The organism is Kineothrix alysoides (assembly GCF_000732725.1).
GTDB lineage: Bacteria > Bacillota > Clostridia > Lachnospirales > Lachnospiraceae > Kineothrix > Kineothrix alysoides.
Genome location: NZ_JPNB01000002.1, coordinates 403701 through 519043, shown reverse-complemented (window position 1 = coordinate 519043; position 115343 = coordinate 403701). Strand labels below are relative to the sequence as shown.

At 42.0% G+C, this 115343-nt stretch carries 98 protein-coding genes (2 of these 98 cut by a window edge); 84 read left to right on the top strand and 14 right to left on the bottom strand.

Going from position 1 to position 115343, the window contains the following annotated elements:
- The 13 genes from ileS to CC90_RS0113295 form a co-directional block, all read left to right on the top strand.
- Positions 1-1103, top strand: partial view of an isoleucine--tRNA ligase gene (ileS, locus tag CC90_RS0113355; protein ID WP_031391270.1) — the 3' portion only. It extends 2059 nt beyond the left edge of the window; only the last 1103 of its 3162 coding nucleotides appear in the window; its start codon lies beyond the left edge, outside the window; its stop codon occupies positions 1101-1103.
- A gap of 117 nt (positions 1104-1220) precedes the next feature.
- Positions 1221-3695 (top strand): glycogen/starch/alpha-glucan phosphorylase, encoded by a 2475-nt coding sequence (locus CC90_RS0113350; protein WP_031391269.1) that lies wholly within the window; start codon positions 1221-1223, stop codon positions 3693-3695.
- 203 nt (positions 3696-3898) lie between these two features.
- Positions 3899-5617: a methyl-accepting chemotaxis protein gene (locus tag CC90_RS0113345; protein ID WP_031391268.1), complete on the top strand. Its 1719-nt coding sequence runs from the start codon at positions 3899-3901 to the stop codon at positions 5615-5617.
- Between the two features lie 199 nt (positions 5618-5816).
- The gene (locus CC90_RS0113340; RefSeq protein ID WP_031391267.1) at positions 5817-6947 is read left to right on the top strand and encodes a substrate-binding domain-containing protein; all 1131 of its coding nucleotides are present in this window, start codon (positions 5817-5819) and stop codon (positions 6945-6947) included.
- A gap of 95 nt (positions 6948-7042) precedes the next feature.
- Positions 7043-8572 (top strand): sugar ABC transporter ATP-binding protein, encoded by a 1530-nt coding sequence (locus CC90_RS0113335; protein ID WP_031391266.1) that lies wholly within the window; start codon positions 7043-7045, stop codon positions 8570-8572.
- Entirely contained in the window at positions 8565-9554 is a 990-nt protein-coding gene (locus CC90_RS0113330) for a galactose/methyl galactoside ABC transporter permease MglC (protein ID WP_031391265.1), read from the top strand. Before CC90_RS0113335 ends, CC90_RS0113330 begins: the two co-directional genes overlap by 8 nt.
- 153 nt (positions 9555-9707) lie before the next feature.
- On the top strand, positions 9708-11318 hold the full coding sequence (locus CC90_RS0113325; RefSeq protein WP_031391264.1) for a response regulator: 1611 nt from the start codon (positions 9708-9710) through the stop codon (positions 11316-11318).
- Entirely contained in the window at positions 11318-13123 is a 1806-nt protein-coding gene (locus tag CC90_RS0113320) for a sensor histidine kinase (RefSeq protein WP_031391263.1), read from the top strand. Before CC90_RS0113325 ends, CC90_RS0113320 begins: the two co-directional genes overlap by 1 nt.
- Positions 13124-14056: a substrate-binding domain-containing protein gene (locus tag CC90_RS0113315; RefSeq protein WP_031391262.1), complete on the top strand. Its 933-nt coding sequence runs from the start codon at positions 13124-13126 to the stop codon at positions 14054-14056.
- A gap of 49 nt (positions 14057-14105) precedes the next feature.
- Entirely contained in the window at positions 14106-15158 is a 1053-nt protein-coding gene (locus CC90_RS0113310) for a galactose ABC transporter substrate-binding protein (RefSeq protein WP_031391261.1), read from the top strand.
- Positions 15159-15548: 390 nt separating this feature from the next.
- Positions 15549-16484, top strand: a complete 936-nt coding sequence (locus CC90_RS0113305; RefSeq protein WP_031391260.1) for a nucleotidyltransferase family protein — start codon at positions 15549-15551, stop codon at positions 16482-16484.
- A gap of 102 nt (positions 16485-16586) precedes the next feature.
- Entirely contained in the window at positions 16587-18053 is a 1467-nt protein-coding gene (pap, locus tag CC90_RS0113300) for a polyphosphate:AMP phosphotransferase (RefSeq protein WP_031391259.1), read from the top strand.
- 46 nt (positions 18054-18099) lie between these two features.
- A complete protein-coding gene (locus CC90_RS0113295) occupies positions 18100-19212 on the top strand; it encodes a phosphotransferase enzyme family protein (RefSeq protein ID WP_031391258.1) in 1113 nt (370 codons plus the stop codon).
- A gap of 42 nt (positions 19213-19254) precedes the next feature.
- On the opposite strand, the gene CC90_RS0113290 is transcribed toward CC90_RS0113295, so the two are convergent.
- On the bottom strand, positions 19255-20115 hold the full coding sequence (locus CC90_RS0113290; RefSeq protein ID WP_031391257.1) for a helix-turn-helix transcriptional regulator: 861 nt from the start codon (positions 20113-20115) through the stop codon (positions 19255-19257).
- Between the two features lie 371 nt (positions 20116-20486).
- Between CC90_RS0113290 and CC90_RS0113285 the strand changes: the two genes are divergently transcribed.
- The 15 genes from CC90_RS0113285 (at position 20487) to CC90_RS0113215 (ending at position 40037) form a co-directional block, all read left to right on the top strand.
- A complete protein-coding gene (locus CC90_RS0113285; RefSeq protein WP_031391256.1) occupies positions 20487-21893 on the top strand; it encodes a carbohydrate ABC transporter substrate-binding protein in 1407 nt (468 codons plus the stop codon).
- Between the two features lie 109 nt (positions 21894-22002).
- Positions 22003-22917 (top strand): carbohydrate ABC transporter permease, encoded by a 915-nt coding sequence (locus tag CC90_RS0113280; protein WP_031391255.1) that lies wholly within the window; start codon positions 22003-22005, stop codon positions 22915-22917.
- A gap of 15 nt (positions 22918-22932) precedes the next feature.
- Positions 22933-23817, top strand: a complete 885-nt coding sequence (locus CC90_RS0113275) for a carbohydrate ABC transporter permease (RefSeq protein ID WP_031391254.1) — start codon at positions 22933-22935, stop codon at positions 23815-23817.
- A 10-nt stretch (positions 23818-23827) separates the two neighbouring features.
- Complete coding sequence (locus CC90_RS24415; RefSeq protein WP_165919298.1) at positions 23828-24004, top strand: DUF6903 family protein; 177 nt, start codon at positions 23828-23830, stop codon at positions 24002-24004.
- A gap of 24 nt (positions 24005-24028) precedes the next feature.
- Positions 24029-26188, top strand: coding sequence for a 1,3-beta-galactosyl-N-acetylhexosamine phosphorylase (gene gnpA, locus CC90_RS0113265; RefSeq protein WP_031391253.1), 2160 nt, complete (start codon positions 24029-24031; stop codon positions 26186-26188).
- A 31-nt stretch (positions 26189-26219) separates the two neighbouring features.
- The gene (locus CC90_RS0113260) at positions 26220-27572 is read left to right on the top strand and encodes a sulfatase-like hydrolase/transferase (RefSeq protein WP_031391252.1); all 1353 of its coding nucleotides are present in this window, start codon (positions 26220-26222) and stop codon (positions 27570-27572) included.
- Between the two features lie 89 nt (positions 27573-27661).
- A complete protein-coding gene (locus tag CC90_RS0113255) occupies positions 27662-28786 on the top strand; it encodes an anaerobic sulfatase maturase (protein ID WP_031391251.1) in 1125 nt (374 codons plus the stop codon).
- A gap of 3 nt (positions 28787-28789) precedes the next feature.
- Complete coding sequence (locus tag CC90_RS0113250; protein ID WP_031391250.1) at positions 28790-29572, top strand: sulfite exporter TauE/SafE family protein; 783 nt, start codon at positions 28790-28792, stop codon at positions 29570-29572.
- A 104-nt stretch (positions 29573-29676) separates the two neighbouring features.
- Positions 29677-31971 (top strand): hydratase, encoded by a 2295-nt coding sequence (locus CC90_RS0113245; RefSeq protein ID WP_031391249.1) that lies wholly within the window; start codon positions 29677-29679, stop codon positions 31969-31971.
- Positions 31972-32268: 297 nt separating this feature from the next.
- On the top strand, positions 32269-33315 hold the full coding sequence (locus tag CC90_RS23230) for a hypothetical protein (RefSeq protein ID WP_132038483.1): 1047 nt from the start codon (positions 32269-32271) through the stop codon (positions 33313-33315).
- Between the two features lie 56 nt (positions 33316-33371).
- The gene (locus CC90_RS0113235; protein ID WP_031391247.1) at positions 33372-34391 is read left to right on the top strand and encodes a SpoIID/LytB domain-containing protein; all 1020 of its coding nucleotides are present in this window, start codon (positions 33372-33374) and stop codon (positions 34389-34391) included.
- Positions 34392-34447: 56 nt separating this feature from the next.
- On the top strand, positions 34448-35344 hold the full coding sequence (locus tag CC90_RS23225) for a M23 family metallopeptidase (RefSeq protein ID WP_051869566.1): 897 nt from the start codon (positions 34448-34450) through the stop codon (positions 35342-35344).
- 302 nt (positions 35345-35646) lie between these two features.
- Complete coding sequence (locus tag CC90_RS0113225; protein ID WP_031391245.1) at positions 35647-37230, top strand: glycoside hydrolase family 9 protein; 1584 nt, start codon at positions 35647-35649, stop codon at positions 37228-37230.
- A gap of 138 nt (positions 37231-37368) precedes the next feature.
- Positions 37369-38403 carry a D-alanine--D-alanine ligase family protein gene (locus CC90_RS0113220; RefSeq protein ID WP_031391244.1) on the top strand — a complete coding sequence of 345 codons (1035 nt, stop codon included), beginning with the start codon at positions 37369-37371 and terminating at the stop codon, positions 38401-38403.
- 233 nt (positions 38404-38636) lie between these two features.
- Positions 38637-40037 (top strand): UDP-N-acetylmuramoyl-tripeptide--D-alanyl-D-alanine ligase, encoded by a 1401-nt coding sequence (locus tag CC90_RS0113215; RefSeq protein WP_031391243.1) that lies wholly within the window; start codon positions 38637-38639, stop codon positions 40035-40037.
- Positions 40038-40110: 73 nt separating this feature from the next.
- Here the strand turns inward: CC90_RS0113215 and CC90_RS0113210 are convergent, their stop codons facing one another.
- Positions 40111-40845 carry a lysophospholipid acyltransferase family protein gene (locus CC90_RS0113210; protein WP_031391242.1) on the bottom strand — a complete coding sequence of 245 codons (735 nt, stop codon included), beginning with the start codon at positions 40843-40845 and terminating at the stop codon, positions 40111-40113.
- Positions 40846-41361: 516 nt separating this feature from the next.
- Between CC90_RS0113210 and CC90_RS0113205 the strand changes: the two genes are divergently transcribed.
- The 6 genes from CC90_RS0113205 (at position 41362) to CC90_RS0113180 (ending at position 49154) form a co-directional block, all read left to right on the top strand.
- The gene (locus tag CC90_RS0113205) at positions 41362-41796 is read left to right on the top strand and encodes a protease complex subunit PrcB family protein (RefSeq protein ID WP_031391241.1); all 435 of its coding nucleotides are present in this window, start codon (positions 41362-41364) and stop codon (positions 41794-41796) included.
- 207 nt (positions 41797-42003) lie between these two features.
- Complete coding sequence (locus tag CC90_RS0113200) at positions 42004-43275, top strand: dihydroorotase (protein ID WP_031391240.1); 1272 nt, start codon at positions 42004-42006, stop codon at positions 43273-43275.
- 123 nt (positions 43276-43398) lie between these two features.
- Complete coding sequence (locus CC90_RS0113195; protein ID WP_031391239.1) at positions 43399-44190, top strand: dihydroorotate dehydrogenase electron transfer subunit; 792 nt, start codon at positions 43399-43401, stop codon at positions 44188-44190.
- 103 nt (positions 44191-44293) lie between these two features.
- Positions 44294-45196, top strand: a complete 903-nt coding sequence (locus CC90_RS0113190; RefSeq protein WP_031391238.1) for a dihydroorotate dehydrogenase — start codon at positions 44294-44296, stop codon at positions 45194-45196.
- A gap of 190 nt (positions 45197-45386) precedes the next feature.
- Positions 45387-47468 carry a methyl-accepting chemotaxis protein gene (locus CC90_RS0113185; protein ID WP_165919299.1) on the top strand — a complete coding sequence of 694 codons (2082 nt, stop codon included), beginning with the start codon at positions 45387-45389 and terminating at the stop codon, positions 47466-47468.
- 123 nt (positions 47469-47591) lie between these two features.
- Complete coding sequence (locus CC90_RS0113180) at positions 47592-49154, top strand: DUF3794 and LysM peptidoglycan-binding domain-containing protein (protein ID WP_031391236.1); 1563 nt, start codon at positions 47592-47594, stop codon at positions 49152-49154.
- A 60-nt stretch (positions 49155-49214) separates the two neighbouring features.
- Here the strand turns inward: CC90_RS0113180 and CC90_RS0113175 are convergent, their stop codons facing one another.
- Positions 49215-49811 (bottom strand): hypothetical protein, encoded by a 597-nt coding sequence (locus CC90_RS0113175; protein ID WP_031391235.1) that lies wholly within the window; start codon positions 49809-49811, stop codon positions 49215-49217.
- Positions 49812-49999: 188 nt separating this feature from the next.
- Between CC90_RS0113175 and ispE the strand changes: the two genes are divergently transcribed.
- The 5 genes from ispE to CC90_RS0113150 all read left to right on the top strand — a co-directional run bounded on the left by ispE (position 50000) and on the right by CC90_RS0113150 (position 53561).
- Positions 50000-50872: a 4-(cytidine 5'-diphospho)-2-C-methyl-D-erythritol kinase gene (gene ispE, locus CC90_RS0113170; RefSeq protein ID WP_031391234.1), complete on the top strand. Its 873-nt coding sequence runs from the start codon at positions 50000-50002 to the stop codon at positions 50870-50872.
- A 40-nt stretch (positions 50873-50912) separates the two neighbouring features.
- Positions 50913-51596, top strand: a complete 684-nt coding sequence (locus CC90_RS0113165; protein ID WP_031391233.1) for a GntR family transcriptional regulator — start codon at positions 50913-50915, stop codon at positions 51594-51596.
- 95 nt (positions 51597-51691) lie between these two features.
- A complete protein-coding gene (locus tag CC90_RS0113160; RefSeq protein ID WP_031391232.1) occupies positions 51692-52150 on the top strand; it encodes a hypothetical protein in 459 nt (152 codons plus the stop codon).
- A complete protein-coding gene (gene murI, locus CC90_RS0113155) occupies positions 52116-52958 on the top strand; it encodes a glutamate racemase (protein ID WP_031391231.1) in 843 nt (280 codons plus the stop codon). The genes CC90_RS0113160 and murI overlap by 35 nt, the downstream gene beginning before the upstream one ends.
- Positions 52959-53105: 147 nt before the next feature.
- Positions 53106-53561: a DUF1934 domain-containing protein gene (locus CC90_RS0113150; protein ID WP_031391230.1), complete on the top strand. Its 456-nt coding sequence runs from the start codon at positions 53106-53108 to the stop codon at positions 53559-53561.
- 197 nt (positions 53562-53758) lie between these two features.
- On the opposite strand, the gene CC90_RS0113145 is transcribed toward CC90_RS0113150, so the two are convergent.
- A complete protein-coding gene (locus CC90_RS0113145) occupies positions 53759-54235 on the bottom strand; it encodes a hypothetical protein (protein ID WP_031391229.1) in 477 nt (158 codons plus the stop codon).
- A 338-nt stretch (positions 54236-54573) separates the two neighbouring features.
- Between CC90_RS0113145 and cls the strand changes: the two genes are divergently transcribed.
- The 4 genes from cls to CC90_RS0113125 all read left to right on the top strand — a co-directional run bounded on the left by cls (position 54574) and on the right by CC90_RS0113125 (position 60213).
- A complete protein-coding gene (gene cls, locus CC90_RS0113140; protein WP_031391228.1) occupies positions 54574-56040 on the top strand; it encodes a cardiolipin synthase in 1467 nt (488 codons plus the stop codon).
- A 333-nt stretch (positions 56041-56373) separates the two neighbouring features.
- On the top strand, positions 56374-57444 hold the full coding sequence (tig, locus tag CC90_RS22420) for a trigger factor (RefSeq protein WP_051869564.1): 1071 nt from the start codon (positions 56374-56376) through the stop codon (positions 57442-57444).
- A 103-nt stretch (positions 57445-57547) separates the two neighbouring features.
- The gene (gene asnS, locus CC90_RS0113130; protein ID WP_031391226.1) at positions 57548-58939 is read left to right on the top strand and encodes an asparagine--tRNA ligase; all 1392 of its coding nucleotides are present in this window, start codon (positions 57548-57550) and stop codon (positions 58937-58939) included.
- A 41-nt stretch (positions 58940-58980) separates the two neighbouring features.
- On the top strand, positions 58981-60213 hold the full coding sequence (locus CC90_RS0113125) for a C40 family peptidase (RefSeq protein WP_031391225.1): 1233 nt from the start codon (positions 58981-58983) through the stop codon (positions 60211-60213).
- A 66-nt stretch (positions 60214-60279) separates the two neighbouring features.
- Here CC90_RS0113125 and CC90_RS0113120 read toward each other — a convergent pair whose 3' ends face one another.
- Both CC90_RS0113120 and CC90_RS0113115 read right to left on the bottom strand, forming a co-directional pair.
- A complete protein-coding gene (locus CC90_RS0113120; RefSeq protein WP_031391224.1) occupies positions 60280-60687 on the bottom strand; it encodes a DUF3842 family protein in 408 nt (135 codons plus the stop codon).
- Between the two features lie 34 nt (positions 60688-60721).
- Positions 60722-61657, bottom strand: coding sequence for a hypothetical protein (locus tag CC90_RS0113115; protein ID WP_031391223.1), 936 nt, complete (start codon positions 61655-61657; stop codon positions 60722-60724).
- A gap of 350 nt (positions 61658-62007) precedes the next feature.
- Here CC90_RS0113115 and CC90_RS0113110 point away from each other — a divergent pair, with 350 nt between their 5' ends.
- From CC90_RS0113110 to guaA, 7 genes are all read left to right on the top strand, one after another.
- Positions 62008-63420 carry a deoxyguanosinetriphosphate triphosphohydrolase gene (locus CC90_RS0113110; RefSeq protein WP_031391222.1) on the top strand — a complete coding sequence of 471 codons (1413 nt, stop codon included), beginning with the start codon at positions 62008-62010 and terminating at the stop codon, positions 63418-63420.
- 67 nt (positions 63421-63487) lie between these two features.
- A complete protein-coding gene (locus CC90_RS0113105) occupies positions 63488-64282 on the top strand; it encodes an HD domain-containing protein (RefSeq protein ID WP_031391221.1) in 795 nt (264 codons plus the stop codon).
- Between the two features lie 462 nt (positions 64283-64744).
- Positions 64745-65467: an exonuclease domain-containing protein gene (locus CC90_RS0113100; RefSeq protein ID WP_408606104.1), complete on the top strand. Its 723-nt coding sequence runs from the start codon at positions 64745-64747 to the stop codon at positions 65465-65467.
- Positions 65468-65587: 120 nt separating this feature from the next.
- Positions 65588-66043: a DUF4870 domain-containing protein gene (locus CC90_RS22415; RefSeq protein ID WP_035315708.1), complete on the top strand. Its 456-nt coding sequence runs from the start codon at positions 65588-65590 to the stop codon at positions 66041-66043.
- A gap of 78 nt (positions 66044-66121) precedes the next feature.
- Positions 66122-66388 (top strand): sporulation transcriptional regulator SpoIIID, encoded by a 267-nt coding sequence (gene spoIIID / locus CC90_RS0113090; protein ID WP_031391218.1) that lies wholly within the window; start codon positions 66122-66124, stop codon positions 66386-66388.
- 51 nt (positions 66389-66439) lie between these two features.
- Positions 66440-67780, top strand: a complete 1341-nt coding sequence (locus CC90_RS0113085; protein WP_031391217.1) for an MATE family efflux transporter — start codon at positions 66440-66442, stop codon at positions 67778-67780.
- 117 nt (positions 67781-67897) lie between these two features.
- Positions 67898-69439, top strand: a complete 1542-nt coding sequence (guaA, locus tag CC90_RS0113080) for a glutamine-hydrolyzing GMP synthase (protein ID WP_031391216.1) — start codon at positions 67898-67900, stop codon at positions 69437-69439.
- A gap of 473 nt (positions 69440-69912) precedes the next feature.
- On the opposite strand, the gene CC90_RS0113075 is transcribed toward guaA, so the two are convergent.
- On the bottom strand, positions 69913-71019 hold the full coding sequence (locus CC90_RS0113075) for a hypothetical protein (RefSeq protein WP_031391215.1): 1107 nt from the start codon (positions 71017-71019) through the stop codon (positions 69913-69915).
- Between the two features lie 259 nt (positions 71020-71278).
- Positions 71279-72220: a helix-turn-helix domain-containing protein gene (locus CC90_RS23220; RefSeq protein ID WP_051869559.1), complete on the bottom strand. Its 942-nt coding sequence runs from the start codon at positions 72218-72220 to the stop codon at positions 71279-71281.
- Positions 72221-72406: 186 nt separating this feature from the next.
- Between CC90_RS23220 and CC90_RS0113065 the strand changes: the two genes are divergently transcribed.
- The 20 genes from CC90_RS0113065 (at position 72407) to CC90_RS0112965 (ending at position 88350) form a co-directional block, all read left to right on the top strand.
- Positions 72407-72598, top strand: a complete 192-nt coding sequence (locus CC90_RS0113065) for a hypothetical protein (RefSeq protein ID WP_242843306.1) — start codon at positions 72407-72409, stop codon at positions 72596-72598.
- A 134-nt stretch (positions 72599-72732) separates the two neighbouring features.
- A complete protein-coding gene (locus CC90_RS0113055; RefSeq protein WP_031391212.1) occupies positions 72733-73143 on the top strand; it encodes a helix-turn-helix domain-containing protein in 411 nt (136 codons plus the stop codon).
- A gap of 133 nt (positions 73144-73276) precedes the next feature.
- Positions 73277-74191: a ParM/StbA family protein gene (locus tag CC90_RS0113050; protein WP_031391211.1), complete on the top strand. Its 915-nt coding sequence runs from the start codon at positions 73277-73279 to the stop codon at positions 74189-74191.
- Positions 74192-74237: 46 nt separating this feature from the next.
- Positions 74238-74684 (top strand): hypothetical protein, encoded by a 447-nt coding sequence (locus CC90_RS0113045; RefSeq protein WP_132038484.1) that lies wholly within the window; start codon positions 74238-74240, stop codon positions 74682-74684.
- 181 nt (positions 74685-74865) lie between these two features.
- Positions 74866-75000: a hypothetical protein gene (locus tag CC90_RS24830; protein ID WP_278245474.1), complete on the top strand. Its 135-nt coding sequence runs from the start codon at positions 74866-74868 to the stop codon at positions 74998-75000.
- Positions 75001-75396: 396 nt separating this feature from the next.
- Positions 75397-75600, top strand: a complete 204-nt coding sequence (locus tag CC90_RS0113035; protein WP_031391208.1) for a plasmid mobilization protein — start codon at positions 75397-75399, stop codon at positions 75598-75600.
- A gap of 185 nt (positions 75601-75785) precedes the next feature.
- The gene (locus CC90_RS0113030) at positions 75786-75974 is read left to right on the top strand and encodes a transposase (protein WP_031391207.1); all 189 of its coding nucleotides are present in this window, start codon (positions 75786-75788) and stop codon (positions 75972-75974) included.
- Entirely contained in the window at positions 75974-77536 is a 1563-nt protein-coding gene (locus tag CC90_RS0113025) for a type I restriction-modification system subunit M (protein WP_031391206.1), read from the top strand. Before CC90_RS0113030 ends, CC90_RS0113025 begins: the two co-directional genes overlap by 1 nt.
- 2 nt (positions 77537-77538) lie before the next feature.
- Positions 77539-78366, top strand: coding sequence for a hypothetical protein (locus CC90_RS0113020; RefSeq protein ID WP_031391205.1), 828 nt, complete (start codon positions 77539-77541; stop codon positions 78364-78366).
- On the top strand, positions 78353-78586 hold the full coding sequence (locus CC90_RS0113015) for a restriction endonuclease subunit S domain-containing protein (RefSeq protein WP_031391204.1): 234 nt from the start codon (positions 78353-78355) through the stop codon (positions 78584-78586). Before CC90_RS0113020 ends, CC90_RS0113015 begins: the two co-directional genes overlap by 14 nt.
- Positions 78587-78590: 4 nt before the next feature.
- Entirely contained in the window at positions 78591-79190 is a 600-nt protein-coding gene (locus CC90_RS23215; RefSeq protein WP_051869558.1) for a restriction endonuclease, read from the top strand.
- A 141-nt stretch (positions 79191-79331) separates the two neighbouring features.
- Positions 79332-79895 (top strand): SLATT domain-containing protein, encoded by a 564-nt coding sequence (locus CC90_RS0113005; RefSeq protein ID WP_031391202.1) that lies wholly within the window; start codon positions 79332-79334, stop codon positions 79893-79895.
- A complete protein-coding gene (locus tag CC90_RS0113000) occupies positions 79892-80710 on the top strand; it encodes an SMODS domain-containing nucleotidyltransferase (RefSeq protein ID WP_031391201.1) in 819 nt (272 codons plus the stop codon). Before CC90_RS0113005 ends, CC90_RS0113000 begins: the two co-directional genes overlap by 4 nt.
- Positions 80711-80917: 207 nt before the next feature.
- Positions 80918-82327, top strand: coding sequence for an RNA-binding domain-containing protein (locus CC90_RS0112995; RefSeq protein WP_031391200.1), 1410 nt, complete (start codon positions 80918-80920; stop codon positions 82325-82327).
- Between the two features lie 141 nt (positions 82328-82468).
- Positions 82469-83374, top strand: a complete 906-nt coding sequence (locus tag CC90_RS0112990) for a hypothetical protein (RefSeq protein ID WP_031391199.1) — start codon at positions 82469-82471, stop codon at positions 83372-83374.
- 21 nt (positions 83375-83395) lie between these two features.
- Positions 83396-84451 (top strand): hypothetical protein, encoded by a 1056-nt coding sequence (locus tag CC90_RS0112985; RefSeq protein WP_031391198.1) that lies wholly within the window; start codon positions 83396-83398, stop codon positions 84449-84451.
- 38 nt (positions 84452-84489) lie between these two features.
- On the top strand, positions 84490-84861 hold the full coding sequence (locus CC90_RS0112980) for a hypothetical protein (protein ID WP_132038485.1): 372 nt from the start codon (positions 84490-84492) through the stop codon (positions 84859-84861).
- A 668-nt stretch (positions 84862-85529) separates the two neighbouring features.
- A complete protein-coding gene (locus tag CC90_RS0112975; protein WP_031391196.1) occupies positions 85530-85988 on the top strand; it encodes a hypothetical protein in 459 nt (152 codons plus the stop codon).
- A gap of 30 nt (positions 85989-86018) precedes the next feature.
- On the top strand, positions 86019-87149 hold the full coding sequence (locus CC90_RS0112970; protein WP_031391195.1) for a DUF6591 domain-containing protein: 1131 nt from the start codon (positions 86019-86021) through the stop codon (positions 87147-87149).
- A 73-nt stretch (positions 87150-87222) separates the two neighbouring features.
- Positions 87223-88350, top strand: coding sequence for a DUF6591 domain-containing protein (locus CC90_RS0112965; RefSeq protein WP_031391194.1), 1128 nt, complete (start codon positions 87223-87225; stop codon positions 88348-88350).
- A gap of 347 nt (positions 88351-88697) precedes the next feature.
- Here CC90_RS0112965 and CC90_RS0112960 read toward each other — a convergent pair whose 3' ends face one another.
- Together CC90_RS0112960 and CC90_RS0112955 are read right to left on the bottom strand one after the other, a co-directional pair.
- Positions 88698-89660 (bottom strand): LacI family DNA-binding transcriptional regulator, encoded by a 963-nt coding sequence (locus CC90_RS0112960; protein ID WP_031391193.1) that lies wholly within the window; start codon positions 89658-89660, stop codon positions 88698-88700.
- Positions 89657-90694 carry a LacI family DNA-binding transcriptional regulator gene (locus CC90_RS0112955; protein WP_031391192.1) on the bottom strand — a complete coding sequence of 346 codons (1038 nt, stop codon included), beginning with the start codon at positions 90692-90694 and terminating at the stop codon, positions 89657-89659. Before CC90_RS0112955 ends, CC90_RS0112960 begins: the two co-directional genes overlap by 4 nt.
- A 301-nt stretch (positions 90695-90995) precedes the next feature.
- On the opposite strand from CC90_RS0112955, the gene CC90_RS0112950 reads away from it, so the two are divergent.
- The 6 genes from CC90_RS0112950 to pulA are packed head-to-tail and all read left to right on the top strand — an operon-like array spanning position 90996 to position 99357.
- Positions 90996-92291, top strand: coding sequence for an alpha-amylase family glycosyl hydrolase (locus CC90_RS0112950; RefSeq protein WP_031391191.1), 1296 nt, complete (start codon positions 90996-90998; stop codon positions 92289-92291).
- Between the two features lie 20 nt (positions 92292-92311).
- Positions 92312-92899 carry a hypothetical protein gene (locus CC90_RS0112945; RefSeq protein ID WP_031391190.1) on the top strand — a complete coding sequence of 196 codons (588 nt, stop codon included), beginning with the start codon at positions 92312-92314 and terminating at the stop codon, positions 92897-92899.
- Between the two features lie 24 nt (positions 92900-92923).
- On the top strand, positions 92924-94327 hold the full coding sequence (locus CC90_RS0112940; protein ID WP_051869554.1) for an extracellular solute-binding protein: 1404 nt from the start codon (positions 92924-92926) through the stop codon (positions 94325-94327).
- 34 nt (positions 94328-94361) lie between these two features.
- Positions 94362-95726, top strand: coding sequence for a carbohydrate ABC transporter permease (locus tag CC90_RS0112935; protein WP_031391188.1), 1365 nt, complete (start codon positions 94362-94364; stop codon positions 95724-95726).
- A 2-nt stretch (positions 95727-95728) separates the two neighbouring features.
- Positions 95729-96601: a sugar ABC transporter permease gene (locus tag CC90_RS0112930; protein WP_051869552.1), complete on the top strand. Its 873-nt coding sequence runs from the start codon at positions 95729-95731 to the stop codon at positions 96599-96601.
- A gap of 29 nt (positions 96602-96630) precedes the next feature.
- Positions 96631-99357 carry a type I pullulanase gene (gene pulA / locus CC90_RS0112925; RefSeq protein WP_051869551.1) on the top strand — a complete coding sequence of 909 codons (2727 nt, stop codon included), beginning with the start codon at positions 96631-96633 and terminating at the stop codon, positions 99355-99357.
- A gap of 267 nt (positions 99358-99624) precedes the next feature.
- Here the strand turns inward: pulA and CC90_RS0112920 are convergent, their stop codons facing one another.
- The 3 genes from CC90_RS0112920 to CC90_RS0112910 all read right to left on the bottom strand — a co-directional run bounded on the left by CC90_RS0112920 (position 99625) and on the right by CC90_RS0112910 (position 102044).
- Positions 99625-100362, bottom strand: a complete 738-nt coding sequence (locus tag CC90_RS0112920; protein WP_330373230.1) for a transglutaminase family protein — start codon at positions 100360-100362, stop codon at positions 99625-99627.
- 66 nt (positions 100363-100428) lie between these two features.
- On the bottom strand, positions 100429-101145 hold the full coding sequence (locus CC90_RS0112915) for a helix-turn-helix domain-containing protein (protein WP_031391184.1): 717 nt from the start codon (positions 101143-101145) through the stop codon (positions 100429-100431).
- 32 nt (positions 101146-101177) lie between these two features.
- Positions 101178-102044 (bottom strand): MerR family transcriptional regulator, encoded by an 867-nt coding sequence (locus CC90_RS0112910; RefSeq protein ID WP_031391183.1) that lies wholly within the window; start codon positions 102042-102044, stop codon positions 101178-101180.
- Between the two features lie 272 nt (positions 102045-102316).
- Between CC90_RS0112910 and CC90_RS0112905 the strand changes: the two genes are divergently transcribed.
- The 6 genes from CC90_RS0112905 to CC90_RS0112875 all read left to right on the top strand — a co-directional run bounded on the left by CC90_RS0112905 (position 102317) and on the right by CC90_RS0112875 (position 109120).
- Positions 102317-103093 carry an SDR family NAD(P)-dependent oxidoreductase gene (locus CC90_RS0112905; protein ID WP_031391182.1) on the top strand — a complete coding sequence of 259 codons (777 nt, stop codon included), beginning with the start codon at positions 102317-102319 and terminating at the stop codon, positions 103091-103093.
- Between the two features lie 368 nt (positions 103094-103461).
- Positions 103462-104043 carry a TetR/AcrR family transcriptional regulator gene (locus CC90_RS23210; protein ID WP_051869547.1) on the top strand — a complete coding sequence of 194 codons (582 nt, stop codon included), beginning with the start codon at positions 103462-103464 and terminating at the stop codon, positions 104041-104043.
- Positions 104040-104822, top strand: coding sequence for a CPBP family intramembrane glutamic endopeptidase (locus CC90_RS0112895; protein WP_242843305.1), 783 nt, complete (start codon positions 104040-104042; stop codon positions 104820-104822). Before CC90_RS23210 ends, CC90_RS0112895 begins: the two co-directional genes overlap by 4 nt.
- A gap of 602 nt (positions 104823-105424) precedes the next feature.
- Positions 105425-106282 (top strand): helix-turn-helix domain-containing protein, encoded by an 858-nt coding sequence (locus tag CC90_RS0112890; protein ID WP_031391179.1) that lies wholly within the window; start codon positions 105425-105427, stop codon positions 106280-106282.
- A 95-nt stretch (positions 106283-106377) separates the two neighbouring features.
- Entirely contained in the window at positions 106378-106671 is a 294-nt protein-coding gene (locus CC90_RS0112885) for a DUF3795 domain-containing protein (protein WP_051869544.1), read from the top strand.
- Positions 106672-106969: 298 nt separating this feature from the next.
- On the top strand, positions 106970-109120 hold the full coding sequence (locus CC90_RS0112875; protein ID WP_031391177.1) for a methyl-accepting chemotaxis protein: 2151 nt from the start codon (positions 106970-106972) through the stop codon (positions 109118-109120).
- A 358-nt stretch (positions 109121-109478) separates the two neighbouring features.
- Here the strand turns inward: CC90_RS0112875 and yicI are convergent, their stop codons facing one another.
- Positions 109479-111827 carry an alpha-xylosidase gene (gene yicI, locus CC90_RS0112870; RefSeq protein ID WP_031391176.1) on the bottom strand — a complete coding sequence of 783 codons (2349 nt, stop codon included), beginning with the start codon at positions 111825-111827 and terminating at the stop codon, positions 109479-109481.
- 423 nt (positions 111828-112250) lie between these two features.
- On the opposite strand from yicI, the gene CC90_RS0112865 reads away from it, so the two are divergent.
- Both CC90_RS0112865 and CC90_RS23205 read left to right on the top strand, forming a co-directional pair.
- On the top strand, positions 112251-114047 hold the full coding sequence (locus CC90_RS0112865; RefSeq protein ID WP_031391175.1) for a sensor histidine kinase: 1797 nt from the start codon (positions 112251-112253) through the stop codon (positions 114045-114047).
- A 251-nt stretch (positions 114048-114298) separates the two neighbouring features.
- On the top strand, positions 114299-115343 hold the 5' portion of the coding sequence (locus CC90_RS23205) for an ABC transporter permease subunit (RefSeq protein ID WP_031391174.1). Its footprint extends 407 nt past the window's final position; only the first 1045 of its 1452 coding nucleotides appear in the window; it begins with the start codon at positions 114299-114301; its stop codon lies beyond the right edge, outside the window.

The following is a 115343-nucleotide window of genomic DNA, read 5'->3' as shown; positions in this document are numbered from 1 at the left end:
AGCTCGCAGTCATGGATAAGTGGCTGCTTTCCAAGCTGAACACGCTGGTAAAAGATGTGAATTCCTACATGGATGCTTACAAGATACCTGAGACCGCAAGAGCATTGGACGATTTCGTGGACGATATGAGCAACTGGTATGTCAGAAGAAGCCGTGAGCGCTTCTGGGCCAAAGGAATGGAGCAGGATAAAATCAATGCGTACATGACGCTCTATACGGCGTTAGTTACCGTAAGTAAATGCGCGGCTCCCATGATTCCTTTCATGACCGAGGAGATTTACAAAAATCTCGTTTGCAGCATCGATAAGAGTGCGCCGGAGAGTATTCATCTGTGTGACTTTCCAAAACAAGATGAGAACTTTATCGATAAGAAATTAGAAGAGAATATGGACGAAGTCCTGAAAATTGTCGTTATGGGACGCGCCTGCAGAAATACGGCAAATATCAAGAACCGTCAGCCCATCGGAAGAATGTTTGTAAAAGCACCTCACGAGCTGGGAGCGTTTTATCAGGATATTATCGTGGAGGAGCTGAATGTAAAGGAAGTAGTCTTTACGGAGGATGTGCGGGAGTTCACCAGCTACAGCTTCAAGCCCCAGCTTCGCACAGTGGGACCGAAATACGGAAAACAACTGGGCGGCATACAAAAGGAATTAGCATCTCTCGACGGCAACGCGGCTATGGATGAGCTGAATGTGCAGGGAGCGCTTAAGTTCGATATAAACGGTACGGAAGTGGAGCTTTCGAAGGAGGACTTATTGATCGAAATGAGTCAGAAGGAAGGCTACGTATCGGATGCGGACAATACGGTGACGGTAGTGCTTCATACGGAGCTTACGGAAGAACTGGTGGAAGAAGGCTTCGTATATGAGGTAATCAGCAAGATTCAGACGATGCGTAAGGATGCCGATTTTGAAGTTATGGACCACATCAGGGTATCGATTGACGGAAATGATAAAATTGCAGGTATTGTTAAGAAAAATGAGAGCATAATATCAGCGAAGGTGCTTGCGGATGAAATGGTAACGGGGGAAACGCTTGAGGCTTCCAAGGAATGGAACGTAAACGGCGAGAACGTTACGATAAGCATTGGCAGGAAATAGCAGTAACAGGCGGCAGATTCCGGAAAAAGGATTTTGCCGCCGTTTTCTTATCTTATTGCTTTTTTTGCCACATATTGTATAATTATGAATAGAAAGAAGTTGGATGGGAGGTAGTATATGATTAAGAAGGCTGCCTTGTCTTTTGACAAGGATTTATTTAAAAGAAGCGTTGTTTATAATGTAAAAACGTTATATAGAAAGAGTATGGAGGAGGCCACGCCTCAGCAGATTTTTCAGGCAGTATCTTATGCCATCAAGGACGCGATTGTCGATAAATGGATGACGACGCAGGAAGAATATGAGAAGCAGGATCCTAAAATGGTTTATTACCTTTCTATGGAATTTCTGATGGGAAGGGCGCTCGGCAACAATATTATCAATCTTCAGGCCCATGAGCCGGTAAAAGAAGCGCTGGAAGAACTGGGCGTGGACATCAACGCAATAGAAGATCAGGAACCGGATGCGGCACTGGGTAACGGCGGTCTGGGAAGGCTTGCAGCTTGTTTTCTCGATTCCCTGGCTACTTTGGGTTATCCGGCATACGGTTGTGGTATCCGTTACCGTTACGGAATGTTCAAGCAGCAGATCCGCGACGGTTATCAGATAGAGGTGCCCGATAACTGGCTGGAGAACGGAAATCCCTTCGAGCTGAGAAGACCGGAATATGCCAAAGAGGTAAAGTTCGGCGGCTATGTGAATGTATATGTGGATGAGAACGGCAGGAGCAATTTCAAGCAAGAGGGCTATCAGTCGGTGAACGCTATCCCTTACGATTTGCCCATCGTAGGCTATGGAAACGGCATTGTGAATACGCTGCGCATCTGGGATGCTCAACCGGTGGAATGCTTCCGTCTGGAATCCTTCGATAAGGGCGACTATCAGAAAGCGGTGGAGCAGGAGAATCTGGCAAAAAATATTGTAGAAGTGCTCTATCCTAACGATAATCATTATGCAGGCAAGGAGCTTCGCTTAAAGCAGCAATATTTCTTCATATCTGCATCGGTACAGGCGGCGGTGGCGAAGTACATGCGAAAGCATGAGGATATCCGCAGATTCCACGAGAAGGTTACCTTCCAGTTGAACGATACTCACCCTACCGTGGCGATTGCCGAGCTGATGCGCATCCTTATGGATGAGTATTATCTTACGTGGGATGAGGCGTGGGCGGTCACCACGAAGACCTGTGCTTATACGAATCACACCATTATGTCGGAAGCGCTGGAAAAATGGCCCATCGAACTGTTCTCCAGGCTTCTGCCCAGAGTCTACCAGATCGTAGAGGAAATCAATCGCCGCTTTGTGAAGCAGATTGAGCAAATATATCCCGGTAATCATGAAAAAATCCGTAAAATGGCAATTATCTATGACGGCCAGGTCAAAATGGCACATCTTGCCATAGCCTCCGGCTATTCGGTAAACGGCGTGGCCAGACTGCATACGGAAATATTGAAAAAGCAGGAGCTTAGAGATTTCTATGAGATGATGCCGAATAAGTTCAGCAATAAGACAAACGGTATCACGCAGAGACGTTTTCTCCTCCATGGGAATCCGCTTCTGGCAGATTGGATTACTTTTCATATAGGTTCCGATTGGATTACTGATCTTACGAGACTGACCAAGCTGAAGGTCTATGCGGATGATGAGAAGGCCCAGCAGGAATTCATGAACATTAAATATAAGAATAAGATTCGCCTGGCAGAATATATTCTGGAGCACAACGGCATCGAAGTGGACCCGAGATCGATTTTCGACGTTCAGGTAAAGAGGCTTCATGAGTATAAAAGACAGCTTTTGAATATTCTTCATATTATGCATCTTTATAATCAGCTGAAGGAGCACCCGGAGATGCCTTTCTATCCGAGAACTTTCATCTTTGGTGCGAAAGCGGCAGCCGGATACAGGAATGCAAAGCTGACCATCAAGCTTATCAATGCAGTAGGGGAAGCGATCAATAACGATGCCTCCATCTGCGGCAAGATCAAGGTCGTATTCATCGAGGACTACAAGGTATCCAACGCGGAAATTATTTTTGCGGCATCGGATGTTTCCGAGCAGATATCCACTGCCAGCAAGGAGGCTTCCGGAACAGGAAACATGAAATTCATGCTTAACGGTGCGATTACGTTGGGAACGATGGACGGTGCCAATGTGGAAATCGTAGAAGAAGTAGGGGAAGAGAATGCAGTTATCTTCGGCCTTAGCTCCGACGAGGTCATTCGTTATGAGAACTTCGGCGGATATGACCCGATGGAAATATTCAACAACAATTCCGATGTCAGAAAAGTGCTGATGCAGTTGATTAACGGTACCTATTCCAAGAATGACCCGGATTTGTTCCGTCCGCTCTACAATTCGCTGTTAAATACGCTGAGTACATCTAAAGCGGATACGTATTTTATTCTGAAGGACTTCGAGTCCTATGCTGAGGCGCAGAAAAAAGTGGAGGCTGCATACCGGGATGAAAAGGGATGGGCAAGGAGCGCTATTTTAAATGTGGCCTGCTCCGGCAAGTTCTCCTCCGACAGAACCATCGAGGAATATGTAAAGGATATATGGCATTTGGATAAGGTGGTTTTACCTTTAAAGAAGTAAAATGAGAAATGGTAATATAAAATAAAGAGCCCCTTTTGTTAGATGAAAACATCTGATGAAAGGGGTTCTTGTTTTATTTCAATTAAAAAAATGTAGGATATAGAAAAAAATCAATTGAAAAAAGAAGAAAATTGTATATTATTAACAAAAAAATGTTGATACAGTAAAATGGAGCAAAATCAACTATATATGGAGGGAAGGATATGAAATCGATAAAGGTAAAAATGTTGCTTATGATCTGTATCTGGCTTTTAGTATCGGTATGCGGAATGTTTATTCTGGCAAGAAATATGAATGATACAAAAGAAGTAAGCGAAACGCTTTTGAGTCGGCAAATGCAGGATTTAGATGATATTTCCAGCTTGACGGAACAGTTTAAAAGCATACAAAGCCTAACCTTAAATCACGTAGTTTTAGGCAGAGGAATAAGGATTGAAGCAATTGAAAAAGAAATACAGGCAGCTTTTGAGGAAATAGATGTGGCGGCGGATTCTTACGAGAGCCGAATCAATGAAGAATGCCGGCCGATTTTTGCAGGATTACAGGAAGATCTAAAATCTTATAAGGAATTGGTCAATAATATTTTAAAATATAGCAAAGGAATTAAGAAATCGGATGCGGAACTTTTGGTGACGACGAATCTTCCTGATGTGGTGGGCAGTGCGGAAGGGAAGCTGCAGCAATTAAAAGATATTGCCAATGCTTCGGTGGTAGAAGGTAAACAGGAGTTGATAGGATATACGGAGCAGATTCCCAGTGTTTTAGCGGGTTCAATAGCCCTTCTTGTTATAGCGGCGGCCGTTACGGCAATTGCCATAAATCGGATGATTATACGTCCTGTAGTATTTTCAACAAAGCAACTTGGAAAGATGATTGCTGAGATAGAAAGACAGGAAGGAGACTTGAATCATCGTCTGAAAGCGAAATCTAACGATGAAATCGGCGGCTTATTAAAGGGAATGAATCTGATATTAGATATTCTGCAAAGTACAATAAGCGGTGTTATCCATACATGCAGCCAGCTTGCGGTACTACAGGAGCTTGTGTATCAAAGCGCAGATAATGCACGGCAGGGGGCAAATGATACGGCGGCGGTTGTAGAAGAAATCGTTGTGGGGATGGATAATGTGCGGGGAGCTATATTGACGGTTGCCCGCAATAATGAGGATGTTAACGCAAAGGTTCAGGGTGTGATGGAGAAGGCATTGGAAGGTTCTCAATATATTGTAGGAGTAAAAGAAAATGCGAATGTCCTTCAAAAGCAGGCAATTACAAGTAAAAATGAAGCAAGTGAGATAATAATTAAAATTGACACCACCGTCAGAAAGTCTGTGAAAGACAGTGAGCGGATAGAAGAGGTGGTAAATCTTTCCGGAGATATTTTAGGCATTGCGAATCAGACCAACCTATTGGCATTGAATGCTTCTATAGAAGCGGCAAGGGCAGGGGAGTTGGGAAGAGGCTTTGCCGTTGTGGCGGAAGAAATCAGAAAGCTGGCGGACGACTCTAAGAACATCGCCAATAATATTCAGAATATCAGTAATGAGGTATTTGTCACGGTGCAATCTCTTGCGGATAATGCAATGTTGCTTTTAAAGTTTGTAAATGAAAATGTTCTTCCTGATTATGACGTATTGGAAAAGACCGGGGTTGAATATTATGAATCCTCGGTTGTCATCGATAACATAATGAAAGAATTCTATGATGCCATGAATAGTCTTGTAATAATGTCCGGTAAAATTGTGGATGCAAATCAAATAATGGGAGTGACCATAGAAGAAAGCCAGACAGGAATAACACATGTATCGGAAAATACAGGCGAGCTAACGAGAGGAATGGAGCAGATTACTAAAACCTTAACAGAAATAAACATAGTAGTGGAAGAATTGCAAGGTAAAACAGAATCCTTTAAAAAATTTTAGACAATTGAAATATACAGATAATTAAACATGGGAACAAAGTGCATAAAAAATTAATAAAAAAAATTATAAAATAAGCAATATGACAATAGAAAAAGAAAAATATTCATGGTAGAAAGAAAAATATTGTATATTTTATATGCTTCCCTATTGCTAGAATATGACTGTAGATAAAAAACATATCATTTAGGGAGGAAACCAAATGAAAAGAAAAATTTTAAGCGTAATTCTTGCAACAACAATGTTTGCTACCATGCTGGTCGGCTGTGGCAGCAGTAATGCAACAACAGAAGAAGCGGCAGCACCGAAAACAGAGGAAACAGCACCGGCGGCTGAAGAAGCGGCACCGGCCGAAGAGGCAGCACCCGTTGAAGAAGCGGCCGAAGAAGTGGCAGAAGTAGCCGGATGTGAGGGTGTTGATGGTCTTAATATCGGTATCTGTATCTACAAATTTGATGATAACTTCATGACCTTATACAGGGAAGAGTTAAAGTCTTACTTGGAAGCAGGCGGAGCTACCGTTACGGTAATGGATGGTAAAAACGACCAGGCAGAGCAGACAAACCAGATCCAGAACTTTATTACAGAGGGAGTTGACATATTAATTGTAAACTTAGTGCAGTCTTCGGCAGCTCAGCAGATTACCGATCAATGTGCGAAAGCGGAGATCCCGGTTGTTTTCATTAACCGTGAGCCTGCAGATGAAGAAAAAGACAGATGGGCATCTGAGGGAATTATGGCTACCTACGTTGGTGCGGATGCCAGACAGTCCGGTACATACCAGGGTGAAATCGTTAATGCATTACCAGACAAGGGTGACATTAATGGAGATGGAACGGTTGCATATGTAATGGTAGTAGGCGATCCTGAAAATGTAGATGCGCAGTACAGAACGGAATTCTCTGTAAAGGCGGTAGAAGATTCCGGAATGAAGGTTCAAAAACTGGATGAGCAGCGCGGTGACTGGGATCAGGCAAAAGGACAGGAAATCGTTGCAAATGCTTTAACCGCATACGGTGATGAAATCGAAGTGGTATTCTGCAACAACGATGCGATGGCACTCGGTGCGAAACAGGCGATTGAAGCAGCAGGCAGAACTGTTGGTACAGACATTTACTTATTGGGTGTTGATGCTTTAACGGAAGTTCTTGAAAACGTAATTTCCGGAGCAATTACAGGTACAGTATTCAATGATCATATCGGTCAGTCTCATGCGGCAGCGGAAGCGGCAGCAGCATTTGCGGCAGGTGAAACGCTCGATACATTAATCGGTGTAGACTACATCAAGGTTACAAAAGATAACGCACAGGAAATTCTGGATATCATTAAATAGTTAAGCAGTGACGTGTTAAAATTCCTGGGTGTGTCAGGCGGCACACCCGGGTTTTATGCAACAATTCAGTATCATGAGAGGAAGGTTACACTAATATGAGTAAATACATGTTAGAAATGAATGAAATATATAAAAGCTTTCCTGGAGTTCAGGCGCTGGATAATGTGACGATTAAAGTGAGACCCGGCACTGTACATGCGCTGATGGGGGAAAATGGTGCCGGTAAATCTACTTTGATGAAGTGCTTGTTCGGTATATACAAAATGGATGCCGGAGAAATCATTTTCCAGGACAAACCGGTAAAAATTGCAAATGCGGATGATGCATTGAAAAAAGGTATCGCTATGGTGCATCAGGAACTGCAGCCGATTCCGGAAAGAAGCATCGGGGAGAACATTTTCTGCGGCAGGTATCCGTTGAAAAGTTTTGGGCCGATTAAGGTAATAGACCATAAAAAAATGTATGCGCAGGCAGAGCGCTTATTGGAAGAAGTGAGGATGCCGTATAATCCCAGAAAGAAGATGGGAACATTGTCAATTTCACAGATGCAGTCAGTGGAAATTGCAAAAGCAGTTTCTATGGAAGCGAAGGTAGTTATTCTGGATGAGCCAACCTCATCTTTGACGGATAACGAGGTGGAAGCTTTATTTACCATTATTGAGGATTTGAAGAAAAAGGGTGTTTCCATCATTTATATTTCCCATAAGATGGATGAAATTCTTAGGATTTCCGATGATGTGTCCATTATGCGCGACGGACAATATGTGGGAACCTGGGAAGCGAAAGATTTAACAATGGACATGATTATTGCAAAGATGGTAGGGCGCGAACTGACCAATGTATATCCCCCAAAGGATAATGTGCCGGGAGAGGTTATTCTGGAGTTGAAAGAGCTGACAAGTATTCGCCCCGGTTCCTTTAAAAATGTAAACCTGACTATAAGAAAAGGTGAAATACTTGGAATCGGTGGTTTGGTCGGTGCACAGCGAACAGAGCTTATGGAAGCCGTATTCGGGATACGCCATATTCAATCTGGCGATATTTTTTATAAAGGGCAGAAGATAAATATCAGACGCCCTCATGATGCAATCCAAAATGGAATTGGATTAATTACAGAGGATCGAAGAGGTACCGGCATTTTTGGTGTATTGAGTATTGCGGATAACGTATCCATTGCTTCTATCGATAAGTACTTGGATGCGGGCATTATGGTCAATGACAAAAAGGTTGAGAAGCTGGTACAGGAAAATGTGGCAAAATTAAGTATTAAAACACCAAGCAGCAAAACCCAGATCAAATCCTTGTCCGGTGGTAATCAACAGAAGGTTGTCATATCGAGGTGGCTGGCAAATAATCCGGAAGTATTAATTATGGATGAGCCTACACGAGGCATTGATGTCGGTGCCAAGTATGAAATCTATCAGATTATGATTGGCCTGGCAAAGCAGGGAAAGGCAATTGTCATGATTTCATCAGAAATGGCAGAACTTATCGGTGTATCAGACAGAATTGCGGTTATGTGCAATGGCCGTGTAACCGGGGAACTGACACGGGAAGAAGCTACCCAGGAGAGAATCATGCAGCTTGCCACACACTTTGATCAAGGAGGAAATAAACATGAATAAAGCGAAAGCTTCTAATTTTAAAAATAGTGTTTTCGATCATATGTTAATTGTTATTTTGTTTTTGCTTGTAGTGGGAGTCAGTATTGCAAAACCTAATTTCTTATCCGGCAGTAACTTTGCTAATATTTCGGTAAATACTGCAGTACGTTTCATTATTGCCCTGGGAGTCAGCGGCTGTCTGATTACAAAAGGTACTGACCTTTCCGCGGGACGTATGGTTGGTCTCGGAGCTTGTATCGCAGGTACTCTTTTGCAGAAAGCGGACTACAGTGATAAATTTTTCAAAGGCATGGGAGATATTCCGATTCCTGCGGTATTATTAATTGTAATTGCGGTTTGTGCAATGTTTGGCGTGGCCAATGGATGTGTTGTCGCTTTTTGGAAGGTGCCCCCGTTTATTGCAACCCTGGGTATGCAGATTGTCGTATATGGTCTCTGCCTCGTCTATACAAAAGCAGTACCGCTTGGCGGCTACAGGGAAGCTTATACGAATATTGCAACAGGCAGATTTTTTGGAATTCCTTATTTCTTTATCATTGCTTTTGTCATCGGTGCATTCATGTGGTTTTTATACAATAAGACAAGACATGGTAAATATATGTATGCTATCGGTGGTAATGAAGCGGCAGCAGAGGTATCCGGTGTAAATGTAAGTAAAACAATAATTCTTATTTATGCATCGGCAGCAGGACTTTACGCGATTGCCGGTTTCCTGTTAGGAGCCAAGGCGGGAGGCGCTTCTGTAAATACCGGTTTGGGATACGAATTGGAGGCAATTGCAGCATGTACCATCGGTGGTGTTTCTACAAACGGCGGCGTTGGTAAGGTGTCCGGTATTTTGGTCGGCGTATTAGTATTCGAGCTGTTAAAGTCTTCCATGCAGTTCTTAAGAATCGATACTTCGTGGCAGTATGTAGTACAGGGACTTGTAATTGTAATTGCGGTAGCATTAGACTTGAGAAAATATCTTGCGAAAAAGTAAAATACGTTATACGTTATATATATGACTGCAGTACGAGAATAGTAGAATTGTAAATCCTCAGCGTTTTTTGCGTTGAGGATTTAGCAGATTTATTGCTTAGTTAAATGTTGAGTTTACATAACTGTTCCATGAGTTTTTTAAGGGAGAAAACAGATGCTATATCGTGTAATGTTAGTGGATGACGAGGAAGAAGTAATACAGGCGATTCTTCAAAAGATTGACTGGGAGGTATTGGGCTTTCAGGTAGTAGGATATGCCAAGAACGGGCAGGATGCTCTGGAGATGTTAGAGACTTTGGAGACAGACGTTATTATGACAGATATTAAGATGCCGTTTATGGATGGGATTACTTTGTGTAAAAAAGTAAAAGAGCAGTATGGAAATATTCATATTCTTATTTTTTCAGGCTTTGATGAATTTGAATATGCAAGGGAAGCAATTAAAGCGGAAGTGGAAGAATATATTTTAAAGCCTACGAACGCAAAAGAGCTGGCGGAAGTGTTTTTAAGGCTTAAAAACTCTATCGATAAAGAACGCAGAGAAAGTACAGATATACAAAAGCTTAAGGAATATTATATGGAAAGCCTCCCTGTTATGCAGAAGCAGTATATGATCAGCCTGATAGAAGGGAAGCTTTCTGACGGTCAGATTCAAGCTTATCTGGATATGTATCAGTTGAATCTCAGCTCACCGTTTTATACCGTTGCAGTAGTTCATGCGAATAATCCGGAAATGCCGGAAGAGGGAAAGGAGCCGCTTGAAAAGCAGCTGCTTCCCGTCTCCGCGAAAAAGTATGTGGATGAAAAGCTGGAAGGAAAATGGCAGTTTGAAAGCTTTGTATATTTTGGAAAAATTGTATACATTGTCATGCTGGAACAAAGTGAAGATTTAAGTGCCTTTATCGATTTTATGGGTCGTATATGCAAAATGACAGAAAGAACAATCAGCGTATCTTTATTGGCGGGCATCGGACAGATGCACAATCAGCTGTCTTTGCTTCCGCACTCATATGAAAGCGCCAGTGCGGCTATATCTTACAGGGGGTTGAACAAGGGAAGCTGTTCCGTTTATATCGGCGAGGTGGATCCTAATTTAAACAGCACCCCGATTATAGATATGGAGGGAGTGCAGGAGATTATACAGCAGATAAAGTTTGGCAGGGAAAAAGAGCTGGAAGAGGCAATTGCACATTTTATGATAAGGCTGAAGCGGATGGAACTGACTTATCAGCAGCTTCAGATAGTGAGCATGGAAGTTGTGACAGAATTATACAAACTGGGTGGAAGTTACCAGCTGGATATGCATAAAATTCTTAAGACCGGTACCTATACATTTTCTGATATTGAGGAGATGAACACGGTGGAAAGGCTGGAAGGAGTTCTAAGAAGTGTCTGTTTTACGGTGCTCAGCTTAATTCGTAAGGAAAGAAAGGACAGTACAAAGCTGCTGATTGAAAAGGCAAAGGATTATATACAAAATAATTATTCTGACTCGGAATGCACAGTAGAGTCGGTGTGCAGTCATTTAAATATAAGCACCTGCTATTTTTCTACCTTGTTTAAAAGAGAGGTGGGGCTTACATTGATTAACTATATGACTGATATAAGGATGGAAAAAGCTAAGGAATTACTGAAGAATACGGAAGATAAAACCTATGTAATTGCAGAGAAAGTAGGCTATGCGGAACCGAATTATTTCAGCTATGTATTTAAGAAAAAGTTTAAGGTTTCACCTTCTCTTTATCGCGTAAATGGAGTAGGATAATGACTGAAAAAGGAAGAACGTTTTATGAGAGAGCGAAACGGTATATAGGCAGAAAAAGCATTCAGTTCACATTGGAACTTTCTTTTACAATAGTAGCAATTATTTGCATGACGTTAATTGCCGTAACGCTGCAGAAAAAATTCGAAATAGAAATGCGGGAAACGAAAATAGAATCTACGGAGCAGGTAATTGATCAGGTGCGTCTGAATCTGGAGAATTATCTGCGAAGTATGATGCGTATATCGGATGCCATGTATTACGCAACGATTAAGAGCAAGGATATATCTACAGATTCTCTGGAAACAGAAATGAATCTTCTGTATGAGGCGAATAAAGATAACCTTGTCTCTGTTGCCTGCTTTGATATCGAAGGTAATCTTTTAGGCGCAACCCCGATCGATGCAGTAAAGCAAAATGCGAACATCGCCTATCAGAACTGGTTTGTTACGGCGAATGAGGAATTGGAAAACTTTCATTTTTCATTGCCTCACGTACAGAATCTATTTGATGATTCCAGCCATAGATATTACTGGGTAATATCTTTAAGCCGGATTGTAGAACTGACCTCCAAAGGAAACAATCAAAGGGGTGTTTTGCTTGTTGACATGAATTACAGCACAATTGAGCAGCAGTTTAAGAAGGTCAATGCCAATACTTCATTAGGCTATACCTATCTTCTTGGCAAAAATGGAGAAATTATTTATCATCCCAAACAGGAACTGATATATTCCGGCCTTCTGCAGGAGAATAATCTGGAAGCGATGAATTATTCCGATGGAAGTTATCAGGAAACTTTTCAGGGAGAAAAAAGAGTTGTTATCGTAAAAACAATTGGTTATACAGGCTGGAAAATAGTCAGTGTCATTCCAAACACATTTTTTCAGATGGCAGTTTCCGGAATACAGATTTTTGCTCTTTTCATTATTATGCTTTCCGTTTGTATTCTTGCATTTATTAATCAATTTGTGTCCAGGCAGATTGCCAAGCCTATAAAAAATCTGGAGGATTCTGTGCGTGAGATTGAAAGCGGGAACCTGGATATCCAGATAAATGAGGGCGGCTCGTATGAGATACAGGAATTGGGCAGGACAATAAAGTCGATGGTTTCTCAGATGCGCGAACTGATGGATGATATTGTAAAAGAGCAGGAACAGAAGAGGAAGATGGAATTGGGTGCGCTGCAGTCGCAGATTAACCCCCACTTTTTATATAATACATTGGATACGATTGTCTGGATGATCGAAACAGAGCGGTACGAAGAAGCAATTACCATTGTCACACAGCTGGCCAGCCTTTTCCGCATTAGCCTGAGCAAGGGAAAGACAATTATTTCCGTCAAGGATGAGATATCGCATGCCCAAAATTATATGAATATACAGAAAATCCGGTATAAAAATAAGTTTGAAGTGAGGTATGATATCGATGAGGAGGTATGCAAGTACGCAACAGTAAAATTAATTATCCAGCCGCTTTTGGAAAATGCAATTTATTACGGCATGGAATTTATGGATGGAGAGGGTATTATTACATTACGTGCATATATGGAGGACAGAGTTTACATAGAAGTAGCTGATAACGGGCTGGGTATTCCGAAAGAGAATGTGGAACAATTATTGGTAGAGAACAATCAGGTGCAGAAAAGAGGTTCGGGAGTGGGTATTCTCAATGTGCATCAAAGAATACAACTGCGCTTTGGGGAGGCGTACGGATTAGAAATAGAAAGTGAACCGGATGAAGGAACGTGCGCAAGAATATGTCTGCCTAAAATTTTATATGAGGATCTGAAGGATAAGGGGGGTGAATAGATGAATGATAAAAAAGAGATTAGAAATATATTACTCCTTGTCTTTGTCATTATAATAGTAGGCGCCTTGATTATCGCAAAATTTTATGGAAATAACCAAAAGGAACGATATAATATTTCAGTTATTGCGGGAGAAGCCCACGCGGAAAGATGGGTAGTCCTGCAGCAGGGACTTGAAAAAGCCGGCAATGATTATAATGCACAGATTAATTTCTATACAGTAGTAAATGGCAAAGATGCCAGAGAACAGAAGGACTTAATAAACAGGGAATTGGAAAAAAAGGTGGATGCCATTATTGTTTGTGCGGTAGACAGCCAGGAGATCCAGGAAGTGCTGCAGAAGAGCGAACGCAGGACACCGGTTATTCTGATTGAGACGGATTTGAAGCCCGGGCACTTATATTCTCAAGTTTCGCCGGATAATTATGAGATGGGATATCATTTGGGAGAAGAATTTGTCAGGCAGCAGGAAGGAAAAGAAACAACAGCAGGAATTCTTATAGATAATGATAAAATAGCAGCACAGCAAGAACGGTTAAAAGGGTTTGAGGAAGCGCTTGCCTCTGCAAAAAATATTACAATAAAATGGAGGGCATCCGATTATCAGAGTAATGAGCGGGTAGACAACATAATCGGTATGGACTGTGTCGGAACGCAGAACGCGACAGAAATAAGTAAAGTTAATAATGAGAAAATCAGTATTTATGGATTTGGAAATGCGGAAGCCAATATTTACTATATGGATAAGGGAATTATAAAGGCTTTGGTGGTGCCCAATGATTTCAACATGGGATACTTAAGCGTGCAGAATGCGGTGCAGGCAGTTGAAAAAGATATGGTTTATAAAAATACAATTGTTGAATATATCGTGGTTACAGGGGATACCTTGCATAATGAAGAAAATCAAAGGATTATTTTTCCTCTTGTGCAGTAAACATTAACGATTGTTTTTGAGTCTGCCGGGGTGGACATGGGGTATAGGGATGAAAAAGATAATAGCGGTTGTTTTTTTGGTACTTTTGATTGTAATACTTATTGCAATGGGTTCGATTCATATAAGCTCCCAGGAAAAAAATAAGGTGGAAAGGATTAAGATAGGTGTCAGTGTATATAACCAATATGATACCTTTATTGCCAGTTTGATGGAACAGTTGAAAAGCTGTGCCGTACAAAAGGAAAATGAAACCGGTATTGAAATAATCGTGGATATCGTGAACGCGGCCGGAAGTCAGCTGGAGCAGAATGATCAGGTGGAGAAGTTTGTAAATAACGGGTATGATGTTGTTTGTGTCAACCTTGTGGACCGGACGGACCCTACCTTGATTATCGACAAGGCTGAAAGCGCAGGAATTCCCATTATTTTTTTTAACAGAGAGCTTGTTCCGGAGGATTTAAAAAGATATGATAAAGCCTATTATGTCGGGGCAGTAACGATAGAACCCGGAATTATGCAGGGGGAGATGATTGTTGATTTACTAAAGGAGAAGAAGGAAAGTGTTGATAAAAATGCGGATAATAAAATCCAGTATATCATGCTGGAAGGCGAGGCCGGTCATCAGGATGCCATTATACGGACGGAATATGCAGTTAATACAATTGTAGAGAACGGAATACAGGTAGAAAAGCTGGATTATGCTTTGGCAAACTGGAACAGAGATCAGGGTAAAAGTAAGATGGATAAACTGATTGAAGAATTTGGCAATGAAATAGAAGTAATTATTTCAAATAATGATGATATGGCATTAGGGGCAATCGATGCCTATATCGATAGGCAGAAGTTAGAAAATATACCGGTTATAGTGGGGATTGATGGGACGCTGACAGGTCTGACGGCCGTAAAGGAAGGCTACATGTACGGAACGGCATATAATGATGATGTCGGTCAGGGAAGAAGCCTTTTGGAGTTGGCTTATGCTTTGAAAACAGGTCAAAGTCTTCCGGAGGATATTGTGATGACGGAAGAAAAATATATACGGTATTCATATAAAAAAGTGACAAAAGAAAATGTAGATGAATTTATAAGCATCCATCAGTGATGTAAGCGTTAGATTTCAAAATACATGGCAGCATCCGGAGTTTGGAAGTGCAGGAAAAGCAACATCTCTAAAATTATTAACGACATACACTTAATATTAAGCAACATTGCACATATTTTGTTATCTCAATATGTGCAATGCTGTTTATTTTTTTATATTTTTTTTGTTAAAGCAATATATATAAACTAGTGAGCAACATAACGATTGTATTAGAACTCAAAAATAAAGATAATAAGAACATAGCAACTATAATCTCATATTCACCCTGCAATAAAGCTATTGAGAAAAAATAAGGTTGAAATAAAAGCGCTTTCAACTATTGATTTCCCGTCCGCAAAAGCGGACATTGGGTATAGAAATAAAAAACATAGAGAAAGAGAGATGCCAGGAATGAACAAACCAGTATTAGTAGTGCTTGCGGCCGGGATGGGAAGCCGCTATGGAGGATTGAAGCAGATTGACCCCGTGGGCCCTGATGGCGAACTTATCATAGACTATTCTATCTACGACGCAATGCGCGCCGGTTTTAAAAAGGTGGTCTTTATTATCAAACATGAGATGGAAGAGGACTTCAAGGAAATTATCGGCAACCGCATGGCACAAAATATAGAAGTGGCTTATGCATTTCAGGAAATCGAAAACACTCCCGAGGGATATACACCGGCAAAAGAGCGGGTGAAACCGTGGGGGACCGCTCATGCCCTCATGTCTTTAAATGGGATTGTGGACGGACCTTTTTGCGTCATCAATGCGGATGATTACTATGGTCCTAATGCCTACAAAGCCATCTATGAGTTTTTGACAACAAGGCAGCCGGAGAACGGCAAAGACCATTTTTGCATGGTGGGATATCTGATAGAAAACACGGTAACAGACAAAGGAAGCGTAGCTCGCGGAATATGTACGGAGAATAAGGACGGATATCTTGTCAATATTGTAGAGCGTACCAAGATTGAAAGAACGGATAACGGCGCCCGCTTTACCGAGAATGGAGGCGCTGTGTGGCATGATCTGCCGAGGGGCACACTGGTGTCGATGAACTTCTGGGGGCTTGGCGGATCTTTCTTATATGAGACAGAGGCCGGATTCTCCGCCTTTTTGGAAAAAAACCTGCCGATCAATCCATTAAAATGCGAATATTTGCTTCCTACCGTCATTGATACTATGATTCAGAATGGAAAAGCCGATGTGAAGATTTTATCTAGCAAAGACCGCTGGTACGGCGTAACTTATAGAGAAGATAAAGACGGTGTTATGAAGGCCATCGCCGGAATGCATGCGGACGGCTTGTACCCGACGCCTTTATGGGGCAATATAAAACGTTAAGAGCATTTTGTACAAGATGTATAGAGCGATTAGTGGTATAATTTAGAATATAGTTCCAAACAATTATCTATGGGGGATAAAAGAAGAGAAGGGAGTGGTTTCATGTTAAAAAACAGAAATATTTTAGAGAAGCCTGAGGAAGAAGAATTAAAGGCGAGGCTGGAAGCGGCACGAGAGAGATTGGCTGTGCAGCAAATGCAGATAAAGGAACATAATCTTCCCGTATTCGTATTGGTAGAGGGCTTTGGTACTGCCGGAAAGGGAAGTGCTATCGGGCAGATTATCCGTAATATCGACCCGCGCTTTTTTAAAGTAGTATCGATGGACACACCTACCGAAGAAGAACTCAGGAAGCCTTTTTTATACCGCTATTTTTCCAGGATTCCCGAAGCGGGTAAATTCATGTTCCTGGAATCCGGCTGGATGGATGAAGTGACGAAAGTATGCCTTCAGGAGAAAATGGATGAAAAAACCTATGAGATGCGAATCGGCAGCATCAGGCGTTTTGAAAGACAGCTTACGGATAACGGCTATCTCGTTGTAAAGTTTTTCCTGCAAATCAGTGAAAAGGAACAGAAAAAAAGGATAGATGATCTTCTCTCTTCCATCGATACGAGCTGGCGTGTGGGAAGTAACGATCTATGGCAGAACAAGCATTACGGACAATGTGTGGAAATCTTTGACCGCTATCTGGAGGAGACGAATGCCCCCTCCGCCCCGTGGTATATAATAGATGCGAAATCAAAGAAATGGGCCGAGCTGCAAATGCTGGAGACGCTGACGGAGGGAATCGATATTGCCCTGCAGAACCGGGCACTTGCGGTACCGCTTTTGCAGAATGTATTTCCTCTCGTAAAAATGCCGAGACTTGCGGAGATTCCGTTAGATAAAGCGGTGGAAGAGGCGGAATATAAGGAAGAGCTTAAAGGTTACCAGGAACATCTCCGGGAGCTGCATAACCGCCTGTACCGAAAACGTGTGCCGGTAATCATCGTTTACGAAGGCTGGGATGCAGCGGGAAAAGGGGGCAATATCAGACGCATTACAGAAGCACTCGATCCCAGAGGTTTTGAAGTGCATCCGATTGCCAGTCCGGAACCCCATGAAAAGGCGAGACACTATTTGTGGCGTTTCTGGACGAGATTGCCGAAGACGGGGCATATCGCTGTTTATGACAGGAGCTGGTATGGCCGAGTTATGGTAGAACGTCTGGAGGGCTTTTGCGGTGAGAATGACTGGAAGCGCGCTTATAATGAAATCAATGAGTTTGAAAAGGAATTGTCCGATTGGGGCGCAGTCATCATTAAATTCTGGGTACAGATAGATAAAGGCACTCAGCTCGAACGTTTTGAACTCAGACAGAATACCCCTGAAAAACAGTGGAAAATTACGGAGGAAGACTGGAGAAACAGAGAAAAGTGGGATGCCTATGAGATTGCTGTTAATGAAATGATCCAGAAAACGAGTACAACCTATGCACCATGGCATATTCTGGAATCCGCAGATAAGAAATATGCGCGTATAAAGGCGCTGCAGATTATAGTTGAAGAATTGGAAAAAATAATTTAAAGGATATCTATGATAATCTGATATCGTTAAAAAGGAGAAAATACAAATGGAATTAAGCATAGAAGAAGTTAAGAACGAGGTTGCAGCAAGGTTCCGGCTTCCGGGTGAAGTTACCCTGCTGCAGCCCTATGGAAACGGTCATATCAATGATACGTTTTGTCTGACCTGCGCACTTGGGGAAGGCAAAACAAAACGGTATATTTTACAGAGAATGAATGACGATATTTTTAACAGTCCGAAAGAGCTTATGGAAAACGTGGTAAATGTAACCTCCTTTTTACGAAAGAAAATCATTGCTGCAGGAGGGGACCCGGATAGAGAAACATTGAATGTGGTTCCTGCGGCAGACGGAGGAAATTATCTGGAGTATAAAGGTGACTTCTTCCGTATGTATATTTTTATTGAAGGTGCGACCTGCTTTGAGCAGGTAAAACAACCGGAAGATTTCTACAACAGTGCGGTATCTTTTGGTAACTTCCAAAAACTGCTGGCGGATTATCCGGCGGATACCTTACATGAAACGATCGTTAATTTTCATAATACGGTAAGCCGTTTCAGGGATTTTAAAAAGGCTGTGGAAGAAGATGTATGCGAGCGTGCGGAGAACGTGCGGGAAGAAATACAATTTGTTCTCGACAGAGAACCTGACACACATGTCATATGCGATGCACTGATACAGAAAAAGATACCCCTGCGTGTAACGCATAATGATACGAAGCTAAATAATATTATGATAGACAACGAGACAGGAAAAGGCATTTGTGTTATTGACCTGGATACGGTAATGCCTGGTTCGGCGCTTTATGACTATGGCGATTCTATCCGCTTCGGTGCAAATACCGGAGCGGAGGATGAGAAAAATCTAGCTTTGATCTCTTTAGATCTGGAATTGTTTGATATTTATACAAAAGGGTATCTGGAAGGATGCGGAGGCAGCTTGACGAAGGAAGAGATAGAACTGCTTCCCATGGGAGCCAAGCTGATGACTTTTGAATGTGGTATGCGCTTTCTGGCAGATTATCTGAAAGGAGATGTATATTTTAAGATTCACAAACCCGAACATAATCTGGACAGATGCCGCACACAGTTCCGGCTTGTAGCAGATATGGAGTCAAAATGGGAGCAGATGAACGCTATTGTTAGAAAATACAGTAAATAAAGAATGGACTATAAAAATGCCGGTGATTTGCAGCCGGCGTTTTTATGTTTCGGCCTTTTTGATACCAGGGGCATGCATTTTGCGATATTGCTGGGGAGTCATTCCGACCGTCTTTTTAAAAGTCTGTGAAAAATAGGACTGGGAGGAAAAACCGGTGCCGGAAGCTACCTGTGCAATGGAATGGTTGGTATTTATAAGAAGCTCCATACTTGCCTTCAGCCGCTTATCGGTAAGGTAACTGATAGGGGATTGCCCCAGACAGCTTGCAAAAGAATGTGCAAGGTAATATTTATTAATATGGGTAACCTCCGCAAGTGAGTCCAGCGTAATATTTTTTGTATAGTTGATATCGATATAGCGTTTTGCGAGCGCACATTCTTTCGATATTTTGAATGTGGAATCGGAGATGATGGACAGATGCTGCTCCCTTGATATATAAATGAGGAGAACCTGTAAAATACTTTGGCATACGACATCGAATCCGGATTTCTTTTCACGGAATTCTTTTAACATAAGCTGGGCAAAATCAACCAGATGGTTCTTGGAGGAGGTATAGCTGTAATAGCTGTAATTTTTCCGGCCTTCCTCTTTCATGTGTTCGAAAGAAAAAGCAAGTCCATCCACGCCGAATACAATATATTCCATGGGGTCATTTGTCATAGTCTTTTCCGTATGTTCGATATGAGGATTAATAATGACAAGATCGTTTGGCTTTACAGGAACGAGCTCATTTTCGATTAAAAAGACGCCTCTTCCGCTGATAACATAAAAAAGTTCGGTAAAATGATGTGTGTGCGGAAGACTCTGCCAATCTCCTTCATATTTAGAAATGGAGATGTAACGGAGGGTGAAATTGACTTTTGATAATTCTTTTTTTTCCAACTGGATACTTTCATTACTCATTGCAAAATACCTTTCCTGAATATGGATTGTAATATTTGTATTTTGGATACTATAAAGGTTACGGTTTGTGCTGTAATGCTTCGTATTTGACAATAATATATTTTAGTATTTTCATATTTTTTTATAAAATAAAAATAAAATAGACAATAATATAATAAAAGAATTGTTTATAATATCCAATTTGATATATTTTATATTTACTAATTTTATGCAATTATACATCATCGTTGGAGGAAAATAAAGTTTTTTATTATGAATATAGCAAGTAAGATAAAAAATACAGCAACATACAAATTGAATGAGGCAAAATAAATAGATATACTAATTATACAAGAAAATAATTGGTTGTTATTAACAAAAGGAGGAACTAAATGAAAAAGAGAGTAATATCTGTTTTATTGGCTACAGCAATGGTTGTAGGTACATTGGCAGGCTGTGGAAGCACAGCACCGGCAAAAGAAGAAGCACCGGCAGCAGATGAAACACAAGCACCTGCTGGAGATGCACAGGAAACAGAAACTGAGGAGGCTTCTGCGCAAGCTCTTGAAGGAACCCTGAAAGTAGCAGCATTTGACGGCGGATACGGCACGCAGATGTGGACGGAAGTAACAAATAAGTTTATGGAAAATAACCCGGGTGTTACCATTGAACTTACGGCAGAAAAAAATCTGGAAGAAGTGATCAGCCCTCTTATGAAGGCAGGCGATTATCCTGACTTCGTATATCTGGCGACAGGACGTGAACTGGCACTTCCCGAAACATTATTAAAAGATAATGCAATTATGAATATTTCAGACGTATTATCCATGCAGGTACCCGGCGAAGACGTATCGGTAGGAGATAAGATCATTACTGGTTTTACGGACACGCTGGTAACCAATCCTTATAATGACGGCGAGACATATCTTGCCCCGATGTTCTACAGCCCTTGCGGACTTTGGTACGATGCCAACCTTTTAGAAACAAAAGGCTGGGAAGTGCCTCAGACATGGGATGAAATGTGGGAGCTCGGAGATAAGGCAAAAGCAGAAGGAATTTCCTTATTTACTTATCCGGTAGCAGGATACTTCGATGCATTTATATTTGGAATGCTGACAGAAGCCGGAGGAACTGATTTCTATAACAGGGCTATGAGCTATGAAGATGGTATATGGGAAACACAGGAAGCAAAAGAAGTATTTGAAATTGTAGGAAAGCTTGCGGAATATATGGAGCCTACCACAGTTGGTAATGCAAATAAAGATAACTTTAAGAAGAATCAGCAGTTGGTATTGGATGACAAGGCAATTTTTATGCCCAACGGGAACTGGATTATCGGAGAAATGGCAGATGCTCCCAGAGCGGAAGGCTTTAAATGGGGATTCGCACCTCTTCCGGCAATAAAAGCAGGCGGCGAACAGTGCGCGTTTACTTTCTTCGAACAGGCATGGATTCCTGCACAGGCAGAAAACCCGGAACTTGCAAAAGCATTTATGGCTTATCTTTATTCCGATGAAGCGGCAGAAATCTTTGCGAAAACAGGCGGAGCAATTCAGCCGATTAAAGGTGTAAGCAATTTTATTACCGATGAAGATACAAAAACAATATATTCCGTTTATGATACGGGTGCTATCGCTTCCATGGGCGGATTTGCTGCAACAGAAGCGGTAGAAGGCGTAAGCATGAAAGACACATTGTTCTTTACCATCGACAGTATTGTAACAGGTGATAAGACAGTGGAAGAATGGCAGGCAGCAGTTGAAGGCGTAAGTGATCAATTAAGAGGCGCTTTGAAGTAAAAGACTCGCTTTAATAAATACACGAAGTGAACTTTCTGACTGAAGCAAGCGGTGGGTAATCAAGGCTACCCGCCGCTTTTTGAGAGAAGTGTAATTAGGAGGTAGACAGATGGAAAAAAGGAAAGGTAGAAAAAAGAGGAGAGGAGCATTTATTTTCTGCTGTGTTGCACCGGCAACAATCCTTATGTTTCTATTTATGATTATGCCGACGTTTAACGTATTTAAAATGTCACTCTATAAATGGGGCGGATTTTCGGCTGAAAAAACCTTTGTAGGTATTGAGAATTTTAAAAAGCTGGCGGCGGATGAGAAGTTCCTTCGTTCCATGCAGAACTCCATTCTCATTATTGTAGTTGTAACCGTTATAACTATGGCGCTGGCAATTGTTTTTGCGGCCGTTTTATCCAGACAGAAGCTAAAAGGTCAGGGATTTTTCCGGGTTGTATTTTATATTCCGAATATTCTATCCATAGTTGTAATTTCCGCAATCTTTTCTGCAATTTATGATCAGCGCGACGGTCTGTTAAATACTTTTATTTATTTGTTCCGTCCGGTAGGAGAAAACGGAGAAGGGCTGATCGCATGGCTCGGTAATCAGAAACTGGTCATATGGGCAATCGTTATCGCATTGATCTGGCAGGCAATCGGCTACTATATGGTTATGTATATGGCAAGTATGGCAAGTGTCCCGGAAAGTATCTATGAATCCGCGTCCATTGAAGGAGCGGGAGGCATCACGCAGTTTTTTACGATGACATTACCTCTTATATGGAGCAATATAAGAACGACACTTACCTTTTTTATCATCAGTACCATTAATTTAAGCTTTATGCTGGTAAAGGCAATGACCGGCGGCGGACCTGACGGAGCCTCCGATGTATTTTTGAATTATATGTACAGCCAGGCTTACACGAATTCTTCTTATGGATACGGTATGGCTATCGGTGTTGTGGTATTTATTTTCTCATTTGCGCTTTCGGGTATTGTAAATGCAGTGACAAAACGCGAAACGCTGGAATTTTAGAAAGGAGGCCCTGCAATGAATAAAAAGCATAATTATTCTAAAGTTATGACGCAGTTTTTGGTGTATCTGGCTTTGATCATCTTTGCCGTGACTATCGTTGTCCCGGTTGCATGGGTATTTATGGCCTCTTTGAAAGGGAATGCTGAATTTTACGGGAGGAGTCCGTGGGCACTTCCTGAAGGACTCAATTTTCAGAATTTTATAGATGCCTTTGAGAAGGCCAATATGGGAACCTATATGGTGAATTCGATCATCGTAACAATATTGGCGCTCGGTTTTTTGCTGCTGATTGCCATTCCGGCGGCTTATGTATTGGCGAGATACCGCTTTAAAGGCAGTAAGATCCTCAATGTAGTATTTATGGCAGGTTTGTTTGTAAATGTAAATTATATCGTTGTGCCCATTTTCCTCATGCTGGTGGATGGCGATACCTTCCTGCGGGGACATGGTATGCCCCCGATGCTGCTGAATAATCTTATTATGCTGGCTCTTATTTATGCTTCTACCCATCTGCCGTTTACCGTATATCTTTTATCCGGATTTTTTGCATCTATTCCGAAGGACTATGAAGAAGCGGCATTTGTAGACGGAAGCGGTTATGTGCGGACGATGGCGACGATTATGATTCCTATGGCCAGACCGGCTGTTATTACCATTATTTTATTTAATTTCCTTGCATTTTGGAATGAATATATTATTTCTATGACTTTGATGACAAAAGATAAGTTTAAGACACTTCCGGTAGGCTTAATGAATTTGGTGAGCGCGCAAAAGGCGTCAACAAATTATGGACAGTTGTATGCGGGGCTCGTCATTGTCATGCTTCCTACATTGATACTATACATGCTGGTACAAAGGCGTTTGACGCAGGGCATGAGCCTGGGCGGCCTGAAAGGATAGGAGGATAGTTATGGAAGGGAAAATATTGCTGGCAGTAAAGATAGTGAAGATAATTTTATTTGTAGTTTTTTTAATGATGATCATATGGGGACAGAAGCAGGTTGGTTATGTAAACCTTGGCGTTATACTGGCTGGTCTTGGTGGACTGCTTATGCTTTTGTACTCTTACAATAAAAAGTACCGATAGAAAAAAAGAATAGAGGAGAGGATTATGCTGATGACTGGCAGGCTGACATTACCTACCGACATAGATATGGTAGACGAGACAATAAGACTGAAAAATCTTCTTGGAGCGGATGCGCTGCGAGATTGTGACGGAACGGCGATGCCGGAGGAACTTTTAACTCAGAGTGCTAAAAAATATGCAACATATTATACGACAAGAAAAGATAACGATTGGGCAAACGAAAATCCCGAGGAAATCCAGCAGGAATATTTGATCAGTGACCGTGTGACGGCAAGAGATACAAAGCTTAGGATCAAACTGATGAAAGGGTTTCATACCGAACAGTTAAAGGTAAATATAATTGACGATCCGAAACGATGGTGGGAGGTTGTAGACAGGACGACCGGAGAGGTAGTTCCCGTGTATAAATGGGAATTTGACGGCGAAACGGAAGAGGTAGTGATCGAGTCTGTGAAATACCATCAATATACGGTCAGCTTTCTGGCATTTCTTGTCTGGGATCCGGTGCACATGTATAATTTCATTACAAATGACTGGAAAGATGCGCCCCACCAGCTGACCTTTGACGTAAGGCAGCCCAAGACGCAGATACATGTGAAAGAAAAACTGAAAAGATGGTGTGAAGAAAACCCTCACATCGATGTAGTGAGGTTTACTACATTTTTTCACCAATTTACTTTGACTTTTGACGAAAATAAGCGTGAAAAATATGTGGAATGGTTCGGATACAGCGCAAGCGTAAGCCCTTACATTCTGGAACAGTTTGAAAGGTGGGCCGGTTACAAATTCCGCCCGGAGTTCATCGTGGATCAAGGCTATCATAATTCGCTGTTTCGGGTACCGAGCAAAGAATTCAGGGATTTCATTGAATTCCAGCAGATAGAAGTCAGTAAGCTGGCGAAAGAAATGGTAGATATTGTACATGAATACGGCAAAGAAGCTATGATGTTTCTTGGCGATCACTGGATCGGAACAGAACCCTTCGGAAAATATTTTCAGGATATCGGACTGGATGCTGTCGTAGGTTCTGTAGGTGATGGAGTGACACTCCGTATGATTTCTGATATTAAAGGAGTAAAATATACGGAAGGAAGACTTCTTCCTTATTTCTTCCCGGATGTATTCTGTGAGGGGGGAGATCCTATCGGCGAAGCGCAGGATAACTGGCTGAAGGCAAGACGTGCAATTTTGCGTTCGCCGCTTGATCGTATCGGATACGGCGGATATTTGAAACTCGCTTCCAAATGGCCGGGATTTATTGATGAGATTAAGTATGTGGTAAATGAGTTCCGTCTCATTCATGAAAATATGCAGGGCACCAAAGCTTATGTGGCACCGTTTAAGGTCGCGGTTTTAAATTGCTGGGGAAATCTGAGAAGATGGATGGCAAATCAGGTTCATCATGCCATATGGCATAGAGAAATTTATTCTTATGTAGGAGTGATCGAATGCTTGAGCGGTATGCCTTTTGATGTGGAGTTTATTACATTTGATGATATCAGAAACGGGATAGCGGAAGATATCAAGGTAATCATCAATGCGGGAGATGCTTATACATCCTTCAGCGGAGCAGAAAACTGGATCGATCCGGAAGTCGTGACCTCTTTACGGGAATTTGTGGATAACGGCGGCGGTTTTATCGGCGTGGGAGAACCTACGGCGTATCAGTTTGAAGGGCGCTATTTTCAGATGAGCGACGTACTTGGTGTGGATAGGGAAATGTGCTTTTCTCTCAGCACCGATAAATATAATGAACTGGATGCCGATCATTTTATTCTGGAAGATATTGAAGGAAATGTGGATTTCGGTGAAGGTATGAGCCGCATTTATGCGCAGGGAGAGAATTACCAGATTTTAAACAAGGACGGAGAATATAGCCGGCTTGTTGTAAATGATTACGGAAAAGGGCACAGCGTTTATTTTGCGGGACTTCCGTATTCCCCCCAGAACTGCCGTATCCTGCTTCGTGCGATTTATTATGCGGCAGGCATGGAAAGTGAAATGAAGAAATTCTATGTAACGAATGTAGATACCGAAGTAACGGTGTTTGAAAAGACCGGAAAAGCTGCGGTAATTAATAATGCAAAAGAAGCAAAACATACAGAACTTTATATTGACGGCAGGCTGGCATATAGTCTGGACTTGAACCCTATGGAAATGAGATGGGTGGACTGCCGCAAATAGCGGATAATACGAGAAAGGCATGGTTATTATTATGGATAAACCCAATATTCTGTTTTATTTTTCCGATCAGCAAAGATGGGATACCATAGGCTGTTATGGGCAGCCCCTTCCCACTACTCCCAATTTGGACAAGCTGGCGGGAAAGGGAGTAGTTTTTGAAGAAGCCTATACGCCGCAGCCTGTCTGCGGACCTTGCCGTGCTATTTTTCAGACAGGGCTGTATCCGACACAAACGGGATGTTTTAAAAATGGAATTTCTCTGCCGGATGATGTGAAGACAGTTGCCGATTACATGTACGATGCGGGTTATGACTGCGCGTATATTGGGAAGTGGCATTTGGCGAGCGATGATGCCGAAAGTACAAAACCGGAGGCGGATTATGCGACATCAGCCATTCCGCCGGAAAAACGAGGTGGTTACAAAGGTTTTTGGCGTGCATCAGACATTCTTGAGTTTACTTCTCACGGATATGACGGGTACGTATATGACGAGAATATGAATAAATGCGAATTTAATGGATACCGTGTAGACAAGATTACGGATTATGCTTTGGAATATCTGGAAAATTGCGATGGAAAGCAGCCGTTTTTTATGACGATTTCTCACATTGAACCTCATCATCAAAATGATCGTAAACACTACGAAGGCCCGGACGGATCGAAAGAAGTATTTAAGGATTTTGTGCTGCCGGGTGATTTGGAGGCATTAGGAGGCAATGCGAGGGAAGAATACCCTGATTATCTTGGCTGCTGCAAAAGCCTAGATGATAATCTCGGAAGAGTGGTGGAAAAACTTAAGCAAAAGGGCTTATATGAGAATACGATCATTGTATATTCGTCGGACCACGGTTCTCATTTCCAGACAAGGAATAAAGACAGCCATTTAAACGGAGGGGACGATTATAAGCGATCCTGTCACTCCTCGGCTCTTCATGTACCTCTCATTATTTCGGGACCGGGTTTCCGGGGAGGCAGGCGTATCGGAGAGCTGGTAAGTACGATAAGTCTACCCAAGACATTTCTTGCTATGGCGGGAATTCATGTGAAAGATGCCATGGCGGGAGAAAATATGCAGGAGGTATTGGAAGGGAGTGCGCAGGGAAAAGAAAACGCAGTTTTTGCTCAGATCAGCGAGAGCCGTGTAGGGAGATGTATCCGAACGCAGGACTATCTTTTCAGCGTATATGCTCCGGATAAAAACGGGTTTGAATATGCGGACAGCGATCTGTATGCACCGGATTTTCTGTATGATTTAAAAAAGGACCCTTATGAGCTTTATAATGTTGTAAATGATGAAGCTTATAAAGAAATAAAAGAGGACATGAAAAAGCTGCTTATCAGAGAGATGAAAAAAGCGGGAGAAAGAGAACCTGTTATTCAATAGCATATCTGATATCATCGCCAGTAAGCCATACCGGTTACAATACGGTATGGCTTACTGCACAGTGAAAAGGGGAAGGAAAGGAGAAGGGTATGCCGGCGCTGCAATTGTTGATTAAACCGGTTTCGGGGTTATGCAATATGAAATGCAGCTATTGCTTTTATTGCGATATTGCAAGTAAGAGGGAGATAGCATCCTATGGTATTATGAGAATAGATACTTTAGAGAAAGTAATAGAAAAAGCATTGGATTATGCAGAACACACATGCGGATTTATTTTTCAAGGGGGTGAACCCACTCTTGCAGGACTGGATTTCTTTAAAAAAGTAGTTGAACTGCAGAGACAATATAATCATAAAAAAGTAAACATACAGAATTCCATTCAAACGAATGGCTATGTGATGGATGAAAAATGGTGTCATTTTTTTAAAGAGAATCAATTTCTTGTAGGACTTTCTATAGATGGAATAAAGGCGACTCATGATATTTACAGAAGAACAAAGGGCGGCGAAGATACATTTTCAGAAATAATAAATACAGCCTCCATGTTTGATCGGGTGGGAGTAGAATACAATGTTTTGACAGTGGTACATAAAAGCACGGCTGTTAAGATACGCAGGATATATGAATTTTATAAAAAAAGGGGATTTAAATATCAGCAATATATTGCATGTCTGGACCCTGTGTTTGAAAAACAGGGAACAGAAGAATACTCTCTTACTCCCGAAATATATGGGGATTTTCTGAAAGAATTATTTGACTTGTGGTATATTGATCTGCAGTGGGGGCGTCAGCCTTATATCAGGCAATTTGAAAATTATGTGGCAATTCTTCTGGGGTATCAGCCGGAAAGCTGTGAGCAGAGGGGGATATGCGGTATTCAGCACGCAATAGAAGCGGACGGTGAAGTATATCCGTGTGATTTTTATGTTTTGGATGATTACAAGCTTGGTAACTTAAATGACTGCAGCTTCCTTGAAATTGCCGAAAAAAGAAAGGAAATCGGCTTTATACAATCATCGGCAGACCATGAGGACGAGTGTGAAAAATGTTCCTATTTTCCACTGTGCCGCGGAGGATGTGCAAGGCACCGGCTGGAACTTCAGGATGGGAGCGGGAGGAGAAATTATTTCTGTCAGTCATATAAGATGTTTTTTGCGCACAGCATGGACAGGCTGAATGATATAGCACGGAAGATTAAGGAAAGAGGCAGATAAAGTATGTATTTCTTATTTTTTGTCATTAGCTTTTCGGCATCGGTAATCGGTGCTGTTTGCGGAATCGGAGGCGGTGTGATCATAAAACCCGTTTTGGATGCGGCCGGATTAATGGAAGTGGGGGCAGTCAGTTTTTTGTCAGGATGCACCGTATTATCCATGTCTTTCGTTTCCGTGGTACGTTCTTTGGGAACCAGAGATAAAGTGATCGAGTGGAGATGCGGAACAGCGCTTGCGGCGGGGGCGGCGATAGGGGGAGCCGGGGGGAAAGAAGTTTTTCAATATGCTTATAGCCATTTTGCGGACAGCAGCCAGGTTGGAGCCGTTCAGTCAGGAGTTCTTTTGCTTGTGACAGCGCTCACTTTCATTTACACTTTGAATAAGCATAGAGTGAGAACCTACCATATAAGAAGCTTGTTTCTGTGTGCTGTTACCGGATTAGCTCTTGGCCTTATGTCGGCATTTTTGGGTATTGGAGGTGGACCTATTAATTTGATGGTGCTTTCTTTCTGCTTTTCCATGACAACGAAACAGGCGGCCGCCAATTCTTTGTACATCATACTATTTTCGCAGTTTACCAGCTTGATCCATACGCTGGCAACGAATACAGTCCCTGAATTTCCCGTAAGTATTTTGGGATTTATGATTATGGGCGGGGTTTTGGGGGCTCTTGCAGGAGGCAGAATTAATGAGAGGATTCTTGACAGACATGTGAACAAACTGTTTATGGTTCTGATGGCCGTTATAATGGGAATTAATATTTACAATATTCACATGTTCTTATAAAAAAGAGAAAGTGTATTATAAGGGCATATTTTTACCAATTGCATGTATCCGGTTTTTACATTATAATTGGAAATGATAATCTAAAGAGTGACAGGAGGATACGCATGATACAATTATATGAAACCGGCGCATATCTGGTGAATGGAACGGAACTGATTCCTGATGACGGCAATGCGCAGGCAGCAATCAAGAGCAAGACAGGTAAAAACATAAATAAAGAAGATGCGGCGAAGGAAACGATTGCCTATGGTATTTTGGAAGAGCACAATACTTCAGGCAACATGAACAAGCTGAAAATAAAATTCGATAAATTGACTTCCCACGATATTACATTTGTAGGCATTATACAGACGGCGCGCGCGTCCGGACTGGAGAAGTTCCCGGTGCCTTATGTGCTGACCAACTGCCATAATTCTCTTTGTGCGGTAGGCGGCACCATCAATGAAGATGATCACATGTTCGGCCTTTCCTGCGCGAAGAAATACGGCGGCGTGTATGTGCCCCCTCATCAGGCTGTTATTCATCAGTATGCGAGAGAGATGCTCGCAGGCGGCGGACGCATGATTCTTGGCTCGGATTCACACACCCGTTACGGCGCTCTGGGAACCATGGCGATGGGAGAAGGCGGACCGGAGCTGGTGAAGCAGCTTTTAGACCAGACCTACGACATTAACATGCCGGAGGTAATCGGCGTCTATCTGTCCGGCGAGCCGGTAAAGGGCGTAGGACCTCAGGACGTGGCGCTTGCCATTATCGGCAAGGTATTTGCCAATGGCTATGTGAAAAATAAAGTAATGGAATTCGTCGGACCGGGCGTAGATTCCTTAAGCGCAGATTTTAGGATCGGTATCGATGTAATGACGACGGAGACCACCTGCCTTTCCTCTATTTGGAAAACGGATAAGGAAATCGAGGAGTTCTACGAGATACACGGCAGGAAAGAAGAGTATAAAGAGCTCGCTCCGGGCGAGGTGGTATATTATGACGGTATGATTGCAGTAGACTTGAGTGCGGTCAGGCCGATGATTGCAATGCCCTTCCATCCCAGCAACACTTATACGATTGAAGAGTTGAACGCCAATTTAGACGATATTCTCGACGATGTAGAGAAAAAGGCAATAGTCAGCTTGGATGGAGCGGTTAACTTTACATTGAAGAATAAAGTGAAAAACGGTAAATTTTATGTGGACCAGGGTATCATTGCAGGCTGTGCAGGCGGAGGATTTGAGAACATCTGCGCGGCAGCGGACATTCTGAAGGGAGCTTATATCGGTTCAGATGGATTTACCTTAAGCGTATATCCCGCTTCTACGCCGATTTATATGGAGCTTATCAGGAACGGCTGTGCGGCATTGCTTATGGAAACGGGTGCGGTACTTAAGACAGCTTTCTGCGGCCCTTGCTTCGGTGCGGGCGATACGCCGGCGAACAACGCTTTCAGCATCCGCCATTCCACAAGAAACTTCCCTAACAGAGAAGGCTCCAAGCTGCAAAATGGACAGATTTCCTCCGTAGCGCTGATGGATGCCCGCTCTATCGCAGCAACAAGCGCGAATAAGGGAATTCTTACGGCAGCTACAGACTTTGACGGAACTATCGGCAAGTATAAATACCATTTTGATTCCAACATCTATGCGAACCGTGTATTCGATTCCAAGGGAGAGGCGGATCCCGATATGGAGATTCAATTCGGCCCTAACATCAAGGACTGGCCGATGATGGGAGAACTTCCTGAGAATTTGGTACTCCGCGTAGTTTCTGAGATACACGATACGGTTACCACTACGGACGAGCTGATTCCTTCCGGGGAGACATCTTCCTATCGTTCTAATCCTTTAGGGCTTGCGGAATTTACGCTGTCCAGAAAGGATCCTGCTTACGTGGGCCGTGCCAAGGATATTCAGACGGCGCAGACCGCAGTTATGGAAGGTAAGTGTCCGCTTGGAGTAAAGCCGGAATTAAAGCCTGTAATGGCGGTAATTCAAAAGACTTATCCTGAAGCAGGAGAAGGAAATATCGGCTTTGGCTCTACCATTTTCGCGGTAAAGCCGGGCGACGGATCTGCCAGAGAACAGGCAGCATCCTGCCAGAAGGTGCTGGGAGGCTGGGCTAACATCGCTAACGAATATGCCACGAAGAGATATCGTTCCAATCTGATCAACTGGGGTATGCTTCCTTTTATCATCAATGAGGACGATAAGAAGCTTCCTTTTAAGAATCTGGATTATATTTTCATACCTGATATTAAGAAGGCGGTAGAGGAAAAAGCAGACAGTATAGCAGCCTTTGTAGTAGGCGAAAGCGATATGGTGCAGTTCGAGCTGTCGTTAGGAGAACTTACCGATGAAGAGCGCCAGATTATCCTGAAGGGTTGTCTGATCAATTATAACAGAGTTTAGTAAAGTATTTCTGTGAATATCCGATATATTATGTGCAGGGCAAAGTACTTCGGCCGAGGACCTGCCCTGCAATATAACATCGTTAAGCCACGGATGGTATTTATGAAACGTAACTTCGTTACGTTGATAGATACCATCTTTTTGTAATCAGGGAAGTGTTCCTATTACATAAAAGGCGGATGCGCAGCCGGCGCGCGCAAAGTGTGGGAGCTGAAAAGCGAATGAAGAAAGGAGCAGAAATTGATCATTAATTCCTCGAGCATAGGAATGGAATCCGAAAGAAGTTACAGTTCATTTATGTCAAGAAAGACAAGTGCATTACTCCTTGTCGGTATGGTCGGCCCCTTGGGAGACAGCGGGCAGTCCAAAGATATTTTCGGTACGGGAACTAAAGGTGAAACACAGGAACAGACGGAGGAAGAGAAGAAGAAAGCCTTGCAGGAGAAGCTGCGGGAAATGAGTTCTTATTCCAGAGTGAACCGCCCGTCCTACTTGCTGAATAAAAGAGATGGGCTGAGTACGATCAGGCAAAATTGCATGCAATATTTGATAAAGATATTTTTCGGAGAGACGAAGAAGTGGGATTATACCAAGATGCTGAGCGAAGTGAGCGGCCTCCGGAAGGCTGCGTCGCAGCCGGTCACGGAAGTTCTTTATTACAATCAGGAAATTTACTATAGGGAAGAAGAGAATACCTCCTTTTCCGCTGAGGGTACTGTAAAATGCGCAGACGGCAGAGAAATTAAGTTCAGCCTCGATGTACAGATGAGCAGAAGCTTTTCCTCCTACTACGAAGAGAATTATATGCAGATACAATCGCGGATGTGTGACCCTCTCGTCATCAATTTGGAAGGGAACATCGCGGAGCTTACTGATCAGACCTTCTTTTTCGACATCGACGCGGACGGTGTGAAGGACAAGATTTCCAAGCTGGGCAAGGGCAGCGGCTATCTGGCTCTGGATAAGAATGGGGACGGAGTCATTAACGATGGAAGCGAGCTTTTTGGTGCGAAGTCAGGAAACGGTTTTTCGGATCTGGCAGCTTATGATTCCGATGGTAACGGTTGGATCGACGAAGCCGACGAGATTTGGAACAAGCTCTGCATTTGGGTAAAGGATGAAAACGGCGACAAATGTTATAAATTATCGGAGAAAAAAGTAGGAGCAATCTGCCTTACAAACGTTTCCACCGATTTTTCCCTTACCGCCGCAAGCAACGCCGCTAACGGAATGATAAGGCGGACCGGTCTTTTTTTGTATGAAAATGGGGGAGCCGGAAGCATACAGCATTTGGATGTAACGTGCCATGGAGACGATAAGGCACATCTGGATGTGATGAGCTGAAAAATATAAGTATAGAAAGCGGATATCCTCACATACAATTAGGGTAGAGGTGTCCCATGAAAAAATATAGAATTGCTGAGCGAATAATAGAAAATAAAAGAATCGTATCCACACCGGATTACCGGGATATGGGTGCGGTTCTTTTGTTTATTTTTCTGTTTCCCTATATCGTCACCTTTTTCTTTGGAAATGTTAGTGCGGGGTATGAAGAGGCACAGGAGAGCACAAGCTTCATCGTGTGCAATACTACTTTGGCAGGAACGGAGAAAATGCCTTTAGAAACCTATCTGGCCTGTCGCCTTCCGGCAACGATAGACACAAGCTACGAACCGGAAACCTTAAAAGCCCAGGCGGTAATCTTGCGGACGGAGCTTATGAAGGCATACCGCGACAGTTTGGAGCAGGAAGGAGAGAATCCGGCGAATAGTAAGGAGCAGGATGGTAAAAAATATATTTACGTGGAAAGCATTGTTGCCATGACGGATGGAGAGGAATATGAAAAATGCAGGGAAGCCGTAAACAGCACGAGGGGGATGTACATGACCTATAAGGAAAAACCCATAAAGGCCCCCTATTTCGCCCTCAGTGCCGGAATGACGAGGAATGGGAACGAAGTATTAAAAAGCATGGAATACCCCTATTTGAAATCAGTAATGTGTGAAAGGGATTTCACGGCGAAAGAATATGTGCAGACCGTCAGAATAAAGAAAACCGCATTTCTCATAAGGATGCAGGAGGTGTATCCCGGGATAGTATGGGAAGAGGGAAAAGAGCTTACGGATATGCTGCGGATAGACAGAGACAGGGCAAATTATGTGACGAAGATAGAGATGGGCGGTTCTGCCATGTCGGGAGAGACGTTTCGTTCGATATTTTCCTTGAATTCCTCTTGTTTTACAGTAGAGCTTGAAAATAATGCGATTATTGATGACACAGTCGTCATAAAAGTAAAGGGTGTGGGACATGGGCTTGGCTTCTGTCAATATGCGGCCAACGAGGCGGCAAAAAAAGGAAGCGATTTTATAGATATACTAAACTATTATTTTACAGATATTGTGATAGAAAAAACTGAATAAAGAATGCGAAATCGGCAAAACTATCGATGAGGATAAAATCTTTAGGAGGAATCAATATGAGAAGAAGAAATAGATCCAGTGCGAAAAGGGAAAAAGCCATCATGCTGTTCTCATCGGTATTTGTGCTTACGGCACTTACAGTGACAGGGCTGTTTGTAAGGGGCAGAAGCGAAGAAAAAAGCGACGGCTATGTAGTCGATTTCAGTTCGATAGAAAATGAGAAAAGTGAATTGGCGAATAACAAGACTGTTCAGGGAACAGAAAATGCGGGAAGCGTAGTGACATCCGACGATTTGGACTATGATCCCTATTATCAGGAGACCAATTCAGCAAACGTAGAGAATGCGCAGGCTACTCAGGCAGCGAACGACGCCCTTCAGAAGGGAACAAAGAAGAATACGGACGATAAAGACAATAAGGACAAGCAAAAAAATGATAAGAACGAAGAAGGAATGTTCGACGAGACCATCGATACGGCACGCTTAGAGCAGATGGAAGATACTATGGCAATCGCCACCTCCATCCAGCCTGCGCTTACCTTCAACGACGGCGACAGTCTGGCATGGCCTATCGTAGGCAACATACTCATTAATTACAGTATGGACAAGACCGTATACTTTCCCACCCTGGAGCAGTATAAATATAATCCTGCCATCATTATTTCCGCGGTAGAAGGGGAGACGATTACGGCAGCAGCAGCCGGGAAGGTCACCAGCGTATTTACCGATCCTGAAATCGGCAATGCAGTAGTTGTGGAACTGGGCGGAGGTTATGAGGTCACATACGGACAGCTTAAGGATATTACGGTATCGGAGGGCGGCTATGTGAATAAGGGAGATATCATCGGCAGTGTGGCGGCTCCTACGAAATACTTTGTGGTAGAAGGATGTAATGTTTACTTCAAGCTGACAAAGAATGGAGTTCCCGTAAATCCCATGACGAAACTAAGTTAACAACAGGATGTGAAAATCATAATGATGCTATTTAAGCGGAGGTAATCGGTGCTGCATCTTCAAATGCAGCCCAGGAAGATTACCTCCGCTATGACGTGGATTACTCTTTACCTTACGAAGGGTTCGGGTTATAATTTCTATAAGACTGCGGGACGGGTATATCATCCCCGCTGCGTCTGCGTTTTCCCCATATCACATCTGAAAGTTTATCCTGCGTACTCAATACGGTTATTTGATGCATGATATACTAACGGCAGCGAAAGACGGAAAATAGATGACAGATTTAGAAAGAAAGAGATTTTATGAAAAAATATTTATGGCTGTGTGCTCTGGCAAGCGCCCTGCTCCTGGCGGGCTGTGCCTATACATATCCGGCGGAGGAAGATGCCGTATCGCCGGGAAACCAGGAAGGAAATAAAGAGCAGGAGAGTCTGGGGCTGGAACCTGTTTTCGATTATGATGTTCCAATAAGCCGTCCCGGTATTTTGGTGAACCAGACCGGATATGTTCCGGAAGGGAAAAAGGTTGCGGTATTTCGAGGCAGCAGGATGCCGGATAGCTTCGAGGTAATAGACGAAGAAACCGGGGAGGTTGTTTTTGAGGGTAAGGTGGAGGACGAGAGATATAACGATACATTGAAAGAATATAACGGCTACGGTGTATTCGACGATTTGGAAAAGCCCGGAAGTTATTACATACAAGCGCCGATTCTGGGTCGTTCCTATTCCTTCCGCATAGAAAAGAGCATATACGACGACGTATTTTATCTGGCATGTAAAAAGTATTACTTCAGCCGCTGCGGTATTACACTTGTAGAGGCGCTGGCGGGAGATGCGGCACACACCGCCTGTCATACACAGGCAGCCCTTTTGGATGAAGATAACAGAATATCGGTGGATGTGAGCGGCGGCTGGCATATGGATGAAAATTATTCCAAAAGCGTGGTGAAGGGAAGTCAGGTCATGGCGAATCTTCTATTGGCATACGAGCTGCATCCGGGAGTGTTTCCTGACGAGATGGGTATCCCGGAGAGCGGAAACGAGATTCCTGACATTTTAGATGAGGTAAAATATGAAGCCGACTGGATGCTTAAGATGCAGGATTCCGCCACGGGAGGAGTGTATTCCGAGATTGAAGTGAAGGAAAAGCATATGACACCTTATGCTACCAGGCAGGAATACTATGTGGAGCCGGTGACGTTAGAGGCGACGGCTTCCTTTGCGGCGGTGATGGCGAAGTTCAGCTATATTTATCAGGCATACGATACGGCTTATGCCACAGAATGCTTGAGGGCGGCGGACAGGGCATGGCGCTTTATGGAGAACAGCCGCAGCGAAAAAGAGATAGAACAGCGTTTCTTTGCGGCTACTGAGCTTTATCGTGCCACCGGCTACAGCTCCTATAGAAGAGCCGCAGAAAGTTATTTGGCTGAGGGCTCTTATAATATGGAGAACGATTATTTCTTCTGGGGCTGTACCACGTATATATCCACGAAACAGAGCGTAGATATGAATATATGCAGCGATGTGATGAAGGCGCTGATGAACGATGCGGAGAATATTTCGGAGAGGGCGAGAGGGGCAGGTTATCTGGCATTCGGAAATAAGGAGCAGGATAACAATGACGAGCTTCTTCACCAGATGATGCGGCTTACGGTAGCCGACCATATCATTGCCAACCACGAATATGAAACGATTATAGAGAATCATATCCATTATTTTATGGGGCGTAACGGAAAGGCAATCAGCTACATAGACGGTGCCGGAACCAGTAACTATGCAGCCATCGATGCTAAGCTGGGAATTATGAACCGGTTCGATTTGAATGCCGAGCTTATCTTCATGATGAGCGAGGTGATAAGCTGGTATAACAACGTTGAAGGATAAAAGAGGGATGGGTAAAAAGCATCTTTTGCATAGATATGGGCAATTTATATGTTTTATTATGAAAGAAATGAGTGCTATGCTGTAAGGAATGAAGCAGGAGATAGCAGCTCGCAGGATGGAAAGGCGGAAGGGATTCGTATGAAAATAGTTGTATTGGCAGGAGGAATCAGTACGGAGAGGGATGTATCCTTAAGTTCCGGAAGAATGATATATCAGGCGCTTAAAAATAACGGACACAAGGCAGTGCTGCTGGACGTATACTTAGGCTATGAAAAAGAGGATGCGGAAGCGATTTTCGAAAGGCACGACGACTGGGCGGAGGAAATCGGAGCAGTGGGAGAGGAGAATCCCGATATCGAAGCGGTGAAGGCTCTTCGAAGCGACGGAGACAAGAACTTTTTCGGCCCCAATGTCATTTCCATTTGTCAGGCGGCAGACGTGGTATTTATGGCTCTGCATGGACAAAACGGCGAGAACGGCAAGATACAGGCTTGCTTCGATTTGATGGGAATCCGTTATACCGGAGCTGATTATGTGAGCTCTGCGCTCTGCATGGATAAAGGACTTACCAAGGAGCTGCTGGATTACCACGGCGTTCCTGTGCCCCGGGGCATCAGCCTGAAGCGGGGAGAAGAGGACCGAAAATCCGTACCATTTCCCTGTATCGTTAAGGCCTGTAGCGGAGGCTCCAGCGTAGGGGTATGTATCGCGAAGGACGAGAGAGAGTATGAGGCAGCGTTAGCAGAGGGCTTTCGCTATGATGAAGAGGTCATTATAGAGCAATATATAAACGGAAGGGAATTTTCCGTAGGGGTCATGGACGGAAAGGCCTTGCCGGTAATTGAAATTGCGCCGCTTCAAGGCTTTTATGACTATAAGAATAAATATCAGGCGGGAAGTGCCGTGGAGACCTGTCCTGCCCTTCTTTCGGAGAGGAAGACGAAGGAGATGCAGTTTTTGGCGGAGAAGGCATTTCGGGTGCTGCGCCTTAAGAATTATGCGCGCATGGATTTTATGATGAATGATGAGGAAGAAGTTTTCTGTCTGGAAGCGAATACTCTGCCGGGCATGACGCCTACTTCTCTCCTGCCCCAGGAGGCGCAGGCGCAGGGAATAAGCTTCGGTCAGCTGTGCGAGAAAATCATAGAATCCGCGCTTAAGCAAGCGGTATAGGCGTTTGCGAAACTGCTAGTATATCATCCACAAATTAACTGGACCGCTCATTTGTCTAAACTTCCAGCTGCAATATGTGAAAGTTTATCCTGCGTATTCCGTCCGGTTATTTGATGGACGATATACTAGGCTGTGAAATCGTACATTAAATTATCAAAGGTTATGAGTTTCGTGATTATTTATAATGAAATATATATGCAATTGCGATAAATGGAAGGGACTGGGAGAAGAGAATGAAAAACCTTACTTTGCATAAGATAGCGAAGGCCTGCGGCGGGAAATTATTTGGCTGCGACGAGGGAATGGATAAAGAAGTATCGGGCGTAGTATTGGATTCCCGGCTCATAAAAGAGAATTTTTTATTTGTAGCGGCGAAGGGAGAGCGGGTGGACGGTCATGATTTCATCCCTCAGGTCATGGAACATGCAGCGGCAGGCGTTGTGTGCGAAAGAGCGCCTGAGATAGTATCAGGACCTTATATTCTCGTGGAGGATTCCTTTCAGGCGCTGAAAGATATTGCGGAGTTCTACCGGAAGCAATTGGACATTAAAGTGGTAGGCATAACGGGCAGCGTAGGTAAAACGAGCACGAAGGAATTCATCGCCTCGGTGCTTGCTGAAAAATATCAGGTGCTCAAGACGGAGGGTAATTACAATAATGAGGTAGGACTTCCGCTGACGGTGCTTAAGATACAGGAACATCACCAGGCGGCAGTGCTTGAGATGGGAATCAGCGATTTCGGCGAGATGCACAGGCTGAGCAAGATAGCAAGACCGGACATTTGTGTGCTCACCAACATCGGAGAATGCCATTTGGAAAACTTAAAATCCAGAGAAGGGATATTGCGGGCAAAAACAGAGATTTTCGATTTCATGCAGGAAGATGGCGCGGTATGCGCTAACGGCGATGACGATATGCTTCGCAGGATAGAAGAGATAAATGAAGGAACGCTTAAGGGAAGAAAGCCAATTTATTTCGGGCTGGATGAATCTAATCCTGTATATGCGGACGAGATAGAAAATAGGGGGCTTTTTGGCAGCAGTGCGAAAATCCATATGAAGAACGGCGAGTTTAAGGTAAAGATTCCTTTGCCCGGCGTACATATGGTTTACAATGCGTTGGCGGCGGCTTGTGTAGGAAGCCTTCTGGGACTTGACGGAGCACAGATTCAGGAAGGAATCGCCAAGGTAAAACCCTTGGGAGGAAGGAGCAATATCATTCATCTTCCAGATCGTGTAATCATTGACGACTGCTACAACGCCAATCCGGTTTCCATGTGCGCAGCCCTTGATTTGTTAGAAGCAGCGCTCACCAGAAGGGTGGCGGTCATGGGGGATATGTTCGAGCTTGGAGAAAATAAGGAGCAGATGCATGGAAGGGTAGGAGCCTATGCAGTAGAAAAGGGTATCGAGGTAATTGTCTGTATCGGAGAATTGTCCCTAAATATGTACGACAGTGCCAAAAAAGGGGCACGGGAAGCAGGAAGTGAAAGTACAGAGCTTTACTATTTTCCCGGGAAAAAGGAATTTTTGGAGAAGATGTCCGGTATTTTGCGAAAGGGAGATACTGTGCTGGTGAAAGCATCCCATGGAATGGCTTTTGAAGAGGTTGTGAAAGCATTGGAAGAAAAATAAAATAATGACCCGAAGAGTCAACGAGGATTATTGTTCCTGCTGATTTTTCGGGTCATTTTTTATTTTGTTGTTCTTATACAAGTTCCTTATTCTTAAAATACGCTTCTTTCACGATATTCTGTACATATACGCCCACGAACTTCCGCTCTTCTTTAGGCATGTCTTTAATATATATAGGTTTGCCGTATTCGATTACTACATGTGCTTTTTTGATCTTGGGCAGGTGGTCTTCGAAGATGGCCGCTGAATTGTTAATGGACATAGGTACAATGGCGCAGCCCGATTTTTCAGCTATCTTAAAGCTTCCTTCGTGGAAAGGAAGAAAAGTATCGTTTACCTTGTTTCTCGTTCCTTCGGGGAAGATACAGATAGAGATTCCCGATTTCACCTTTTCGATTCCCTCTAAAATAGTCTGCAGACCCTGTTTTATGTCCTTGCGGTCGAGGAAAAGGCAGTGAAGGTTTTTCATCCAGTTCACTAATAAAGGATATTTAAGCATTTCTTTTTTGGCAATGTAACCGGTAGGTCTGGGGACTCTCGTATAAGTGAGAAGGATATCGAAATAGCTCCTGTGGTTACCTACATACAATACGGGAGCATCCAAGGGAACATTTTCTTCTCCGATTACAGTTACAGTGGTGCCCGCGATCTTTAAGCAGCAGCGGAATGCAAAGTTTACTATGACCAGAGAAGAAGTGTTCTTTTTTGTCATGTTAAATTTGCCAAGAATCCATTCGGCAATCAGAAGAGGAATACTGAATATAAGAAATAAAATAATAAAAGTGGCAACGCCGATAATACGAATCATGGTGTTTCATCCTCCCTGAAGGTAATTTTTTTATGCAATAGGAAAGCGCCCCTATTACATAAAAATGGATGCGCAGCTACGCGCGGAACAAAAGCTGTGCTGCCAAAATAGTTGGCCGCGAGAGTGCATGAAGCACACTTTTGTTCTTTAATAGGAAAGTGCTCCTATTAAAGAAAGATAGATGCGCAGCTACGCGCGCGGAACAAAAGCTGTGCTGCCAAAGTACTCGGTCGCGAGAGTGCATGAAGCACACTTTTGTTCTTTAATAGGAAAGTGCTCCTATTAAAGAAAGATAGATGCGCAGCTACGCGCGCGGAACAAAAGCTGTGCTGCCAAAGTACTTGGTCACGAGAGTGCATGAAGCACACTTTTGTTCTGGTTGTCGTATTTATTATAACGGACGCTTTTGTATTAGGCAATAGAAAAAAAGTGCAGGAGAGGAATAGTCGTTTTGCTTTTTAAATAGAATGAAATGAGTACAGAACACTCATAGAAAGAGGAAAGGATGCTGCGAAGATGAAAAAAAAGGGGATCTTACTCGTAATAGCAGTTATAATGCTGCTTTCGTGCCTGCCAGGGTGCGGGGGTAAAGCGAAGGACATGAATGAAAAGATTAAAGATATAGAATTCACCGTGCTGGGAGAAGATAACTTACCGGAGGAGTTAAAACAGATTATAGAAGAAAAAAAAGAAAAGGAATTTAAAATTACCTATCAGGATAACGATTATATCTATATTTGTATCGGCTATGGAAAACAGGAGACAGGGGGCTACAGCATAACGGTAAACGGGCTGTACATGACGGGAAATGCGGTATACGTAGATACGAACCTGATTGGGCCGGAGGCAGAAAGCAGAGAACTTTATAAGGCCCAGGAGAAGGAAAGTGCGTCCTATCCTTATATCGTACTGAAAACGGAATATTTTGATAAGTCGGTAGTTTTTGATTGATTGTTACAGGTGGAATAGGCTATACTTGTTTCGAGGATAAGTGTGAAAAGAAATTCTAAGCTGATAAAGTACATCGCCTAAGAATTTCTATAGTTTCACACAGAAGAAGCCTCCCTGAGCCTTCTTCACGGATTGTTTGTGCCGCAGCGCGGCAGTTTACAAGGTTGAAAGAAACAGGAATGTAAAATCGGAACATGGAGAACGAGGATGCTATTGATAAAAAACGGATATGTGCTGGATCCGAAAAGCGGAAAGGAAGGCACGGCGGATATTTTAGTAAAGGATGAGAGAATTGTCAGGCTGGGTCCCGGAATTGAACTTAAAGAGGATGTACAGGTCATCGATGCGGCGGGGAAAATGGTTGCTCCGGGCTTGGTGGATGTGCATGTGCATTTCAGGGACCCCGGCTTTACACATAAAGAAGATATAGCTACAGGCTCGAAGGCGGCGGCGAAGGGCGGATTTACGACTGTGGTTCTAATGGCGAATACCAGACCTCCCGTGGACAACGAGGAAACTCTGGCCTATGTGCTTCAACGAGGAAAAGAGACGGGGATTCACGTGGAAACCTGCGCCAATATTACCATAGGAATGAAGGGACAAGCACTTACGGACATGGAACGTTTGGCGGAAATGGGAGCGGTGGGTTTTACCGATGATGGGATTCCCCTTTTGAAAGAAGATGTTGTGAAGCAGGCCATGGATCAGGCGGAGAAGCTGGGTAAACCCCTTAGCTTTCACGAGGAGAATCCGGCGTATATTACCAATAACGGCGTGAATGCAGGAAAGGCTTCTGAGTATTATGGAATCAAAGGTTCGGACCGAATGGCCGAAATCGATATGGTAAGGCGTGATATAGCCCTTGCGAAGGGCTGCAACGCCGATATATCCATTCAGCATATCAGTACAAAAGAGGCAGTTGACCTGGTTCGTCAGGCGAGGAAGACGAACCGGCACATATATGCAGAGGCGACTCCCCATCATTTTACCTTGACAGAGGAGGCTGTGATTTCTCATGGTTCTCTGGCAAAGATGAACCCTCCCCTGAGAGAGGAGGAAGATAGGATGGCAATTATAAAAGGACTTCAGGATGGAACGATAGGAATTATCGCTACAGATCACGCTCCCCACAGCCCGGAGGAGAAGGGAAAGTCTCTTACGGAAGCACCCAGTGGTATTATCGGTCTTGAAACCTCCCTTTCATTAGGAGTAAGAGAACTGGTGGAGAAGGGATATCTCTCCATGAACGAGCTGCTGAGCCGCATGTCCTACCAGCCGGCTATGCTCTATCATTTAGATGCCGGCTATCTGGAGGAAGGCGGTCCCGGAGACTTGATTATATTTGATAAAAATGAGACATGGACACCCACAGACTACCTTTCCAAGTCATCGAACACTCCTTTTACCGGAGAGAGTCTGCCATGCCGGATTCACTATACCATTTGCGGGGGAAAAATTGTTTATTCCCGCGAGCAATGAGCCGGGCGCAGGCTTGCCTGCATTTTGCGAATGCCGCGAGGGTCAAATGCCCCGCAACTTACTGCGGGGTATTTGACTCGATATAAGATGATGGTACATTAAGTTTTGAAAGGATAAAGGGTAATGGAACAGATGAAAAAAGTAAAAGCAAAAGTTCTGTCACAGACAAAAATAGCCGATGACATTTACGATATGTGGATAGAGAGCGATCTGGCAGCTTCGGCAAAGGCCGGGCAGTTTATTTGTGTATATCCGCATAGAGAAAGCACCCTTCTTCCCAGACCGATAAGCATATGCGACGCGGATGGTGAAGGGAATCGGCTTAGAATCGTCTATCGCGTTGCAGGAAAAGGAACGGAAGAATTATCTCTTTATCACACGGGCAGAAATATTAAAATATTGGGAAACCTGGGAAACGGCTTTCCTCTTTCGAAGGCGGCAGGAAAACGGGTGGTTCTCATGGGCGGAGGTATCGGAATTCCTCCCATGCTGCAGCTTGCCAAGGAGCTGAAGCGCGAAGGAAAAGCCGAAGAGATAACCGTAATTTCGGGCTATAGAAACGGACAGCTGTTTCTGAAAGAGGATATGGAAAAATATGCGCCGGTACATGCGGCGACGGAGGACGGTAGTGCCGGAACCAAGGGAAACGTACTGGATGCCATGTCGGCTCTAAGCATTCGTCCCCAGGTCATCATGGCATGCGGTCCGATGCCGATGCTTCGGGCGATAAAAAAGTATGCGGAAGCGGAAGGAATTGAGGCCTACATTTCCCTGGAGGAGCGGATGGCCTGCGGGGTGGGCGCGTGTTTAGGCTGTGTCTGCAAAACGAAGGAAAAGGACGAACATTCCCATGTCAATAATGCGAGAATCTGTACGGATGGCCCCGTATTCGATGCGCGGGATGTGGAAATCTGACAGGAAAGCGAAGGAGGGCAGTGTGAAAAATAAATTTTTCACACGCAAATTTGTGCCTGCGGCCCAAAGTTTGCAGGCTATGAGAAAGGTATGGTTATTTAGAATGAATACAAAAGTAACGATAGCGGGCGTGGAGTTCAAGAATCCGGTAATGACGGCGTCAGGAACCTTCGGGTCGGGCATGGAATATGCACAGTTCGTGGATCTGAACCGTCTGGGTGCGGTGGTGACCAAGGGAGTGGCCAACGTTCCATGGGAGGGCAATCCCACTCCCCGGATAGCGGAGACCTACGGAGGGATGCTCAATGCCATTGGCCTGCAGAATCCGGGAGTTGAAGTATTCCTGCAAAGGGACCTTCCCTTTTTAAAAAAATATGATACGAAAGTCATCGTCAATGTCTGCGGAAAAACGGTAGAGGACTATTTGGAGGTGGTGGAACGTCTTGGAGATTCCGGAGTGGACATGCTGGAAATCAACGTATCCTGCCCCAACGTGAAAGAGGGTGCAATCGCCTTCGGCCAGAAGGCGGACTGCCTCTATGACATTACATCCCAGATTAAGAAAAAGGCAAAGCAGCCGGTGATTATGAAGCTCAGTCCCAACGTGACGGATATAACAGAGATGGCGAAAGCAGCGGAGGCGGCAGGAGCCGATGCCCTTTCCATGATCAATACGATTACCGGAATGAAAATCGACATCCATAAAAGAGCCTTTGTGCTGGCTAATAAAACCGGTGGACTTTCCGGCCCCGCTATTAAGCCGGTGGCTGTGCGCATGGTCTATCAAGCCTCTCACGCGGTGAAGATTCCCGTTATCGGTATGGGTGGAATCTCAGATGCAGAGGATGCCATCGAATTTCTCATGGCAGGAGCGACGGCGGTGGCCGTGGGAGCGATGAATTTCGTGAATCCTTATGCTACGGAGGAGACGGTAAAAGGCATCGAAGAATATATGAGAAAATATGGGATTGAGGATATCAATTCGCTGATTGGCTGCGTGGAATAGCCGGAAGAAGGCCGGAAGTGCAGGTATGGAAAAGGAATAATAATCAGGAGGAATCTATTGAAAATATGGATTCCTCCTGATTTTTATTAGCAATTTTTGAGTGAATCCGGGCAATTTTTGCATAGAATGGCGATTTTTGGAATGTTATATTGAATCTAGGGATCTCTGACGAGGGGAAAGGATGGGAGTTATGAAGAAAAAGTGGATAGCAAAGAACGCAGGGAAGAAAAAAGGAATTGCAGCATCTCTTATGAAGGCTTTCTGCATACCTATCATTCTCATTATTTTATTGGGAGCAGTATCATACCGCACGGCTTCCAATGTTGTAACAAAAAAGTATGAGGAGTCTGCGCAGGCGACGATGGCTGCTATGGATCTCTACCTTAGTCTGGTATGTGATACCACGAAATCAAAGATGACGGAAATGCTAATGGATAAAGACCTTCAGGATTATTATTCCAAGTATTATGAGCATAATACCTCAGAAGGTATGCAGGCATATAATAATTTAATGCTGAGTATGAGTGTTTCTCAGGTTACTTTGAAACATATGGGTGACTATTTTATTTTTGCAGAAAAGGGAAAGTGCGTGATCAGCACTACACAATCTAAACTTTTGCCGGATAATGCCTATGAGGAATTCATGAAGACGGAGCCGGTAAGTGTTTTTGCGGATGACAAGACGGTGAATGCGTGGATTGGTTATCATGATTATATTGACGAGCAGCTTGGATATGCAAGGGAAAAGTATGCGTGTTCTTATGTGACCAGATTTGCGGATAAGACAGGTGTAATTGTAGCGGATATCAGCAGGAGTTTTATGGAAGAAGCGCTGGGTACTATGAATTTCGGGGAAGGCAGCATAAAAGGAATCGTGACGCCTGACGGCAGGGAAATACTGGTGAGGGAGGCGAGTGCGGAGGGGCAGATGAATTCGGAAGCACTTTCCGACAGCGAGAGAATATTTGCAGATTACATAGCTGCCGGAGGAGAAGGGCAGGGAAGCGGCTTTGTAGAGTATAACGGGAAAAAGCATCTGTTTACATATTCCGATATCGGCGGGACGGGAATGAAGGTATGCGCTTTGATCCCTATGGAACGTATTATTAGTGAAGTGTCCCATATCCGTACTGTTACGGTTGCCTTTGTCGCTATTGCCGTTGTGATAGCTCTGGCTTTGGGCATCGGTATATCCATGGGTATCGGAAAGGAAATTAAGAATATCAGGCAATTCCTTGAGAAAATGTCAGGAGGAGATTTTACCCAGTCCGTTTCAACCAAAAGAAAGGATGAATTTCATACACTTGCGGACTCTATAAATCATATGGGAGGATGTGTCCGTGAACTGATTGGAAAACTGACCGGCTTTGAAGAGGAAGTAGCGGTATCGGTAAGAAAGGTCAATGAGACTTCGGATATTGTGGTGACAGCTATCCAGGATATAGCGGCAACTATGGATGAGGTATCGGAAGGAGCCTCTTCCCAAGCAGAGGATACGGAGCATTGCATGGTGCAGATGTCCGAATTTACAGAACAGATTCAAAATATGTGTGAGAATACCGAGCATATGAATGGAAATGCAGATGAGGTTATGGGAGCGCTGACCGAGGGAAGGCAGAAAATAAACAGACTAAATGAAAAATCAGGCGACACGATAGATGTAACAAGAGAATTGGTGGAAAATATACTGAGGGTACGAAAGCAATCGGAAAATATAAGCGGTATAGTGAATGCCATAAATGAAATAGCCGAACAGACGAACCTGTTATCGCTGAACGCTTCCATAGAAGCAGCCCGTGCCGGTATGCAGGGAAGAGGCTTTGCCGTGGTCGCGGAGGAAATACGGAAGCTGGCAGATCAATCTATGGCGGCAGGAAATGAAATAAAGAATATTATAGATCAAACGAACAGGATGACGGCTGAGGCTACCAGATCGGCGGAAAAGGCAGAAGGGATCGTAAATGTACAGAAGGTGTCTTTAGAAGAGACGAATCAGATATTTACCCGGATGGAGGGATGTATCGGAGAGCTGCTGAGCGGATTTCAGATTATATTGGGAGATTTGGGGAACATGGGAGGCAGCAGAGACCAGATGGTGAAATCCATAACAAACATATCGGCATTTTCCGAACAGGTGGCAGCATCTACTCAAGCAGTTACGGGAACTATTAAAAATCAAAGAGAGGTATTGGATCAATTGGCGGCAAGAACAGAACGACTGCAAGGAAAAACAGAGGAAATGAGCGGCTTGATGGGGCAGTTTAAAGTTTAGGAGAACGCAGCTGAAGCAATAAAAATAACCGGAATAAATAACCTCCGTGCGTAATACAATTACTAATAAGTAAACTTTGTCAAAGTTTGATAATGGTAATTGAGGCGATACGGAGGTATTTTTGTGGAATTAGTAAGAAAAAATATACATATGGACCGCATCAAAGGTCAGGCAACCACACAGATTACGTTAGAAGATGACGTCAATATCTCAGATTCCAAACCGGATGTGAGCAAGCTCATTTATGATAGAGGAAGCGTGGCTTTGGAAGAGGTAAAGGCGACGGAGGACCATGTGACGATAAAGGGAAAGCTGAAATTCGCGGTAATGTATCTGCCGGAAGGGGATAATACAATACCGTGTTGTATGGAGGGCAGCATTCCTTTCGAAGAGCAGGTATATATGGAGGGTGTTCAAGGCGGAGACAATGTGAAGGCGAAATGGGATTTGGAAGATATGACCATTGGGCTTATCAATTCCAGAAAGTTAAGTGTTCAGGCACTCGTTTCCTTTAAGTTTCTTTTGGAGGCGATGTGCGATGAGGAGACTGCGGTGGACCTGTATCACGAGGAGCCGGTGGAGTATAGGAAGAAACCTCTGGAAATTCTGCAAATGACCGTGAAAAAAAGAGATATTTTCCGTATCAAGGAGGAGCTGGAGCTGCCTCAGAACTACCCGAATATTTTCCAGATCATATGGCAGGGCATCAATGTTGATAATGTGGAATTCCGGGCAGGAGAAGGAAAGCTCTCGGTACAAGGGGACCTTCACGCATTTTTCTTATATGAGGGAGAAGGAGAAGAGAGTCCGGTCAGGGCATTTGCTACCACGGTGCCTTTCAGTGGTATGATAGAGTGCAGCGGTTGCGAAGAGGGCATGATTGGGGATATAGAATATTCCATAGGCCATGTGGAGGTAGAGATACGTCCAGACTTCGATGGCGAGCAGAGAATATTTGGTGTGGAAGTCGTTCTGGATTTGGACATCGACATTTATGAAGAAACCAGGCTGGATATTCTTTCCGGCGTTTACGGCGTAGTAAAGGAAGTGGAGGCGATAAGCAGACCGGCGCAGTTCAAAGGATTCCTGGGAAGGCCTGCCGGGAAGATCAAGGTAAGCGACAGAATGAAGCTGCAAAGCTCGGATACGCATATGCTCCAGATTCTTCACAGCGATGCACAGGCCAGAATAGATAATAAAGAAGTCGTAGAAAACGGTATTCATGTCAAGGGTGTTTTAAATGTACAAACGCTGTATTTGAGCAGTGACAGCAAGATACCCTACGGCTTTGTAAAGGGAGTATTCCCCTTCAGTCATGTGCTGGAGGTGCCGGGTATTAATGAAAGTTCTGCTTATAAGGTAAATGCGGGAATAGAACAGTTGTCGGTTGCCATGATAGACAGCGACGAGTTGGACGTTAAGGCTGTAGTTTCGTTTAAGGGAATTGCATTTGACCGAAAGACGGAAGACATTGTGACGGATGTTGCCGTTTCGGAGCTGAACATGGATAAACTGAATGAACTTCCAAGTATTGTGATCTATGTGGCGAAGGAGGGTGACAGCCTTTGGGATATAGGCAAGAAATATTATGTTCCGATTTCCCAGATTAAGGAAACCAACGAAATGGCTACGGAGGATATCAAGGCAGGCGATAAGCTGCTTATTGTAAAGGGGATTTCAAAATAGAGGATGAAATTGGAAAAGGGAAAGAATGTCTTGCATGCTTTCCCTTTTTTCGTTATATATTTAGTTTTTTGAATTTGCAGCCTCTGCGAGCTTATCGAATTTATCCATGACAGCCTGATAAGTTTTCTGGCTGATATCAGGAAGTTTGTCTCCCCACGTTTTTGTGGCCTGCTCGAAGCCCTTTTTGAAGGCGTCTCTCATAGCTTCTATTTTATCAGGGTCGCCTCCGGTCAAAGCCGTTGCGAAATCTATGATACGGCCGGAGGTCTGTTCCACGCCCCAATACCCGTCCTCGGCGATGTCGGCCTGTGCCTGCGCCTTCGTTGCAGCGTCTACGGTGAAATTTCCGCTTGAGAGGAAGCTCCAAATGCTGTCCGCTTTTCCTAAGGTCTTGCCCTGATTAGCGATCATCTGCTCTACAAGGCTTTTAAACTGAGCGGCGCGGGCATCTGCATCCGCTTTTAATTTAGCGATAAGTGCGGTATCCTGTTTATAAACCTTTTTAGATGCCGTCTCGGTAGATGCGGAGGATTCATAAATTACTCCGCTTGTATTTTCTTCTTTTACAGCTTCTGTATCGCTGCTCTTTTTTGCCGTGCTATATGTACCATAAGCATCTGCGGTGTTCACACCGTTTGTAACTCCATTTACGCCCATCTTTAAACCCTCCTTGGTCCTATGCGTTATCATTGAGTGATGAATAATCAGGCTAGGAATATTTTCCTAGCTTTGTAATGTATATCGTCAGTTTATAGTTATTTAATTAGAGCTTACATTGATTTTTACGCTTATATTGTATATAATTAAGTACATTAAATGTATACAAAATGCAAGCGGGGTACAATATGGATAAGATAACGAGAAAAGCTTATGCCAAGATCAATTTAGGACTGGATGTGCTAAGGCGTCGAGAGGATGGCTATCATGAAGTGAGGATGATCATGCAGTCCGTTGGTCTGTACGATACCCTGACATTCACGAGGCGCGAGGAAGCGGGAATAGTGGTCGTTACAGATAAAGAGGAGCTTCCCGGAGACGAGAGCAATTTGATTTATAAGGCGGCAAAGCTTCTCACGGAGACATATGGTATCGGACAGGGCGTGCACATTGCGCTTGAGAAGAGGATTCCCATGGCGGCGGGGATGGCTGGCGGCAGCACCGATGCGGCGGCAGTTTTCCATGGAATGAACGAGATGTTCTCCTTAGGACTGTCTATGGAAGAGATGTGCGTTCTGGCGGTGAAAATAGGCGCGGACGTTCCATATTGCATTAAAGGCGGAACGGCGTTAGCAGAAGGAATCGGGGAAGTACTTTCGAATCTGCCCGGCATGCCCGGCTGTTTTTTGGTAATCGCTAAGCCTGATATCGACGTATCCACCAAATTCGTTTATGAGAATCTGCATGCGGACCGTTTGGAATATCATCCTGACATCGACGGGATGATGGACGCTCTTGGAAATAAGGATTTGGAGGGTGTGGCTGCAAGACTTGGCAACGTTCTGGAAACAGTAACGGCGAAAAAGTATCCTCGAGTGGAGGAAATCAAGGCTTTCATGAAAGCGCGGGGGGCGCTGAACGCTTTGATGAGCGGCAGCGGACCTACGGTATTTGGGATATATGATTCTAAAGAACGGGCGTATGAGACACAGGAGGCACTGGAGCAGGCGGGGCTGGCAAAGCAGGTATTTGTCACTGATCCGGTAAATGAAAAGAGGTAATAGGTATTTTTGAACACGAGAATGAAAGGTATAATATTATATGGGTGATAATTTTCAGGTAAATATGGATGAATTCCTGCCGCTTAGAGACGTGGTGTTCAACACGCTCAGAAAGGCGATTCTTACCGGCGAACTGAAGCCGGGGGAGCGGTTGATGGAGATTCACCTCGCCAATAAGCTTGGAGTCAGCAGGACTCCGATACGGGAGGCGATCCGCAAGCTGGAGCTGGAGGGTCTGGTCACGATGATTCCGAGAAGAGGGGCAGAGGTGGCACAGATTACAGAGAAGAGCTTAAAAGATGTTTTAGAGGTGCGCCGTGCATTGGATGCGCTTTGCGCGGAGCTGGCTTGTGTGCGCATTACAAGCGAGGAGATGGAGCATCTTAAGGAGGCCTGCGCGCAGTTCGAGATGGCCACTCAGCAAAATGACGTAACGGTGATAGCCAGGGCAGACGTAGCGCTCCATGACATTATCGTGGCGGCAACCGGCAATCGAAGGCTGGTACAGCTTGTGAATAATCTGGCGGAGCAGATGTATCGTTACCGCTTCGAGTATATTAAGGACAAAAGCCAGCATGAAAAACTGATAGAGGAGCATAGAATAATATACGAAAGTATTTTGAATAAGAATTGCGAGGCTGCGGCGAGAGCGGCAAAGCTTCATATTGACAATCAGGAGGCCTCCATTATCAGGCAGATACGTTTGGAGAGCAAACAGAAATAAAGGCACATATGGAATAAGGCCGGAGAAATGAGGGCAGACTTCTTTTAATAAGATTTCGCAAACGGACGAAGCGGAATGGAGTAAGGAGAAGTCTGATGAAAAAAATATGGGAAACCGGTGTGATTCTATTTGCAGCTATGGGATTTTGGGGTATGATATATCCGGACCTGTGTTTTACACAGGACGTATGCCGAGTTGTTTATGTGGATACATATGGCAATATGCAGGATATAGGGAAGTTGGAAGATGCAGAAAGTGCAGAAGGTATAGGAAATGCGCAAAGCACGGGAGATGCACAAAGTACAGAAAATGTAGAAAGTATAGAGGATTTGTCCGGACAGGATATGTATACTCAGCTGAGCAACGCTAAGCCGGGGCAAATTCGGGTAAAAAGCGCATTTTTTGATTACGTTTTCGGTAGCAGCAAAGAAGCATCGAAAGACGCTTCCGGGCAAAGCACCGATACGCCGAAGCATTTGAAGGAAACGGCGAGTATAACAGAAAGCAAAGGAAATAGCAATGGCAGCAATAAAGGAAACAAGGGCTCTCAATGAGCTGCCCGTAGGAGTGTTCGATTCGGGCGTGGGAGGACTGACCGTGGCAAGAGAAATCATGCGGCAGATTCCCAACGAGAAAATAATATATTTCGGGGATACGGCAAGAGTGCCTTACGGAAGCAAATCCAAAGAGACGATTACGAAATACTCCAGACAAATCGTACATTTTCTGCAGGAGCAGCAGGTCAAGGCAATCGTAATCGCCTGCAATACGGCCAGCGCTTATGCTCTGGATGAAATCGAGAAGGAAATCGATATGCCTATTATCGGAGTGGTAAAGCCGGGAGCAAAGGTGGCTGCAGAGGCTACGGCAAACGGCAGGATAGGTGTTATCGGAACGGAGGGTACGGTAGGAAGCCGCATCTACTCTACATATATCAATAAAATAAATCCTGACATCAAGGTGATCGGCAAGGCATGTCCACTGTTCGTTCCCCTTGTGGAGGAAGGTCTTTGGCAGGACCCGGTAACGGACGAAATTGCGACAAGATATTTGAGTGAACTCATCGACTGCGATATCGACACGCTGATTCTTGGCTGCACCCATTATCCGCTGATTCGTTCCACCGTAGGAAAAATCATGGGGGGAAAGGTAACTCTGGTCAATCCTGCCTATGAGACGGCGAGGGAGCTAAAGGAGCTGTTAGAAAGAGAAAAACTGTTAAATGAGAAAGCCCCGGGCCTTGGTGATAACCGCTACCGCTTCTATGTGAGCGATATGGCTGATAAATTCAAGACCTTTGCGAATTCTATATTGGAATACGGAATATTGTCCGCAAAAACTATTAACATAGAGAACTATTAGAAAGAGTTCGACGATTGGCGCGCATGAGCGGATATGAGTCTTCTTCACGGATTGTTTGTGCCGCAGCGCGGCATGTTTACAAGGTTGAAAGAAAAGAGCTTTCAACTATTCATTTTGAGACCGAAAAAGAGAATATGGGGTATAATTATGACAAAAGAGGTATTGCTGTCTTTAAGAGGACTACAATTCGACAATGGTTCTGTGGACGCAGATAAGATAGAGACGATTACTCCTGCAGAGTATTATAAACGGGATGACAGCCATTATGTCATTTACGAAGAAGCGACGGAAGGATTTGACGAAAGCACGAAGAACATTATTAAGTTCAAACGTAATTCTCTGGATTTGACGAAAAAGGGACTGGTAAACGTCCATATGAGCTTCGAGAAGAACAAAAAGAATCTGACGAGCTACGCGACCCCTTATGGGGAAATCTTAATCGGAATCGACGCCAGAAGCATCCGGCTGGGCGAAGAGGAGGAGAGAATCGTGGTAGATGTGGATTATGCTCTGGAAATCAATTATGAGCATTTCGCGGATTGTAAAATAAGAATGGACATACGTTCCAAGGAAAGCGGAGGCTTTTCGCTTCAAGGAGAATGAGAATGAAAAAGACGGCGCTGCGTTTTGAGGTGCCCCCATAAGTTAGATCTGAAAACTTAACTTATAGGAGGCCGGTTCATTTCACAAGGCCGTCTTTTCTATATTCTTTATATATTCCGGTATTAAATATTTTTATATTTTAGCTTGCTTTATTTGAGTACTAAGTAAAGTACAGAAGTTTTTGCTTATTATTCGCTTTATTTTATGGGCTTTGCTCCGGCTTTTTCCTGAAGTCTTTCCACCGTGCGTCTAAATGCGCTTTGCTTCTTCTTGGGAGCGGTTGCCTGCTTGCCGTGAAGTCCCTTTACATCGGTAATATATATACCGCTTACGACTGCCTTTACTTCTTTCTTTACAGGAACCATATCGTAAATCTTCTCATCGCAGACGAGAGTCATGATTTGCGGACCAATCTTCGCTTTTACAATTGGAAATTTGGAAAAACGCAGCAATCTGGGTGTCTGCTGGATTACGGTTTGAGGAAGTCCTGAATCTTTCATCTTCATCCGTTTCTTATCGATGATAAGCATGGAAACGGTTTGTTTCATCGCATCAATCTGTTCCTGCTGCGCTTCCTGTTTCTTCTGTGCCTTTTTCCCGAGGAAATACAAAACGGCGACAGCGATGGCTAAAACGGCTAATATGACTAATAATACAATTGATAAAGTATTCACGAAAGTTCCTCCTATTTTAGGTTAGTGCAAAATTTATTGTAGCATTGTTTCCTTAAATAATCAAGCGCAATTGTACCGTTTAGGCTTAGCAATGTTACTGTTCACTCCGTTCTCAGTAACGTATGATTTCTGCATTTAAATTCGCTTCGCGAAGCAGAAATCATCTCTTGCATCACATTCTTACGCAGCTTAACAGCAAGTGTTAAGCTGCTGTGTGAACAGTGACTTGGCAATTTCGTTGAAGAAACAGGAGGAATGTTATATAATAAGCGGGAAGGGCGAGTAGACAAGGGCGGCGTGTCAGCCTTTGGATGCCGGAAAGAGACAAGGGTGAGTTTATGATTTGGGAAAATGCTCAAGCGGGCTTTTCATTTATTTTCAGCCATCTGATTTTTATTAATTTGATATTTGCGGTTATTATCGTATTTTTCCAGAGGAAGGATCCGAAGGCCATATGGACATGGATGCTGCTTTTGTATTTTATTCCAATTCTCGGGTTTGTGTTTTACCTGCTCATCGGAACGGACATGCACAAGCAGAAAATGTTCCGGATCAAGGAGATAGAAGACCATTTGAACGACGCGATCCGCAGACAGGAATATAGCCTGCGAAACAAGGAGCTGGAGTACAGGGACCCGGAAATCGCGGAGTATTCGGATTTAGTCATGTACAATCTGGAAGCTTCCGGAGCCATGCTCACGAATGATAATGATATTACCATTTTCACGGATGGAAATGAAAAATTTGAGGCGCTCATAGCGGATATGCGGGAGGCGAAGAAGTATATCCATGTGGAGTATTATATTATAAAAAATGATGTATTGTTCAACCGGATCAAGGATGTGCTGGTGGAAAAAGTAAAAGAAGGCGTGGAAGTACGCGTTCTTTACGACGGCATGGGCTGCCGTTCTGTTCGGAAGAACTATTGGAGGAAGCTGAACAGTCAGGGAATAAAGACCTCGGAGTTTTTTCCGGCTTTTTTAAGGCGTCTGCATCTTCGTATCAATTACCGAAACCATAGAAAAATAGTGGTAATCGATGGAAAAATAGGATATGTAGGCGGATTCAACATCGGCAAGGAATACATCGGGCTGGATAAGAGATTCGGTTACTGGCGCGATACCCATCTTAGGATAACGGGAACAGCGGTGTTCGCCTTGCAGATCCGTTTTGCTCTGGACTGGAACTTTACAGCGAAGGAAAATCTGTTCCTGACAGGTAAATATATCTATCAGGGGCCAGTGGAATCGAAGCAGAACTGTGAGGTACAGATCGTATCCAGCGGCCCCGATTCCAGATACCAGAATATAAGGGATAACTACCTGCGCCTGATTGGCAAAGCAAAAAAGAGCATTTATATACAGACGCCCTATTTTATACCTGACGAGGCAATGTTTTCCGCATTGATGATAGCTGTTCATTCGGGAATCGAGGTAAACATAATGATTCCCTGCAAGCCGGACCATCCATTTGTCTATTGGGCGACTTATTCCTATATCGGAGATCTGGTTATGGAAGGTGCGAAATGTTACACTTATAATGATGGATTTCTTCATGCAAAGGGAATGGTGGTGGATGATAAGGTGTTGTGCTACGGTACGGCAAATATGGATATCCGTAGTTTTTTGCTTAATTTCGAGGTGAATGCGGTCATATATAATGAGGAACAGGCGATAAGGATGAGGGAGATTTTCGATGAGGATATGAAAAAGTGCAAACAGATTACGAAGAATGGATATGTGAGCCGTTCTTTGAGGGTAAGATTCTTAGAGCAGGTGAGCAGGCCTCTTTCTCCCTTATTATAATTGGAATAGGGTGTTACGGTTTGTTCCATCATTATCGTAAGGTGTTTTTTGCCAATGTGTTGTTACTATCCAGCCTTCCATACCACGGAGGCTAAATTGCCTCGCTGTGCAATTCGGCCAGGGCGGCAAGAGCTAAAATGCAGCGGTATCGTATTTTGTGTGCATATATGCTGCAATTTAGCCGAAGTCTAAACTGTAACAATAAGTTATGAAAAAAATAGGAAAAGGGTTTTAAGAAGGGGAGATTTGTGGTATAACTGAGGTATTGCCTATTTTATGTGAAGTACGTTTATTTTACATAAGGTAAGGCGGAAAAAGGAGAATGATTTAAGAATGAAAAATAAAGCGATATTGTTAAAAATTGCAAGTATTGCTGTTATGACGGCAGCAGCAGCTACATTTACAGGATGCGGAAGTACAGATGACAGCCAAAAGGTATATTTGAATGAAATTCACGCGAAGGATTATGTGAAGCTTGGTGAATATAAAGGCTTGGAGATTACGCAGGCGGATCCTGAGGTTACGGATGAAACGCGGGATTCCTATATCAACTATCTTCTTAGCATGAATCCGGATAGGGGCGTTATAGAGGGAGATACGGTAAATATCGACTACGTGGGTACCTTGGACGGCGTTGCTTTCGATGGCGGAACCGCGTCGGGCTCCAATCTTACGATTGGTTCGGGACAGTTTATCGATGGATTTGAGGATGGACTGATCGGAGCGAAGGTCGGAGATACGGTAGAGCTTAATCTGACATTTCCGGAGGGTTATCAGGCTGCGGAACTGGCGGGCAAGGATGTAGTATTTACGGTGACGATCAACACGATCATGTCAGCCACACCGCAGGAACTGACAGATGAATACGTGAAGGGACTTGGCATTGAATGCAGTACGGTGGAAGAGTATCAGCAGTATGTTTACGATATGATGTATGAGGAGCAGCTGAGCGCATATGATATTCAAGTGGAAAATGCCCTCGCCGGCGCAGCGGTAGAAAAGAGCGAGTTCATAAAGGACCCCCCGCAGGCGATGTTAGACCGTTATAATGAGATGCTGACTTCAAGTCTTACCTCTGCGGCTGCCGCATATGGAATGACTCTGGAGCAGTACATGCAGCTTTACTACGGAATGGATGCGGCGACCTATCCCGAGGAAATTAAAAGCGAAGCCTTGAATTCTGCACAGCGCTATATACTGTTGCAGGCAATTGCGGATGCGGAAGGCTTGAATGTGACGGATGAGGAGCTTCAGGCAGATATAGAGAACACTGTCGCAGAGTCTTCCTATGAATCAGTGGATGCGTTCAAGGAAGCGGTAGACGAGGAAAGCTACAGAGAATATAAGATGAGTGAGAAGGTCTTAGGAATGATGCGTGAAAACGCAGTAATCAGTGCCGAATAAGCGAAGAATGCCGGAATATAAAAAGCGCAGAGCGGCACAGACAGCATAGAGAGGGCAGCTCTGCAAAATGAATAAATAGGTACGAGACGAGGGAGAAAAGAAGATGGATTTGACAGATATCAGAGACTTATACCGTGAGCGCGGTAAGTTCGCAGGAAAAGAAGTGACGATAGGCGGATGGATCAGAAGCATCCGCGATTCGAAGACCTTCGGATTTATTGTAGTGAACGATGGTACGTTTTTCGAACCGTTACAGATTGTATACAGCGATAAGCTGGATAATTTCGAACAAATCAGCAAGTTGAATGTGGGTTCGGCAATCATTGTAAGAGGAACGATAGTGGAGACTCCCGATGCGAAGCAGCCCTTCGAGCTGCAAGCGGAGGAAATAGAGGTGGAAGGCCTTTCCACGGCAGATTATCCGCTGCAAAAGAAGAGACACAGCTTCGAATATTTGAGAACCGTTTCCCATCTGCGCCCGCGTACCAATACGTTTCAGGCAGTATTCAGGGTGCGTTCGCTGATTGCTTACGCGATTCATACATTTTTCATGGAGAGGGGATTCGTCTATGTGCATACGCCCCTCATCACGGGAAGCGACTGCGAAGGAGCAGGAGAAATGTTTCAGGTAACCACCATGGATCTGGATAATATTCCGAAAAATGAGGATGGAAGTATAGATTTCAGCAAGGATTTCTTCGGCAAGGCAACTAACCTTACCGTAAGCGGGCAGCTTAATGTGGAGTCCTACGCATTTGCTTTTAAAAATGTTTATACCTTTGGCCCCACCTTCCGTGCAGAGAATTCCAACACCACGAGGCATGCGGCGGAGTTCTGGATGATTGAGCCGGAAATAGCCTTTGCTGATTTGAAGGATGATATGATTCTTGCGGAATCGATGCTAAAGCATGTTATTCGTTATGTGCTTGAAAATGCAAAGGAGGAAATGAACTTCTTCAACCAGTTTGTGGATAAGGGACTGATTGAGCGTCTTACCCATGTGCGTAACTCCGATTTCGGACGTGTTACCTATACGGAGGCGATTAAGATACTGGAGCAGCATAATGACGAATTCGAATATAAGGTATTCTGGGGCTGCGATCTGCAGACCGAGCACGAGAGGTTTTTAACTGAGCAGGAATTTAAGCGTCCTGTATTCGTAACGGATTATCCGAAGGAAATCAAAGCCTTCTATATGAAACTGAACGAGGATGGCAAGACGGTTGCAGCTATGGACTGCCTTGTACCGGGAATCGGTGAGATTATCGGCGGCAGCCAGAGAGAAGATAAGCTGGAGCTTCTCGAAAAGCGTATGGAGGAGCTGGAACTGAACAAAGAGGATTACGACTTTTACCTCGACCTTAGAAAATACGGTTCGGTGCGACATGCGGGCTTCGGGCTGGGCTTTGAACGCTGTGTTATGTATTTGACGGGAATGGGAAATATCAGAGACGTTGTTCCTTTCCCCAGAACGGTGAAAAACTGCGATTTATAGGAAAAAGTTGTCCAGGCATATAAGACTTACAGGGGTTATCTATGAAGAAAAAAGCTGTGAAATTAATCGGTGTGGCTATGGCATTCACGATGGCGTTCCTTCCCTCGGGAGCAGTATACGCCTCTACGATTAATGACATTAAAAAACAACAGGCAGAGGACCAGAATAAACTGAATAATGTGCAGGGACAAATCTCCGGCCTTCAGGGACAGCAAAACGAGGTCAGCGGAGAGATAGACGAGCTGGATACCAACGTGGTGGAAATTATTGCCAGTGTGGATATCATTAAGGATGAAATCGTGGAAAAGGAAGAGCAGATCGTCGAGACGGAGGCGGAATACGAGGCAGCGAAGCAGCAGGAGGAAGAGCAGTATGCGGCTATGAAACTTCGTATCAAGTTCATGTATGAGCAGGGAGATATTTCCTATGTACAGCTCCTTATGACAAGTGACAGCCTCGGCGATATGGTGAATAAGGCGGATTATATAGAGCAGCTTTATGAATATGATAGAAAAATGCTGGAGGAGTATCAGGCGGCTAAGGAGTACGTGCAGCAGGTATGGAATCAGCTGGAGGATGAAAAATCGGAATTGGAAGCCTCCAGGCACGAATTGGAAGAAGAACAGGCATATATGGAGGAACTGCTGGAGGAGAAGAAGCAGGAGTATGAGAATTATAATGTGCAGATAGCGAAAGCAAAGCAAGAGGCTGCAGCTTATAAGACAAAAATTAAACAGCAGACGGCTCAGATCAAGAAGCTGGAGGAAGAGGCCAGAAAGAAGGCTGAGGAAGAGGAACGGAAGAGAAAAGAAGCAGCGGCCGCCGCTGCGGCAGCAAATGGCGGCGATTCTTCATCAAGCTCATCGTCGTCCGGCTCTTCATCTTCAAGCTCTTCATCCGGTTCTTCCGTAAGTATTCCTTCCGGAGGAAGCGGTTCCGGTCAGGCAATCGCATCCTATGCCTGCCAATTCATCGGCAATCCTTATGTGGCGGGCGGAACGAGCCTTACGGACGGTGCTGACTGCTCGGGATTCGTATGGCGTGTGTTCAAGGATAAGGGATATTCAGTGCCCCGTACCTCATGGGAAATACGAGACGCGGGAAGCGGAGTGGATTATTCTCAGGCACAGCCGGGAGATGTTATCTGCTATGCGGGACATGTAGGAATTTACATAGGAAACGGAAACATCGTGCATGCCAGCACGGAGAGGTCGGGAATCAAGATAACATCAGCTACTTACAAATCGATCCTGTCTGTGAGAAGAATTGCATAAATAAAATCAGAAAGGTTCGCATCGCGGACTTTTTCTGATTTCGGAAGAATTAAATAACGTTAAAGTTTAAGAAAGGAGCGATTGCAGATATGCGATCGCTTCTGTGATAAGTGCCGGAACTGCCAATCCGGAAGAACCTACTATATGCAGGCTGCACTTGTTCACGGGAAGCAATATTTTCTCACAGGGAGAGGAGGCTATGGCACAAGCCATTGCAGGAGTGACCTCACCCAAAAGGGAATCCGCGGCGATAATGCCTATCGGTCCCATTATGTAATCCGCATCCCGGCAATTTACGATAACCGGATTTTCACCGGTAGCGCCCGCATCCGCTCCTGCACGGAGCATGGCGGCTGTGGCGGTGCTATTGGTACCGACAGCGATAACCTCCGCATGAATGGCGGAGGTTTTTATTTTTTCTATGAGCAGGCTGCCGATCCGGCCGCCCTGACCGTCTATTATAACTATTTTCATGTCTTTACGTCCTATTTTTAAGTTGAGGTATTTACTATTTGCTCGGGGCAGCCGTACAGTTGATTCCTATAATTCCCAAGATTCCGTCATCGTCCACATCGAAGGTAATGTTCGGACCGCCGTCTCCCATGACAAAACCGGAATCGGTGTATTCCAAATCAAAAAGATTGTAGTTGCCCATTCTTTCCACTAAGGCCTCCGTGAACAAGACATCGCTGTCTATTTTCTTAAAGGTTTCGGCATCGTTTACCGGTCCCTTGGAACCGTTCCCTTTATCGACAAACACGGGAAAGTTGGTCAGGCTGGCGAGTGCGTCTACATTCATAGTCTTTACCGCATTGATAATCTTTATCGCAAAGGCATATTCCTCCACATAGATTCCGGTAAGCAGAGAGCTGTCCGAAAGCCCCACGAGAGTTGCGTGGTTCTCATCCAAAGAGCCCGTATAGGTGATGGTTGCTATCTGTCCAACGGTAAGATAACGCAGGTTGCCTTGAACGCCGGATTCGGGAATCGTCAGGGAAAAGGTATTTCCCAAGGCTGACTGGGCAGAAACGGAATATCGGGTCGCATCGGTAATGATACCTACGAAGTTATGGGTTTCGCCGTTCGCCTCCTGAGCAGCAGTGCCGGTACCCGCAGCCGTTCCCGAGGATGTGCCTCTTGCTCTGGGAATTTCGGACTCTGAGGCATCGGATGCCTGGGATGTGCCGGAAGCGGTATCTGCTTGTGAAGCCGCAGAGTTTGTGCCGGAAGCGGTATCGCTTTGTGCTGCATCTGAGTTTGTGTTAGCAGCAGCGTCGCTCTGTGCATTGCCGTCTTCTTCAGAGCTGTTTGTTTGATCTGAGTCAGCCTGAGTGTCTTGTGTCTGTGCGTCTGTATTTGCCGGTGTATTTGCGGCTCCGCACCCATTCATGGCAAGTGCGCCGATGAGGAGGAGCGAAAGGAGCTTTCCCGTTCTTTTTCTCATAGTCGTATATCCTTCCTTTATCAGAAGATAGAAAATAAATTCATCTTAATATATAATATACTATGGGCGGAAGGAATGTCAATCTTACAGCTCCAGCCTTCGGCTAAGAGGCAACATGTATGCACACAAAATGCGATGAAACTGCATTTTGGCGCTTGCAGTCTTCGCAGAATTGCATAGAGATGCAATTTTAGTTTCGCGATATGGACGGTTGAACAGTAGCGAATAGTAACATATCAATTCATGGAAGAGATTGAAATCCTTGTATTTAAGTATAAAACATAGTAAAGTTAAAAAAGAATCGAAAAACTGCTTTTATAGTGCAAAAGGGCGGAAAGAGAGGGAGACGAATGGAATGGCAGCAATTATTGTGCAGCGATAGGATAAGAATGTATAAGGGAAACGGGAATTCGGGAGATTTGCGCACAGAATTCGAGAAGGATTACCATCGTATTATCGGCAGCGCCTCCTTCCGGCGCCTGCAGGATAAAACACAGGTCTTCCCTTTGGATAAGAGCGATTTCGTGCGGACGAGGCTGACTCACTCCTTGGAGGTGTCCTCCTTTGCAAAGTCGTTAGGCCAGAATATATCGAAAAAGATTCTTCTGGATATCAAGGATCCTGCTTTTAAGGAGTCATATCAGGCGGATGTGTGTGATATTCTGCAATGTGCAGGGCTGTTGCACGATATAGGGAATCCTCCCTTTGGACATTTCGGTGAAACGGTTATCAGAGAGTGGTTTCTGAAAAATCTGGGAAGGCTTACTTACGGTGAAAAGACTTTGGAGGAGTTGCTTCTGCCGCAGATGAAGGGGGACTTGTGTCATTTCGAAGGAAATACGCAGGCACTGAGGCTCGTGACAAAGCTGCATTATCTGGTGGACGAGCATGGGATGAACTTGACCAAAGGACTTTTGGGCACCATTATTAAGTACCCCGTATCCTCTCTCGGAATCAACAAGAAAAGCGGAGACATCAAGGATAAGAAAATGGGATATTATTACGCGGAAAGGGATATTTTCGCGGATTTGCAGGAAACGCTTGGCACGAATGGGAAGCGTCATCCGCTTACCTATGTGTTGGAGGCGGCGGATGACATCGCCTATAAAACAGCAGATATTGAGGATTCCTTCAAAAAGGGCCGAATTACCTATGGGCAGCTTGTGCAGGAGCTGAAGGCGGGGGAAACCGGAAAAGAAGAGGATGAGTATTGCAGGCTGGTCGCAGCGTTAGAGGATAGATATCAAAAGGCGCTGGACAGAGGAATCGCCCAGCCCGAGACCTACGCGGTGCAGAACTGGGTAGTGAGAATCCAGGGAAAGATGATTGCCTGCGCTACTTATGGATTCACAAAAAACTATGAGGAAATCATGAGCGGTACATATAAAAAGGATTTGTTTTCCGGCACTTATATCGAGCATATGGCTGATATGCTGGGTGACATCGCCTACCGCTATACCTTCGTGTCCAAACCGATATTAAAGCTGGAAATCGCAGCGGAAACGATAATGAATTTCCTCCTCGACAAGTTTGTGGATGCGGCAATTTATTATGATACGGACAGAAAGCTAAACGACGTTCAAGAAAAAATGATTGCGCTCATTTCCGATAATTATAAGGCAATTTACAAGATATACTCCAAGGATAAGGACGAAAGAGAAAGATTATATTTAAGATTGCTGCTGGTGACGGATTTTATCTGTGGAATGACGGATAGCTATGCGAAACTTCTGTATCAGGAACTGAATGGTTTGATAGAGTAGGTTTAACAGAATAATTATGACAGAATAATTGTGAGGAAAAGGAAGTTACGATGAAAAGGAAGTTACAATGAAAATAGATAGAAAGAGGGCGGAAGTGGCTTTTCAAAGTTATGTAGAGGCTTATAACGTTCAAGATGAGAAGGTGCGCCTTAAAATAGAGCATACCTACCGAGTGAGCGCGTTATGTGATGAGATAGCGAAATCTTTGGGGTTATCTGAAGAAGATGTGGATTTGGCATGGCTGATAGGCCTTTTACATGATGTAGGAAGATTTGAACAACTGAAAAACTATGGAACCTTCATCGACGATTTGTCGATTAACCATGCGGAGTACGGCGCAGAAATTCTTTTTTCTCAGGGAAAAATAAGGGATTATATAGAGGACACTTTGGAGGATGAAACGATATTTACGGCAGTAAATTGTCATAACGCTTACCGCATTCCGGATAAGCTGGAGGCGAGGACGGAAATGTTCTGCCATATTATCAGAGATGCGGATAAAATAGATATTTTGAAGGTCAATGTGGACTTCCCCCTAGAGGAAATATATAACGTGACGAGCGAAGAACTAAGAAGCGGACAAGTTACGGAAGAAGTGCTGGAATGCTTCGAGGAGGAAAAAGCGGTATATCGGAAGCTGAAGACGACTGCGGTGGATAATGTAGTAGGGCATATTTCCCTCGTATATGAGCTGGTGTATCCGGTGAGCCTTGAGTTGGTGGAGAAGCAGGGGTATTTGGAGAAGCTGATGAACTTCGATTCGGATAATCCGGTGACGGAGAGGCAGTTTGAGAGGATACGTGGGAAGATGAGGGAGTATGTTGCGGGGAAGAATGGGGATAAGGCGGTTGAGGAGAAGTAGGTTAAGGGTGAAGTGAGGAACGGGTGAGGGGAGGAAAAGAGTAGGCGATAAGAGTAGGGTAAGGGGAATAAAAAAGTAAAGGGTATAAGGGAGTAGAAGGGGACAAAAAGAGTAGAGAGGAATAAAAAGGGTAAGGAAATAAGATAGGTAAAGAGGAATAAAAAGGGTAAGGAAATAAGATAGGTAAAGAGGAATAAAAAGAGTAAGGAAATAAGATAGGTAAAAAGGAATAAAAAGAGTAAGGAAATAAGATAGGTAAAAAGGAATAAAAAGGGTAAGGAAATAAGATAGTAAAGAGGAATAAAAAGAGTAAGGAAATAAGATAGGTAAAGAGGAATAAAAAAAGTAGGGGAATATGATGAAGAAAAGGGAACAAAAGGAGTAAAGGGAACAAAAGGAGTAAAGGGAACCAAAAATAGTAAGAGAGATAAAAGATACATAGTGGCTGTACGGAAAGAGGAAATGGAATTGACGAGAATGGAAAAATTTGCAAATTCAGAAAATAGAAATAAGGGCAAGCGTTTAAATAAGTATGTACAGGATTACATCGTTTTTGATTTGGAGACGACAGGAATCGATCAGGGAAGAGATGCGATTATTGAAATATCCGCAATTAAGGTAAGGAGCGGAGAGATTATCTCGGAATATTCCACGCTGGTGAATCCGGGAAGACATATTCCGGCAGGAGCCACTGCGGTAAATGGAATTACCGACGATATGGTAAGGAACCAGCCTGATATTAAAGAAGCAATCGGAGGCTTCACCCATTATATTGGAGCAGATATTCTGGTTGGACATAATATACATACTTTCGATACGAATTTTGCTTATGATGCGGCGAAGCTTCATTTAGGCATTGACATGAAAAATGACTATGTGGATACTTTGTATCTGGCAAGGAAATGTCTGCCTCAGCTTTCGCACCATAAGCTTACTGATGTTTCAAAGCATTTTCAAATTGAAACGAAGGGGGCTCATAGGGCACTGAATGACTGTATTATGAATCAGAGGTGTTATGAAGAACTTGGAAAAATATTGGGCACTGTGAAAGAAACAGCCCCTGAGCCTGAATGCCCTGTGTGCGGCGGGAACCTGATAAAGCGCAAGGGGAAGTTTGGTGAATTCTATGGGTGTGAAAATTATCCGGGGTGTAAGTTTACTATGAATGTGCGCAGAAGTGGATGAAATATCAATAACCGATGAAAATGCTGAGGTTTATGCGTTATAGTTCAGCTTGTCATACTCAATAAGAAAAAGGATGAAACTATTAAGAAACTAATAATAAGAATGAGGGAGAACAAAAACATGGAAGAAAAAGTTTGTCCGCAGTGCGGAGCACCTATTGAAGAAAATGCAGTTGCATGCAGATATTGCAGAACATCGTTCGAAAATGCAGAGGAATCGCCGGAAAGAGTTCAGGGAGAAGTTGTATATCAGCAGCCGGAGGAGGAAGCAGATATAAATACGAACAAAGTATATGCTGTATTAGCATATTTGGGTATTTTGGTACTGATTCCCCTTTTCGTGTCACCCAAGTCCGAGTTTGCCAGATTTCATGCGAATCAAGGATTGGTCTTGCTGCTGACAAATATATTATTCGGGGTATTCAAGCTCATAATAGGAGGAAGTATACTGCTTAACCTCGTATATTTTGTTATAAGTATGACGTTCTTTGTATTTTCTATCCTTGGAATTATAGCGGCAGCCAAAGGAGAAAAGAAGCCGCTGCCGATAATTGGCGGAATTCAGATTTTAAAATAATAAGTGGCAAATAAAAGACAGTCATAACCCTTCAGAATCCTTCATACAATGTAAAAAAGTATTCTGAGGGGATTTCTTTTGAAGGATTATATCGAGGAAAGGGCAATTGATATTGCTAATTATATTATTGATAACAATGCCACCGTAAGACAGACGGCGAAGCAATTTGGAATTAGCAAATCTACGGTACATAAAGATGTCACAGATAGGCTGCGACAGATTAATCCGTTGCTCGCAAAAGAAGCAAGGAAGGTTCTAGACGTCAATAAATCCGAGCGCCACATCAGAGGTGGGCTTGCTACAAGAGAAAAATATTTACACCAGCACGAATTGGGAATACAATGACATATGGGGATTTGTAAAGTCGACGTAAAATAATAAAGGACAAAAGATAAAATGTTGTATTCTAATCAAGACCTCAAAAAGTTAATTCTCCCGCTCGTAATGGAACAATTTCTGGCAATTCTTGTCGGTATGATTGATATGATAATGGTGTCCGGCGTAGGTGAGGCGGCGGTATCCGGCGTATCGCTGGTTGACAATATCAATGTGCTCATCATCAATATATCCGCAGCCATGGCTACCGGCGGGGCTGTGGTTGCAGGGCATTTTTTAGGACAAAAGGATTCTGACAGTGCAGGAAGAGCGGCGTGGCAGTTAATCTTTTTTTCTGCAATTATAGCCGTTGTTACTTCGGTCTGCGTCTTAGTGTGGCATGAGCCGCTGCTTCGCGTTGTATTCGGACAAGTGGAAGCGGATGTCATGTCCAGTGCTATCACCTATTTTACTATTACAGCACTTTCCATAACGCCTCTTGTAATTTATAATTCCTGTGCAGCTCTGTTCCGCGCCATGAACAGCGCGAAGACAACCATGTGGATATCCATACTTATGAATATCGTGCACGTGACCATCAATTCTATCCTGATATATGGAGTAAAATTGGGTGTTGCGGGCGCAGCTATTTCTACCACCATATCCAAAACTCTTGCGGCGTCAGTTATTTTATACCTGATGTTTAACCCCAATAAAATTATTAACATTAAAGGTAAGGTCACGTGGAAGCCCGACGTAGGACTCATTAAGAAAATACTTTATATCGGCATCCCCAACGGAATGGAGAACAGCTTATTTCAGTTGGGGAAAATAATGCTGCTCAGCCTTATTTCCACCTTCGGAACATTTGCGATAGCGGCAAATGCAGTATGCAATACGCTGGCAGGCTTTAATATCCTCCCCGGACAAGCGATTAACCTTGCACTTCTTTCAGTAGCAGCAGTATGTGTGGGGGCAGGGGACTATAAGCAGGCGAGATATTACACGAAAAAGCTGATTTGGCTGGCTATTGCCAGCACCGGCGTAACCTCCCTGCTGTTGATTATATTTGCACCATGGATTATGAAAATATATAATCTAAGCCCGGAAACGGAAATTCTGGCCATCCGGGTTATACGGTATCACGCAGCCATGGCTGTAATCCTTTGGATGCCATCCTTTACTCTTCCCAATACCCTTAGGGCAGCCGGAGATGTGGTATGGACGATGGCAATAGCAATTGGCTCCATGTGGACGTTCCGTATTATTACGTCATATGTTTTCAGCGAATATTTCGGGTTGGGCCTTATGGGAGTGTGGATTGCCATGACAATAGACTGGGCATTCCGCACGATTTGCTATGGGCATCGGTACCGAGGGAATAAGTGGGAACGCTGTATGATAGAAAAAGGCAAACCATAAAAAAGATAAAGGATTTGAAATAAAACGGGAAACAAGAAAGTTTGACAAGGCTTTCTTGTTTCCTATATAATAGAAACGCACGATTAGATTTGAGCGAAGCGAAAGGACGACATAGAGATGGAAAGAGAAATGATTATCGTACTGGATTTTGGCGGACAGTATAATCAGTTGATTGCCAGAAGGGTAAGAGAATGTAACGTTTATTGTGAGGTGCATCCTTATGATATGAGTTTAGATAAGCTGAAGGAAATGAAACCCAAGGGCATCATACTTACCGGCGGCCCGAACAGCGCATATGCTGCGGATTCACCGGTTTGTGATAAAGAGGTGTTTGAACTCGGCATTCCCGTACTGGGCATCTGCTATGGCTCCCAATTGATGTCCTATCTCCTGGGCGGCAAGGTGACGACCGCACCGGTAAGCGAATACGGCAAAACAGAAGTGGACGTAGATAATAGTAAGACAATTTTCAAGGATGTGTCTCCAAAGACGATTTGTTGGATGAGCCATACCGATTATATTGAAAAGGTACCTGAAGGCTTTACGATAACGGCGCACACCCCGGTATGCCCCGCAGCGGGCATGGAAGATGCTCAAAAAGGTTTATATGCAGTGCAATTTCATCCTGAGGTAGTTCATACAAAAGAAGGTGTGAAGATGCTTCGCAACTTCGTAACAGACATCTGCGGCTGTAAGGGCGATTGGCAGATGGGCTCCTTCGTAGAAGAAAATATTAAAGCAATTCGTGAAAAAGTTGGAAACGGCAAGGTTCTTTGTGCTCTTTCCGGCGGCGTGGATTCTTCTGTAGCGGCTGTTCTGTTGTCGAAAGCGATTGGCAAGCAGCTGACCTGTGTATTTGTGGATCACGGTTTGCTCCGTAAAAACGAAGGTGACGAGGTGGAGGAGGTATTCGGCCCTAACGGTCATTATGACTTGAACTTCATTCGTGTGAATGCGCAGGAACGTTTTTATAGCAAGCTGGCAGGAGTGACGGAGCCGGAGCAGAAGAGAAAAATTATCGGCGAAGAATTCATTCGTGTATTTGAAGAAGAGGCGAAGAAGATTGGCGCGGTGGATTACCTCGTTCAGGGGACGATTTATCCGGACGTTATTGAAAGCGGACTGGGTAAGAGCGCTGTGATTAAGTCTCACCATAATGTAGGGGGACTCCCGGATTATGTGGACTTCAAGGAGATTATTGAGCCGCTTCGACTTTTATTTAAAGATGAAGTAAGAAAAGCGGGACTGGAATTGGGTATTCCGGACCATCTCGTATATAGACAACCTTTCCCCGGACCGGGACTCGGTATTAGAATTATCGGCGAGGTTACGGAAGAGAAGGTGAAAATTGTTCAGGAAGCGGATGCGATATATAGAGAAGAAATCGCTAAAGCGGGCGTGGATAAGGAGCTTGGGCAGTATTTCGCGGCTCTTACCAATATGCGTTCGGTAGGTGTTATGGGCGATGAACGGACCTATGATTATGCGATTGCGCTTAGGGCGGTAAATACTTCGGACTTTATGACTGCGGAGGCAGCGCAGATACCTTGGGAGGTGCTGGGGTGCGTTACCAGCAGGATTGTGAATGAGGTGAAGGGGGTTAACCGGGTGATGTATGATTGTACGGGGAAGCCGCCGGCGACGATTGAGTTTGAGTGACCTAGAAACGCTGGGAAGCCGCTAAATAAGCGACTTCCCAGTTTCTGCGTCAGCTAAATGTCAGCAGAATTTAGAATCGGAGTAGGATATTATTGATTCGGGATGAGTTTTTAAGTGTTTAGAAAAGAAATACGGATTTTAAGAATAGTATAATTATTTATCTAGAAAATAGTCCTTAATCTATAGAATGAATTTGGTTGTGGATTAGGGGAGTATATATATACAATAACAATAGAAAGCAGAGTAGAGTAACTTAGTAATTGATATAGAACATATTCAGTCTTACATCAAGGAAACAGAACTTACAGAGCTGACAGAACAGCTCCTAGAGAAGTTAAAACAAAAGCCGAATGGTGAATATACAAAGTGCCAGGTAGAATCGGTAGATGATTTTAAAGAACCAGTATTTTAAATGGGTAGACCGTTATCGTATCTCGAATGGGAGGTGCGATAGCGGTCCTTTTATGTTGATATTAATCGTATATGAAGTGATTTAAGTCTTCATGTAAAAATGCCTGATGTGAACTGAAAATATTATGACAATCAACTTCTAAGCATCCCATATGAGGATTCATACATCTTTGATTTAGTTCAAATAAGTAGTTTACAGGGTAACTGGATCTTGCAGCTTTAATTTCTTTACTTATATTGAATGTGCTGCCAATTACACCGATACCTACACCTAATATATCCAATGCACTTTTCAGTGAATCAGGAAGTGTTGAGAATGCATTCAAAACTGGAATTGCAATTGGAACTACCATAGTTTTTAATCCAAAAAAATGTGAAACGAAAATATCGTTACATCTTTGTTTGTATAATTTTCTTGAATCTGTGAGATCTAATATATGATCATTGATGATATCTGATATTATAATTGGATCATTGCAGGTTTCTAAAGATGTCTTTAAGTTTGTTATATCTTCAAAGAATATATGACGTTCATTACGTGATGTATTACGAAAATTTACTAGCTCATTTGGGGTTAAATTAATTATTTCATTAGGTACCATATGATTAAAGGTTATTGCGCATAAATATGTTTCATCCTCTTCGTAATTTCGCGAATCAATATTTCCGTCAAAATCAAAGAAATTCCTTGCACACCATGCTTCAGATTTATCTGTACTTAAATGCAAATTATTCTGTTTGGCAATGTTTTCAGCAAGAAACATCATATAAAAATTCGCAATATCACTTGGAACATCAAGAAAATCACTTACACTTCCATTTTGCGCTAATAGTATTTGTTTTAATCTTACATCAACTTTATCTTTGTGCATTTTAACATACTGTTCATCGTGAAGATTTGCACTTTCTAGAGCAGCAGCCCATGCTTTTTTGTTATCTTTCATAAACTGTTTGAATTCCGTGAAGGCGTTGCTTGCATAATTTGTAGGATTAATATCATGAATAATGTCACTTGAACTAAGTAACTCTTTAATATTATTGCTGTCAGCAGGACTATAGTTTTCAGGAACAATACGATAAATATGATCCCATAAAATTGAAGCAGTCCATAGCCAATGTGGATTTGCAAATTCTATTGTTGGATAGTATAAAGTACTATTGCTTGTCATATAAAAACCTTCTTTCTTTTTATTTATAAATAAAATAACAAATATGTTAACTAATGACATTTATGCAGAGTGTTTGAACAGAGTTAAGTTTTTCATTTTTTACTATAAACTATTGGTGGATCTCAATTTTTATTGAGATTATGAGTAAACCACGAAGTACTTTCGAACGCTAAAATTATACAGTATTATAAACATAGTTTGAAAACACCCCTCCTATCTCAAAGAAACTATAATTAGATGGGGGTTCTTTTCCTAAGAATCACTTCTCAATCGGCACATTAAAAGTCTGCAGCGAATCCTTATATTGCATCTGTAGTATTTTATCATCTAACGTTCCAGCTTTATAAGCTGCAATTATTTCCCGAACTGTATGGTTCAGCGCAGTGGATAAAACAGAATTATAAAAATAAATCCCTAACAGAGTTTCCCCATCAAAAGAGTTTGTCTCTCTCTCAATCTCTATTCCCGATTTCTCTAGATAGCTTACCATAGAAAGATACTCTGTATAAGCATTGGCCGATTCGCCAGTAGCTTCTAACAATTCTGAATGTTTAAATATGGCACAGCAAACAAAGGTTCCGATACCGGATCTTTCAGGAGCTGATGCTATCTGTATATCAAATCCATTTCTGATTAATTTCTCAAACATAAGAATGAATTCATTTACTTTTTTGATAGAAAAGGATGAATTTACAAATGGCTTGTATTTTTCCTGTACCTTAGCCGCATTCATTTTTTCTATTTCCATAGTATCTAGTGGGAATCTGTATTTCCAAAGTAAATATTCTTTATCATCATATCCAGAATCTTCTGAATGGGATAGAAGTTGTGATTTTGCTCGGTACCAGCTGTCGAGCTTATAGTTGGTATATCGAAACAATGGGTGTGACTCGTCAAATGACAACACATACCGATCTGATTCTTTTTCTATTACCAGTCCGTGATTTTCCTCTAATTCAAATAAGATCTGCATCAGATCTAGATCAGAATAAATATCGTGATCCTTTAGTGCAGATACATCTACATCTAAAGCAGCTGCAATCTCTTTTAACTTATCTTCTTTTGGAATCATTTTATGGCTTTCATACTGTCGTATTCGAACATCGGCAGTAGCGGCTGAAAATCCAGCTTTGATACCAAGTTCTTTTTGAGTCATACCTCGTAGATCGCGTATGGCTCTTATTTTATGTCCAACTGACATCTTAAAAATCACCTCATTTTCTTAATGATGAACCCATTTTATCATAGAATAGAAAAAATAGAAAGAACAGAAATAAAAATATTTCTAATTTGCACTTGACAGAAATAAATATACTTCTGTATAATGAAAATTGAATAGTAATAAATTTATTTCCATTCCACATATTACACGAGAGGAGAGAAACGTATGGAAGAGATGAAGAAACCAGTTTATGTAGATGTAAACGAGGTATGTGCTGATTGGGGAATTTGTCGAAGCAAAGGATACGCCATTATTAAGGATTTATCGGAGCGAATGAAAAAAGAAAATCCGAAGTTGCTTGTAATGAGTGGAAAAATCAACCGTATCTACTACGAGGAAGCATGTATGAAGAGGTAACTGATGATGAAGTTTAGAGAAAAGAAAAAGCCCCTGTTGGCGCAGGAGCTTGGGCACATGACTATGCATATACGTTACATATAAATGTATTCTAGCATAGTTGCCGCCCTTTTTCAAATGAAAGGAGTGATCTTTTGGCAGTTTTAAAGAACAAAACCCAGGGACTATATGTGAATGTAAGCAAAGATATTTTACTTGATCAAAAGCTTAGTTTGAGAGATCGAGGAATGTTGGTAACAATATTGTCCCTATCAGACAATTGGGATTTTAATTTGAAAGGCTTTTCAAAAATTCTACCAGACGGAGTAGATTGCATCCGGTCTAGTGTGAATGAATTAATGAAAAGAGGATATTTGACTGGTGGACAGGAAAGAACTGGGAGAGGGCGCTTTGGTAAAAATGTGATTGAAGTGCATCAGGTACCAGTTCCACCGCAATTGGAAAATCCGATTACGGTAAATCCGTTCACGGAGAAATCGAAAACGGTTCCTTCGATTACGGGCACACCGCATACGGAACATCCAACACAAAGCGTATGGAACTGATTGACAAACATTTATGTAACATTAGTATGTCAGAGGAACTGGATTTGGAGATTTTGGAATCTCTTCGGACAGTATTGGAATTATTAGATCATTTGTATGGTAGCAATGAGTAGCTACAGAAAGAGAGGCAATTATGTATATTAGTGATAGAAGACTACTGGTGGTGGGGATTGATCATGGTTTTTCCATGATGAAGACTCCGCATGCAACATTTGAAAATGGTGTTGAAAAATTGGGTGGAGAAGCCACCCTTACCAACAACACTTTAATTTATCAAGGAAATTATTATAAAGTCGGAGAAGGAAGACTTCCACTTATGCAGACAAAGACAGAGGATGAGAATTATTTTTTACTAACATTAGCTGCAGTTGCAAAGGAAATGGATATTTATCAGCAACACAGTGCAGATGTGATTTTAGCAGTTGGTTTACCATTTAGCAGATTTGGAAAGGAAAAAGAAGATTTTTATTATTATCTGTTACGAGAAGATTCGATTCAGTTTAACTATTGTGGTAGGGATTATGAGATTCAGATTTTAGATGTTTATGTATTTCCACAGTGCTACGCAGCAATAGCAGACAAGCTTCGGGAATATGGAAGAGAAAATCTGATTATAGATATTGGATCGAAAACAATTGATGTGATTCATACAAGAAATTATGTACCAGTAGAAAGTGAAAGTACTTCGATTCCAGCAGCATTGATTCAGTGTATGGAAGGCATTAAAAGCAATGTATATCAGAATTGTAATCGCAGAGTCAGTGAAGATATGATTCAGCAGATGATTCTTGAAAAGGACGTAAATATTCCAACAGATTGTAAGGTGATTATTAGAGCAGGACTTGCAGACTTTGCAAAAGGTATTGAAGCAAAGTTAGCAGAACTGGGATTTGATCTGGAAATGTTAACAGTCATCTATGCAGGTGGCGGTGCTATGTTGATGAAGAATTATGGAACCTTGAAAGGTGCAAATATTCACTACCTAGAAGATATTAGGGCAAATGCAAAGGGATATGAATTCTTGGCAAAGCAAAAAGGTAAATTCTAGGTGAAGCAAGACAAAGATGATATTTTCAGGAGTTAGAGGTGAGGCGATGGCAGGAAAAAGTGAGTTGCAGAAATCTTTGTCCTTTCGATTAAATCTATCGAAAGAGGATGAAAGAGAATTGTATGAAGCAATTATGGGACATAACCGTGATAACGCAAATGATCCATATGGTAGTAGTGGGGCTTATATCAAAGCAGCATTGAAATGTTATCACGGAAATGAAATGCAAATGGAGCAGCAAGAGCATTTCAAATTGGAGATGCAGGAGTATTTACAGATGCAGGCAAATGAGCAGAGAGAGTTATTCTTAAAGGCATTAGAAGTCCATGATCAAAAGATGGTAGCTATGATTGTAGAATCGGTAGCAAGTACTTTGGCAAGGATGGAAATTCATCCTTCTGTAAAACCGCATAGGGAAGAAAATAACACTTCTTCCCTGGAGAAGGTACAGGGGAAAAGGGTAGAAATAATCTTACAGGATACGATAGATTAAACTATGCCAGAAGAAGCCTTTTCTTATTTGCAGAATTTATAAGTTCACAATGTGGGTGTTACAGCTTGTATCTATTGTCTTACATATTGCAAGACACATGTTTCGGTGAAATAAGATGTGTTGCATATTGTTAGACAAATATAAGAAATGTTAGACAGGCTATTGTGAGTGAAGGTTTATCATGGGGCGTTTCGTCTACGCTGTAGCCGAGTGGTTTTTCTCCAGAATCGGATGCAATGAGGCAGTACATGAATGCGTACTTTTCGTTGCATCCAATCCCTACGAAAAATCACAAGACCACTATCATCCCATGTAAGTTACGAAAGATTATTTCGAACGTGCCAGCTGCTAATAGAAACTCTCCACCGGAAACTTTCCATTAGTGCTATCACCGATCTCAATAATCTTCTGTTATGTAGTGGAGGATGATGGGCAAGTTTCGCAAATGTGGTACCCACATTCGCACCGGAAGCAGCCTTTGGGCTGTTCCTAAACTTGCCAGAGGGGCTTTGCCCCCTTGGATCCCCAGCAAAAGTTTCACTCTTGCATCTGGAGCCGCTGATGCGTGTGATGAAATTACAAGACATCCACTGGATGTCTCTCCATCTAATCCCATCCATCAGCTAGGGGCAGGCTATTCAATATAGACAATATTGACGAGCCTGTCCCTGCACCCCAAAAGACAAAAACCACGAAAGGAGTGTCATACAAAGTGCGAAAAAGAGAATACCAAGTGAAGTTTCGAATGAACAAAGAAGAGTATGAGCGATTGCAGGAAAATGTAATTGCTTCAGGACAGACACAACAATCATTTATTATCAATGCTCTTGCTGGGGTAATCATAGCTCCAAGACTAGCCTTGGATGGAGAGATGCAGATGTGGGTAGATGCAGAAGATAGTTTGGATGTTTGGTAATTAATATTGAATATCATATCAAATACCTTGTGCATGAGAAATTCCAGAGTTGAGAAAAGGTCGGACTAGAATTTTAAAAATTTACTTTACGACTTTATGCTTTACGAATAAAATTAGCTTATTTTTTTTGCTTGTTATTATTCCGATAAAAGAATATAATATAATACAGATTGGAGGTTTCTAATATGGAATATTTAACAACAATTGAAATGTCTGAAAAATGGAATATTACATCAAGACGGATTGGGGTATTGTGTTCAGAAGGACGAATTGATGGAGCGATAAAAAAGGGAAAAACATGGCTAATTCCATCAGATGCAGTGAAACCGGAAGATGCTAGATATAAGAAAAAACCTGAGGAGGATAAGCAGTAATGATAGATACAAAAAAAGAACAGGAACGTGATGAGTTACATCGTGCGATATGGGCAATTGCTGACGAATTAAGAGGAGCAGTAGATGGATGGGATTTTAAGAATTATGTCCTCGGTATGATGTTTTATCGATATATTTCAGAAAATCTTTGTAGCTATATTAATGAAGGGGAAATCAAAGCAGGAAATATAGAGTTCGCTTTTGCCAAAATGTCCGATGAAGATGCAGAAGAAGCAAGAGATGGTCTTGTAGAAGAAAAAGGTTTCTTTATTCTTCCAAGTGAATTGTTCTGTAATGTTAGGGCAAAAGCTGCAAATGATGAAAATTTAAATGAAACACTGGAAAGTGTATTTCGCAATATAGAAGAATCTGCAAAGGGAAGTGATGCAAAGAATGATTTTGCAGGTTTGTTTGATGATTTTGATGTAAATAGCAATAAGCTTGGTTCTACTGTAGCAAAAAGAAATGAAAAGCTTGTGAAGCTATTAAATGGTGTTGCACAGATGAACTTAGGTGATGTGAAAGACCATTCCATCGATGCTTTTGGTGATGCTTACGAATACCTGATGTCCATGTATGCATCCAATGCTGGAAAGTCTGGTGGAGAGTTTTACACGCCAGCGGATGTATCAGAATTATTAACAAGATTAGGAACCGTTGGAAAAACAGAAATCAATAAAGTTTACGATCCAGCTTGTGGTTCAGGTTCTCTTTTATTAAAAGTGGAAACCGTTTTAGGAAAAGAAGCTGTTCGTAATGGCTATTATGGGCAGGAAATTAATATTACCACATACAACCTTTGCCGAATCAATATGTTCTTGCATGACATTGGTTTTGATAAATTCAATGTTGCATGCGAAGATACATTGATAGCACCTCAGCATTGGGATGATGAGCCGTTTGAACTGATAGTATCCAATCCACCATATTCTATCAAGTGGGCAGGAGATGAAAATCCATTACTGATCAATGATCCTCGTTTTGCACCAGCTGGAGTGCTGGCACCAAAGAGTAAAGCGGATCTTGCGTTTATTATGCATAGTCTGTCATGGCTTGCATCCAATGGAACAGCTACTATTGTATGCTTTCCTGGTATTATGTATCGTGGCGGTGCAGAACAGAAAATCCGTAAATACTTAGTGGATAATAACTTTGTTGACTGTATTATTCAGTTGCCTAGTAATTTGTTCTTTGGTACAAGTATTGCAACTTGCATTATGGTCATGAAGAAGAATAAGAATGATAATCAGACCTTATTTGTAGATGCCTCAAATGAGTGTATTAAGGTTACCAATAACAATAAGCTCACACCTAAGAATATTGAACGAATCGTAGATATCTTTGCAAATCGTGAGGAAGTGAAACACTTTTCTCATTTGGCAAGTTATGAAGAGGTTGTTGAAAATGAGTATAATCTTTCTGTATCTACTTATGTAGAGGCAGAGGATACTCGTGAAAAGATTGATATTGTAAAACTGAATGCAGAGATTGAAGAAATCGTTATGCGTGAGGATGAATTGAGAGAGGCCATTCGAAACATCATCGAAGAAATCGAGGTGTAGTTATGAAAGGATGGGAACTTGCACGATACTTTATCGATGCAAAGAAGTCAATTGACTCAATTTTATATATTTCTGAGCACGGGAAGCAGATTTCTAATATTAATTTACGAGAAAAGACAAATGACATACGAAGAAAGTTCTATATCAACTGTTGTGTAGTTCTTGATAAATGTTTTCCAAAAGACAAAAAACGTATTTGTGAAGATAATGTAATAAGCTCAATATATTATGAGCGTGATAAAAACGGTGCACATAAAGATGACGACTACATTAGTAAAGAGTATGAATCTTTAACTGATATGACAAGTGATATGAAACAACAAATTCAATCAGTCAAAAATATTTGTTCTGATTATTTGCCAGAGCAGATAACACTTGATTATGTTGCTTTTGATAGTGATTTATTTCGTATTGCAAACGGTATAAGAAAAGAAATTGAAGAGCAGATTATGCTTGATAAGCATCCGGGAAGAAATGAAAAACTACCAGAGTCAGTATCAACGAGGACAATTGCTATTTTTAATGATACTGAAGATTTGAGGAAAATACCAGAAAATAATAGAAATGAATATGGTACATTATTCGAAATGGGAATTAATACGGAAGAAAGTTTACAAAAACTGCAGGATGGATGTATAAAAACGAATCTCTTATATGGAGAAAAAATGTGGGTTTCAATATCGAAGGAAAATATAAAAAAGCAACTGCATTTACGAGAGATTGGGTTATATGATTTGTTTGATAGACCAATTATCCCTAAAGATAAAATCGAGTTCAATAAATTTTTAGAAATTATACGAAAGGAGGGATTGTTTGATGATGAAACTTGAAAAAATGATTCATGAATTATGTCCAAATGGCATTGAATATAAAAAGCTCAGTGAGGTTGCTTCTGTTTTCAGAGGCGGTAACTTTCAGAAGAAGGATTATGTAGAAAATGGGACACCGTGTATTCATTATGGTCAAATATACACACAGTATAACCTCTTTTTGGATAAAACAATAAGTTTTATTTCTGATGAAAAAGCTGAGAATGTAGATGAGGGGTGATGATATGAATGGTGATATTAATCCATATAGAAGTTTATCAGCTGATATTTCGCCTACGGATTTTGAAATATTTTGCATGAATACACTTCAAGCATATGCTATTCAAGAAAACTTAAAGGATTTTTCAGTTTCACATAATCAAAAAGTTGAGTCTAATGATGGTACTTATCAGATAGATGTTCTTGGAGAATTTACTATAATGGGAACAAAGGTTAAGATGATTGTAGAATGTAAAAAATATTCAAGAGCGATTGAACGTGAAAAAATTTGTTCATTATATCAAAAACAACAAAGTCTTGGAGCAAATAAGAGCATCTTTATGTCAACATCTGGTTATCAAAGTGGTGCAGTTATGTTTGCAAAATCTCATGGCATTACATTGATTCAGATTGTAGATGAGTTTGTAAAGCATATACAAAATTCTATTCAACCAAATTTAGATTTTTTGAAGATACAAATGTTTGTTAGAAGGCAAATGCCTAAGTATTTTGCGTTACAGTGGGATTTGGATTCCGATTATCCATATAATGAAATATATCCGACAAAAGAAATGTATAAAAATGTTATTGATACTATAAAGAACACAATGTTTGATGGCACATAAATGTGTTAAAACAAGGAAACTTCCATTGTTGTTTTAAGCTAGATGGATTGATTTTTAATATTATTTAAAACATGCAGAGAACATTGAAGAGTATTTTGGAATTACAGAAATTCCGAAAAATATTAATATGGGGGAAAAACTATGCAGAATGATTATGAAATATTTGAAGATTCTGTTCGTAATACATTTGGCGGCGTTATGTGGTCGCATAAGATACATGAAAAGCAATCAGATTTATATGCTAAACAATATAAAAGCATGGAAACTGCTAAAATTTTAGCTGCATCTTTAACTTCGGTAGGAATTGTTTCGCTGATATTTACTGACCAAATATGGGTTAAAATTTTATCAGCTTTAATATCATTTGTTTCGGTTTTTGTAAGTGCATTTTTTAGGTCATTTGATTTGCAGAATATGATATCGTCACATACGTCTGTAGCACATAAACTGTTGAATAAAAGAGATGAGTTGAAACTGCTAATATTAAGAATTCGGTTGGAGCAAGATACGGTGGCTGTGTTAATGGAGCAGTATAATGAATTAGTAAAACAAGTTGATGAAATCTATAGCGATGCGCCAAGAACAACAGACAAGGCAGTAAAGCAGGCAAGAATTGCATTGAATATAAAACAAGATAATAGGTTTTCTGAACTGGAAATTGATGATAGTCTTCCAGAAAAATTAAGAAGGGAAGGAAGAGAATGAGTGATTTAGTGCAGAAACGTGGAGAAATAATATCTATGGATATAAGAAGCAAAATTTCTTTGCGTTATCATACAGTTACATCTGCTATAAATAGAGAATTTTGGAATGTGTCAAGTGACTCACAGAACAGTTTGTATGTAGGATCTTATGGAAGAGGAACCGCAATTGACACAAGTGATTTAGACATATTGGTTCTTTTACCAGAGAAAGAATATGAGCGCCATGATGCTCTTAAAGGAAATGGACAATCAAGACTTTTGCAGACAGTTAAGCAAGCTATTTTAACATCATATCCAAGAAGCGATGTTAGAGCGGATGGACAAGTAGTGAAAATAACATTTTTTGATGGGATGAAATTTGAAATATTACCTGCATTTAAAAATTTAGACTGGTTTGGTAATTGGGATGGTTCATATAAATATCCGGATTCAAATATGGGAGGGAATTGGCGTTCTACGAACCCTAAAGCTGAGCAAGAAGCTATTAAAATAAAAAATCAAAGTAGTAATGGACTATTTTGCGATACATGTAAACATTTGCGATTTATACGTGATAATCATTTTAGTAGTTATCATCTTTCTGGGATTGTGATTGATAGTTTTGTTTATCAAGCAATTGGGGATTGGAGATGGACACCACCGGGAGATAGCTCATCTGCAGCAAGTGGAAGTTATGAAAAAGTACTAATTGATTATCTTACTTCAAATTCAGCATGGGGAATTCTTTTATTATATGCTCCAGGTAGTGGGCAAAAAGTTTTAACAGAGAGTAGTCTAGAATGTTTGAAGAAAGTAATGAATTATATTGCCATATAATTAAAACAATCTCGTTATGATTAATAATGAAGGGCTGATATTTTGTGAATCAGATATTATAATTATGTAAAAAGTATTAAATAATGTTGTGTGGAGCGAAGACGAGTTACAAAATCGGCTAACTTGGTTATTGGTATGAAGTAATTGAAATTTTAAGAATCCAATTATTAAATTATTAATTTAGGAGATCCATTAGGAGGTAAATTCATGGACCAACATAAACTTGAATCTATATTACAAATTGGAGAAACAATTGCTGTAGAATTTAAGCGTTGTGGAAATGGCATAGAAAATGATGTCTATGAAAGTGTCTGCTCTTTTCTGAATAGATTTGGCGGTGATATTTTCATGGGTGTCTTAAATGATGGTACAGTAATAGGTGTTCCAGAAAAAGCAGCTGGAGATATGATTAAGAATTTTATTAAAGTTATCAGTAATCCAATACTGTTATCACCGACGATTTATCTTGTTCCTGAAATTATTAAGTATGATGGAAAAACAATTATACATGTGCATGTTCCTGTAAGCGCAGAAGTTCACAGTTTTAAAAAGGAAATCTATGATAGAGTAGATGATTCTGATGTAAAAGTAACTGCGACATCACAGCTTGCATCTATGTACATTCGTAAACAAAGTATTTTTACTGAAAAAAGGATTTTCCCATATGTATCAATAGATGATTTGAGGTTAGATTTATTGCCACGCGTTAGAAAAATGGCTACAAACAATATTGAAGGTACGCATGGTTGGGAATCAATGACAAATGAAGAGCTTTTAAGAAGTGCAGGGCTTTACGGGACAGACCGAGCCACTGGAGAAAAGGGATATAATCTTGCTGCAGTTATGCTTCTTGGAAAAGATGATGTGATTAGAGATATTTGCCCAGCATATGAAACAGATGCGCTTGTAAGAAAGATTAATGTAGATAGATATGATGACAGAGAAACTGTAAGAACTAATTTGATTGAAAGCTACGATCAGTTAATGGATTTTGCTAGAAAGCATTTGCCAGATAAATTTTTCTTGGAAGGAACTGAACGTAAGAATCTACGTAATATTATTACACGAGAAATGATTGGGAACACTTTAATTCATAGAGAATTTACAAGTTCGTATACCGCTAAATTTGTTATCGAGAAGAAAAGAATGTATACAGAAAATGCGAGCCGTTCAGTAGGAGATGGAGTGATTACACCTGAGAATATGGAACCTAATCCTAAAAATCCAATTATAGCTTCATTTTTTAGAAATATTGGCTGGTCAGATAGACTCGGATCAGGAGTCAGAAATCTGTATAAGTATTCGAAATATTATTCAGGACAAGAACCGGAGTTTATTGAAGGCGATGTTTTCAGAATAATTGTTCCGTTGGATGAGGAATATTCTTTTGATACAGTAGAATCTAAAGGTAAGAATGATTCAAATACTTTTGGCAAAAGTCCTGAAGATATTCTTTTGTCTTTGATTTATAAAAAACCTGATATTAAGACAAAAGAGATATCTGAAACTTTGCATTGGACACCAAACCAAGTTAAGTATTGTATAAAAAAATTGAAAGATGAAAAAAAGATTAAGCGAGAAGGTTCAAACAGAGATGGATATTGGTTGATTTTATAAAAATTATTGGTTGAAATTCAACCAATAATTCAACCAATTGAATCTTGCTTTTGGTTTATAACGAAAGAGAGCATATTGTATGACAAAAAATAGAAAAATAATTCTCTTTCTTATAAGTGTAGTGGAATAGATAGGGGGAATATGAGAGCAATTTTGGTTATAACTAGCTCAATGGATGTTACGGTTGATTATGTGATAAAGAAATACCATAATGATGCATTATTTTATAGACTGAATGTGGATGAGCTATTTAAATATAAAATAAATATTGGTGGAAAAAAACAGTGGACAATAGCCTGTGGAGATTGGAAAATTGAAAAGACAGGTTTATATAGCATATACTATAGAAAACCCATTTTACCAGATTTGTCGGAATATGAAAAAGAGTATCATGGAATGATAGCAAAAGATATTATTTCATTAATTAATGGAATCGCAGATGATTTTGAGGGGAAAGTGCTGACAAGCCCAGCAATACTAAGAAAAACAGAAAATAAGACATTCCAGTTACTATATACGATCCGAAATGGTATTTCAATTCCTGAATCGTATATTGGAAACAGCGGAGAAGATACTTTAAAATACATAGAAGGAAAGTCAATTATCAAACCATTAACAACGGGAAAATTAAAAGTTCGTGATGGGATAGAAATGTATCAAACAAATTATTTTGATGATTTATCAGAAGATATTAGATTGACACCGTTGTATATTCAAAACTATGAGGAAAAACAGTATGAGATCAGATTGACTTATATTAATGGTAATATATTTGCGGTGAGACTTGATTCAGAAGACAAGCTGGACTGGAGAAAAAATTACAGTGGATTGAAGTATTCGATTGTAAAGTGCCCAGAAAATGTAATCATTTGGTGCAAAAAATTAATGAAGGATTTCGAATTGAAATTTGGAGCCTTTGATTTTATAGTTAATAAAAGCGATGAATGGATATTTTTGGAAGTTAATCCAAATGGTCAATGGTTATGGTTGGAGAAAATATTAGATATTCCAATTTCTGAATGTATATTTAAATATTTAATTGACTAGCAAATAAATAGGAGAGTATAAATGGAAATAGTGAAAAGCTTGATGAAGATAGCATTAAATTTTATTCTATGGATTTGGTCGCATTGTCCTATTATGAGTTTAAGTAATGATGATAATTTTGCAACATTAGAAATAGAAGAAATGAGACAAGCCCATCTGCGAATTAGTGTTCTAAATATTATGCTGGGAGATAGGATAGTATATATTTTATCGTATGATATAAAAGAAGAAAGATTTTCTGTGATAAAGCTGTTGCATTTAACTGATATTGAAGGGAATCTTTTGAAAAATGAAAAAATTGCCGAAATACAAGAACGGTTTAGGAACCATATAGCAGAAATAACAGATGAAGATTTGGAAATCGAAAAAGAAAAACTACTTTATCATATTGAACATGAAGAGCAGCGAATAAGTTCAAGTGTTGATAAAATAAACATTTATGCTACAATAATATTAACAGTTATACCGATTGTGTTGGCAATAATAGATTTTGCAACTTTAAAAGAGATATCTGTAATTTTACAAATCATGGTTTGTATCGCTATATATGCATTACTTAATGTATGCATATTCATTTTCAGAACAATAAAAGTACGTGGTATCAATAAGAGTAGTTTTGCTGATTTGAGAAGTAGTGAAAAAAGAAGTTCGGAAATTGTTGTTCAGTATCAATATGATTGGCAACAAGTGAAATATAAGGCGCAATTATTTGTGAGCATTGTATTAAATTTACAGGAGTGGGTAATATTGCTCCTGATACTGACAATTGGTATTTCTTTTGGAGCTACAATACAAATTAATGATGAGTCAAACAAAGTTTTATCTGAATCAGAAAGCATTGTTATTACAGTAAACAAAAACGAAATTTCTGTACCATATAGCGATAGTGCTATCGATTGGCAAAGTATGGTTTATGAGATAGAGAAAAAAGAGTGTACACATATCATTGTTTTATTAAATGATGATGAAGTACCTACAGAGATAGAAGAACTTGATAAATATAAGGATTTGGACATTGAAGTTTTAACTGATAAAGAGATAGATAAATCGATGATGAAGGTGGTTGAGGTAAGATGAAAAAGCACATATTGAGTACATATGGAGAGTTATGCAAAATGAATACAATAGTTGATTTGGGCAAAACTACATATGAAACAAGTACAGTAGAAACAACTGACGCAGATGAATTTTCGATGATTGGTGTTACGCAAGAAACCAGAAGTCAGGAGAATTCGGATCCAGACGAGTTTTTGCTAGAACCTACTAATATTACAAAAACTATAGAAACAACAGATGCAGATGAATTTATATGTTCCGGACCGACAGGAGTAACGGAAACTGTTGAGAATTCAGATGCAGATGAGTTTTTATTAGAAGGACCGACAAAACAAACATTTACACAAGAAAATACAGATGAAGATGAATTTTTGTCGTATAGTTTAAATGTTAATTTATCAGGTGATTTTGATGAAATATTACTTGTATAAATATAATACGTCGCACTTTTGGTGCGAAATAAATGCGAAGTAGAATTGAGACATCATGTCGTCATTTTGTCAGCAAAATTCTTCAAAAATCCTTGGAAATGATGGAATATACAGAATAAAAATACAAAATATAGTAAGAAAAGAAAATATAAAACACAACATATAGTACTAACTATTGAGTTTGAATGATAGAGTAAGCCCCAAAAATAGTGGATTTAAGCCATTTCTGGGGCGTTTGTATTGGGGGTGATACCCTTTTGATACCTGTATTGGAGTTAATATATAATTTGATTTTTTGCAATTCAAATTTTTTTCGTTTCGAATTATTTGCACTTCGAAGGTAGGACATGGAACAGAGAAACGCAGTATTCCTAATTTTATAGCATTGTATCCAGTCAGATTTTGCCGTGATATAATTCTTCTAAAATATTCTTTATGAGTATTTCCTTCACTCCTTCATCGTATTTTCCAATGATTTATTGAAACAACTTACAGCACATGATATAATATTTACGTTGTTATAGCCATTCGGCAGTTGCTGGTGCGAAAAATGGCGGCTGATTTTGGCAAGCGTTACACTACTCCAATTTTTAATCCTTATTCTATAAAAATATATTAGAAATAGATGCTAAACGTTTGCTCAATAAATAAACAGGAGGAAAAATAATATGGATTGGTGGCAAAATCCGTCGTATGCGGTTATTGGAATAATAGGAGCAGGAGCATTTATCGGGCTGTTAATACTTATTATAAAACTTAGCAGTAACGCTTCTAAGAAAAAAGTCGAAACTTTTAAGCAAGAAAATCCAAATGTCGCAACGATATTTATAGTTGGCGAACAGTATTATGATGTTAGGCTAACAAAAGTGGACAGTGAAAAAGCTATGACGTATACTCCGAGTATCAAATCAAGCTCGAGCCTTACATATATACTGCCAGGAGAACATACTTTGACACTTGTTCACCAGCACGCAGATGAGTCCTATACTAAAACTGCTGAGTACAAGAAAAATAAAGTTTCTATGATGAAGGTGTCGTTAGAAGCAAACAAGGATTACACTATCCATTATGGGGAAACGCCTGGCGATTACGAAATTGCTGAGGGCAAGCCGGATAAATTAATATAAATACATATTGAATTTGAGAGTGGATTAAAAATGAGCGAAGTAATAGATAAAAATTATGCGGGTACCATAGTTCTAAAATGTACTAACTGCGGTGGGCATCTAGAGGTTGATAAAGAAAATGATACCGCCAAGTGTCCGTTTTGTGGTACATCAAAGTTGCTTATAGAAAGCGATGAAGTGGTTATTGAACGTATTAGAAGCAAAACTTTTAAAGATGTTGCAAGTGAGAAGATACAAGCCAATAAAGAGCTGGAACTGACTAAACTACAGCTACTGAATCAAGAAAAAATAGAAAAAAAACTTGGCAAAATCCGAAAAAGCCCATTAACTGTAATCATTGCCATAATTACGATAGCTTCGTTTTTTGCAGCTATCGTTGCCTATCAGCAAAAATATTTAATATCAGCCATTTTTATGGGGTGTCAAACCCTGTTGTTCTTTGTGGCCTGGCTTATGAGGATGAGGGTAATTAAGGGTGCAGGGATGCATTTACATTCACTATCCTCAATGCTGGCAATACTTCTGATAATTCCTTTTTTTATGTTTATAGGTGTAGAGCATATAAGTTATGATACGTATGTTTGGCCCGATAATAATCTATCCGCTATGTTGCCTAAGCCACAATCTAACTATGGGGAAATTAAAAGAGATACAGCAGACGAGTTTAACATGATGATTGGCAGAGTTAAAGAAAAGGACTATAATGCTTATGTAGAGGAATGTATAGAAAAAGGGTTTTCATTAAATAATTTCAGAACTGAATCATCGTATATTGCTTATAATGAGAGTGGTGCTGAATTAAACATAAGTTTATCTCCTCGCTTAAAAGAAATGGATATATCAATTGCAGCACATAAAGAATTTTATGAATATATATGGCCTGGACGAGGATTATCTGCGCTACTGCCAGAACCGGTTTCTAAATTAGGCGTTATTAATAATGAAACGGAAGACCGTTTTAGGATAACGGTTGCAGAAACTTCAATTACCGAATTTAATAAGTATGTTAATGCTTGTATAGAGGCAGGATTCACAGAGGATATGTTTAAAAGCGAACACGACTTCTATTCCAAAAATTTAGACGGGGTGAAAATTGAGATTGAATATAATGTAAATGATATCATGGAAATTCTTGTATATATTCCACAGCTTCTGGAATGATACTAGTGCCGAAGGATTGATAAAGTAACAAAGTAAGTCTGCCCAATATGGGTGTTTTGAAGGATGATTAAAAATGAGCGATGCGATAGATAAAGATTATGCGGATTCCATAATGCTAAAATGTGTTAATTGTGGTGCACACATGGAGGTTGATAAAGAAAATGATATCGCCAATTGCCCGTTTTGTGGTACGTCAAAGTTACTGGTCGAAAGCGACGAAACCGTCATTGAACGCATTAGAAATAAAACTTTTAAAGACATTGCAAGTGAGAAGATACAAGCCGATCAAGAGATTGAACTGGCTAATCTGCAGTTACTGAATCAAGAGAAAACGGAGAAAAAACTTGGCAAAATCCGAAAAAGCCCATTAACAGTAATCGTTGCCATGCTTACAATAGTTTCACTTTTTGCGGCGATAGATGTCTATCAAGAAAAATATTTAATATCAGCCATTTTTATGGGATGCCAAACCCTGTTGCTCTTTGTGGCCTGGCTTATGAGGATGCGGCTAATTAAGGGCGCAGAGATTCATTTACATTCACTATCAACAATGCTAGCAATCATTCTGGTAATTCCTTTTTTTATGTTTATAGGTGTAGTGCATAGAAGTTATGATATGTATGTTTGGCCCAATAATAATCTATCCGCTATGCTGCCTAAGCCACAATCTGACTATGGGGAAATTGAAAGCGATACTGTAGACAAGTTTTGCATGATGATTAGCAAGGTCAAAGAAAATGAATATGATGATTATGTAGAGGAATGTATAGAAAAAGGGTTTTCATTAAAAGCATCCAGAACTGAATACGAGCATATTGAGTATAATGCTTATAATGAGAGCGGTGCTGAATTAACAATAAGATTCTTTCCTCATTTGAAAGAAATGGAGATATCAATTGTAGGGTATGAAGAATTTTACGAATTTATATGGTCTGGGCTAGGATTATCTGCGTTGCTGCCAGAACCAGTTTCTAAATTAGGTATTATTAATACTGAAAAGGAAGACAGCTTTAGAATAACTGTTGCGGAAACTTCAATTACCGAATTTAATAAGTATGTTAATGCTTGTATAGAAGCAGGATTTTCGGAGGATATGCTTAAAACTGAAGACCATTTCAGTTCTGAAAATATAAACGGGGTGAGAATTATTATTGAGTATAATGTAAGCGATGTTATAGAGATTCTTGTGTATGTTCCGTAGTTTCCAGAATGATAGTTTTTGATGCGAGTGCCAGTTTGGCGGTTTCCAACAGCCGTGCATGAAACATATCGTACATAGAGCGAAAGGTTAAATTAAACCTAAACAAAGATGAGATGCTAAATAGATAGGAATGATTGTTGAGAATTAGTGTATTTTTAGTTTTCATATACGACAGTAGGCAGATGTGGACAAATGAGAGCAGAGTATATCAAGGAACATCATCATTCCATGCATTTGGAACTGGTATTTGTAGGAAAGTCCACCGATTCCCTATCACGCCAAGAGAAAAATTAGTATTTTTCAAAATTCATCCTCAATCCGCACATAGTCCTCCCACAACTAGCCCCCTACCAAGGAGCACAATCAATTAATCCCACCCCATAATCCTCACTCCCACTAACAGTCACATCCATAATTAACCTTTGCATAATCCCACTGGATTGATGTATCTGCTTCCACAATATATCGGTAGCCGCAACTGCCTTCTTCGTTATATCCTGCACAATCATAGGAAACGGCATAGCTGCCCCCGAATCAGCAGCATCAAAACAAATCAGCATAGAATCAGGACAAATACCGGTAGTGCATATAAAAGCATCATTAATTGAATGCGCAAATACTCCGGTTTCAGCATCTAATTTTCCTGCCGATTGCCGAAGCCCCTCTAAAGAAAGCCTGCAAATAGCCGACAAATCATAAGTTCTGGATATAACATCACAAAAACCTTCCAATTGCCGATCCTGCTGAGCAGCGCTATATGCCTCATTCTCCAGGAAGACAAACCGGCAGCACTTTTTTCCAAGCATATATTCAGCAGCAAGCATACCGGCCTTGTAGTCATCCACCCCCACATTAGAGCACAACCTGAGGGAAGAATACGAATCGGTGAAGACCACCGGATAATCCTGCATGGTGAGCTCTTCTGCTATGTTATCAAAGTCCCCCAGAAGGATAGCGCCATCCACATTGAATTTCTCCAGCATGTCCATATCATTACTGCCATCTATATTGTATACAGCAGGCAGATACCCTTTCTCCTGAATAAGTCCGATTAACTCCTTCAGCATATACAAGCGCATCCTGCTATGAAATAAGCTGTCCGGTTCCCTCTGCAAAATGGCAATGATTCTCGACTCGTTCACTATGAGGCTTCGGGCGGAAGGATTAGGAACAAAATCATATTTTTCAATTAAAGCCTGTATCTGTTTCCTCTTTTCATCGGATACTTTGTTAGGTACATGATTGATAACTCTGGAAACCGTGGTGGGGCTTACTCCCGCCTCTTTGGCAATGTCTTTTATGGTAATCATGGAAGGCTCCTTTTGTGCTTCGATTCGGAAGTGGTCTCGCGGCGGACGAGGGAAACAGGAAGCATGGCGCTTTCGGAAGCTACACCTTCTCGGCCGATCTGGCTTAAAAGCAACTGCGCGGAAGTCCTTGCCTTATTGGGGATATCCTGTCGTATCGTGGTGAGGCCGGGAGATGAGTGTGCACATATAATGGAGTCGTCAAAACCGATGATGGATATATCTTCGGGGATACGAATATCCAATTCCAACAGGCGATTCATCATATGGACGGCCAGGCGGTCACTGGTGCAGAACAAAGCACTGATTTCCTTCAGCCTTTCTTTCATCTCTTCCGCCGCATTTCGGAAAGCGGAATCTCTTTCATCCGCTACCAGAAACATATTTTTGCTTAATAATCTGATATTCTCTTTTTCAAATTCCTCTGAAAATCCTTTAATACGTTCACTAATAGCGCCGGCTTTGCTATAGGAGTACCAATAGGAGAGCACGGCTACATTTTTGTGGCCCAGATCAAGCAGATGGCGGGCCGCCAGACGTCCGCCGCCGTAATCGTCGGTACCGACTTTATTGATGTTTCCCGAAGTGGAATAGCTGTCGGTAAACACAATTGGGATTTGTATCTGGTTGTTGAACTTGTGGACGGTGGAATCAGGGGCACCTACGATAATGGCTCCGTCCACCTGCCAGTATTTGAGTATTTTTATGGCCTGATCATAATCCTCTACGGATAAAAGCATGAGATAATAACCGGCTTCTTGTATTACACGGATGACCTCTCCAAAAAATTGAGAGTGAAAAGGATCCTCCAGAAAATTTTCTTTACTATAGTTGAGCACCACTCCTGCAATAATTTTGGTATTGATACGGTTGCCGGAAATTCCAGCCTTTTTTTCTTTTCCATAGTTGGTATCTTCTATAATCGAAAGTATTTTCTGTACATTTTCCTTGGATACTTTTCCAGCCTTGCCGTTTATCACATTAGAAACAGTAGCCGGGCTCACATTGGCTAATTTGGCAATTTCCCGAATGGTCATAAGGAGTGTCCTTTCTGATAGTAGTAAATGCGTTAACCTAATGATATAAAATACATTTGCAATAGTCAAGGCGATTAGCGGCATTTTGTCGATTTGTTTACCTATTTGTTTACCTAAGTAGTAAATAATAAGCTAAAGAAGATATGAAGCCATAAATGCGATAAATCAAGCCTGAAGGAAATAATATATAGGAAAAATACACTAATTATAATAATAAGTATTGACTTTTATGTGCAATAAACATATAATCACAATGGGAAAACGAAAAACCTAATAAATTACCAACAAAAGGCGGTTAAAAATGGAAAGAGACAGCAAGAGATTAAGAAATAGTATGATATATTCCGTATTCGTCCGCAATCATACAAACGAAGGGACTTTCCGCGGGTTGGAAAAGGACCTTGAAAGAATCAGAAATCTTGGAACGGACATCATCTGGCTAATGCCCATATACCCTATAGGCAGAGTGAGCAGGAAGGGAACTTTAGGAAGTCCTTATGCGATACAAGATTACAGAGGAATTAACCCTGAATACGGAACAATGGAGGATTTCCTTTCTCTCGTGGGAAAGATACATAAGTTCGGAATGAAATGTATTTTGGACATAGTATACAATCATACTTCACCTGACAATGTGCTGGTAAAGGAGCATCCGGAATGGTTTTATAAAAAATCGGAGGGTGGATTCGGGAATAAGACCAGTGACTGGACCGATGTGATTGATCTCGATTATAAGAACAGAGAGTTGTGGCAGTACCAGATAGACACACTGAAGTTTTGGGCAGAAATGGTGGATGGATTCCGCTGTGATGTGGCATCTCTTGTTCCCGTTGAATTCTGGAACGAAGCAAGAAGGGCCGTGGAGGAAGTACGCCCGGGATGTATATGGCTTGCGGAGACAGTGCATCCGGGTTTTATCATAGAGAACAGAGAACAAGGGTTTATAGGGCACTCCGATTGTGAGATATATCAAGCCTTTGACATTACCTATGATTATGACATCCGTTCGGCTTGGGAAAGGTGCTTGAAAGGGGAAATAACGTTAAATACATATCTGAGTGCTATCGGGCAGCAGGAGAGCATGTACCCTGAGGATTACTGTAAGCTGCGTTTTCTGGAAAATCATGATAATCCCAGAGCTGCCGATATGATTTCAGATAAACGCAAGCTTGTGAATTGGATGGTGTTTTCCTGCCTTTTGAAAGGAACAGCCCTTATTTACGCTGGGCAGGAGAGGATGATGAAGCATGCCCCCGGATTATTCGACAAGGATGTGCTGAATTGGGAGGGTGACAATGACTTGAGCAGTCTGATTCAGAAACTGTCCCGGATAAAGAGAGATGACCTGTTCAGAGAAGGACGATTCAGTGCAACTGCGCAGGAGGAAGCGGGAACCATACTGATGAGGTATGAAAAAAAGACAGAGGGAATACTTATCATCGCGAATGTGGGATATAAGGCGGAATGCATAATCACGAACCTGCCGGAAGGCATATATAAGGATGAGTTGACTGATCTGGAGATACCAATAAGAAATGGGGAAATCACAATGACCGGAGAACCTTTGGTAATCAGATATCACCGGCAATCAATGTAATATTTTACACAGAGGTGTTTATGGAAGATAAAATAAGAGCTTTTTTGAAAAGGAGATTCCTGTTTTCAGGAATTTTTGAAGCAAGGACAGTAGGAAACGGAGCGGGAATATTACAATGCGTGTTTGTAGGGATGATATTAGCATTCTCCCTGTCTCTGGAGATGCACCGGCTGGATGCAGATGCTGTAGCATTGGCATTTCCGGGATTGACCCGGGAGGGATATCAGATGTTGTCCGCAGCTTTAGGCATTCTCATATATCCTCTGACTATTGTGCTTAATCTGATTTTTACGGCTATGGTGAGCGGTATGGCCATGATGCTCAATTATGGGGCTGTATGCAGATTTTCCTATGGACAATTTTTCCGGTTCATATCGTATGCGGCTACCGTACCGGCGATTTTGGCCTCTGCAATCGGCGCCGTACTATCGGTTGCTTTCGTATATCTTGTATATAACTTCGGTTCAGTACTTTTTGCGTTATTTATATTTATGCGCAAGCAGAACCGCCTTACGGAAGAATTTGTCCGTGGAGGATTAGAGGAAGAACGGATAATACTTGCTGAATCTGCAAAGAAGGCTGCGGATAGAAGCAGGATATCATCATAAAACAAAAAAAGAAAGGAAAAATCTATGAAAAAGTTTACTGCATTTTTACTAATTGCCGCTATGGTGGGGACACTGGCAGGGTGCGGCGGCAGAACTGGCACGATGTCTACGGGAGGAAGCACAGAACAGGGCGGTGCATCATCGTCGGGAAGCGGGGAAGCGGATGCATCCGGTCTTATTGATGACGGAGGTATTTTCTGGAATACGCAAACGCAGATGTACGAGTTGGAAGAGGAAGTGCTGAATGGCACGGCTACATTGAAAGCCTGGGTGGATAATGATGGGTTTGCAGAGGCATTGCAGACAGGATTCATGGAGAAATATCCCGGTGTAAATCTGGAAGTAATGGTAGTGAGTACCGGAGATGCCGCGGATAAAATGGCTCTTGAAGGCGAGGCAGGCACCGGTGCGGATGCATTTATGCTCGTTCATGACAATATTTCAAAAGCGATGAACTCTTCTATCATCGGTATGTTCGGTAGATATGATGAGCAGATCAGAGAGCGTTATCTGGAATCGGCCGTTGGAGTGGTTGATATTGACGGACAGATTTACGGAGCTCCCTTGTTGATTGAATCAGCAGCACTCTTTTACAATAAAACTTTGCTGAATCAACTGGCAGCGGATGGGTACATAGCCAGTGCAGATGTCCCGGAGGACTTTGAGGATATCAAGGAAATAGCAAAAGTATACAATGATGAACGCAACAACAAATGGACCATGCGCTGGGAAACCGGAAATGCCTATATGAATCATTATGTGCTGACAGCGTTTGGCTACGAGTTGTTCGGACCTGACAGGAATGATCCCGAAAAGTTGAATCTTTCTACGCCGGAAGCGATTAAGGGTCTGGAATATCACCTGTCCTTAAAGGAAGTATTCGATGTTCCCAGTGCGGACACCAATTGGGATACTACAGTAGTGGAGTTTGGAAAAGGTGAGACACCGTTCTTGTTAGTAGGGCCTTGGGCGATAGAGGAAGTGGCAAAAGGTGCGGAAGAGAACGGATTTGAATTCGGAATAGCCCCGCTTCCGAAGGTAGACGGCAATCAGGCTTATACCTTCTCCGGTGTTCAGCTTGCATGTGTTAGTGCATATTCTAAGTATCCTGCAGCGGCAAGAGCTCTTGCCATGTATATGGCCGGGGATGAGATGGCGGAATTCCTTTACGGCTCGCTGAATAAGATACCTTCCCTGAAGGAAGAATATGCGAATAAAATTCCGGGACTGAAAGATGATGAAAGAGTGCAGGGTGTTATGCAGCAGGCCGCTTTTTCACAACCTATGCCTGCCATCAAGGAAACAGAGTACTACTGGACAGTGGCTGAGACCATGATGCGTTCTGTGTGGGATGGCGTGATGACGCCGGAAGCTGCGGCACAAAAGGCCCAGGAGGACTACAATACATTACGTTCCACGGCAGAATAAGAGCTTGAAACATTCAGAAAGGGTGGGTTAATCTATGAGTTCCCAGGGGGTTAAAATAAATCCGGTAATACCGTCCTGTATGTCGGCCGTCATATGGGGAGCAGGGCAGGTACTTAATAAACAATATTTCAAAGGTCTGATTTTCTTTCTGTTTCAATGCTTGTTTGTGGGTGTGGAACTTTTTACGGGAAATTATTTTACATATGATTTTGTAATAAGAGAAAATGGAGGCTTTTTTGTAAAAGGCGTGTGGGGATTGGTTACCCTGGGGACAAAGCCCCGTCAGATGACTCTGGCGGGGCTTACAGAAGGGGATCATTCCATAGTACTCATGATATCCGGCATCATTGCTGCTCTGATATTTTTTATCTTTATTGCTGTCTTGTGCTGGAATGTGTCGGATGCTTTCAAGACAAGGAAAGAGTACAACGAAACGGGTAAGATTCTAGATACAAGGGATTATCTGACGAAGCTATGGTCTTCCATGTTCCATTACATAGTAATGCTTCCAGCCATATTTCTCCTGATTTTTCTGGTGTTAATGCCCATATTGTTTTCCTTTCTGGTTGCATTCACCAATTATACAAAGGCGAATATGCCTCCTTCCAATCTGGTCAGATGGGTGGGATTTAATAACTTTAAGAGCATACTGACTCTTTCTGCCTGGAGCAGGACATTTGTGGGAGTATTCACATGGACGATAGTATGGGCAGTATTATCAACGGCAACTTGTTTCTTTGGAGGCTTTTTCCAGGCGGTGCTGATAAATAGTGACAGGATAAAGGCAAAGAGAATATTCCGGGGAATATTGATATTGCCCTGGGCGATTCCGGGATTTATCTCTCTGCTCGTATTTAAAACGATGTTCAATGGGCAGTTCGGACCTATCAGTCAATTCCTTATTGATATTGGACTTACACAGACCCGGATAGCTTGGCTTACTGATTCCGGCAATCCTAATCTGGCCCGCGCAGTTCTTGTGCTGGTAAATTTGTGGCTGGGTTTTCCTTATTTCATGGCTCTTATGTCGGGGGTTATGACAGGCATATCCAAGGAGTATTATGAGGCGGCAAAGATAGACGGCGCAACCTCTTCTCAGGAATTTTGGAATATATCTTTTCCTTTGGTTATGCGGTCAACAGCACCGCTATTGATTATGAGTTTCTCTTCCAATTTTAATAACTTCGGTGTGATATATTTTTTCACGGAGGGCGGCCCGATTAATCCCTCTTACCAGTTTGCGGGTTATACGGATTTGTTGATCAGCTGGATATACAAACTGACATTGGACCAGCAGCTTTACAGCATAGCGTCGGTGATGTCCATACTTATATTTATTATCGTGGGCAGTATAGCAATATTTAACTTCCGCAGGACGAAAGCATTTAAGGAGATGTAGCCATGGGAAAAAGAAAAAACGATGTGGATCTGGAAAATAGAAAAGCAAGGATAAAAAACAGAATGACCACTGCCCTTATCTATCTGGAACTTGTAGTGGTCAGCCTCATAGTGCTTCTGCCGGTAACATGGATTGTCGGTTCCTCCTTCAACCATACTTCTTCTTTGGCGACCAGTAGTATAATACCGAAAAATCCAACACTTGATCACTATATTGCGCTGTTTCAAGAGACCGACTTTCTGAAATGGTATGGAAATACTCTTAAAATCGCGGTTGGTAATATGCTGGCTTCTGTAGTAGTTACCACGCTGACAGCTTACGTCTTTTCCCGGTTTCGTTTCAAGGGAAGAAAGGGAGGACTGATGACCATATTGGTACTACAGATGTTTCCTTCCTTTTTGGGCATGACGGCTATATATATCCTGTATCTGAACTTTAACTTGCTGGATAACCTGGGTGCACTGACAGTAACTTATATTGCAGGGCAGATTCCTTACAATACATGGCTTATGAAGGGATACTTTGATGGAATTCCTCAGAGCCTGGATGAGGCGGCCATGCTGGACGGTGCATCGCGGCTGCGTATCTTTTATCAGATCATTATGCCTTTGGCGGTGCCTATGATTACTTTTTTGGCGGTTACTACCTTTATGTCTCCCTGGATGGATTATATTTTTCCCAGACTGCTGATTTCGTCGGATAAAAATAAAACACTGGCTGTAGGCTTGTTTGAAATGATCAATGGAAATACAAACAATAACTTTACTATGTTTGCAGCAGGAGCCGTCATGGTAGCTGTTCCTATCACCATTCTGTATATGTGCCTGCAAAAATACCTGATACAGGGTATTACTGCAGGAGCGAATAAGGAGTAGTGAAACAGCGGTGTCGGAAAGGATTATATATGTGGAAAAGAACAATAAGGATAATATCCGGATTTGTCTGGGGAGTATGGCTGCTGCTTGCTGCGGGGATACCGGTCAGTGCGCAGGAAGAGGTTGACTCTTATAGATTACGGGTACATTATTATAGATATGATGAGGATTATCAAAACCTGTCTCTGTTGGTGGGACCCAAGCTGGAGACAGAAGTGCCTTTTGTGGAGATGCAAGGCAGTGCAGAGGTTGAAGTAGAATTGACAGATGTGTCATCTGAGGACAGAGTGCCATTTCAGGTTCTTCGAAGCGGAGAAGTGGCAGACCATAAAGATAGCTGGTTTAAGACCGCAGATGCAAATGATAAAGGAGTGATTGACATTTATTTAAGACAAGGATCACCGGTGGTAGCTCTTGCAAAGCAGGATACCTCACATTCCTTCGGGGATGTGGTGTTGGAAAGCCTGACCGGTGTGTATGTAAAAGTGAAGATTCCAATCCGGACGGAGGATGCGGACTTTATTTTGTATAATGGAGAAGAGAAGGTATCGATTGGAGCAGTAGAGGCTCTGAATGAAGGAGGGAAGGACTCTCTGTATGGGACGCTGGAAAATGGCTATGCTTCCGAATTCATGATTACCTGTCTGGAGCCGGTGAAGCTGGGGCAGGAAATATTAATTGAAAAGAAAGGATGGGAGCCTTGTGCGGTAACTATGGGCAGTATCTATGACTCGCCGGAATTCAACAGAGATTACGTATATGACGGTGATGACCTGGGGGCGTCTTATACGAAGGAACAGACGTGCTTCAAACTCTGGGCTCCTACAGCGGCATCTGCACAGGTTCTGTTGTATGAAACAGGAGATGGAAATGAGGAACCTGCAGCTCATGATATGAGCAGGGGAGAGAAAGGAATCTGGTTTCTTGAGATCCAAGGTGATTTGAATGGTCTGTATTATACATATAAGGTAACGAGAGAAGAAAAGGAATATGAAGCCATAGACCCTTATGCAAAAGCCTGTGGAGTAAACGGAATAAGAGGGCAGATTATTTATATGGAAGGGACTGATCCTGAGGGATTTCAGGAAGACGCTTACCGTTTTATCGGAAGCCCCGTCGATGCCATAATTTATGAGCTGCATGTGAGGGATCTTTCCACGTATGAAGATTCCGGCATTCAGGATAAGGGAAAGTTCGGGGGTCTTACCGAGGCGGGAACTACAACATCTGACGGGACCAAAACAGGTCTTGATCATATAAAGGAGTTGGGCATTACTCATATCCAGCTTCTTCCGGTGTTTGACCAGAAAAGCGTTAATGAGAAAAATTCAGGAAATTCTTTTAACTGGGGATATGACCCCATGAATTATAATATACCCGAAGGCAGCTATGCTTCCGATGCGTATGACGGGAGCGTAAGGGTAAAAGAAATGAAAGAAATGGTACTGGGCCTCCATAAGGAAGGAATAGGTGTGGTTATGGATGTGGTCTATAACCATACTGCCGATAACTTCGAGAGCAATTTTCATAAATTAATGCCCGGTTATTACCATAGGATGAGTCCTCAGGGAGGTTTCTTGAATGGATCTGCCTGCGAAAATGAGACCGCTTCAGAGCGTGCGATGATGCGTAAGTTTATAATTAACTCCGTAACCTACTGGGCGAAAGAATACCACATAGATGGCTTCCGGTTTGATCTTATGGGGCTGCATGATATGGAGACTATGAATGAAATCCGTAAGGCATTGGATGAAATAGACCCTGATATTCTCATGTATGGAGAAGGCTGGGATGCGGGTTCTGCCGGAATACCGGAAAGCATGCAGTCGGTGAAAAGAAATACGTATCAGATGGATGCGCGGATTGGAGCTTTCAGCGATGATATCCGTGACGGCATCAAAGGGAGTGTATTTGAGGCTGCCCAGCCGGGATATATTAACGGTAATCCGAAACGTACTATGGACATTCGTTTTGGGATTGCAGGAGCCGTAAATCATCCGGGAGTAAATATTTCAAAGGTCTCTGCGAGTAACAATTTCTGGGCGGCTCATCCCACACAGACAGTAAACTATGTGTCCTGCCATGACAATTATACCCTTTGGGATAAATTAACGGCGTCAAAACCCGATGCCGATGAACAGGAGCTGATGGCCATGAACAGGCTGTCGGCCGCTATAGTACTCACCTCTCAGGGAATCCCATTTTTCCAGGCAGGAGAGGAAATAGGACGTTCGAAAAATGGGGATCATAATAGTTATAAGTCTTCGGATTTGATAAATCAAATCAACTGGTCGGAGAAAGCGGAGCGCATAGATTTGTTCCGGTATTATCAGGGGCTCATAGAGCTTAGAAAGGAATGTCCCCTTTTCAGGCTTAAGACCGGTGATGAGGTTCGGGAAAATCTGTCCTTCATAGAGGATGTACCCGACAGGGTCGTGGCTTATACCTTAAGTGACTCCGATAATAAGTTTCTTGTTATTTTTAATGGAGATGAACAGAAATATGAGCTTTCCCTTCCGGACCGAGGATGGGATGTGCTGGTGGATGGGAAGAATGCAGGAATCATGACTCTGTACTCGGTAGGTGACCGCCTAACCGTGGAATCCGGAAGCGCGTATGTTCTTTTGTATACAGGAAAAGTGGGCCTTGGAATAGAAAAAATAATGGCTTTGCTATTCGGTGCGTCAGCGGCATTGGCGGCTGGTATTGTATACATAAGGCGCTGGAGAAAGGGCAGAGAGAAGAAAAGGTTATAAATATTGTGAGATTAAATCCCAATTCATATACCTGGGTAATACGGTATGCGAATTGGGATTTCTTTATATTTGTATAAGAACATTAAAACATATTTGCAATTAACACAGTATCTGATTTATTGGCTTTATAATGCTGTCAGGACTGTAATTATCTATTTTTATGTTCGCTGCCTTTTTCAATGTTTCATTTAACTGACAAACAAAGGCAATTAAGAATGTTAGCGTCAAGTAAGAACCTCAAAATCTTAGCTGTCCTTTGATTCTCTATCACAAAGATACATTTCTTATATCTCTGACATTCCTTATATTTCTAACATTCCTATTCAGCCAATGCCTTCCCACATTACGATACAAAAAAGCCATTACTCTTGACATTTCCTGCCGATGCTCCCCAAACAGTTCATCCGGACTATCATAGACTCCAAAGTCCTGATTGATCCCTTCACTCTGAATATAAGTGTTATTACCATTCCAATCGATTACAGGATTCTTAAAATCCTTAACCGCAACGCCATATCCGCAAAAAGCCCCTTCGCAATCCTTATTTATCTTATGCAATTTATCCAAATAGGCCTTATCCAATATGAAGCCTTCCAGCTCATACCAGGTATTATCGTAAAATACTTCCACCCAACTATGCAGCACATTGCGGGGAGCATTCTTATATATCAATCCCGTCATAGCGCCCTTTTGCAGTTCCTTGTCAATGGTAAATCCATGCACTCTGCAAGGGATTTTAACTGCTCTCAACAATGCCATAAAAAGAGTTCCCTTCGTATTACACTGCCCATACCCATCGGACAAAACCTTAGACGCAGCGATACCATCATCTACGTTATACCCGAATAGAATTTCATCCCTTACATAATTATATACCGCTTTAATCCGGTTAAATTCGTCTAACTCTCCCCATCTTTTCTCATTTACCAAAGCCTGTATCTTGCAATCGGAAAAGTCCAGCATCCTGGTTTCCATTAAATATCTATCCATTTGCATTATTATCATATCCTCTCTTAATCTATTATGAGAAAATGATACCCCCTGTTTTGTCTAAAGTCTTTCAAAAACCTGCTATTTTAAAACAGCGGTAATGGATATTCCGGTCTGCTTTTTGCACATGGCCGCCAGATGCGCCGCACTGGAGAACCCGGCCTCTAATGCTGCATAAACGATAGAGTGTCCTTCCAGAACCAATTTATAGGCTTTTTCCAGCTGCTTAATATTTAGATATCCTTTTAAGGAGCTGCCGGTTTGTTCCTTGAATATATGGGAAAGCCTTCCGATTGAAATAAAATTTTCCCGTGCAATTTCTTCCAGCAGGCTTTCCAAATGGCGATAATTCTTGATATCCACGATAAGCTTTGCCACACGTTCATCCCTTGCATCCGGCTCACCGTGCTTCCCATCGTTTTCTTTCCTCGGCAAATTCATTTCGCGAAGTAAGCTTTCTATAAACGAAACGACTTCATGCTGCAAGCCATCAGCAGGATAATCCTGGGTTAACATAATGCTTTCTGACAATATACTTTCAGCTCCCGGAAGATAATCGGATTTTAGTTTTTCTGCCAAAAGACTTGTAGGATCGATCAAAAGAAATAGCTGGCACTGTTCTCTTGGAGGCATCTGGTGCTTGACGTTTCTATCCACGATTAATACTCGATAACAATGCTGATTTCCTTCCTTTTCCGATAGCAAAAAGATATGAAGAAAATTATGTTTGTGAATAGAAACGCTTTTAAAAGTTGGAATGACTACGATATAGTCATTTTCAAAATATATTTTACTCACGGATGAACTCCTTCTACTGCATAGGCCGGCGGTTACTTGTGCAAATGGTATTGTAATGCTCTGGCAATATAATCAGAAGCACCTGTCCCATACTTTTCGTCATTAATTGCCTTGATTGTATCATGAGAATAGCCCTCTATTACCAGATCCCAGAATCCTTCACCCATATCTATTCCCAAATTATTTTTATTTGAAAATTCAATAATTTCATGAATAATGTCCTGGATTTCACTGGAGGAGATATCTCTGGTCATATCAGAAGTCAGTTTAATGTATAATTCATCACTTTTTTTCATAATATCATCCTTATTTTCGATGATAGCATTTGACTGTTCCATTAATTCTGAGAAATGTTCCAAATTGTATTTCATGGCTTCCGTATATTTTTCCACGCTGCCGAATTGCTTAATAGCAAGCTTTGATACATTAGATTCATCGTCCTTGACTTTTTGAATAAACTGATTGAAGTTCTCGATGCTTCCCCAATACTTAATTATATCATCTTTCTTTTCGCTTTTGAATTGTTCCAAGGCCTCAATATATTCACTTAGGTCAAATTCTTTAAAACTCATATACTGCTCTCCCTTCTCCAATCTGCTTAGAAGCTCGATCAGCTTGTCTATCCGGTTTCGCTTTAGACAGAGCAGTTTCTTTTGCTTCTTAAAAGCCTCGATTTTATCGAACTCCGGCCTTTGCAGAATCTCTTTGATTTCTTTCAGTTTAAAATCAAATTCTCTAAAAAGTAAAATTTGCTGTAACTTTTGCAATGCCTCATCACTGTATAAGCGATAGCCTGCCGGTGTCAGTTCGCTTGGCTCTAAAAGCCCGATTTCATCATAGTATTGCAGAGTTCTTATGCTTATTCCCGTTAATTCAGCAACTTGGCTTATCGTCTTCATAATTACCATCCTCTTAAAATTAAAAAAGTAATGCAGAAACTTACTTATAAATATCTTATCCTTTCTCTTAGATAATATATTACACTATCACGTTGCGTGGGAGTCAATACATTTTTCTTGAGCTAAAGCAAATAGATTTCCAAGAAATGTAAGATAAGCTGTAACAAAGCGTCGACATAATCATAAACTTATTTAATGTTCATGATGGATGTTTTATATAATTGCAGGTAAAATATACTTAGATATAGAATAAAAAGAAAGGATGCAGGAAGATGGATAATTATTTTGATTTAACAGGAAAAGTAGCAGTAGTGACAGGTGCAAGCTCCGGACTTGGGGCAGATGCCGCACTCGCCTACGCAAAAGCGGGAGCAGATGTGGTGCTGCTTGCAAGGCGAGCGGAAAAGCTGGATACAGTAAGGGTTGAAATTGAAAAAACAGGAAGAAAAGCGATAGCACAGGCCTGCGATGTCACAGATGAGGAAAGTGTAAAGTCGGCAATCGGTAAAATACTGGAAGTCTTCGGTCAGATTGACATTTTGCTGAATAATGCAGGGATAGCGGTGCGAGGCGGCGTAGACAGCATGACGGTGGAAGAATGGGATAAGTCCTTTGACACAAATGTAAAGGGAATCTTTCTGGTAAGCAAGTATGTCATTCCCCATATGAAGGAAAACAACTATGGTAAAATTATCAACATTGCGTCTATCAATGCAGTTGTTGCGGATAAGTCCGACCTGTTTATCAGACATTCCTACAATTCTTCTAAAGCGGCAGTGGTAGGCCTGACCAGAGGTATGGCGGCATCCTATGCAAAATACGGTATCACGGTAAATGCTATTGGGCCGGCACTTTTTGAAAGCGAGATGACGAGCGGAACATTGTTTAAGTCCGAGGAATTTCTGAAGGGATATAATTATTCTAATCCTACGGGCCGCCCGGGCAATCGGGGAGAATTAAACGGCACGATTCTTTACCTTTCCAGTGATGCTTCCAGCTATGTGCAGGGACAGTTTATTATTGTGGACGGCGGCAGCTCCCTAGTGTAAAAGAAAGTAAAAACAACCGGTTTCCGGAAGGAAAGGAAACCGGTTGTTTTATTTAAAATCAGAACAGTCCGAATTAAGCTCAAATGTCGGTCTTGTCTTACGCATTTTTGCTGTAATCAGCATATTAAACTGTCTGTTACAAAATGAGTTATTAAGGTAAAATATATCCATAAGTTTTGATTGAACATAATCATATCGGAGTTGTCAATGAAAATATAACAGTGTATATGAGTTTCTATTCAAAGCTATTTACGGCGTACTATGTGAAATTGCTACTACCAAACAATATTATTGACAACGGTTAATTAAAATGATAGAGTAACATGTGATACATAACGTGAGTTACTTATTGGAGAGGAGAGATTGCTTTGCCGCCCAAAATAAGAATTACACAAGAACAAATTATAAATACATCTATTCGTATTGTTAGAGAAAGGGGCATAGAAAACTTAAATGCTCGTGCAATTGCAGAGATGATCGGATGCTCTGTACATCCAATATTTCGCGTATATAAATCAATGGACGGATTAAAAGATGAAGTTTATAAAGAGACAGAAAAAATATACAATGAAATAATGTACGAAGTTATGAGCGATCCTGATAACAGATTTTTGAATATAGGCTTAGCATATATTGAATTTGCAAAGAAGGAAAAGAATTTATTTAAGCTGCTATTTATGTCAGATGCATTTGAAAATAAAAGTATGCTGGAAATTGTCGGTTCAACAGAAGGTGATGATGAAGTTTTAGAAATGATAGGCAAAATGACCGGCTTAGGTAAACAATTTTCTCAGGAATTGTATGCGGGAGTTTGGCTTACAGCACATGGCATTGCATCAATGTATGCGACAAATAATTGCCGCTTTAGTGATGATGAAACAAGAAGATTATTAAATAATTCATTTAAGGGATTGATGATAAAATTGAAGATTGAAGAGGAAGAGAAATGATGAAAGAACGATTCAGAAAAAGACATCCATATATATGTGCTATAGGTGCGGCATTTTTATGCACATTTATGACCGGATTAGGAACTGCAATACCACAAATTTTAAATTTACAAATAGAAATGCAGCTTATTGTAACTACTATCTTTTTGATTTTTTCTGTTTTTATAAGCCTGTTCATAATTAATAAAACGGGTTTATCATTAATAGAATGCGGGTTTAGGCTGCAAAAAAGAAATACACTAAAGAAGGTCATGCATTACATTCCTCTGGTTTTGATAGAAGTCATAGCTATATTATTATTAGGATTTTCAGCAGAAATAACAGTAAAACAATATATTGTTCTTTTATTATTTGTAATTGCGGTAGGATTTAATGAAGAAATATATTTTAGAGGAATTGCATATAATTTTCTGCTTGTAAAGGGAAGCAAAACTGCCATTATTTTTTCATCAATTATATTTGGTGTGCTGCACTTAGCGAATGCACTTAATGGTAAAAGTTTAGTATATCTCATATTACAAATGATTTTTGCATTTCTGGTTGGCTTTGTTCTTGCCGAAATAGTAAGTATTACAAAAAGTCTGTGGTTTTTAATCATTTGGCATGCACTTCATGATTATATTGCAAGTATAACCTGTGAAGATTGGGGTATAAAAGCAATTATCACCTTGGCTTTACAAGTGTGTATATTATTAATTTATGCAATTGTCATATGGAAAACGTGCAAGAAGCTTGAGACGGATAATTTAAGGTCAGATAATTTAGAGACTATATCTTAAAAGATGTATATCGGTGGTCGTATTTGACACCCGCTTACTTATAAAAGCCTAAAAATTGACAGAATACAAATTTAGTACAATGTACTTTTAAACAGGGTTGTTGCAAATCAGAGATCCCACATTTTGCAGCAGCCCTGTTTATATTATAGGAAAGACATTGTTGCTTTAACGTATGAAGGTATTGCCTCCTATGATATTAAACACGAGTGGAAGACACTCGTGTTGTCCTTTGGGCAACGATATGCTCTGCTACGCGCGGAACAAAAGCTGTGCTGTTAAAGTATTTGCCCGCGAGAGTGTACGAAGCACTCTCGTATTCTACATTTTATCTTGTTTTCTAAAAAGAGATTTTCACCTTTGAGGGAACTTGCCATTACGGGGAGCGTTCCTATACCAATCTCGTTACGGCACCCTTCTGCAATTCCCTATCTGACGAGTATATCATTTTAAAGAAACGATTGCCTAGTGATAGATAAATGGTATAACAAATGCTATAATATCATGAAAGATAATGAATACGCTATTTGAATGAAAATATAGCATACGAAAAAAGCAGTTATAGTCATACATGACTTACAATAGGCACAACGAAGGAGGAGGCAATGGATTTTCATAAAATATATAAACCATTAACCGCCACTCCCTTTGCCTGTGGCCCGGACTACATGGAATTCGAGCCGTGTGACGCGCTGAAGCCGTTTGTCAGGTGTTTCTGGGGCAGCAGTAAGCCTTACATACGGCCCCAGACGGGTATCCCTGTGCAAGGGTTGGTAACGCCGGATACCTGCATGGACATTATTTTCGATATCAATTATACAGAAAATACTCTGGAAGGAAGCTTCTGCGGAATCGATGACAGATCCTTTTTGAGCAGCCATATAGACGACAAGCGTGTGGAGCTTTCCACCTTCGCCATTCGTTTTTACGCGTGGAGTGCAGTTCTCTTCTCGGAAGAATCCATGAAGGATGTTAAGAATGAATTCTTTCATGTGGATTATCATTTTTCCAAGCTCAGGAAAGAACTTCAGCCTCTTTTGTTCGACATGATAAATATAGAGGATAGGATTGTCATTGCGGAAAGGTTCTTGTTAAAAAATATCCATTTGGAGAGAAGCAATCCCATTGTCATGGAAGTGGTATCTGAAATTCTGCAAAGAAAAGGAAATCTCAGAATCGAGCAGCTTTCCAAAGACATTCATATAAGCAGCAGACACTTGGAACGGATATTCCGGGAAAATATAGGTGTCTCTCCCAAAAAGTTCTCCTCTCTTATACGGTATCAATATCTATGGCACGACATGCTGTTTCGAAATGACTTTAATATTCTCGATGCGGTATATGAGCTTGGCTATACGGATCAGGCCCATCTGGTAAATGATTTTAAGCAGTTTCATACCATGTCCCCTCAGGAGGCAAAAGGCTTCGCAATGAAGGGTGTCGCATTTTTACAAGAAAAATAGAGATAATCTTGTAGAATTAAGGGGAGAAGAATCATAATCAGAGCGTTATGCTTGAATCCAAAGATATCGTATCAAAGGAAGGGAAGGTATGAAAAATGAGCTTGAGCTGTTGCGGAACGGATTGCAGTACCTGCGCTTGCTACGGCAATTTGTGCAAGGGATGTAACGAAAGTATGGGGAAGGTGTTCCATGCGCCGGAGGGAAGGGCATGTGCAATTTATGAGTGTGCTTTAGGAGATAAGAAAGTGGAAAGCTGCGGAAAATGCGGAGAAGTACCCTGTGCTGTTTGGAGGATTACGCGTGACCCCCAGTTCAGCGATGAGGAGTTTGAGAAAAATATATGTGAGAGAGTCGGTAATTTGAGGACATATATGACTGAAAAAGCATAAAATTAAATAATAAAACAATCAGGTCTATTTATGTGTTCCGGATTGTCGCAAATGGAATTATGGCTGGTATTCTGCGGAATACCGGCTTTTTTGTTGATAATGCGGCCTGCTATGAGGAAAGGGTAAGGGACAAAGGAGGACAATGGAAAGTCACTGTAAAAAGTAAAAAAATAGCGATTAAAGTAATAAATATTAAAAAATTGCGGTAAAAAGAGTGCATTTTATCCGGTAAAAATCCTTTATTTTCCATGTTAATATAGAAAAGGTGAAAAAGAATCTGTCAAAGGGGACGGCGACGATGATAAGAAAAAAGGAAACAGAAATAAGGGCACAAAAGAAGTCAGGCATAAACGGGGATATAAAATTAGATAGAAAAGTGAGTAAAAAAGCAGGAAAGATGGAAAGCATGGGGAAGAAAAAGGCCAAAAGGGGTCTCAGCTTAAAGGTTCAGCTTACAGCTGGATTTTTGATACCTGTGTGCATGGTAGCCTTGGTGGGGAATTTTGCGTATAACAAGGCTTCAAAGGGCATGCTGGATAACTACGGGGAATCAGCGAGAACGGCCTTACAGATGACCGCCAAGCTTCTGGATTTCGGCTTTGAATCGGTGGATTCGGATTCTATCCAGCTATTCAACGATTCCAATGTCAAGAACTATGTGTCGGATACCTACAAGAACGATCAAAGCGCTAAAAATGATGCATTTACGAAAGCCCAGACCTTGATTACGACGAAGCAGAACAGCAATAAGTTCATCAAGGACATTATTATCGTTACCGCGGACAGTTTGAACGATTTGGCAACTACCACCGGAAAGGGCGACAAGACCGGATTCTACGACAGCTTCATGGCACAGAGCAGGGAGATAGCGGATAATCCGGATAAGTCAAAGACTTGGGCGGGGGAGCATCCGGTACTGGACACACGGTTTGGAACGAGCAGCAATAATTATATATGCTCCCAGTACCGGATGGTGAGCTCGAAAAACGCCTGCGTAGTCATCGATGTCAGCACCCAGAGAATTGAGGAAATCTTAAATGATTTGACTCTCGGGGATGGAAGTATTGTCGCTTTTGTCACGGCGGACGGACGGGAAATCTATTCCGGCGAAAATAACGGATTTACATTTTCTGACAAAGAGTATTACAAAAGCGGCATGGAGAATGAAACCGGCAGTTATAGTAAAGATGTGGAGTACGATGGAAAGGAATACCTCTTCATGTACAACAAGTGCGAGGTAAATCAGGCGGCTGTCTGTGCCATGACGCCCAAGGCCAGTTTGATGAAGGAAGCCCTGAGCATTAAGAACGGCATATATCTGTGGGTATTTCTATCCTGTGTGGTAGTATTAATTGTAGGAGCAACCATCTTGTTCGGAATCAGCCGGAATATGGGAAGCATAACGAGGAGGCTCGCCAAGGTTTCCCAGGGAGATCTGACCGTAGATATGCGTATCCGTGACAGAGCAGAATTCGGCAGGCTCAGCGGGCATATTATGGAGACGATTTCCAACACTAAGAAGCTGATTATGGAAGTAAGGGATACTTCACTTCAGGTAAACGGCTGCGTAGGCAATGTAAAGCAAGCAGGAACAGAGCTTAAGGCATCTACGGAATACATTCAGGGAGTTATGAAAGAAATCGAAGGCGGCGTAGGAAGCCAGGCGCAGGATGCGGAACAGTGCCTTCAGAAAATGGACTCGTTGTCCGGCAAAATACTGAGTACCGTAGAAAATGTAAAAGAAATGGAAGGCTTGGCCGACGATACCCGTAAAATGATAGGCGAAGGAACAAAGGGCATGGATACTCTTATCGCCCAGTCCACAGAAGCGGGAGAAATAACGGGACAGCTTTCAGAGAAAATAAAGCTACTTTCCGAGAAGATTAACAGCATACGGATACTTACCGATACCATCGACGAGATTTCCGAGGAAACCACTCTGCTTTCCCTGAATGCCTCCATAGAAGCGGCAAGAGCGGGAGAGGCAGGAAAGGGCTTCTCGGTAGTGGCAGAGGCCATCAAGAAGCTGGCAGACAGTGCGAAGAATTCTTCCGAGGAAATAAGAAAGGTCATCGAAGCCATCGAAGGAGTTTCCGGCGATACCATCAAGGCATCGGGACAAGCCGGCAAAATTGTGGAATCCCAGAGCATTGCGGTAGAAGAGACGAGACGCCGGTTCTCCGATATGAGCCGGAACATGGAAAAGCTGCTTCAAAATATTTCCTTAAGCGTTCAGGATGTGGAAGGAATGAACGCCAACCGCAGTGATACCTTGAATGCCATTGAAAGCATATCCGCGGTATCGGAGGAGACAGCTGCAGCAGCGGCTTGCGTGGATGAAACCGTTAACACGCAGGTACATCAGGTAGAGCAGCTATCAGAGGCTACGAAAGAGTTGGAAAACAAGATGGATGAGCTGCTGGAAGCAATCCAAATGTTCATCGTTTAAAGGGTAGTCGGAAACACAGTGCTTGATATAAAAAAAGAGAACCGTTCATTATCTGATAAATAGTGAACGGTTCTTTCTTTTTGTAATAGGGAAGAGTATTTATTACATAAAAAATAGATGAACAGGTACTCGTGTCAAGCGAAAGCCGCGCTGTTGAAGCGTCTGGTTACGAGAGTGAGCGAAACACATTTTTGTTTATATAAATAGAAGACACCTTGTTGCGCAAAGACGTGAAAGCGCAGCCTTCCCGGTGTTATAAACACGTGTATTTTCGACTCGTGCTGCCCCTCGAATAAACGAGACACAGCTTTACGTGCAGAAAGAATCAGTTAGGCTTTTGCTTCCTGCCCGGATTACATTACACAGTCACCGTAACCTCCTTGTTCCCGCTTCCGGTCAGCGCGATAACAGTATCTGCGCCATCCTGCGATAAATCTCCTTCCGAAGCAGAAATTCCTTTTACATTGATAAGGCGTAACGTACAAGGTTCGGCAGCGGCAATAGATACCTTAATCGCATTCCCAACCTTAATAGCTTTTATTTTGAAAGCTTCTTTACCCGCCATATCATACACGACACTGGAAGCCTCATTTCCTTCTTTCAGCGCATAAATACGGAACTCCGGGTCCTTGCCGTAATCATAGTCCGGTCTTTCGTCAGTATAACCAAGTGTTACAACAGAATTTTCCTTTATCATAAGAGGAATGCTCATATATCCATGGGTTTCCGTAACCCAGGCAGGTCCCGTCTTTACTTTTCCCGTAAAGAAATTGGTCCAAGTGCCTTCCGGCAGATAATATTCCGCGAGGCTTTCGTCATTGAAAATAGGAGCGACTAACAAATTATCTCCCAGCATGTACTGTTTATCCACATAGTGGCAAGTCTTATCCCAGGTATATTCCAGAACCATACTTCTCATAGTAGGGATTCCGCTGACAGAGGTATCCACAGAGGTTTTGTAAATATAGGGCATAAGCCGTGCTTTCAGCTTTGTGAAGAATCTTACCACATCCACCGCTTCCTCGTCATATGCCCAAGGCACCCGGTAGGAGGAACTTCCGTGGAGACGGCTGTGCGAAGATAGTAATCCGAAGGCAACCCAGCGTTTATATACGTCGGCGGTAGAGGTGCTTTCGAAGCCTCCGATGTCGTGAGCCCAGTATCCGAAGCCGGACATTAACAGAGACAGACCGCCTCTTAAGCTTTCCTCCATAGACTCGTAATCGGACCAGCAGTCGCCGCCCCAGTGTACCGGGAACTTCTGGCCTCCGGCTGTTGCCGAGCGGGCAAACAATACCGCATTTCCCTTGCCTTGTTTTCTTTCCAGCAGTTCGTAAACGCATTTATTGTAGAGATACGTATAATAATTGTGCATTTTTTTCGGGTCGGAGCGGTCGTAATATACCACGTCCTCGGAAGGGATTCTTTCGCCGAAGTCCGTCTTGAAGCAATCTACTCCCATATCTAACAGTTCTTCCAGTCTGTCCTGGAACCACTTGTAAGCTGCCGGGTTGGTGAAGTCTACCAGAGCCATTCCGGGCTGCCACATATCCCATTGCCATACCTGACCATTGGTACGCTTAATAATATACCCTTTTTTTGTGCCTTCATCAAAAAGGCGGGATTCCTGCGCGATGTAGGAGTTGATCCATACGCAGATTTTCAGCCCTTTGTCCTTGATTCGCTTAAGCATGCCTTCAGGATCAGGGAATACCCTGTTGTCCCAGATAAAATCCGACCAGTGGAATTCCTTCATCCAAAAGCAGTCGAAATGGAAGGTGCGCAGAGGAATTCCTCTGTCCAGCATTCCGTCCACGAAGCTCATAACCGTTTTCTCATCATAATTGGTAGTAAATGAGGTGGACAGCCACAGACCGAAGGTCCAGGGTGCCGGAAGGGAGGGCTTGCCGGTTAAATCCGTATAACGGGTAAGCACTTCTTTCATGGAAGGACCGTTGATAAAGAAGTAATCGAGAACTCCGCCCTCCACAGAGAACTCTGTCTTTGTTACCATTTCCGTGCCGACCTCGAAGGACACTTTCTCCGGATGATTCACGAAGACACCGTAGCCTCTGTTGGTCAGAAAGAAAGGAATATTTTTGTAAGACTGCTCCGTGCTCGTGCCGCCGTCGGCATTCCATATGTCTACGCTCTGGCCATTTTTCACAAATGGAGTGAAGCGCTCTCCCATGCCGTACACCAGCTCGCCTACCGAGAGGGAAAGCATCTGACGGATATAGGTTTCCTCATTGTCTCCCCTGTCGTAAGCGTCGCCCAGCCAGTTGGTTTTCATAAGAGCGAGGTCTCTGCCGTTGCTGGAGGTAATGAATTTGCCATTCCTAAGCCAAGTCATAGACCAGTTCTTTTTCGTGATGACAAGGGTGAGAGTGCCGCTGGCAATGCGGATTTCTTCTTCGCTGTCAACGATAGAGAGAGAAAGTTCATCTGTAAGCGACAACTCGAATGCCGGGGCATCCGTTATCGTTCCCTTATGGTGATAGGTGCGGACCCTGATAATGTCCGGAGCGGGAGAAGTGATTTCGAGGGTCAGATTGATACCCCCCAGTGTGTCGCCTCTATGCCTGATATGATTGGTGGGGGCCAGAAGCGTTACCTTATGATTTTCTAATTTAGTAAAATAAATTTCCCGCGGTGCAAAGCAGGCGCAGCCTTCCTTTTGCAGCCAGCATCCATTGCTGAATTTCATACCTATGTACCGATCCCTTTCCTAACGAGTTAATGAGTGTTCTTTACTCTGTCGAATGTTCTCTACTCTGACGAGTGTTCTCAACTCCGACGAGTGTTTTAACTCGTTTATAATGTTATTTTAAGTACAGTTATTTCTCATTATAAGCAAAACTGATGCAGAAAAATACCGTTTTAATTTCATCTTTATTACCGCTATTTTTGGCTGTTTACAAATGAATCGGGTATTTATATACTAAGGGTAGAACGCCGTTACTGTTAACACAGTAGCTTAACACTTGCTGTTAAGCGGCGTAAGAACGTGATGCAAGAGATGATTTCTGCTTCGCAAAGCGAATTTAAATGAAGAAATCATGTGTTACTGAGAACGGAGTGAACAGTAACAGAACGCCGGAGGGAACAAGGGAAAGATAGGAGATTTAGGATGAAGATACAGATGTTCGGAGCGCTGAAAAAAGCGAATATAAAGAAGCAGCTCTATACCATATATTTTGTTGCAGTTATTTTGCCTATAACGTTAATCGGTTCGTTTCTTCTGATCAATACGTACCGATTGCTCACCAACTATCACCGTGATCTGCTGGAGTCCGATAACCTTAGAGTAAAAAACATACTGTTCGAAATAACTACTCAGGTTTATAACATTTCTGAGGAGCTGGCCTTTAGGGAGGACATCAGGGATATTTTGAAGGAGAACTATTTTTTCAAACGAAGTTTCGTTCATGAGGTGGATGCACTGACTTCTCTGGACAATTACAATACCAACTATGCTGAAATAGATGAAATAGAAATATACGGGGATAATCCTACCTTGAACGACTATAAGCAGTTCCGCTATGCGGACGAGGAGGTAAGGGCACAGGAATGGTATCAGCTGGCGGTTAACCAGTCCAGCGTATTTTGGATGCCGATGACGGACACCGATAAGTACGGGAATGAGTATTGGAATCTCTGTCTGGTCAGAAAGATTCCGATAATCAATTCCAAATATAACGCCGTATTGGTTATCAAGCTGTCCGACAATTATCTTAAGACGAGAATCGGAAGCAAGGAATATGCCACTATGGTTTCTATTAATGACGGGCCGGTCTTTTTCAGCTCGGAAAGGGAAGCATACGGAAAGGCGCAGGAAGTCTACATCGATTATGAGAATAATTATTACCGGTATGTAGGAAATATTAAGCTGAAGGATGAGGTATGCTTCGTGGACGTATCCACGCTGCCGCTGTATCAGTCGGATTCCAAAATATATATAAGCACTATGAGCGGGCAGGCTTATACCAATATCAGAAGTATCATCTATATCTGCATTGCTATCATTGTGCTTGCCATTTTGATTACAGGCATTATTATACATTTTTTCACTACCTATTTCACTTCCCGTGTGCTTACGCTAAGACATGCGATGCATCAAGCCAGCAATGAGGACTACGAGATTACCGATTCGGTAAACGGGCAGGATGAGCTGTCGGAGGCATTTTCCGACTTAGAGGTCATGGTGCAGAAGATTAAACGCAAGGATGCAGAGATGTACGAGGCCAGCATTAAGGAGAAGGAATTGGTAAATGAGCAGCAGGAGATGGAATTCAAGATGCTGGCCAGTCAGATTAATCCGCACTTTCTCTATAATACGCTGGAGACCATCCGAATGAAGGCTTTTACAGCAGGAGACCTCGAGGCAGCTACATCCATAAAGCTGCTTGGAAAATCCATGCGCTACGTATTGGAAAATACCGGCACCTCCTTCACTACGCTGACTAAGGAAATCGAGCATGTGATGACCTACCTGACCATACAGAAAATGCGCTTTGGTGATAAATTTGAAAGTATTTTCCGTATTGCGGATGACGTGCAGACAAAGGGGTTGTATATATTACCGCTTCTTCTGCAGCCGATCGTGGAAAATGCCCTTTTGCACGGACTGGAGGAGAAGGAATCAGGCGGGGAAATCACGGTCGCTGTTTATAAGAATGAGGAGCTTCTTTTTATCGATGTGGAGGATAATGGAAGAGGAATGTCGGAGTCGGAGCTGGCCGCCCTTCGTAAGAACGTGGAGATTAAAGATGTGAGCAGAAACAAGAGCATCGGCTTATATAATATCAATCAGAGAATCAAGCTCTGCTATGGAAAAAACAGAGGAATACGCATCAATTCCGAGCTGAATAAGGGGACAACCGTGCGGATTATACTGCCTTTGGAAAAGATGAAAAATTTAAGGTAATTTTAATCCAGTATTTACGGTATTTTTATTTTTCCTAGTTTTTTATAATGAATACATCATCGAACAGAACTGTTCTTTGATGTATTTTTTATGTAATAGGAAAGTGCTCCTATTACATAAAAACCCTTCGGGCAAACAATGCGCAGTTGCACGCGCAGAACAAAAGCTGTGCTGCCAAAGCATTTGGTCGCGAGGGTGTGAGGAGCACGCTTTTGTTCTATCATAAACAATCCAGAAAGGAATGAAATTAAATGAGAGGAAGTAAAACATCAAGAGAACTGATGGGAGATAAACTCTTTTATGTGATAAGGATTGCCGTTTTACTGGCGGTAATATTTTTGTTCGTACCGGGCCTTAATCCGGCCAAGGTAAGTGGTTTGATTAACAGAAACCTTTCGCTGTTTACATCGGGCATCTCTTATTTTGCTCTGACGGAGGACTTCGGGAGGGCAATAAAAAAGGGGTGGGTCCAGGAATCTACTCTGCAGCTTCTTTATATTTCGGCGATGTCGATATGTATCGGCGCTACAGCGATGGGAGCGGGTGGATGTATGACTCTCGGCAATCTGAAGTTCAAGAGGCTGAGCGCACTGATCGCAGCGATCGGTGGGGCGTTGGAGCTGGCAGGACTGGCAGGAATCTTTATTTCCTACGAACAGATTTCGATGACTACCAATGTGAAAAAGGTGGAGCCTCAGTTCCAAGACAGTTTCTGGATCATACTTGCTGTAGCGGCCATAGTGCTGATAGCCGCCCTGATAGAGCTGATTCTTTTACCAAAGGCGGCAAAGGGAGATAAATATATAATAGAGGCAAAGTACCAGCTTTTTCTCATGTTCATGCCGTTTATTGCTTTGATTGCGGTATTCGCCTATCTCCCTTTACTGGGATGGAGATATGCTTTTTTCGATTACAAGGTAGGCGATACCCTGAGCATGAAGAACTTTGTCGGCTTTAAATGGTTCAGGGAGCTTTTGAATAATCCGGCTACGGTAAGAGACATCGTCAGAGTGCTTAAGAACACTTTAGCGATGAGCGGTCTTGGCATAGCTACAAGCTGGCTGCCTATGGCCTTCGCCATTTTTTTATCGGAAATCAAGAATATCAAATACAGAAGATTCGTTCAGGTATTTACTACCATACCTAACTTCATAAGCTGGGTTTTGGTATATGCGATTGCCTTTTGTATTTTCTCTACGGATGGCTTTGTCAGCAGCTTGTTCGTCAATATGGGAATCTGGGATCAGGGGGTGAACCTGCTGATGAGCGGAGAACATACATGGTTGAAGATGCTCG

Excerpts from the sequence above, each read along its gene's own strand:
- CC90_RS0113350 (WP_031391269.1), top strand. The coding sequence starts at position 1,221 with ATGATTAAGAAGGCTGCCTTGTCTTTTGACAAGGATTTATTTAAAAGA.
- CC90_RS0113345 (WP_031391268.1), top strand. The coding sequence starts at position 3,899 with ATGAAATCGATAAAGGTAAAAATGTTGCTTATGATCTGTATCTGGCTT.
- CC90_RS0113340 (WP_031391267.1), top strand. The coding sequence starts at position 5,817 with ATGAAAAGAAAAATTTTAAGCGTAATTCTTGCAACAACAATGTTTGCT.
- CC90_RS0113335 (WP_031391266.1), top strand. The coding sequence starts at position 7,043 with ATGAGTAAATACATGTTAGAAATGAATGAAATATATAAAAGCTTTCCT.
- CC90_RS0113330 (WP_031391265.1), top strand. The coding sequence starts at position 8,565 with ATGAATAAAGCGAAAGCTTCTAATTTTAAAAATAGTGTTTTCGATCAT.
- CC90_RS0113325 (WP_031391264.1), top strand. The coding sequence starts at position 9,708 with ATGCTATATCGTGTAATGTTAGTGGATGACGAGGAAGAAGTAATACAG.
- CC90_RS0113320 (WP_031391263.1), top strand. The coding sequence starts at position 11,318 with ATGACTGAAAAAGGAAGAACGTTTTATGAGAGAGCGAAACGGTATATA.
- CC90_RS0113315 (WP_031391262.1), top strand. The coding sequence starts at position 13,124 with ATGAATGATAAAAAAGAGATTAGAAATATATTACTCCTTGTCTTTGTC.
- CC90_RS0113310 (WP_031391261.1), top strand. The coding sequence starts at position 14,106 with ATGAAAAAGATAATAGCGGTTGTTTTTTTGGTACTTTTGATTGTAATA.
- CC90_RS0113305 (WP_031391260.1), top strand. The coding sequence starts at position 15,549 with ATGAACAAACCAGTATTAGTAGTGCTTGCGGCCGGGATGGGAAGCCGC.
- pap (WP_031391259.1), top strand. The coding sequence starts at position 16,587 with ATGTTAAAAAACAGAAATATTTTAGAGAAGCCTGAGGAAGAAGAATTA.
- CC90_RS0113295 (WP_031391258.1), top strand. The coding sequence starts at position 18,100 with ATGGAATTAAGCATAGAAGAAGTTAAGAACGAGGTTGCAGCAAGGTTC.
- CC90_RS0113290 (WP_031391257.1), bottom strand. The coding sequence starts at position 20,115 with ATGAGTAATGAAAGTATCCAGTTGGAAAAAAAAGAATTATCAAAAGTC.
- CC90_RS0113285 (WP_031391256.1), top strand. The coding sequence starts at position 20,487 with ATGAAAAAGAGAGTAATATCTGTTTTATTGGCTACAGCAATGGTTGTA.
- CC90_RS0113280 (WP_031391255.1), top strand. The coding sequence starts at position 22,003 with ATGGAAAAAAGGAAAGGTAGAAAAAAGAGGAGAGGAGCATTTATTTTC.
- CC90_RS0113275 (WP_031391254.1), top strand. The coding sequence starts at position 22,933 with ATGAATAAAAAGCATAATTATTCTAAAGTTATGACGCAGTTTTTGGTG.
- CC90_RS24415 (WP_165919298.1), top strand. The coding sequence starts at position 23,828 with ATGGAAGGGAAAATATTGCTGGCAGTAAAGATAGTGAAGATAATTTTA.
- gnpA (WP_031391253.1), top strand. The coding sequence starts at position 24,029 with ATGCTGATGACTGGCAGGCTGACATTACCTACCGACATAGATATGGTA.
- CC90_RS0113260 (WP_031391252.1), top strand. The coding sequence starts at position 26,220 with ATGGATAAACCCAATATTCTGTTTTATTTTTCCGATCAGCAAAGATGG.
- CC90_RS0113255 (WP_031391251.1), top strand. The coding sequence starts at position 27,662 with ATGCCGGCGCTGCAATTGTTGATTAAACCGGTTTCGGGGTTATGCAAT.
- CC90_RS0113250 (WP_031391250.1), top strand. The coding sequence starts at position 28,790 with ATGTATTTCTTATTTTTTGTCATTAGCTTTTCGGCATCGGTAATCGGT.
- CC90_RS0113245 (WP_031391249.1), top strand. The coding sequence starts at position 29,677 with ATGATACAATTATATGAAACCGGCGCATATCTGGTGAATGGAACGGAA.
- CC90_RS23230 (WP_132038483.1), top strand. The coding sequence starts at position 32,269 with ATGTCAAGAAAGACAAGTGCATTACTCCTTGTCGGTATGGTCGGCCCC.
- CC90_RS0113235 (WP_031391247.1), top strand. The coding sequence starts at position 33,372 with ATGAAAAAATATAGAATTGCTGAGCGAATAATAGAAAATAAAAGAATC.
- CC90_RS23225 (WP_051869566.1), top strand. The coding sequence starts at position 34,448 with ATGAGAAGAAGAAATAGATCCAGTGCGAAAAGGGAAAAAGCCATCATG.
- CC90_RS0113225 (WP_031391245.1), top strand. The coding sequence starts at position 35,647 with ATGAAAAAATATTTATGGCTGTGTGCTCTGGCAAGCGCCCTGCTCCTG.
- CC90_RS0113220 (WP_031391244.1), top strand. The coding sequence starts at position 37,369 with ATGAAAATAGTTGTATTGGCAGGAGGAATCAGTACGGAGAGGGATGTA.
- CC90_RS0113215 (WP_031391243.1), top strand. The coding sequence starts at position 38,637 with ATGAAAAACCTTACTTTGCATAAGATAGCGAAGGCCTGCGGCGGGAAA.
- CC90_RS0113210 (WP_031391242.1), bottom strand. The coding sequence starts at position 40,845 with ATGATTCGTATTATCGGCGTTGCCACTTTTATTATTTTATTTCTTATA.
- CC90_RS0113205 (WP_031391241.1), top strand. The coding sequence starts at position 41,362 with ATGAAAAAAAAGGGGATCTTACTCGTAATAGCAGTTATAATGCTGCTT.
- CC90_RS0113200 (WP_031391240.1), top strand. The coding sequence starts at position 42,004 with ATGCTATTGATAAAAAACGGATATGTGCTGGATCCGAAAAGCGGAAAG.
- CC90_RS0113195 (WP_031391239.1), top strand. The coding sequence starts at position 43,399 with ATGGAACAGATGAAAAAAGTAAAAGCAAAAGTTCTGTCACAGACAAAA.
- CC90_RS0113190 (WP_031391238.1), top strand. The coding sequence starts at position 44,294 with ATGAATACAAAAGTAACGATAGCGGGCGTGGAGTTCAAGAATCCGGTA.
- CC90_RS0113185 (WP_165919299.1), top strand. The coding sequence starts at position 45,387 with ATGAAGAAAAAGTGGATAGCAAAGAACGCAGGGAAGAAAAAAGGAATT.
- CC90_RS0113175 (WP_031391235.1), bottom strand. The coding sequence starts at position 49,811 with ATGGGCGTAAATGGAGTTACAAACGGTGTGAACACCGCAGATGCTTAT.
- ispE (WP_031391234.1), top strand. The coding sequence starts at position 50,000 with ATGGATAAGATAACGAGAAAAGCTTATGCCAAGATCAATTTAGGACTG.
- CC90_RS0113165 (WP_031391233.1), top strand. The coding sequence starts at position 50,913 with ATGGGTGATAATTTTCAGGTAAATATGGATGAATTCCTGCCGCTTAGA.
- CC90_RS0113160 (WP_031391232.1), top strand. The coding sequence starts at position 51,692 with ATGAAAAAAATATGGGAAACCGGTGTGATTCTATTTGCAGCTATGGGA.
- murI (WP_031391231.1), top strand. The coding sequence starts at position 52,116 with ATGGCAGCAATAAAGGAAACAAGGGCTCTCAATGAGCTGCCCGTAGGA.
- CC90_RS0113150 (WP_031391230.1), top strand. The coding sequence starts at position 53,106 with ATGACAAAAGAGGTATTGCTGTCTTTAAGAGGACTACAATTCGACAAT.
- cls (WP_031391228.1), top strand. The coding sequence starts at position 54,574 with ATGATTTGGGAAAATGCTCAAGCGGGCTTTTCATTTATTTTCAGCCAT.
- tig (WP_051869564.1), top strand. The coding sequence starts at position 56,374 with ATGAAAAATAAAGCGATATTGTTAAAAATTGCAAGTATTGCTGTTATG.
- asnS (WP_031391226.1), top strand. The coding sequence starts at position 57,548 with ATGGATTTGACAGATATCAGAGACTTATACCGTGAGCGCGGTAAGTTC.
- CC90_RS0113125 (WP_031391225.1), top strand. The coding sequence starts at position 58,981 with ATGAAGAAAAAAGCTGTGAAATTAATCGGTGTGGCTATGGCATTCACG.
- CC90_RS0113120 (WP_031391224.1), bottom strand. The coding sequence starts at position 60,687 with ATGAAAATAGTTATAATAGACGGTCAGGGCGGCCGGATCGGCAGCCTG.
- CC90_RS0113115 (WP_031391223.1), bottom strand. The coding sequence starts at position 61,657 with ATGAGAAAAAGAACGGGAAAGCTCCTTTCGCTCCTCCTCATCGGCGCA.
- CC90_RS0113110 (WP_031391222.1), top strand. The coding sequence starts at position 62,008 with ATGGAATGGCAGCAATTATTGTGCAGCGATAGGATAAGAATGTATAAG.
- CC90_RS0113105 (WP_031391221.1), top strand. The coding sequence starts at position 63,488 with ATGAAAATAGATAGAAAGAGGGCGGAAGTGGCTTTTCAAAGTTATGTA.
- CC90_RS0113100 (WP_408606104.1), top strand. The coding sequence starts at position 64,745 with ATGGAATTGACGAGAATGGAAAAATTTGCAAATTCAGAAAATAGAAAT.
- CC90_RS22415 (WP_035315708.1), top strand. The coding sequence starts at position 65,588 with ATGGAAGAAAAAGTTTGTCCGCAGTGCGGAGCACCTATTGAAGAAAAT.
- CC90_RS0113085 (WP_031391217.1), top strand. The coding sequence starts at position 66,440 with ATGTTGTATTCTAATCAAGACCTCAAAAAGTTAATTCTCCCGCTCGTA.
- guaA (WP_031391216.1), top strand. The coding sequence starts at position 67,898 with ATGGAAAGAGAAATGATTATCGTACTGGATTTTGGCGGACAGTATAAT.
- CC90_RS0113075 (WP_031391215.1), bottom strand. The coding sequence starts at position 71,019 with ATGACAAGCAATAGTACTTTATACTATCCAACAATAGAATTTGCAAAT.
- CC90_RS23220 (WP_051869559.1), bottom strand. The coding sequence starts at position 72,220 with ATGTCAGTTGGACATAAAATAAGAGCCATACGCGATCTACGAGGTATG.
- CC90_RS0113065 (WP_242843306.1), top strand. The coding sequence starts at position 72,407 with ATGGAAGAGATGAAGAAACCAGTTTATGTAGATGTAAACGAGGTATGT.
- CC90_RS0113050 (WP_031391211.1), top strand. The coding sequence starts at position 73,277 with ATGTATATTAGTGATAGAAGACTACTGGTGGTGGGGATTGATCATGGT.
- CC90_RS0113045 (WP_132038484.1), top strand. The coding sequence starts at position 74,238 with ATGGCAGGAAAAAGTGAGTTGCAGAAATCTTTGTCCTTTCGATTAAAT.
- CC90_RS24830 (WP_278245474.1), top strand. The coding sequence starts at position 74,866 with ATGGGGCGTTTCGTCTACGCTGTAGCCGAGTGGTTTTTCTCCAGAATC.
- CC90_RS0113030 (WP_031391207.1), top strand. The coding sequence starts at position 75,786 with ATGGAATATTTAACAACAATTGAAATGTCTGAAAAATGGAATATTACA.
- CC90_RS0113025 (WP_031391206.1), top strand. The coding sequence starts at position 75,974 with ATGATAGATACAAAAAAAGAACAGGAACGTGATGAGTTACATCGTGCG.
- CC90_RS0113020 (WP_031391205.1), top strand. The coding sequence starts at position 77,539 with ATGAAAGGATGGGAACTTGCACGATACTTTATCGATGCAAAGAAGTCA.
- CC90_RS0113015 (WP_031391204.1), top strand. The coding sequence starts at position 78,353 with ATGATGAAACTTGAAAAAATGATTCATGAATTATGTCCAAATGGCATT.
- CC90_RS23215 (WP_051869558.1), top strand. The coding sequence starts at position 78,591 with ATGAATGGTGATATTAATCCATATAGAAGTTTATCAGCTGATATTTCG.
- CC90_RS0113005 (WP_031391202.1), top strand. The coding sequence starts at position 79,332 with ATGCAGAATGATTATGAAATATTTGAAGATTCTGTTCGTAATACATTT.
- CC90_RS0113000 (WP_031391201.1), top strand. The coding sequence starts at position 79,892 with ATGAGTGATTTAGTGCAGAAACGTGGAGAAATAATATCTATGGATATA.
- CC90_RS0112995 (WP_031391200.1), top strand. The coding sequence starts at position 80,918 with ATGGACCAACATAAACTTGAATCTATATTACAAATTGGAGAAACAATT.
- CC90_RS0112990 (WP_031391199.1), top strand. The coding sequence starts at position 82,469 with ATGAGAGCAATTTTGGTTATAACTAGCTCAATGGATGTTACGGTTGAT.
- CC90_RS0112985 (WP_031391198.1), top strand. The coding sequence starts at position 83,396 with ATGGAAATAGTGAAAAGCTTGATGAAGATAGCATTAAATTTTATTCTA.
- CC90_RS0112980 (WP_132038485.1), top strand. The coding sequence starts at position 84,490 with ATGAATACAATAGTTGATTTGGGCAAAACTACATATGAAACAAGTACA.
- CC90_RS0112975 (WP_031391196.1), top strand. The coding sequence starts at position 85,530 with ATGGATTGGTGGCAAAATCCGTCGTATGCGGTTATTGGAATAATAGGA.
- CC90_RS0112970 (WP_031391195.1), top strand. The coding sequence starts at position 86,019 with ATGAGCGAAGTAATAGATAAAAATTATGCGGGTACCATAGTTCTAAAA.
- CC90_RS0112965 (WP_031391194.1), top strand. The coding sequence starts at position 87,223 with ATGAGCGATGCGATAGATAAAGATTATGCGGATTCCATAATGCTAAAA.
- CC90_RS0112960 (WP_031391193.1), bottom strand. The coding sequence starts at position 89,660 with ATGATTACCATAAAAGACATTGCCAAAGAGGCGGGAGTAAGCCCCACC.
- CC90_RS0112955 (WP_031391192.1), bottom strand. The coding sequence starts at position 90,694 with ATGACCATTCGGGAAATTGCCAAATTAGCCAATGTGAGCCCGGCTACT.
- CC90_RS0112950 (WP_031391191.1), top strand. The coding sequence starts at position 90,996 with ATGGAAAGAGACAGCAAGAGATTAAGAAATAGTATGATATATTCCGTA.
- CC90_RS0112945 (WP_031391190.1), top strand. The coding sequence starts at position 92,312 with ATGGAAGATAAAATAAGAGCTTTTTTGAAAAGGAGATTCCTGTTTTCA.
- CC90_RS0112940 (WP_051869554.1), top strand. The coding sequence starts at position 92,924 with ATGAAAAAGTTTACTGCATTTTTACTAATTGCCGCTATGGTGGGGACA.
- CC90_RS0112935 (WP_031391188.1), top strand. The coding sequence starts at position 94,362 with ATGAGTTCCCAGGGGGTTAAAATAAATCCGGTAATACCGTCCTGTATG.
- CC90_RS0112930 (WP_051869552.1), top strand. The coding sequence starts at position 95,729 with ATGGGAAAAAGAAAAAACGATGTGGATCTGGAAAATAGAAAAGCAAGG.
- pulA (WP_051869551.1), top strand. The coding sequence starts at position 96,631 with ATGTGGAAAAGAACAATAAGGATAATATCCGGATTTGTCTGGGGAGTA.
- CC90_RS0112920 (WP_330373230.1), bottom strand. The coding sequence starts at position 100,362 with ATGATAATAATGCAAATGGATAGATATTTAATGGAAACCAGGATGCTG.
- CC90_RS0112910 (WP_031391183.1), bottom strand. The coding sequence starts at position 102,044 with ATGAAGACGATAAGCCAAGTTGCTGAATTAACGGGAATAAGCATAAGA.
- CC90_RS0112905 (WP_031391182.1), top strand. The coding sequence starts at position 102,317 with ATGGATAATTATTTTGATTTAACAGGAAAAGTAGCAGTAGTGACAGGT.
- CC90_RS0112895 (WP_242843305.1), top strand. The coding sequence starts at position 104,040 with ATGATGAAAGAACGATTCAGAAAAAGACATCCATATATATGTGCTATA.
- CC90_RS0112890 (WP_031391179.1), top strand. The coding sequence starts at position 105,425 with ATGGATTTTCATAAAATATATAAACCATTAACCGCCACTCCCTTTGCC.
- CC90_RS0112885 (WP_051869544.1), top strand. The coding sequence starts at position 106,378 with ATGAGCTTGAGCTGTTGCGGAACGGATTGCAGTACCTGCGCTTGCTAC.
- CC90_RS0112875 (WP_031391177.1), top strand. The coding sequence starts at position 106,970 with ATGATAAGAAAAAAGGAAACAGAAATAAGGGCACAAAAGAAGTCAGGC.
- yicI (WP_031391176.1), bottom strand. The coding sequence starts at position 111,827 with ATGAAATTCAGCAATGGATGCTGGCTGCAAAAGGAAGGCTGCGCCTGC.
- CC90_RS0112865 (WP_031391175.1), top strand. The coding sequence starts at position 112,251 with ATGAAGATACAGATGTTCGGAGCGCTGAAAAAAGCGAATATAAAGAAG.